Source organism: Polaromonas glacialis (genome assembly GCF_000709345.1).
Lineage (GTDB): Bacteria > Pseudomonadota > Gammaproteobacteria > Burkholderiales > Burkholderiaceae_C > Polaromonas > Polaromonas glacialis.
This window is the reverse complement of record NZ_KL448323.1, coordinates 3,657,494-3,770,986: the sequence shown is the minus strand read 5'-3', so window position 1 is coordinate 3,770,986 and position 113,493 is coordinate 3,657,494. Positions and strand designations below refer to the sequence as shown.

The window sequence follows — 113,493 nt, the reverse complement described above, 5'->3', positions numbered from 1 at the left end:
CCGGCGCTGAAATGGCAGGTGGCGCAGGCGGTCTTGTTGTCGCTGCCCACCCGGGAGTCCCAGAACAGCGCCTTGCCCAGCTCGATGGCGGCAGACTTGTCCGCGATGAATTCATCCAGGATTTCCGATGACGGGCCGGGCACGGCGACCGTCTTCAGCGCCATGGCGTTCAGGGGCGTGTCGGCATGCGGCGCCCTGATGGCGAACAAAAGCATGGCCGTTGCGCCGGTCAGTAAAAACAGTGTTTTCAGCCGTGCCCTGGCGACCCGCAGACGCGACGGCGCCAATGTTTCTGTCAAGACGCCTGCACGCCGTAACGGCTGGCCTGCATGGCCAGCAGCAGAAATTACGCCTGGACGGTCGATGGTCATGTCGTCTCCCTGATGGATGAATGAAGCGGCTGCGCTTTTTACTTAATCCGAAAGGTTGTGTTCGGGGAAACGTTGCCCAGCGCCGACTCGACCCTGATTGCCGTGCAGTTGTTGTTTCGTGGATCGAAAGGGCCGACGGCATTCAGGAAATCGAATGCATAGGCATTGCCAATCGACGTGGTCGTCCCAATCACCCGGCCACTGGCATTGCACGGCACCCCGCCCACCACCCCCGACAGCTTGAGCGTGAGATTGTGCGCAGTGGCAACGCTGGTGGTACCGTCCACTTTCCAGCGGTTCTTGCTGACCACGTAATCTGCCGCCGTGACGGCGATGGTCTCGGCTGGATTGGGGACAACCGCCACCGGCAGGGGCGCTGGCGGCGGGGGCGGCGTGACAGCGGGCGGGAGCGGCAAGTTGGACACAGGCGCCTGCGTAATCAGGGGAGTGGCGGCGTTGCCGGTCGGCACGTCACTGGATTCACCCGTCCCGCCTATGGACGAAAGGACCCGGATTTTGGCCGGCGGGGCAGTCACGCCCGAAATCGTGACACTGCCAAAATTCAGGGGAGCATTGAAACCGGCCACCGTCAGTGTTGGCGGGGCCACCTGGTCGCTGGACGTCGCCCTGACGGTCAGTGTCGAGTTCATTGGATCGAACAAGGCATCGGTGACCTTGACGGTGTCATTGAGCGGAATCGGATGGTAGGCGGGCGTGGGCTGGCCGTTGGCGTTCACCCCCGAGTTGTCCTTGAGGCACACGGAATCGGGAAGCACCACACCCGAGGCGATGCGCGACTGCCCCCAGCGGGAATTCATCTGGGCCGACATGGGCGACTCGACCGCGTTCGATGCCGGCGGGGTGTAGGCGAGCAACTTGCCCGCCGCATCCAGGGTGGTGCCGCAAGGCTCGTTGAAGAATGAGGTCACGGGGGCAAAGCCGGCAGGCCGGACACTGCCGGGCAGCCTGCTTCCCGCACTGCGGTAGGCCGTCGCAAAGACGTCCACCTTCTGATCGCCCCCGCTGCGCGCATACGTGGCACGTTCTGCGACCACCAGGCTGGGTATCTGTTCCGTATAGATGCGGCCCATCAGGCTGAAGCCGGTGGTCTCGATGAAATCCACACCGATCCCGCCCAGGTTTGACCCCGCAGGCCCCTCGATGCGAAAGGTGTTGTGGTTGTGCATCTTCCCGTCACTGCCCAGGAAGTCGGGCAACGGGCTGCCAGTGACCGGGCCGATCCGTGCAGGATCGGCGATGTAGCGCTTTCCGGGAACCGGGCCGGCGACTGGCGGAATTTCCGCAGCACCGGGGGTTTGCGATGGGAGCAGGAAAGGGCCGATGCGTCCCTTCATTACGCCCGTGAAATCGCCTGGCGCGCCGATGCCCACATCGTCGGTAAAAAAGATTCGCCCGCCTGCTGTGCCAAAAGCCGTTTCTTCGCCGTAGGGGTGAATGAAGCGGTAATTTCCCGTCACCGGAACCGGAAGCAGGCGGGCCCTGATGCGAGAAAAGGCGATCTGATTTCCTGGGGCGACATCGGCTGAAAAGGCGGCTTCGAGTCCAAGCACCAACAGCGCTTTGGCGCCACTAGCGGTCGTCATTGCGGCACCGGCATGCCAAAAGAAGTGCTCATCGAAAAACTGTCCGGGGAATACCTCGGGCGTGGCTGGGGCATCGCCAGGAAGCAGCAGGCAATTCCCGCCTGCCAGTTCGGCCTGCGTCAGCGGCAGGCACAACTCAAAAGTCAAACCCGTGGTGTCCATGTACCAGCGGGGAAAACCGTTTGCCGTGTCGATCGGCCCCGTTCTTTCAAGAACGGCATGCGAGGCCTGAGCCAACAGCGCCGCAGCAATTGAAAAAGCGATTGTTCTCAGTTTGAGGATTTTCATGATGTGTATTCCCACAGTAAAAACTTAAAAGAAACCAAAAAATACTGGTGATCGGAACGGAATTGCTCGCCAGCGCGGCCCGTTCTCGTCAGGCGGTGCGGTGACTCTGGCCCAACATCAACCGATATCGGTTGATGTTGTTTTCAAAGACGTTGCGGGACGGGGTGCCGTCTGGTCCGGCCAGTTGAGGGCGGGGGATGGCATGTTTTGTCGAGACCTCCTGACGCATTCATTTGACAAAGCGAAGTACGGGCGGGCTATGGTTTTTGGGCCAACGGCTCGCTGGTTTGGGCATGCGAATGCTGCCCATGCACAGGGGTGTCCCGTGCCGTTCCAGCAGGCTTGCCCTGCTGGTCCAGGTACCTGATGAGCGCCGCCACATCCTCATCGCCGAGCCGCAGGTTCGGCATGCGGACCTGCTGGTAGCGCTTGGACAGCCCCACGGCGCTCGGGTCACCTTCGGCAAGAACTTTTTCCGGCTCCTTCAGGTAGCGCGCCACCCAGGCCGGGCTGCGGCGCACGGTCACCTGGTTCAGGTCCGGCCCGATGCGGTCCCCCTGGCCAATGGTGTGGCACGAAGCGCAGCGGCTTTCAAATGTGAACTGCGCCCTGCCGAGGTCCAGCGGCCGCGCCTGGGCATAGCTGGCCGTGGGCACCACGTCTTTCCAGCCAAAGAAGTTCGCCATGGTTGCGGCCAGGAAACGCGGGTTGTCCACGGCCGAGTTGCGCATCCACTGGCCGCCCGGATCGTTGCCCAGCATCAGGCTGCTGGCATGTCCGTCCTTGCTGAAGGCGTCGCTGCTGCGCGACAGGCCGAGCTTGCGGGTCAACACCTTGATGTCTTGCTTCTTGCCCGTCAGGAACAGCCAGCCGGGACCCACACCGAACTTGCCCGCATAGGCCTTGAGCACCTTCGGCGTGTCTTTTTCCGGATCGATGCTGATCGACAGGAAAAAGATGTCCCTGCCCATGCGCTCGCCCAGCAGGCGCTGCAGTTCTGCCATGCGCGCTGTCTCCAGGGGGCACTCGTCCCTGCAACTGGTGTAGATCACATTGACCGCGACGTTTTTCCCCTTGACCAGGTCGTCGTAAAAACGCACCTTGTCCCCGTCCTGCGTGGTCAGTACGATGTCCGGAAAATAATCCGCGCCCCACTGGGTGCCCGCGATGGCGCCCTGCCACGGAAGGGCCATTGCCATGGCCATCAGCATCGCTTTCAGCGCGGCTTTCCAGCAGGGTAAGTGCATGTCCATGAGAGAAATTCCCTGGGTTAGGCAGGCAGCGGCTCGGCACGCGGTGCGCCTCATGCCGCTGACGCGGTGGTTGCCGGGTTAGACCAGCGGCACTTTTTTGATTTTTGACGTCAGGACGATGCCCGACTTGGCACTGAACGAGGCACTGATGACCGCCATTGCGCTGCGGGCCGCATGCACGTCGTTGCCCTGCGTGTACGGAAAAATCACCTCGACCTCATCGAAGGCCAGCAAGGGCCGGTGCACGATCACTTGGGCTTCGCTGGTGAATTTCTTGCCGCTTGCCTTGCCCTGCCCCTTGACCCGGCTGAAGTCAACAATCATTTCCAGCATCGTCGGGCCGTTGAAAACCGTGTCGTCGATGACGCGCGTGGAAATTGTCATTTCTCCGCCAAACGCGATGGTTTCGGTGTCGGAACTGACAGTCCCATCGACCAGTACCGGCACCGTGGGTCCCTGGACCACCGCAAGCACCAGGAGCGGGGCAATCACTGCGGGCAGAACTATCGCGGTGACAAGCAGGGGACGCACGACTCTTTTCCATAGCTGATCGGTACGCATGGCTGACCTCCAGGATCAAGACGGAGTAGATGGGAACGGTTTTTGGCAAAGCGGCGTATCAGCCTGCAGTGGGCAGCCTGTCGGTCGGCGGCAGGAACGTCACCCCCGTGGGCTTGGGAATGGGCGTTGGCAGCGGGTTCAGCACGGCGGCGCCATTTCGGTCAAGATCCCAGCGCAGCAGCATGGCATTGTCTTCATGCACGGTGTTGTGGCAATGCTCCATGAACATGCCGCCCCAGTCCCGGAACTGCATGGTGATCGTGATGCTGCCGCCAGGGCGCAAGCGGTACACGTCCTTGCGGCCCCGCTCCCAGGGCGGCACCTTGCTAGCGCTTCCGTCGCGGGCCAGGACCTGCCCTTCCTCGAAATGGATGTGGATCGGATGGTCCCAGCCGCCGCCGCCATTGACCAGCGTCCAGATTTCCCGGGTGCCGTTCTTGGGCGCGGCAGAGGTGCGGCCAAAGTCCGCCGCCAGCATGGCGCCGCCATCGACTTTCACGCCCCAGGGGCCGAGCGCCGATGACACCGGGTCTTTGGTGGTCTGGGAGGCGCCCCGGCCCCATTCAAAGGTGCGCTGGCGCGCGACCGGGATCTTGCTCAGGTCTGGATTGGGGATCAGGTCCATGCCCCCCGGCTTGCTGAAATCGCGGCTGTTGTCCACCGCGCGGGTCGTGCCGCGCACCCGGAATTCAAGGAATTTTCCGACGCAGGGATCATCCGATCGGCCCGACAGCGCCTCGCTGAGCGACAGGTTCTTGGCCACCCGCCGACCGTCGCTGTGCTCGGCCAGGTTCACCATGTGAATCTTGGTGCCGTCGCTGTAGTTGGAAAAATCGATGACGACGTCAAAGCGCTCGGCGATGCCCATCTCGTCGAGCTGGCTCAGCTGCACCGCACGCGGCAGGAGGTTGCCGTCGTTGCCAATCTGGATCATCGGCGCGCCATTGCTCAGGGAAAGCTTGAAAAAGCGTGCCACCGACGCATTCAGAAAGCGGAAGCGGTATTTGCGCCGCTCGACATAGAAATACGGCTTGTAGGCCAGGTTGGCCATCATGAGGTCGCCCAGGAAACCGTCAAAGTTGAAAATGTCAAACGCCAGCTGGCCGTCCTGGCCGGAAGCCTTGTCGCACAGCATGATGTTGACGTCGTACTCGAGGTTGCCCCAGTCTTTCGCCGTGCCACTGGGCAGACGCAGATTGACGCCGTCGTTGATGGCTTCGTTGCCACGGTCCAGCGAGCTGTACAGGTTAAACATCGCGGCAATGCCCTTGTAGACATTTTGCGAGGTGAAGCTGAACATGTGGTCGTGAAACCAGTGCGTGCTCATGGTCTCGCGCCAGTCCCCCGGCAGCTTGGTGATGCCGCCGTTGCCATCGGGTGCGCCGCAGCGCGGATCGGTGGCATTGGTGTTGATGGTGCGAAACCCCGCATGCACGATGGGCCAGTGGTAGTCGTAATACTGCCCCGGAAAAAAGAAGGCGCCGGTGAAGCCGTCGCTTTCGGCCCCGTGGTGGCCGTTGTGCTCATGCGTGGAAATGGTGTTGCGGCCAAATCCGGCGTTCGCGCTCACTTTGGCGGGCAGTGCGTTGTGGTGCCTGAACAAGATCGGCTCGCCATAGCGGCCCTGCAACAGCTTGGGCGGAACCGTGCCGCCAAAGGTCCACAAGGCCTGTTCGCTTTGATTGGGCATCCGGGGGTGAAAGCAGGGCTTGACCGCCACTGCCGGATCAATGTCGCAGTTGGAATAGGAATTAACGCCGGGGCGGTAGTCAAAGCAGGATTCAGCCCCTTTTTGCCATTGCTCAACCGCCACTTTGGGTGGAAAGAGGCCCCAGCCCTGGTGCGCCCAGATCGGTCCGGGGGGCCGGCCCTCCATCGGTCCGTCCACCAAGATGCCGTCCGGCCCGGCGACCTTGGTCGGGGTGGTGTTCGCCGCTTGTTGCGGCGTGGGGGTCAGGGAGCTCAGGCTCTTTCGCTCCATCAGGTCGCAGCGTGGCATGGGCATGTCAAAACTGGCCGCGCCAAACAGCGGCGAGCGGGGAACGCCCGTCGGAATTTCTCCGTAGGCATTGCCGACAAATGGGCTCAAGCCGTTCTTGAGCGCCAGGCCGCCACCCGCCGTGAACACGCCCCACCGGAGCAAATCGCGCCGCGACACTTGCCCCTGGGACAAGGCCTTGACGATGTCCTGGCGGTTGCGCCGCGCCTGCTCTGCCTGCCGCAACTGCTGCGGCGAAGCCTGGGTTGACAGATACATTTTTTACCACTCCAAAAAAAGAGGCAAACCGTTTTCAAGCCCGTCACGTCTCTTGTTCAGTCAAGCCAAGCTTCCTGAAAAAGTGTCAGACTTTTTCGCAGAACGTGTAGGACTGAAGGAAGTCTAAATTTGAAAAAATCATTAAAAACCGAATTTTTCAAATTCGTACTTTGCTTACGATTTTTCGCATTGCCAGTCCAGAGTAACCAGGCAAGCTGCGGTAGCGCTTGCCAAAAATAGCCTGGCATGAATGACCGGAACCTTTGCTGGCAGTGCTGCCAATGCGGATGAAAAGGTCAAACGGCTGATGAAAACTCCATGGCGAAACCGCTTTTTGGCAGGCGTTTGATGACCCGCCGCAGAGGGTTTCGAGCCGTAAAAAATGTTTTCTCCATCGTTTATTCGCTCGCAGTGAATTTGATGGATTGAAGTCGTCAAATTCTTTTTTTTAATCAATTTAAAATAGTAATTACTTTTAATTTCAACTCAGCAAGGCAGAGAACCGCGTCGGACATCTGCTTTTCAACTGAATTAATGCAACTAATAAAACTATTTGTTCCACCAGGCTGCCGGTCGCATGTCGCTGGCGGGCAATGGGGATTGCTGCCGCGCGCATCCGCAACGTACCAAAGAGGGTCCGGATTTCGGGCGGGCGCAGGCACGTTGCTGGCGCATGCCCGATCAGCCCATCTTCGTGATAATCCCGGCATGCTTGATCACGAACTGCCTCTTGACCCTCCGCGGGTAGCCAGCCAGCCGTCTGGCCCTGTGAGGCTTGCCCCGTTGCGGCCCACCGCCAAGTTCATGCTGGCGCATCCCGCGCATTTCATCGCGCTGGGCTTCGGCTCGGGGCTCAGCCCGGTGGCCCCCGGAACGGCCGGCACGCTGTGGGCCTGGCTGTCCTTCCTGGCGCTGCAGCGCTGGCTGTCGCCGCCACAGATCGGCTGGCTGATTGCCGTGTCGATTCCGCTGGGCTGGTGGGTTTGTCTGGTTACCGCGCGCAATATGCGGGTGCTCGACCCCGGCAGCATCGTCTGGGACGAGATTGTCGCGTTCTGGGCGGTGCTGTGGCTGATCAATCCGGCCGGTCTGCTCGGGCAGGCCATCGCCTTTGCGCTGTTTCGCTATTTCGATGCCGCCAAGCCCGGCCCGGTCGGCTGGGCCGACCGGCTGTCGCACGGCGTGGACCCGGCCACGAGCCGCAACGCCTGGACCTGGGCAGGCTTTGGCATCATGTTTGACGACTTGGTGGCGGCCGGCTGCACGCTGCTGGCGATTGCGCTGTGGAGGTTTTTCGCATGATTGAAACGCTATTAAAAAAAGAGCATCAAGCGTCCGCTCCTGTTGCGCAAACGGTCGATTTGTCTGCTATTTTGCAAAAGAAAGGATGGTTCATGGCCACCGCCGAAAGCTGCACCGGCGGCCTGATCGCGGCGGCCTGCACCGACCTGGCCGGCTCCAGCAACTGGTTTGAACGCGGTTTTGTGACTTATTCGAACGCTGCCAAGACCGAACTGCTGGATGTCGATCCTGAGCTGATCGAACGCCACGGCGCCGTCAGCGAGGAAGTCGCGCGCGCCATGGCGCAGGGCGCGGTGGCCCGTTCGCACGCGCAGGCGGCGGTGGCGGTGACCGGCGTCGCCGGCCCGGGCGGCGGCAGCGCGGACAAGCCGGTCGGAACGGTGTGGTTCGGCTGGGCCACGCCAGGCGGCACGGTCACTGAAATGAAGCGCTTTGACGGCGACCGCGCCAGCGTGCGCCAGGCCACCGTGATCCATGCGCTGGCAAGGCTGCTGGAACTGCTGGCCCTGCCCGCCTGAAGCCGCAGCCTATTCGAAGGCCGTCACGCTGACGCCGTGCTGGCCGGAAAACGCCTTCAGGATGCCGGCAAGCGGCGCATCTTCCAGGGTGGTGGTCAACTCGACCAGCTTGTTGCCGCTGCCCTTGTGGCTGTCGCTGACCAGCACTTCGGCTTCGCGGTCCTGCGCCGCGAGCAGTTGCTGCAAGGTGGCTTGCAGCGAGTCCATCAGCTGATCGCGCTGCGCTTCGCTGCGGCTGGAATCGGCCGGGTACTGAACCTCGAACGAGAAATTGGTTTTCTGCGCCATGGCGTTCAGCGCGCGTTTTCAAGCCTGGCCGACAGCGTGATCTCGGGCACGCTGGCCAGCGCCCTGGACAGCGGGCAGGCCTTCTTGGCGCCCTCGGCAATCTCCTGGAACTGGGCTTCGGTGATGCCGGGAACGACGGCGGACAGCGTCAGCGCAATGCGGTCGATCACAAAGCCGTCGCCCTCGGCCGTCAGCCGCACCTTGGCCTGCGTGTCCACGAGTTCGGTGGCAAAGCCGGCCTTGTCGCAGGCAAACGAGAACGCCATGGTGAAGCAGGCCGCATGCGCGGCGCCCAGCAGTTCCTCGGGATTCGTGCCGCGCCGGTCGTCTTCGAAGCGGCTGCCAAATCCGTAGGGGTAGGCCTTGAGCGCGCTGGTTTCGGTGCTGATCTGGCCCTGGCCCTTTTTGCCCTGGCCCTGCCAATGAACGGATGCGGTTTTTTCAGTCATGTCTATTCCTTTAGGGTTGAAAAAGCGCGCTGAAGCACGCTGATACCCCAGTGTGCGTGCCAGCCTGCGGCCAAAGCGTCGGACAAGGCCGCAAACGCCGCTTGCAGGCTTCCTACAACTGGCCTGCCCTTCCCTTCAGCGGTCGTCGCCGGTGTCGAGGTTTTTCATCTGCCAGAGCATGCGCGCCAGTTCAGGCTTTAACGTTGCCCGCGCCTGGGCATCGAGCCCCGCCAGGCTGGCGCCCAGGTTCAGCGCCTGCGGGGAAATCGGCTCGCCCTTGCGGGCAAACACGATGGAATTGCTCTTTTCCAGTGTCATGATCTCGACCGCGTTGCCACCAAAGCTGCGGCGGATGCGCTCGAACAGCAGCGGGTAGTCGGGATGGTCGTAATGCAGGTTGACGGCCAGCACGCCGCCGTCCGGCAGGGCCGCCAGGCAGTCGTCGTAAAAGCGCTGGCTGCACAGCGCGGCGGGCTGACCATTGTGGTCAAAGCCATCGACCAGCAGCACCGCATAACGTGGCGCATGGGACTGCAGATACATCGCGCCGTCGGCCGCCAGCACCTCGAAGCGCTCGCCATCAGGCGGCACCTGGAAGTCGTTGCGCAGTGCGATCACATGCGGGTTGATCTCCAGCACCGTCATGCGGCTGGCGGGCAGGAAGCGGTGGCAGAACTTGGCGATCGAGCCGCCACCCAGCCCGATCATGCCGATGTGCGCGGGGGCCGGGTTGAAAAGCAAAAAGCCCATCATGGTGCGGGTGTAGTCCACCTCCAGCGCGCAGGGGCTGTCCAGGCGCATGCGGCTTTGCAGCTCGCCCATCGTGAAATGCAGCGACCGGGACGCGCCGTCGTCGAGCACGAAAGGCCGGGCATGCTGAAGCGACAGGAAACCGCCCGGCAGCGGCGGTTCAATGGTCATGGCGCAGGGGCGGGATCTTCAAGGGCATCGTGTCTTTCTGGGCGGCGGCAGGTCGGTGCTGATTATCGACGCGCCGCCAGCGGCCACGCCCTGCAATGGCGGCTTGCGCGGGCTGCGCTTTGGTAGCAGACTGGCGGGACCGCAATCCACCCGCAGGAGGTCCGCATGGCGCCAGCCAGCCCCGAACAATTCAAGGACGCCGTCCGCCAGGCGTGGGACGAGTCGGCCAGCGGCTGGAACCACCAGACACCGGCGATCCACAACTGGCTCGCCGCCCCCACGGCGGCGCTGCTCGGCGCGGCGCGGATCGGCCTGGGCATGCGGGTGCTGGACGTTGCCGCCGGCGCGGGCGACCAGACGCTGGCCATTGCCCACCGGGTGGGCGAAGGCGGCCGGGTGCTGGCCACCGACATTTCCCCGGCCATCCTGCAGTTCGCCAGCGAGAATGCGCATGAAGCCGGGCTGGCGCAGGTGCAGACGCGAGTGTGCGACGCCGAAGACCTAGCGCTCGACGAAACCGGTTTTGACGCGGCCGTGTGCCGGCTCGGCCTGATGCTGTGCCCGAATCCCCTGGGGGCGCTGCGCCAGATGCACCGGGTATTGCGCCCGGGCGGGCATGCCGCCGTGTTGGTCTTCTCGGAGCCGCAGCGCAACCCGTGCCTCGGCATCCTGATGACCACGGCTTGCCGGCATGCGGGTTTGGGGCCACGCGATCCGTTCACGCCGGGCGGGCTGCTGAGCCTGGGCAAGCCAGGGTTGCTGGAAGACTATTTTCAACAGGCCGGATTCACCGGCGTGGCCACGGAGCGGATTTACGCGCCGTTCCAGCTGCCGTCGGCGCGCGACTACTTGCACTTTGTCCGCACGTCGGCGTCGCCCATCGTGCAGATCTTGAACCACCTGAACCCGCAAGCCCGCGAAGCCGCATGGGAAGACATGGAGGAGCAGCTGGAGGTTTTCCAGCTGCCCGACGGGGGCTGGGAAGGGCCGAACGAGTTGCTGCTGGTCCACGGCATGCAGCCGGTTGGTTGAGAGCGGGAAAGCGGTAGCTGGGACACGGCTATAGGGTCTTGTATTGGACCGCTGGCTGATCTGATGCGCCTGGCAGCACGTCGAGTCCATCATCACCTCCTTCATGTCGGGCTGCTGCACGCCCAGAAAATGACGTTCGAAGTGCGCCTTGTCGCACCAATAAACCCAGCGCTGATGCACCATATTCCACTTCCCCATCCGCTCGGCAAGGTCGCGCCAAGGCGTGCCCGTGCGGGCCATCCAAAGCAGTGCATTGAAAAAATCCCTTGGTTTCCCTCCGAGACGACCTTGGCAAGGCGGTAGCTGTGGGGCAATACGCTCCCACTGCCCATTGGTGAAGGTGTGGCGGGCATGCGTCATTCTGGTCAAACCGGGTGATTACCTCACTGAAGCGGCACCCAGACGATGCTGTGCCGCAGCGCCCCAGAAGCGCACCTCCGTGGTGAAAAAAATTTCTCCACCGGCTTGTGCAACATCAGTACCTCAAACTTTCCGAACACGGTATAGGTTTCATCAAGTTACATTTTTTGCATATTGGAATTTCCACATTCATTCCTGTCGGCAGCTCCGGTGCAAGCTCAAAGCGCTGGTGCTAATCGTTATTCAGCCTGATGCACACGATCAGTGAATGCAAAGTCACCGGGTATTTTTATTCACTGCATCCATCCTGAATCGGTAGCTGGCGTTGCTGCAAAAAATAAATCCTTTTGAATCAACAACTTAGAATTTTTAAAATGCTGATTTTTTGATGCTGGCGGCAAAAAGCAAGAGTCAGCCTCACGCAAGGTTTTGATCTCAAAGATATTTTTCACGCAGATTTAGGCAACAGCGCCGGGTAGCTCTACAGGGCATTGACCACTGTCAACGTTGGCAAGAAACTGAATTCAGCGCGGTTATTAGAAACATATTCAAGGCAATTGTTTGAATATGTTTTGCCCTCGCTGATGCTCCCGATGAGACCGGCACCTCGATGGGTGAACTCTTGTCTGGTTTTTTAAGGTTTTAAGACCGGCTGCCGTGCGCATTGGGACACGCGGGCCGGGAAATCAATTGACAAGAGAACAACCATGGCCTCATCCAGCAGCAACGATCATGACCTCATTCCCGCCGATGCGGACAACACCGGCCAGACGAAGGTCACCAATCGCCGAACATTTCTCGCCGGCGTGGTAGCCGTCGGCGCCTCAAGCCTGACCGGCCTGAAAGCCCATGCGCAGTTGGTCACTGCGACGACCGCTGGGACCGTATCCTTCAGCCCCACTGTCAGCTTGCCAACGGTGGCGCAGGGCATCGGGCCGGTCACGCTAGCCGCGCCCGGCACGGCGGTGACGCTGCTCGACGCGGCGGCCCATCCCAAATTCAGGGAGACCCTGCCCAATCCCCTGAGCGCCATCAACCGCTTCGCTCCCAGCGCAGGCCTGGCCAGCTACAGCCTGCAGATCAAGGAATTCAACTCGAATATCGGCCTCGTCGATGGCAGGAACAAGCCGCTGACCACGGTGCTGTGGGGTTACGGCACCGCCAGTCAGGCGCCGACCTCGCCGGCACGGACCTTCGCTGTGCGATCCGGCTCGAGCATTCAGGTCAGCTATGTCAATTTACTGCTCAATGGCAGCGGCGCGCCGCTTGCGCACCGGCTGCCGATTGACACCACGCTGATGTGGGCTAACCCGGGCAATCTGGGCGGCCAAGCTCCGGTGCCGCTGGTGGCGCACCGGCATGGCGGCGGCAGTGCCGATACCGCTGCCGACGGCCTGCCCGATGGCTGGTCCACGCCCGATGCCAACCGCGACGGAACGCCCGACTTCCGCGGCCGCCTGTACAGCACGCCCTACCTCTTCAACAACACGCAGGAAGCCGGGCACCTGTGGTTTCACGACCATGCGCTGGGCGTGACCCGGCTCAACGTCAGCATGGGCCTGGCCGGCAATTATTTGATCCGCGATGCCAATGAGGATTACCTGATCGAGCGCGGCATGTTGCCCTCGCAGGCTTACGAGCTGCCGCTGCTGATCCAAGACCGGATGTTCGATGCCAGCGGCAAGGTGCATTACCCGTCTTCGGACCTGGCGATGTATCCCAACGCGCCGGCCATCACCCACCTGCCCGAGTTCTTTGGCGACTTCGTCCTCGTCAATGGCGTGCCCTGGCCCAAGTGCGAGGTCGAGCCGCGCCCCTACCGGCTGCGCCTGCTCAATGGCTCGGATTCGCGTTTTTACGACCTGAAGTTTGAACGTGCCAACGGTAATGCGCTCGGCTTCCACCAGGTCGGCACCGAACTCGGCCTGATGGACGCGCCCGTTGCGCTGAACCACCTGGTGCTGGCGCCGGGCGAGCGCGCCGATCTGGTGATCGACTTCGCCGGCCTGGCCAATCAGACCCTGACGGTCGGCAATTGCGCCAACAGCCCCTTTCCCAACGGCGATCCGGTGGACCCGCTGACGGCTGGCAAGATCATGGCCTTCAAAGTCAGTTTGCCGCTTAACCGCGATGTGCGCCCGTCCGTGCTGCCGGTTTACCTGCGCCCCATCCATGGCTTGCTGCCAGCCCTGCGCACGGCGGGCGTGGCGAAGCGCAAGCTGATGCTGTTTGAAGGAACCGACCCGCTGGGCCGCCTGCAGACCATGCTGGGAACGGTCAATCCGGCAGCGGGCAATCCGGCAAACCCGGCCTTTGGCACCTTCTTCTATGCTGACCCGGTGACCGAGACCATGGCCGCTGGCAGCACCGAAATATGGGAATTGCACAACGCCACCGTGGACGCGCACCCGATTCACCTGCATCTGGTCGATTTCCGCATCCTCAGCCGCCAGCCCTTCACCGGCACCGTGGTTGACAAACCCATGGGGCCTGGCGGCAGCTACGGCGGCGGCTACCTCACCAAGATCGCCATGTCCGGCGCTGCGCGCCCTGCCGAACCCAACGAGGCGGGCCGCAAAGACACCGTGATCAGCTATCCCGGCGAAGTCACACGCATCTTGGTGAACTTCGCGCGACCGGGTGAATACGTCTGGCATTGCCACATCTTGTCGCATGAAGACCATGAAATGATGCGCCGCTTCATCGTCACCTGAACGCTGCCGAACCCATCGACCCCACGCCAAGGAACCCCTCATGCATCGCTTTTCACCGCGGGTCCGCCGCGCGCGGCGGATTTTTCTCACGGCCTTTGCGGCCGTGGCCGGATTGATCGCTGGATCGACCGCCGCCTCTGCCCACCAGGGCCCGCACACGACGCCACCCGCGAGCGGCGCAGCGACCGACGCTGGCGCGCTTTCACGCAGCATCGTTCAGGTTCGGCTGCCGTCAGTGCCGGTGCGCCTGCACAGTGGCAGGCTCAGCGCCTTCGACGCTGCGCTCGACAGCAGCCGGCCTGTGCTGCTGAACTTTGTGTTCACCACCTGCACCGGCATCTGCCTGCCGATGTCGCAGGTATTCGCCGCCACCCAGGAGCGCCTGGGCAGCGCGGCCGGCCAGGTGCAGATGGTCTCCATATCGGTCGATCCGGGCCAGGACACGCCGGCGCGCCTGGCAGAGTACGCCGGCCGCTTCGGTGCCGGGCCGCAGTGGAGCTTCCATACCGGCAGCCAGGGTGCGATCGATGCGATACAGCGCGCCTTCAACGTCTATCGCCCCGACAAGATGGGCCATACGCCGGTCACCTTTGTGCGACCGCTGGGCGCGCGCCAGTGGGTGCGGCTCGATGGCTTCGCCTCACCGGACCGGCTGATCCGCGAGGCGCAGGGCCCGCTGCTTGCAGCCGCCTCGCCATGAACCAGGCCTGGGCGCTCATGGGGCTGGCCCGGCGCAGCCTGGCAGCCACGGCGCTTGTTTTGGCGGCGCTGCCCGCGCCTGCCACAGCCGCCGCAGGCAGCGATCAGGCGCTGCTCGATGTGCAGCGCGGCGAGCGCATCTACCGCGACGGCACGCTCGCCGACGGAGCGCCGCTGCACGGCACCCGAATCGATGGCGTGCGCGTGGCCGGTGCATCGGCCGCCTGCATCAGCTGCCACCGGGCCAGCGGCGTAGGCGGCGCCGAAGGCAACCAGCTGATTCCGCCCGTGATCGGCGCAGTGCTGCGCGCGCCCGGCCAGCGCGCGGCAGAGCGCATTGGCCGCGTGGCCAGCGGCGTGACGCGCAGCGAGCACCCGGCGCACACCCGCGCCGCCTACACGGCGGAAAGTTTCGCGCAGGCGCTGCGCACTGGCGTGGGCGCGTCCGGCGCCGCCATGGGCTACCTGATGCCGCGTTACGAACTCGATGCAGCAGCGCTGGCGCAACTGCTGGCCTACCTTGACACGCTGTCGCTGGGGCAGGCTCCGGGCCTCGGCGACAAGTCGCTGCACCTGGCAACCATCGTCACCGCCGACGCCCCCGCCGATCAGCGCGAGGCCACCCTGAACATCATCTCGCGCTGCCTGGCAGAACGCAGCCCCCGCGCTACCGGCCAGCCCCATGCGCTAAGGCCCTGGCAGCACCATGTGTGGCAACTCGGGGCCGACCCGGCGCAGTGGCCGCAGGAACTGGCAAAGCTCCAGCACCAGCAACCCGTCTTCGCCGTCGTATCGGGCGTCGGCGGCGGCAGCTGGATACCAATCCACCAGTTCTGCGAGCGCGAAAAAATGCCCTGCGTCCTGCCCAACACGGCAGCCGTGGACGACACGCTCGCATCTCATTGGTCGTTTTACTTTTCGCGCGGCGTGAGTCTGGAAGCCGCCACGCTGGCCGAGCGGCTGGCCGATGAAGCACCGGCTGGCGGTTGGCGCCGCATTGTGCAGCGCAGCGATGACACCGAGGCTGCGCTGCTGGCGGTGCAGGCTCTGAACCGACGGCTGCGCGAGTTGGGTGTCACGGCCGAAATTGAGCAGCAGTTGCACGATCCGCAAGCCGACCGCGCTCTGGGTGCCGCACTGACCGGGCGGGACGCGCTGGTGCTGTGGCTCAAGCCAAGAGCGCTGCGCCATTTCACCGAGACGGCCCCCCCGCCGCGCGCTGGCCGGGTCATCGTCTCTGGCGAGCTGGCCGGTCTTGACGCAGCCCCGCTCGCCATGGCTTGGCGCAAGCGCGCCTGGATGGTTTACCCCTATGCGTCGGCAGAACGCCGAAGCGACACGGTAGTGCTCAATACCGGCCACTGGATGTCCCGCCAGGGCCTGCTGCTGCAGCCCGAACTAAGCCGCCTGCAGGGCAATACTTATTCGGCCTGCGAAGTGAGCGTGCGTGCGCTGCAGACCATGCGAGAGCGTTATTCGCGCGAGTATTTTGTCGAGTTGGTCGAAGCCGCAGACGAAGCCGCTATCGCGACAGCCTACCCGCGCTTCACACTCGGGCCCGACCAGCGCTACGGCTCGAAGGGCGCTTTCATCATGCAGTACAAGGCACCCGACTTCACCCGGCTGACGGCTACCGGCGACTGGATCGTGCCGCGTTAGCGTGACGTCGCACGCTAGGCCGTTTTCGGAAAGTTCAGTGAAGCCACTTCATGATTCCAGCGATGTGCAAAAAGCCCAGAAATCGGATATCGAGCTTGTCAAAGCGGGGTGCTACACGACGAAAGACCTTCATGCCCTGGAAAAGGTTTTTAATCAATTGCAGCACTGACCCCCATGCTGGCGCCAAAAAAGTTACCGCGCAGCCGGTTTGATGCACTGAGCGCGACTTACTCAGCCTTGCCGCGCCATTGGCTGCGCTGCCAGCCGCAGGCCCAAGGCGTGCATCACCTTCAAAATAGTGGCAAAGCTGGGGTTGCCCTGCCCTGACAGTGCCTTGTAAAGGCTCTCGCGCCCCAGGCCGGTGTCCTTGGCCAGTTGCGTCATGCCGCGTGCGCGGGCAATGGTTCCCAGCGCCTTGGCAAGAAAGGCGGCATCGTCGCCCGCCTCTTCCAGGCAGGCCGCAAAGTAGGCGGCAATGTCTTCCTCGGTCTTGAGGTACTCGGCACTGTCGTAAGGAGTGGTTTGGGTCTTGCTCACCTTGGGATCCTAAAGGTTTTGCGCCAGTTGCAGCGCTGTCTGAATGTCCTTGGCCTGGGTGCCCTTGGGACCGCCGGCCAGCAAAATCACCAAGGTGCCCCCGCGCTCGGTGTAGTACAAGCGCCAGCCGCTGCCAAAGTGCAGCCGCAACTCGCTCACCCCGGCGCCCACGGGTGCCACGTCACCGGGATTACCGTCTTGCAGGCGATCAATGCGCACCTGAATCCTTGCCTTGCCCTGACTTGACGGTCGGACAGGGATTCAAGCCACACCTCGAACTCGTCGGTTTTCTCAAGCTGCTTCATGGTCTTACTGTATCCCATTTTATACAATACAAGACAAGACAGGTATCACCCCATCAGCCTGAGCCCCGGCGGCAGCGATTCGCCAAGCATGCGTCGTTCGGTGGCTTCGTCGAGTTCGACTTTCTGCGCCACCATCGCCAGCCACGGCGCGGGCGCGTGAATCGCCCTGAGGCGCCCCAGGACCTGCTCGCGCAGCGCGGGCGACAGGTCCCGGACCCGGTCGTCAGTCACGCGCGCCAGGTTGACGGTGGCAAAGGCGGCGGCCTCCAGGCGCTTCCAGTCGAGCGCCAGCAGGGCATCAATCCAGGCCGAAGCCACATCCGCCGGCACCACGTCATGCGGACTGCCATGAAAAGGCTCGCGCGCGCCGATGCGGCCCAGCGCCCACAAATACAGGCTGTCGTCGGCGCTGTCGCCCGGGCCTGCGCGCTGGCGGGCCGGCGGCGCGGCGGCGGATTTCTGGATGCGCGCCAAGAGCCATTCGCCGACTTCAGCCTTGTAGGCCGCCGGAATCCGTTCCAGCGACGCGCCCAGGCGCAGCATGTCGCCCTGGCTGCCGCTGACCGGCCTGGCGCCTTCCAGGCCGTCCGCGCCCTCTTCGCTGATCTGCAGGTTGAAGGCAAAGTCGTCGAGCAGTCGCAACTGCCCGGCGGTGTCCAGCCCGCCGGCCACGCGCCGCCACAGCGTCCACCATTCGGCGCCGACCTGCCGGTCATTGGGATGCTGCACGCCCAGCGGCAGCAGCGTCCACAGCTGCTGCACCCGCCAGGCGTCGAGCGGGTCGCCAAAACCGGGGCGCAGGCCGTAGCCGGCCAGGTTCAGCCAGACGCGCTCATGCGCCGCGCTGCGGCGCCGGCCGCGTTCGCGCTGCCACAGCGCGTCGAACAGCTGGCGCAGCACCGGCGTGGTCCACTGCGCGCGGTCGCCAAGCAGGCGCTCCAGCTGCGCGCGCAACTGCGTGACTTCCTTCTGGCTGACCTGCTGCTTGTTGGTGCCGAAGATGCGGTCGATCTGGGCGATGGCCTGCGCCATGCGCACTGCCATCTGGCGGTCTGGCGCGTCAAGGCTGGCGGCATCGGCCAGCGGCTGGCGCAGGTCGAAGGCCAGCAGCCAGCGCTGGCGCGCATCAAGCTGGGACACGCAGTGCAGTTCCAGCGTGCCGACGTCGGTCAGCGCGACGGCCAGCTGCACGGCGATGTCCTGCCGCGCCGGCTGGCCGCTGTCGGCGGCGCCCGGGTCGGCCTGCAGCACCATGACGATGGGCGGCAGCCGCACCAGCGCGTCCTCGTCGAGCGTGACCAGTTCGCCGGCCTGCGCCAGCGCCTGGCCCGCGCCCTCGGCCACGGCGCTGAACAGCTGGAAGCGCACCGGCTGGCCGACGCGCAGGGCAAAGCTGCGGCCGGCCAGCAGCGCCTCGTGCCCCGGCTCGCTGCCGCGCGGCAGGATGCAAATGCCGCGCGCCTTGCCGGATTCCTTCGCCTCGTCGAGCCGCAAGAAGTAGCTGCGCGCCGAGCCGCCGCCGATGCGTGGCGCCAGGCCGCGCTGCGACAGTGCATGGGCGACCGCGCCGCGCGCCACCGCCACGTCGGGGTTGTCGTTGTGCAGCAGGCGCAGCGGCGCGCCGCGCCAGTCGCCCAGCGTCTGCGCCAGCCGCCGGGCCAGGGCATCGGCGCGGAACACGCCGCCGTTGAGCAGCAGCGCGTCGGGCAGGCCCGGGCCATGCTGGCGCAGGAAGGCGGCGATGTGGCGCGTGATGGCCGCGTCGCGCGCGTACGGCAGGCCAAAGGCGACGATGCCGCTGCGGGCCTGCACCGGCTGCGCGTCAAGCCCGACCTGCGGAAAGAAACCATCGACGATCAGGCGCTCGACCTCTTCGCGCTGGAGTATCACCGTGCGGCTGCCGCCAACCAGTTTGGCGCCGCCGCCGAGCAATGTGACAGGCACCTGCTCGGGCGCGTCATGGGCGAGCAGCGTTTCCTTGGCGGCGCGGCAGCGGTCCATCAACTGCGCCAGCCGGGGGGCCGACAGTGGCGCGCCCGGCGAGCCGCCCATGCGCGCCTCCACGGCGTGCGCCAGCGCCAGGTCCATGTTGTCGCCGCCCAGCATCAGGTGGTTGCCCACGCCGACGCGCGTCAACCGGGGCTGGCCACTGGAGCCATCCAGTTCCACGTCGATCAGGCTGAGGTCGGTGGTGCCGCCGCCGACATCGCAGACCAGCACGCGCCGGGTCTGCGCCAGTTCCCCGGCGAGCCGGCCCTGGTGGCGCAGCAGCCAGTCGTGGAACGCCGCTTGCGGCTCCTCCAGCAGGCGCAGCAGCGGCAGACCGGCCAGCCGGGCTGCGTCAAGGGTCAGGGCGCGGGCGCCTTCGTCGAAGGACGCCGGCACGGTCAGCCGGAGTTCCTGCCGCTGCAGCGGGCTGTCCGGAAAGCGCGCGTTCCAGGCCGCGCGCACATGGCGCAGGTAGCTGGCGCTGGCCTCGACCGGCGAGATTTTCGGCACGCCGTCGGGCGCGCCCCAAGGCAGGATGGGCGCCAGCCGGTCGACCGCCGCATGCGACAGCCAGCTCTTGGCGCTGGCCACCAGCCGGCCCGGCACCTGCGCGCCCAGCCGGCGCGCGAGTTCGCCAATGACCACCGGCGGCTGGCCGGCGTTGCCGCTTTCGGCAGGCCACGGCAGTTGCAGCGCGGTGGCGGCCAGCTCTCCTTCGGCCGCGTGGTAGCGCACCGAGGGCAGCAGCGGCAAGGCGGCGACTTCACCGGGCGCGACCAGCTGCGCAATGTCGAACACGCGGATATCGGCCGGTTCGCCCTGCCCCGCCACCAGCGGCGCATAGGCGACGACCGTGTGGGTGGTGCCCAGGTCGATGCCGACGATGTAGTGGCTCATCAGGTGGGGCGCTTCAATTCAATGCCTTGGCGTGCGAACGGTCCCCGCTGGGGGAAGGAGGCAAACGGGAATTGACTCAAGCCTCCTGCCCGCCACCGCGCACATCGAATTCCACCTTCCAGCGCTCGCCGCCCTGCGTGGCCACGGCCGTCAATTCCAGCGTGCCGGTGTCGGTGGCCACGGCGCGCAGCCGGACCTGCACGATCTCGCCGGCTTGCCGGCCTTCAGCGGGCAGGGTTGCCTGGATCTCGCCGAGTTCCTGCAATTCGTCGGGCTGCCAGAAGTCGAGCAACACGCCCAGCATGTCCTGGCGCCGCACCGACGAGCCGAAAAAACGCAGGTGCATCGGCTCGCCGACGACCAGGCCGAATTCCTGCGTCTGCAGCTCGGCCTCGATGCCTTCTTCCATGCCGAAGGGAGCAATGCACAGCGCCTGGATGGGCGGCTCGAAGCCCGGAATGGCCGGCATCGCCGACTCGACCGCGACGTAATAGGCACGCGCCGTGCCGCCGCGAATGCGCACGCCCTGGCCGCGCCGCACATAGCCGTAATACGCCGCGCCGCGCGCCACCGCCAGGTCCATGTCGGCGCCGGTGAGCGCGCGCGCCGCCGGTGCCTGTTCGGCGGCGAGCCAGCCGTTGAGCGTCGCCAGCGTGCGCTCGGTCAGGATGCTGGATTTGAAGACGCCGCCGTTGAACAGCACCGCCGTCGGATGCAAAAAGCTGGCGTCCGCATCGACCTGGCCGGCAAAGCCTTCCAGCTCGGCCGTGGCGCCGGCCTGGCGGCCCAGCAGGGCGGCCAGGTGGCGCGTCACGCCGGCGTCCTGCGCGTACGGCAGGCCGAGTTGCGTGAGGCCGCCGCGCGCGCGGTTCACCGGCCGGGCCGCCGCGTCCACCTCGGGGAAGAAGCCTTCGAGCAGGGAATTGCGCACCTCGCTTTGCGTCAGCTCGGTGCGCACCGAGCCGCCGATCAGCTTCGCGCCCCGGCTGGGAACGACGATGGGCTGCACTTCGAGCGTTGCATCGCCCAGCAGGCTTTCCTTGGCGCTGCGGCAGGCATAGGTCAGCGCGCGCATCTGCCACGGGTCAAGCTGCTTGCCCTCGGCCGCGAGCTTGCGCGCCACGACGTGCGCCAGCATCAGGTCCATGTTGTCGCCGCCGAGCAGAATGTGGTCACCCACGGCGACGCGGTGCAGTTCCAGGTTGCCTTCGCGCTCCAGCACGGCGATCAGCGAGAAGTCGCTGGTGCCGCCGCCGACGTCGATCACCAGGATGATCTCGCCGGGCTTGACGTCCTTGCGCCACTGGCCGGCGCTTCCCTGAATCCAGTGGTAGAGCGCGGCCTGCGGTTCTTCCAGCAGGCTCAGGGATTGATATCCGGCGGCGCGGGCGGCCTCGGCGGTCAGCTCGCGCGCGGCCGGGTCGAAGGACGCCGGAATCGTGATGGTCACGTCCTGCCGGTCGAACGGCGCTTCGGGGTGGGTATGGTCCCAGGCCTGACGCAAATGCGCCAGGTAGCGGGTCGAGGCTTCGAGCGGCGAGACACGGGCGACTTCGGGCGGCGCGTCGTTCGGCAGGATGGCCGCGCGCCGGTCCACGCCGGGGTGGCACAGCCAGCTCTTGGCGCTGGACACCAGGCGGATCGGCGTCTGCGCGCCGCGCGCGCGCGCCATCTCGCCCACGGCGAAGCTTTGCTCGCCGGTCCACGGCAGCGCCAGGTCGTCGGCGGCCAGTTCGCTTTCATGCGGCAGGTACAAAAAAGACGGCAGCAGCGGCAGGTTGCCGACGCTGCCAGGCGCGGTCAGCTGCGGAATGTCAAGCACGCCGTAGACCGTTTTTTCGCCATCGCTGGCGCCAATGTCCACCCAGGCCAGCGCGCAGTGCGTGGTGCCCAGGTCGATACCGATGGAAAACTGTGGCTCGTCCGCCGTGCCTGGCGCGTCGGCAGCCTTGGGGGTCTTGGCGGCGTTCACAGTTCCACCTCGGCCTGCGCCAGCACGCTGGCGTCATGGCCGGCGGCCAGACGCGGCAGCCGGGTGTCGGTGGCGCGCCAGCCCCGGTGGCTCAGGGCGCCATGGAACGGCGCCTGGCCGACCACGTTGCCGGTCAGGCGGATGGCCCGGGCGTCAAAGCCGCCCTGCAGCGTGATGCGGCTGCCCTCGGCTTCGGGCCGGACCGGCGCCAGCGTGAAATGCTCGCGCAGCACCTTGGCGCAGCCTTCATGGACCAGCCGCGCGGGGCCGCCGATCTCGGCGTCGGTGTAGCCGCTCAGGTCTTCCTGCACAAAGTCGATCAGGCGCGCCTCGCGCTGCAGCAGCGCCAGCAATTGCAGCGCCGCGTCGGGCGTGGCCTCCTTGAAGACGGCCGGCGCGACAACGGGCGCGGGCGTGGCGGCAGGCGCTGCCGGCGTTTCGCCCTGCTCGCGCAAGTCCCGCACGCGGGCGGCATAGCCGGGATTGGACAGGGTGCTGAAAAAGCTGCCGAAGGCGAGCGAAACGCGCTTGAAAAAGGAAGGGGTCGGGTCGGTCATCAAGGCTCCTGATGGCGTCGGCCGGGGGCCGAACATGAAATGAAGGGATGGGGGCTTACAGGAAAACCAGTGCCGGGCGGCACGTGCTGCCCGCAGGCGTGGACCGGGGAAAGGCTGCAGCGCCCTGGGCCTGAAGGTCTTCCCGGGCCGGGACTCCTGTTGCAAGACGCTATTGTCCATAGAAAAACAGCGCCCGCAGGCGAAGGCGGGTAGTTTTTAAGGGTAAAAAGTGCCTTTTGCGCATATCCGGCGTGCGCAAGCAGCTATTTAATTCATAGCACCCTGAAGCCGCACCACCAGCGCCGCGTGCCTGGACGCAGCCCGCTGGCCTTGCGCCCTGCCGCCAGGATTCAAGGCCGGCACGAAAAAGCCGCATGCCCTCTTGCGACGGCATGCGGCCCTGAAAGACCGGCCTTGTGGGGCCAGCCCGCCCGGCCTTTAGCCTTGCACCGCGCTCAGCGCGGCATTGAAGGTGGCGCTCGGGCGCATCACGGCCTTGACCTTTTCCGCATCCAGCAGGTAGTAGCCGCCGATGTCGGCCGGCTTGCCCTGCACTTCTTTCAGCTCGGCGACGATCTGCTCTTCATTCTCGGCCAGGGTTTTGGCCAGCGGTGCGAACTGCGCCTGCAACGCTGGGTCTTCGGTCTGCCCGGCCAGCGCCTGCGCCCAGTACATGGCGAGGTAGAAATGGCTGCCCCGGTTGTCGAGTTCACCGGTGCGGGTCGAGGGGCCTTTGCTGTTGTCCAGCAGCTTGCCGGTGGCGGCGTCCAGCGTCCTGGCCAGCAGGCTGACCTTGGCATTGCCGGTCTTGAGCCCCAGGTCTTCGAGCGACACGGCCAGCGCCAGGAACTCGCCCAGCGAGTCCCAGCGCAGGTGGTTTTCCTCGACCAGCTGCTGCACATGCTTGGGCGCCGAGCCGCCGGCGCCGGTTTCGTACATGCCGCCGCCGGCCATCAGCGGGACGATGGACAGCATCTTGGCGCTGGTGCCCAGTTCCATGATGGGGAACAGGTCGGTCAGGTAGTCGCGCAGGATGTTGCCGGTCACCGAGATCGTGTCCAGGCCGCGCGCCACGCGCTCCAGCGTGAAGCGCATGGCGCGCACCTGGCTCATGATCTGGATGTCCAGGCCGCTGGTGTCATGCTCCTGCAGGTAGAGCTTGACCTTCTTGATCAGCTCGTTTTCATGCGGGCGGTACGGGTCGAGCCAGAACACGGCCGGCATGCCCGAGTTGCGCGCGCGCGTCACGGCCAGCTTGACCCAGTCGCGCACCGGCGCGTCCTTGACCTGGCACATGCGCCAGATGTCGCCGGCTTCGACATCCTGGCTCAGCAGCACTTCGCCGGTGGCGATGTCCACGATGTTGGCCACGCCGTCTTCGGCAATTTCAAAGGTCTTGTCGTGCGAGCCGTATTCCTCGGCCTGCTGGGCCATCAGGCCGACGTTGGGCACCGTGCCCATGGTCTTGGGGTCGAAGTTGCCGTGCCACTTGCAGAAGTTGATGATCTCCTGGTAGATGCGGGCAAAGGTCGATTCGGGCATCACGGCCTTGACGTCCTTCAGGCGGCCGTCGGCGCCCCACATCTTGCCGCCGTTGCGGATCATCGCGGGCATGGATGCATCGACGATGATGTCGTTGGGCGAGTGGAAGTTGGTGATGCCCTTGGCCGAATCGACCATGGCCAGCTCGGGCCGGCCTTCGTGGCAGGCGTGCAGGTCGCGCTTGATCTCGTCCTGCTTGCTTTGCGGCAGGGTGGCGATCTTGCCGTACAGGTCAGCCATGCCGTTGTTCACGTTCACGCCGATTTCATCGAACAGCGCGCCGTGCTTGGCAAACGCATCCTTGTAGAAAATCTTCACGCAGTGGCCGAACACGATGGGGTGCGAGACCTTCATCATGGTGGCCTTGACGTGCAGCGAGAACATCACGCCGGTCCGATAAGCGTCGTCGATTTCCTTCTCGTAGAACTCGACCAGCTCTTTCTTGCTCATGAACATGGAGTCGATGATCTCGCCGGCCAGCAGCGACACCTTGGGCTTGAGCACCAGGGTCTTGCCGCTCTTGGTGCTCAGTTCCATCTTCACGTCGCGGGCCGTGCCAAGTGTCAGCGACTTTTCGCCGTGATAAAAATCGCCGTGGTGCATGTGCGAGACATGCGAGCGCGACGCCTGGCTCCACTCGGCCATCGAATGCGGGTGCTTGCGGGCGTACTCCTTGACGGCTTTGGGCGCACGGCGGTCCGAGTTGCCTTCGCGCAGAACCGGGTTGACGGCGCTGCCGATGCAGCGGGCATAACGCGCGCGAATGTCCTTTTCCGCGTCGGTCTTGGGGCTTTCGGGGTAGTCGGGAATGTTGAAGCCCTTGGACTGCAGTTCCTTGATGGCGCTGACCAGTTGCCCCTGCGAGGCGCTGATGTTGGGCAGTTTGATGATATTGGTGTCGGGGTCCTGCGTCAGGCGGCCGAGTTCGGCCAGCGTGTTGGGGACTTTCTGCGCATCGGTCAGGAACTCGGGGAATTCGGCAAGAATCCGCGCCGCGACCGAGATGTCGCTCTCGGCGACTTCAATGCCGGCCGGCGCCGTGAAGGCGCGCACGACAGGCAGAAAAGACCAGGTCGCCAGCAGCGGCGCCTCGTCGGTGAGCGTGTAGATGATTTTTGATTTACCGGCTGTCATGGTGATCCTGTGGCTGTGGAGTGGTGATGAGCTGACCTGGCAATATAGGGGATGGTCCTGTCTTGAACCTGAAAGCCGCACCAGGCGGAAGGTTGACGCCGTCGAAACGCAATCTTTGCGCGAACCTTCCGGGCGCCCCGGGACGAACGTCAAGTCATCTCAGGATGGAAGTTTACCCCCGTGCGCAGGCCCGCCGCGCGGGGTTGCCGCAGGCAGCGGCGCATGCTGCAAAGCGCAGCCAGACTGAGCGCCCGATGGCTTTGACCGCCCGGCGTCGGCCGCCCATGAAAAAACCCGGCGCATGGGCCGGGGTTTTTTATAAAGCGCCATTCAGGGGCGCTTGGCCACCTGAGAACTCTGCGGCCCCAGCCGGCTTGAAGAAGCTGCCAGGTCCGCAGTGCGCGAATACTTCCAATCAGGCGTTGCGCGCCTTCTTGACGGCAGCGGCGCCGTTCTTCATGGCTGATTCCAGCGCGTTTTCGGCGGTGGCGGCAGCGTCCTTCAGGCCTTTGGCCATGCCGGCGAAAGCTTCCGGTGCCGGATGGGCCTTTTGCAGCGCGTCGATGCTGGTCTGGAACTGCGCAAAGCCCAGTGCCGTGACATCCTTCAGGTTCTGCGATGCCATGGCGACGCTGTTTTCAGCCGATGCCTTCATGGCTTCAAAAGCGGCTTTCGGCTCCTTGATGTTTTTGAAGGACTCGACGGTTTCAGCGACGGCGGCTTGCGCAACCTGCGCCTGCTTTTGCGCCAGGTCACCCCAGGCCTTGAGTTGTTCCATCACCGGCTTGAACGCTTCCTGGGAAGCTGCGGGATTGAACTTTTCCGCATTTTCCTTCATGGTTTTGGCGATGGATTCAAAAGAAGTGTTGGTGAACATGGGGAGCCTTTATAAAAAATGTTGCAGTGCAGCAATTATTAACCACAAACGCCTGGCTGTGTTGGTTTGAATTCAAATTCAGGCGCAATTAGGGTCGAGGGACTAAAAGGGCGGCCATTGGAGGGCATCCGGACGAATGCTGTTTTTGATGCGCTGCCCAAAGCGATGGCGTACTAGCCACCGCCGCGATGCCATGGACAGCCTGATTGCCGCCCACGCCCTGAGCGTCGGCGTTGGCCTCGTCACGAAAAACGAGGCAGATTTCACGCACTACCCCAGCCGGGTGGTCGAGAACCGGGCGTGCCGCCTGAACGCAAGCGCGCAACACACCTTTCATAGCCATAGCGGGCCGGAAAACAAAAACGGCGCCCGAAGGCGCCGTTTTCCATTTTTACGAGCCAAATTGGCCGCCAGCGCATGCTGGACAAGCGCAGGCAGCTATTCAATCCATAGCAAACCGCGCCACCAGACTCAAGCCGTCCCAGCCTTGACCTTCAACCGCCACGCATGCAGCAGCGGCTCGGTGTAGCCGCTGGGCTGCGCCAAGCCCTTGAACACCAGATCGCACGCCGCCTTGTACGCCGCCGACGTGTCGAAATGCCCGGCCATGTTCTGGTACAGCGCATCGCCCGCGTTCTGGCCATCGACCACGGCGGCCATGCGTTCGAAGGTTTCGGTGACCTGCGCTTTCGTCACGACGCCGTGGTGCAGCCAGTTGGCCATGTGCTGGCTGCTGATGCGCAGCGTGGCGCGGTCTTCCATCAGCGCGATGTTGTGGATGTCGGGCACTTTCGAGCAGCCCACGCCCTGGTCGATCCAGCGCACCACGTAGCCCAGGATGCCCTGCGCGTTGTTGTCGAGTTCCTGCTGCTTTTCGGCGTCCGACCAGTTCGGCGTGGCGGTGACGGGAATGGTCAGCAGGCCGTTCAAAATCGTGTCGCGCTCGGCGTTGGCGTCGATCTTTTCCAGTTCCTTTTGCACGTCGGAGACCAGCACCTGGTGGTAATGCAGCGCGTGCAACGTGGCGGCGGTCGGGCTGGGCACCCAGGCGGTGTTGGCGCCGGCTTTCGGGTGGCCGATTTTCTGCTCCAGCATCGCGGCCATCAGGTCGGGCATGGCCCACATGCCCTTGCCGATCTGCGCCTTGCCGCGCAGGCCGCAGCTCAGGCCGGTCAGCACATTGTTCTTCTCGTAAGCGGCAATCCACGCGGTGGTCTTCATGTCGCCCTTGCGGATCATCGGGCCGGCCTGCATGGCGGTGTGCATCTCGTCGCCGGTGCGGTCGAGGAAACCGGTGTTGATGAAGGCCACGCGCGCCTCGGCTTCGGCGATGCAGGCCTTGAGGTTGACGCTGGTGCGGCGCTCCTCGTCCATGATGCCGAGTTTCACGGTGTTGGCGGGCAGGCCCAGCAGGCTTTCCACGCGGCCGAACAGTTCGCTGGCAAAGGCGACTTCGGCCGGGCCGTGCATCTTGGGCTTGACGATGTAGACGCTGCCGGTGCGCGAGTTCTTGATGCCGCTCTGGCCGCGCCGCTTGAAGTCGTGGATGGCGATGGTCGTGGTGACGACTGCGTCCAGGATGCCTTCGGGAATCTCCTTGCCACCGGCGTACAGGATGGCCGGATTCGTCATCAGGTGGCCGACGTTGCGAACGAACATCAGCGAGCGGCCGTGCAGCGTGACTTCGCCGCCGTCAGCGCCCGTGTACACGCGGTCGGGGTTCAGGCCGCGCGTGAAGGTCGTGCCGCCCTTGCTGACTTCCTCGGTCAGCGTGCCCTGCAAAATGCCCAGCCAGTTGCCATAGGCCAGCACCTTGTCCTCGGCATCGACCACGGCGACCGAGTCTTCGAGGTCAAGAATGGTCGAAAGGGCCGACTCGATCACCAGGTCGCTGACGCCGGCCGCATCCAGCTTGCCGATGGTCGTGGCGCGGTTGATGATGATGTCGATGTGCAGGCCGTTGTGGACCAGCAGCACCGACGACGGGGCCGCAGCGTCGCCCTGGTAGCCAACAAAACCGGCCGGGTTCTGCAGGCTGGTCATGCCGTTTTCCATGGCAATGACCAGCTGGCCGCCTTCGATGCTGTAGCCGGTTGCGTCCTTGTGCGAACCCGACGCCAGCGGCGCGGCCTGGTCGAGCAGGTTGCGGGCGAAGGCAATCACTTTCGCGCCGCGCACCGGGTTGTAGCCCTTGCCTTTTTCGGCGCCGTCGGTCTCGGGAATCGCGTCGGTGCCGTAGAGCGCGTCATACAGCGAACCCCAGCGCGAATTGGCGGCATTCAGGGCGTAACGCGCGTTCAGGATCGGCACGACCAGTTGCGGGCCGGCCTGCACGGCGAGTTCGGCATCGACGTTGGCGGTGGTGATGGCAACCGTTTCAGGCTGCGGCACGAGGTAGCCGATTTGTTCGAGAAAGGCGCGGTAGGCGGGCATGTCGGCGATGGGGCCGGGGTGGGCGCCGTGCCAGGCGTCCAGCTCGGTCTGCAGGCGGTCACGCTCGGCCAGCAGGGCGATGTTTTTCGGCGCCAGGTCGGACACGATGGCGTCAAAGCCGGTCCAGAATTGGCTGCTCTCGACGCCGGTGCCGGGCAGCACCTTGTCTTCGATGAAACGATACAGCCCGGTGGCGACCTGCAGGCCGTGGGCGGTGGTGCGTTCGGTGGGGTTGGTCATTTGAAAATTCCTTTGAAAAAAACAGAAAAGCGAAATGAATGCGGATGCGCCAGCGGCCCGCTCAGGCCAGCGCTTTGTAAAAATAATAAACCGTCAGCACGACGCCCACGGCAATCACCATGCGGCGCAGCCACGGGCCCTGGATTTTGCGCGCCATGCGCGCGCCCCAGTAGCCGCCCAGGCTGGCGGTCAACACCATCACCAGCGTGTGCGGCCAGCTGACCGCGCCGGCAATGATGAAGGTCATCACGGTGACGCTGTAGATCACCGCCGACAAAATGTTTTTCAGCGCATTGATGTGCTGAACGTCCTCATGCCCGCCAATCGCCAGGCTGGCCATCATCAGGATGCCCATGCCGGCGCCAAAAAACCCGCCGTAGACCGACACCAGCAGCTGCACGAACCAGCCGACGGGCGAGCCCGCGCCGTGATCGCCGCCGGCGGACCAGTCGGGCGCCGGCCGCATCCGGCGCAAGGCGCTGGAGAGCTGCGGGCTGAAGGCGAACAGCCCGGTGGCAAAGGCCAGCAGCCACGGAATCAAGGCGGCAAAGCGCGCGTCGCCGGCCACCAGCAGCAGCAGCCCGCCAGCCGCGCCGCCGATGAACGACGCAATGCCCATGGGCAGCAAGTAACGCTTGTAGCGCGCCAGTTCCTGCCGGTAGGCCCAGGCGCCGCTCAGGCTGCCGGGCCACAGCGCGACCGAGTTGCTGGCGTTGGCCACCACCGGGCTCAAGCCCACGGCCAGCAGCGCCGGAAACGAAAAGAAGGTGCCGCCGCCGGCCATGGAGTTGACCGCGCCGGCGGCGAACCCGCCCGCGCCGATGAGCAGCACGTCCCACAGCGTCATGCGGGCGCGCCGTCGCCAAAGGGCAGCGCCAGCACGTCGCGCAGGCTGCTGCCGGTGTAGAGCGGCTGGGTGCCGAGCTCCTCGAACGGCGCCTGGTTGCGGTTGATCCACAGCGTCTGGTAGCCGAACCAGGTCGCGGCCAGCGCGTCCCAGCTGTTGCAGCTGACAAAGGCGATTTGCCGCGCCGGCAGGCCGGTGGCTTGCAGGCCGAGCGTGTAGGCGTCGGGATGGGTTTTATACCGGCGAATGGCGTCCGTGCTGATGACGTGGTCAAACAGGCCGCCCAGCCCGGCCGACTTGACTGCCACGGCGAGCATGGCCGGGTCGCCGTTCGACAAGATGCCGGTGACCACGCCCCGGCTTTTCAGTGCCTGCAGCACCTCGCGGTTTTCGGGAAAGGCCGTCAGGCAGCGGTACTGGTTCATCAGCTGCTCGATTTTTGCATCAAATTGGCCGTTTGCGCAATCAGCGCGGATGTCAGGCGCTATTTTTTTAATAGCATAGACCAGCGCTGCGCGGGTCAGCTCCCAGAACGGCTGGTAATGCGCACCATGGCTGCTGGTGCTGACCAGGTGCGTGTATTCGATCTGCTTGTCGCGCCACAGCAGGCTGAGCGCCTGGCCACGGCCGGGGAACAGCTGCTCGGCCAGCAGCGCGACGCTGTACACGTCAAACAGCGTGCCATAGGCGTCGAACAGCACGGCGCGCAGGGGCAAGGAGGTGGTTTCAGGTGGTTTGGGCATGACGCTACTTTATTTGATCCTTGGCCAAAGATTAATGACCTGAAATGCGATTTATTTGTGACAAAAATTTAGGTAATGTGCGCTTCGGCTTGCGAAACATCAGGCACGCATCGGGCGCAAAATTGTTGCATGAATGCCTGCATGCCCCCTCTCCAAGTCATGATCAGCGAAGTCGGCCCGCGCGACGGCCTGCAGTCGGTCAAGGCATGCATGCCGACGGCCGACAAGCTGCGCTGGATCGACGCGCTCTATGCCGCCGGCGTGCGCGAGATCGAAGTCGCCTCTTTCGTTCCCGCCCGGCTGCTGCCGCAGATGCTTGACGCCGCCGAGGTGGTGCGCCATGCGATCACCCTGCCCGGCCTGACGGTCATGGCGCTGGTGCCCAACCGCCGGGGCGCCGAGGCGGCGCTGGCGGCCGGCGTACACAAGCTCACCGTGCCGGTGTCGGCCAGCGCCGCGCATTCGCTGGCCAATGTGCGCCGCACGCGGGAAGAAATGGTCGAGGAAGTGCGCGCCATCGCCGCCCTGCGCCAGGGCCTGGCGCCGCATGTCCAGTTGGAGGTCGGCGTTTCGACCGCCTTTGGCTGCACGCTGCAGGGCCTGGTCGCCGAGGACGACGTGATCCGGCTCGCCGCGCAATGCATTGCCGCCGGCGCTGACGAAGCCGGCCTGTCGGACACCGTGGGTTATGCCAACCCGGCGCAGGTGCGGCGCCTGTTCAGGCGTCTGCGCGCCGAGATTGGCCGGCACGCGGGCGCGGCGCACATGCACAACACGCGCGGACTGGGCCTGGCCAACTGCCTGGCGGCGTATGACGAAGGCGTCCGCACCTTCGACGCATCGCTGGGCGGGCTGGGCGGCTGCCCGCATGCGCCGGGCGCGTCGGGCAACGTCGTCACCGAAGACCTGGTGTTCATGTTCGAGGCGATGGGCCTGCGCACCGGCATCGACCTGGAAAAGCTCGTCGCCGCGCGCGCGCCCTTGATGGCCGGGCTGCCGGGCGAGCCGCTCTACGGATTGATACCCGAGGCCGGGTTGCCCAAGGGCTTTGTACAGGGCGCCCGCATGGCGGCGCCCGCCAGTCCGGCCGTTGAGGAAAACGAACCCAAGGAAACGCCGCTGCCCTACGCCGGCATCCGCGTCGTCGAGTTCACCCACATGGTGATGGGGCCGACCTGCGGCATGCTGCTGGGCGACCTGGGCGCCGAGGTCATCAAGGTCGAACCGCCCGAGGGCGACAACACGCGCCGGCTGCTGGGCTCGGGCGCGGGCTTTTTCCCGACCTTCAACCGCAACAAGAAAAGCATCGCGCTTGATCTGAAAACGCCAGAGGGCGCCCTGGCCGCGCTGCGGCTGATTGCCACGGCCGACATCGTCAGCGAGAACTTCAAGCCCGGCACCATGAAGAAGCTGGGCCTGGACTACGAAACGCTCAAAGACCGTCACCCGCGCCTGGTCTATGTCAGCCACAAGGGTTTTTTGCCCGGCCCGTATGACCACCGCACCGCGCTTGACGAGGTGGTGCAGATGATGGGCGGGCTGGCCTACATGACCGGCCGCAGCGGCGACCCGCTGCGCGCCGGCACCAGCGTGAACGACATCATGGGCGGCATGTTCGGCGCCATCGGCGCGATGGCCGCGCTGCGCCAGCGCGGGCTGACCGGGCGCGGCATGGAGGTGCAGTCGGCGCTGTTCGAGAACAATGTCTTCCTGGTGGCCCAGCACATGATGCAGTTCGCCGCCACGGGCCAGGCCGCCGCGCCCATGCCCAGCCGCATTTCGGCCTGGGGCGTGTACGACGTGTTCACGGTGAAGGACGGCGAGCAGGTCTTCCTGGCCGCCGTCAGCGACCGTCAGTGGGCGGTGTTCTGCCAGGCTTTCGGACTGGGCAATCTGCTGGCCGACCCGCGCCTGAAGACCAACAACGACCGGGTGCGCGCCCGCGAATGGATGATGCCGATGCTGCGCGCGCACCTGGCCGGGCGCAGCGCGGCCGACCTGAGCGCGGTGTTCGAGGCGAACGAGCTGCCGTTTGCGCCCATCGTGCGGCCCGAGCAGCTGTTTGACGACCCCCACCTGAACGCCACCGGCGGCCTGGCACCGGTGCGCATGAACGACGGCCACCTGTCAAAAGTGCCCTTGATGCCCTTCACGCTCGGCGGCCGGCGCCCCGGCATCCGGCTGCAGCCGCCGCTGCTGGGCGAGCACAGCCGCGAGTTGCTGCTGGAACTGGGTTATGGCGATGACGCTATCGCAGCACTCCAGCGCAGCCATCGCTCTTAAAACAATAGCTTATTGCACAAGCGCAGCCTGCGGAAAAGTCATATTTCATGCCTAAAGCATGGCGGCCGGCCGCCGCGCCGCATAATTCGCGTCCATGGCCAAACTCAAGCAGCTCGAATCCTTTGTTTCCGTCGTCGCGCGCGGCAGCCTCACGGCGGCGGCGCTGGCCGAGGGCGTGGCGCCGGCCATCATGGGCCGGCGGCTCGATGCGCTGGAAGAGCGCCTGGGCGTCAAACTGCTGGTGCGCACCACGCGGCGCATCACGCTGACGCACGAAGGCAGCGCATTTCTGGAAGACTGCCAGCGCCTGCTGGCTGACCTGGCCAATGCCGAGGCCAGCGTGTCGGCCGGCGGCGTCAAGGCCAGCGGCCACCTGCGCATCACCGCGCCGGCCGGTTTTGGCCGGCGCCATGTGGCGCCGCTGGTGGCCCGGTTCCGCGAGCAGCATGCCGACGTGACCATCACGCTGAACCTGAGCGACCGCGTGGTGGACCTGGCCGGCGAGGGCTTTGACTGCGCGGTGCGTGTCGGCGACATGCCCGACTCCATGCTGGTCAGCGTGCGCCTGGCCGACAACCGGCGGCTGTGCGTGGCCACGCCGCAGTATTTGAAGCGGCACGGCACGCCGCAGCATCCGGGCGACCTGGCGCGGTTTGACTGCCTGAGCCTGTCGAGCGACGCCTCGCAGACGCGCGGCTGGGCGTTTCGCGTTCCGCGCCATGCCCCGGGGCAAGGCGAAGGCGTGACCGGGGGCGCGCCGCTGGAGGGCGATTCCGAGATCATCCACCTCAAGCCCGGCGGCCCGCTCGACTGCTCGGACGGGCAGGTGCTGCACGACTGGTGCCTGGCGGGCTACGGCATTGCCTGGCGCAGCACCTGGGAAGTCGAGTCCGAGATTGCCGCCGGCCGGCTGGTGGCGGTGCTGGAAGAATTTGCCGCGCCAGCCAACGGCATTTATGCGGTGTTTCCGCAGCGCAAGCATTTGCCGCTGCGGGTGCGGCTGTGGATTGATTTTCTGAAGCACCACTACAGCCAGCCGGAATTCTGGCGGCAGTGAGGCAACAGGACGCGCCGGAAAGCAATTTCATGCATCAAACAAGCATTTTGCGCTTGACTGTATTGCGTAAGCAGCTATTAATAAAGTAGCGTTTTTACCTTGAAAACCTAGAACAGCCCGGCCACCAGCCACAGCGCCGTGCCCCACATCATCAGCGCCACCAGACCGTCCAGCGCGCGCCAGACCCACGGCGCCTTCAGCCGGCTGCCCAGGCTCCACATCGCCACGCCCAGCGCCACGAACCACAGCGCCGAGCCGGCAGCGGCGCCCAGGCCGAACACGGCGTTGTCGGGCCGGGCATAGGCCAGCGACGCCGTGCCCATCAGCACGGCGGTGTCCAGCCAGGCATGCGGATTGAGCCAGGACATGGCCAGCGCCAGCCCGACCGCCCGGCGGCGCGACATGCCGGTTTCAGCCGCGTCCCCGGGGCCTGGCACGGCCGGCGCGGCAGGTCGCACAAAGCGACGCATCGCCTGCGCGCCGTAGAGGAACAGCAGCACGGCGCCGGCGCCCGTCAGCGCGCCGAGCACCTTGCCCGACAGGCCGCCGAGCTGCGCCAGGCCGCCGACACCCACGGCGATCAGCACCACGTCGGTCACCACGCAAATCGCCACCGTCAGCCACAGGTGCTCGCGCCGCAGGCCCATGCGCATGACGTGTGCGTTTTGCGGGCCGATGGCCATGATGAGCGACAGGCTTAAAGCCAGGCCAGCGAAGAAAGCCGGGGCGGTCAGGATATTCATGATGCGACAAAGCCAAGAGGGGAAATTGCGGGAACGCCTGAATTTCAGACGTCCGGCCAGTGTCGCCAATCCGGCTAGCTAATTAAATGGATTTAACTAAAATTAGCTTTACTCAATAAAAACTAAAGAAATACCATGCTCGATGCCCGGCAACTTGAAGCCCTCGCCGCCGTGATTGAAGGCGGCAGTTTCGGCGCGGCCGCCAAGGCGCTGAGCCTGACGCTGGCGGCGGTGTCGCTGCGCATCAAGTCGCTAGAAGCCGCGCTCGGCCAGCGGCTGCTGGTGCGCGGCAAGCAGGTCCGGGCCACGCCAGCGGGCCAGGCGCTGGTCGGGCATGTGCGGCAGTTGCGGCTGATGGAGGCCGACCTGATCGCCGGCCTGCCGGGCGCCGATGCGGGCGCGGCGGCGGGCATGCAGAGCCTGAGCGTGGCGGTCAATGCCGACTCGCTGGCCAGCTGGTTCTTGCCGGGCGTGGCGCCGGCGCTGCAGCAGCACCGCCTGCTGCTCGACGTGGTGGTCGATGACCAGGACCACACGCACGACGCCCTGGCCAGCGGCGACGTGACCGGCTGCGTCACCACGCTGGCACGCGCCATGCGCGGCTGCGTGGCCGATCCGCTGGGCATCATGCGCTACCGCTGCGTGGCCGCGCCTTCGCTGCTGGCCGAATGGGGCAGCGCGCTGCCGCACCGCCTGCTGCGCAGCCCGGCGGTGATCTTCAACCGCAAGGACGCGCTGCAGGACGCCTGGCTGGCGCAGCATTTCAACCTGCACGGGGCGCTGTACCCGCGCCACTTCGTTCCGGCGGTCGATGCGTTTGAACTGGCGCTGGAACTCGGCCTGGGCTGGGGCATGGTGCCCGACCTGCTGCTGCAGGCACGCGCCGGGCGGGCGCCGCTGGAGGAAGTCGTGCCCGGGCGGCCGGTCGATGTGGTGCTGTACTGGCAGCACTGGGCGCGCGAGCCGCTGGCTGCGCAGCGCCTGACGCAGGCCATCAAGCGGGCCGCGCGGGAATGCCTGTTGCAAACCTGAGGCGTCGGGCTGGCGAAGGCAAAGAGGCCATATTTCACATCGAAAAACGGCTTTTGCGCTTTACCGTTATGGCTTTACAGCTATGTTTTCAATAGCTGCAAGCAGGCAAGGCCTGGTTAGCTGCTCAGGCAGGTTTTCATGAAGGCCTTGCGCTCGTCGCCCGTTTTTCCCTTGGCGTCGGCATTGCAGGTCTTCATCTTGCTCTGCTGGGGAGTGCCCTGCGCCACTGTCTTGGCGCTAAGGCATTCCTTCATGAAGGCTTTTCGCTCGTCGCCCTTCTTGCCGGTGGCGTCCTTGTTGCAGGTCGTCATCTTGCTTTGCTGGGCGGTCTTGGCCGGTGGTGCCACTGTCGCGGCGGCAGGCGACACCGCTGGCGCCGGGGCGACCTTGGCCGGCGCAGGCGCGGCCGATGCGGCTTTTGCCGGTGCGGCGGGCGCACTCTGGGCGCGGGCTCCGGCGGACAGGCCCATCGTCAGGGCAAAGGCAATGGCGATCAGGGACAGCGGTTTATTCATGGTGGCTCCAATAAAGGGATGGACGTGATTTCCGTCGGAAATCACGTCCATAACGCGGCTCGGGCCGGATTCGATGACCGGGTTTTCGCCGGGCCGCGCGCCAATTCGGGCCGGATTGGCTTGACCGTAAAATCCGGCGATGCTTTCGATTAAAAAAGACCTGCTCTCCGACCTCGCCCGCGCGCTGGAAACCCTGTCCCCCGGCGCCGGCGACAAAGCCGCCTTCGAGTCCCCCAAAGTCGCCGCGCATGGCGATTTCGCCTGCACCGCTGCCATGCAGCTGGCCAAGCCCCTGAAACAGAACCCGCGCCAGACGGCCGAAGCGCTGCGCGCCCTGCTCTTGCCGTCGCCGGCTTTCGAGCGCTGGGTTGATGCGGTTGAAATTGCCGGCCCCGGCTTCATCAACATCCGCCTCAAGCCCGCCGCCAAGCAGGAAACCGTTCGCGAGGTGCTGAACGCCGGCAGCGGCTACGGCACGCAGCCGCTGGAGCAGGGCCGCAAGATGATCGTCGAGTTCGTCTCGGCCAACCCGACCGGCCCGCTGCATGTCGGCCACGGCCGGCAGGCTGCGCTGGGCGATGCGATCTGCAACCTGTACGCCACGCAGGGCGCGCAAGTCTGGCGCGAGTTCTATTACAACGACGCCGGCGTGCAGATCCAGACGCTGGCCAACAGCACGCAACTGCGGGCCAAAGGCTTCAAGCCGGGCGACGACTGCTGGCCGACGGAGCCGAACAATCCGGCCAGCAAGGCGTTCTACAACGGCGAATACATTGCCGACATCGCCAGCGACTTCCTGGCCGGCAAGACCGTCAAGTCCGACGACCGCGAATTCACCGCCTCGGGCGACGCGGACGACCTGGACGCCATCCGCCAGTTCGCCGTGGCCTATTTGCGCCATGAACAGGACCTGGACCTGCAGGCGTTTTCGGTACGCTTCGACAACTACTACCTCGAATCGAGCCTGTACAGCGAAGGGCGGGTCGAATCGACGGTACAGCGCCTGAAGGACGCCGGCAAGACCTACGAACAGGACGGCGCGCTCTGGCTCAAATCGACCGATTACGGCGACGACAAGGACCGCGTCATGAAAAAGAGCGACGGCACCTACACCTACTTCGTTCCCGACGTGGCCTATCACCTGGCCAAATGGGAGCGCGGCTTTACCAAGGCCGTCAACATCCAGGGCATGGACCACCACGGCACCATCGCGCGGGTGCGTGCCGGGCTGCAGGCGGCCAACGCCGGCATCCCGGTCGGCTACCCCGACTATGTGCTGCACACCATGGTGCGCGTGGTCAGGAACGGCGAGGAAGTCAAGATTTCCAAGCGCGCCGGCAGCTACGTCACGCTGCGCGACTTGATCGAGTGGACCAGCGCCGACGCCGTGCGCTTTTTCCTGCTCAGCCGCAAGCCCGACACCGAATACATCTTCGACATCGACCTGGCGCTGGCCAAGAACAACGAAAACCCGGTGTACTACGTGCAGTACGCGCATGCGCGCATCTGTTCGATCCTGACGGCCTGGGGCGGCGACGAAAGCGCGCTCAAGGACGTGGACCTGTCGCCGCTGGCCAGCCCGCAGGCGCAGGCGCTGATGCTGCTGCTGAACAAGTACACCGACATGCTCAGCCATGCGGCCGCCGGTTTTGCGCCGCACGACGTGGCGTTTTACCTGCGGGAACTGGCCGCGTGCTACCACAGCTACTACGACGCAGAACGCATTCTGGTCGATGATGAAGCGCTCAAACTGGCGCGCCTGGCGCTGGTCGCGGCCACCGCGCAGGTGTTGCACAATGGCCTCGCGGTGCTGGGCGTCAGCGCCCCGCGCAAGATGTAATCGGCTTGAAAACTTCCCCCTTTAAAAAGCATCCAAGACATATGCAAGTTACGGTCGAGTCATGGGAATACGGTATGAAAAAGCAACGTGGCGGGACCCTGCTGGGTCTGGTGATTGGCGCGCTGGTCGGCCTGGGCATTGCGCTGACCGTGGCGGTGTACGTCACCAAGGTGCCGGTGCCCTTCATGAACAAGAGTCCGGCCTACAACCCTGAAAGCGATGCCGCCGAGGCCCGCAAGAACAAGGACTGGAATCCGAACGCGCCGCTGGCCGGGAAGAATCCTGCCCGCGCGGCGCCGTCGGCATCGGGCGAATTGAGCCTGCCGGCCGAGCCGCCCGCCGCCGCCAGCGTGCCGGACCCGGTGCTGGCGCCCGAAGAGCCCAAAAAACCCGAACGCGTCGTGAAACCGCCGAAAACCGCGACGGCGCCGGCCGCACCAGTCTCACCCGCCGCACCGGCGGCAGCACCAACGCCCGCCCCCACGGCCGTGGCCAAACCGGCCCGGCCCCCGTCCGCCGACCCGCTCGGCGACCTGGCCAAGGCCCGGTCAGAAAGCCCGGCCTTCAGTTCGGGGGCTTCGGACCCGTTCAACTACTTCATCCAGGCCGGCGCCTACCGCACGCCTGAAGACGCCGAACAGCAGCGCGCCCGGCTGCTGCTGCTCGGCATGCAGGCCAAGGTCACCGAACGCGAACAGGCCGGCCGCACCGTGTACCGGGTGCGCGTCGGTCCGTTCGACAAAAAAGACGATGCCGACCGCGTCAAGGACCGGCTGGACAACAGTTCGATTGAAACGGCACTGGTGCGGGTGCAGCGTTAAGTCCTAAATCCGGCCCCGGCTGAACTTTTCGGCCCTGCGGTGTCCAACAGCCGTCCATATTGACCAGGAGAAAAAATCAATGCAACGTCGCGTGTTCTCAATTTCAGCCGTCACCCTGGCTGCGGCCACCGGCATTTCCGCCCTTCCCACGCTGGCGCAAGCCCAGGCCAGGGCCTTCCAGAGCGGCTCCGACTACCTCACGCTGGAAAAACCGGCACCCACCGAGGCGCCTGCCGGCCGAGTCGAGGTGGTCGAATTCTTCTGGTACAACTGCCCGCATTGCAACGGCTTCGAGCCGATGTTCGATGCCTGGGCCAAAAAGCAGGCCAAGGACGTGTCGATACGCCGCGTGCCGATTGCCTTCCGCCCCGACTTCGAGCCGCAGCAGCGCCTGTATTACGTGCTTGAAGGCATGGGCAAGGTTGACGAACTGCACAAGAAGGTGTTCTACGCCATCCATGTCGAAAAGCAGCCGCTCAACACCGCCGACCAGATTGCCGCATGGGTGGACAAGCAGGGCATTCCCAAGGCGAAGTTCATGGAGATGTACAACTCGTTCTCGGTCAGCACCAAGGCGCGCAAGGCCACGCAGCTACAGGACGGCTATGCACTCGACGGCGTGCCCGCCCTGGGCATCAATGGCCGTTACTTCACCTCCGGCACGCAGGCCAAGACGCTCGAACGCTCGCTGCAGGTGGCCGACGCCCTGATCGCGCAGTCCCGGTCAAACGCCAAATAAGTCCCCGCCGGACAAAGGGTGCGCCGCCTTGCGCACCCTCCAAAGCCCTGATCAGCAGCAGATCGGGTTTTGCATTTTTGCTATTGATTCAATAGCTGCCTGCCCCCGTCCAGCTTGCGCAAATTGCCTAAAAGGCACGAAATTTTCTGGTTTTCGGCTGTCTTGAAGCTTCAGGGCGGCACACACTTGCCCGCCTTTCCCGATCCGCTGGCTTGCCGATGCATGCCCATCCAGACCCGACCTCCCGGCCCCGCGCTGTGTTACGTTCAGTCACGTTTTTTTCGCACTCGAACACAAGCGTTCATCCTACATATCAATGTAAAAAAATACTACTTTTAGTGTCTAATTGAACCATTCTCGAAAATTGACAAAATTATCAATAAAGCCCCACTGGGGTGTTTCTTTCTTGCCTGCCAGCCTTGCCGCGCTCCCCAGAACAACGGAGCCCGGATCAGTAACTCTTTCACCCGAAAGGCGACTTGTGTTCACAAATAAATTCTTTCCGTTTGCGCTTCTGGCCCTGAGCCAGGGCATTTTTGCCCAGCAACCCCCGAGCGCCGGCAGCCAGCTTCAGCAGATCCCGCCGGCCCCCATGCCGCAAAAAGCTGCGCCCGCGATCCGCCTCGAGCCCAGCACCGAGCCGGCGACCCCGGCGTCTGACGCGGTAAAGATCACCGTCAACAGCCTGCAAGTGACGGGCGCGCGCGTCTATCCCGCAGCAGAATTGCTGGCACTGACCGGCTTCAGGCCCGGCAGCGAACTGACGCTGGGCGACCTGCGCGCCATGGCATCAAAAATCACCGATCGCTATCGCAGCGCAGGCTACTTTGTGGCCCAGGCTTACCTGCCCGCGCAGGAGATCAAGGACGGCGCGGTCACGATTGCCGTGATCGAGGGTCAGTACGGCAAGGTGGCCGTTCGCAACCAGAGCAATCTGTCCGACGACCTCGTTTACAGCCAGCTTGACGGACTCAACAGCGGCGACACGGTGGCAATTGCGCCGCTGGAAAGCCGCTTGCTGCTGCTGTCGGACATTCCCGGCGTGAACGTCAGCTCGACCTTGGCGCCTGGCTCGTCCTTAGGCACGTCCGACCTGATCGTGGACGTCGCGCCCGGGCAGCGCGTCACGGGAAGCATCGATGCCGACAACGCCGGCAACCGCTACACCGGCGAATACCGCGTCGGCGCCACGGTGAACCTGAACAATGCGGCCGGGCGCGGCGACGTGGCCTCGCTGCGCGTGCTGACGTCGGGCTCGGGCCTGAACTACGCCCGCGCGTCCTACCAGATGCAATTCGGCAAGGCGACGGCTGGCGTGGCTTACAGCTGGCTGGGCTACGAGTTGGGCAGGGAGTTTGAAAGCCTGCACGCCAATGGAACCGCAAAAATTGCGAGCATCTACGGCAGCTATCCCTTGATCCGCTCACGCAACACCAACTTGTACGCCTTGCTCGCCTACGACCACAAAACCATGCAGGACAAGGTCGACGCCACCTCGTCGGTTGTCGACAAGAAGGCCCAGGCGCTGATGGCGACGCTGCGCGGCGACCACCGGGACAGTCTGGGCGGCGGCGGTTTGAACAGCTACTCCCTCACAGGGACTGCCGGCAAGCTCGACATCCAGACCCCCGCCATGCGGGCTTTCGATGCGGCGACGGCGCAAAGCAACGGCCATTACACCAAGCTGGGCTTCAGTGCCATGCGGCTGCAAAGCGTGACCGACAGCGTTTCGCTGTATGCCGGCATCAACGGCCAGGTGGCCTCGAAAAACCTCGATGTCTCTGAAAAGATGGAGCTCGGCGGCATGTACGGCGTGCGGGCCTATCCGGAAGGCGAAGCCTATGCGGACCAAGGCTATGTGCTGACGCTCGAAGCCCGGCTGCGGCTGCCCACTCCCGTCCAGCTTCCCGGGCAGGTGCAGCTGATCGGCTTTGTCGACACCGGCAGCGTGACCACGCACAAGAACCCCTGGGATGCGGGCGACAACCGCCGGACCCTGAGCGGCGCCGGCGTCGGCCTGAACTGGTCGGAGACCAACAATTTTCTGGTGAGGGCGTTTTACGCCCGCAAGCTGGGCAGCGAAACGGTCACCTCGGCGCCAGACAAGTCGGGCCGGTTCTGGATTCAGGCCGTCAAATATTTCTGAGCCTGTCCCGCGCAGGCTTGCCTGCCATGCCTGCGGACTGAAGCCGCAATTCAAAAAATACGCGAAAGATTCCCATGAACCTCATTCACCGCTCCATCTGGAACGACCAGACCGGCACCTTTGTGGCCGTTTCCGAAATCACCCGCGGCGCCGGCAAGAAAACCTCTTCCTGCGCGGCGGCTGCCGATGCTGGCGGTAGCTTCAGGCTGAAAATCCTGGCCGTTTCGCTGATGATGGCCTGTGGGGCCAGTGCTTATGCCCAGCCCGCGGGCGGCGTCGTGTCAGCCGGCAGCGCCAGCATCGGCGGCACGACCGGCAACATGACGATCACCCAGACCACGCCCAACGTGGCGATCAACTGGCAGAGCTTTGGCATCAAGGCTGGCGAGTCGGTGCAATTCGTGCAGCCGGGCAGCAACTCGGTGGCGCTGAACCGCGTCGTCGGCTCGGACCCTTCCAACATCCTGGGCAGCCTGTCCTCGAACGGCAAGGTGTTCCTGGTCAACCCCAACGGCATCCTGTTCGGCCAGGGCGCATCGGTCAATGTGGGCGGACTGGTGGCCTCCACGCTGGCCATCTCGGACGCCAACTTCATGGCGAACAACTTCAAATTCTCTGGCGCGGGCGCAGGCTCGGTCTTGAACCAGGGCACCATCAACGCGGCCATTGGCGGCTACGTCGCCCTGCTCGGCGCCAACGTCAGCAACCAGGGCGTGATAGCGGCCCAGCTCGGCACGGTCGCGCTCGCGGCCGGCAACGCCGTCACGCTGGACATGGCAGGCGACAAGCTGCTCAACGTCACGGTGGACCAGGGCGCGGTCGACGCGCTGGTGGACAACGGCGGCATGGTCCGCGCCGACGGCGGCCAGGTGCTCATGACCACGCAGGCGGCCGGCAGCTTGCTGTCCAATGCGGTCAACAACACCGGCGTGGTGCAGGCGCAGACGCTGGTCACGGGCGAAAACGGCACGATCAAGCTGCTGGGCGGCATGGACAGCGGCACCGTGAACGTGGCCGGCACGCTCGATGCGTCAGCGCCAATTGGCGGCAATGGCGGCTTTGTTGAAACCTCCGCAGCGAATGTGAAGGTCGCGAACGGCGCCAAGGTCACCACGCTGGCGAGCGCCGGGAAAACCGGCACCTGGTTGATCGACCCGTCTGACTATACGGTGGCAGCAAGTGGCGGAAACATCACGGGCGCCCAACTTGGCACCAACCTGGATTTGACCAACGTTACCCTTGACAGTAACTCGGGCGGAGCCGGCACGGCTGGCAATGTGAACGTTAATGACGCCGTCTCCTGGACGGCAACCACCGCGTTGACCATGAATGCCGTTAACGATGTCAACATCAATCAGGCCATTACGGGCATCAACGGCAGCGTGATTGCCAAGGCCGGACACGACGTCAACGTCGCTGCGGCTACCAAGACAACCACCGGCAATCTCACCTTCAACGCCGTGAACGATGTAAAGGTGACAGCGGCGACAACCATTACTACCGGAACCCTGACAGCGGTGGCCGGCAAGGATGTCAAGATCCAGGCCGCCTCGACGATCACCTCCGGTGACATGGTGCTGCGTGCCGACAACGACGGCACCGGCCCCGGCGCGGCTGCCGGCACGGTGTCCATTACCTGTGGCTCCAACTGCCTGACCATCACGACCGGCAACCTCAGCATTCGCTTCAATCCGGCGAGCTACGCCACCACGAACGCTGAGATCACCGCCTACCGCTCGAACCTGACTGGGGCTGGCGTGCTGGACGCCAAGGCTTGGGTCTTCGGCAAGGGCGACAACAAGATGTACGACGGCACGACGACGGCTAACGTCAGCGGGCTTAAACCAGACTTAGCAGGTGTCGCGCCTGCCGCCACACTGGGCGCTGTCAGCAATGCCAATTTCGATACCAAGCACGTCGGCACGGACAAGCTGATCACCTTCAACAGCACCTTTAGCAATGCTGTTTTCGACCTGTTTGCGCCTGCCGGAACGACGTCCGGAACCTACGTCACGCGCGCCGACATCACGGCCCGGCCGCTGACGGTCAACGCAGTCACCGATACCCGCGTCTACAACGGCACCACCAGTTCAACAGGCACGCCGACATTCCTCGGCCTGCAACCTGGAGACACCCTGAACGGCACGCTGACCCAGGTCTATGCCAGTAAGAACGTACTGGGCACGGGAAACAGCACCCTGGTTGCGAATGGCCCGTATACCGTAAGTGACGGCAACGGAGGCAACAACTACTCTGTTTCAGTGAATACGGCACCGGGCACGATCACGCCAGCGACGCTGATCGGCCGCATCACGGCGGACGACAAGATGTACGACGGAAACGACTCGGCAGTGATCGCGAGCCGTACGCTGGCCACTCCCTTTGCAGGGGACTCTGTCACCTACACAGGAGGCACGGCACAATTTAGCGACAAGAACGTGGGCAATGGCAAAACGGTGACGGGCACCGGCCTGAGCCTTGCCGGTGCAGACGCGGGCAACTACACGGTGAACACGACCGCGATCACCACGGCCAGCATCACCCCGGCGCCGCTGACGATCAAGGCAAACGACGCCACCAAGGTCTACGGCCAGACGTTCACGCCATCGGGAACGGCCTTCACGACTCCGGTAGCCCCGGTAGCCGGTGAAACCGTCACCAGCGTGGCCGAGACCAGCACGGGCACGGCTCCGACCGCCAGCGTGGTGGGCAGCACCTATCCCATCGCGATCACGCCAGGCAGCGCCACGGGCACGTTCACGCCAAGCAACTACACCATCACCTATGTCGACGGCGCACTGACCGTGACGCCCGCGCCGCTGACGATCAAGGCGAACGACGCCACCAAGGTCTACGGCCAAACCTTCACACCGTCGGGCACGGCCTTCACGACGCCGGTAGCGACGCAAAACGGCGAAACCGTGGGCAGCGTCACCGAACTCAGCCCGACGGGAACGCCGCCGACCGCCGCTGTGCCAGGGCCCTACGCCATCACGCCTAGCGCTGCCACCGGCGGCACGTTCACGCCGAGCAACTACACCATCACCTATGTCGACGGTGCATTGACCGTGACGCCGGCGCCGCTGACGATCAAGGCGAACGACGCCACCAAGGTCTACGGCGACACATTCACACCGTCGGGCACGGCCTTCACGACGCCGGTAGCACCGCAAAACGGCGAAACCGTGGGCAGCGTCACCGAACTCAGCCCGACGGGAACACCGCCGACCGCCGCTGTGCCAGGGCCCTACGCCATCACGCCTAGCGCTGCCACCGGCGGCACGTTCACGCCGAGCAACTACACCATCACCTATGTCGACGGTGCATTGACCGTGACGCCGGCGCCGCTGACGATCAAGGCGAACGACGCCACCAAGGTCTACGGCGACACATTCACACCGTCGGGCACGGCCTTCACGACCCCGGTAGCGCCGAAGAACGGCGAGACTGTGGGCAGCGTCACCGAAACCAGCCCAGGCTCGGTAGCGACTGCCACCGCACCAGGACCGTATGCGATCACGCCAACTGGCGCAACCGGAGGAACCTTCAACCCAGGCAATTACGTCATCACCTACACAGACGGCCAGCTAACAGTGACCCCTGTTACGGTGCCTCCGGTAGTGACCCCTCCGGTCGTTGTGCCACCCGTCGTGACGCCTCCGGTAGTGACCCCTCCGGTCGTTGTGCCACCCGTCGTGACGCCTCCGGTAGTGACCCCTCCGGTCGTCGTGCCACCAGCAATCACAGGTTCGTTCCCACCTCCAGTGATCCAGCCCGTGCCGCCAGCCGCCATCCCGCCAGGCCCTGTGCCAAGCATCGTGCCACCGGCCCTGCCGGTGGTTGTGGTGCCGGCCACCTTGCCGCCACCCGTATTGCGGGTTGTGATGCCACCGGCACCGATCGTTGTCACTCCTGCTGAAACGCCTGTCGTTACGCCGGTCGCAGCTCCGCCCGAGGCTTACGTGGCGCCCAAGCGTGCGCCCAAACCCTACCGCAACTAAGCGCCACGGGCCGTGCCCGACCACGTCACGCAACAGGCGGATTTGACCAGCATCATGACTTCACCCAGAAACTGGACCGGGCAGCGCTTGCGGGCAGCGCTGCCCTGCGCAAAATGCCCCGTGCGCGTGCGCCCGATCACCGCCATCCTGGCCAGAGCCGTGCTTCTTCTTGGCCTGCTGGCCGCTGGTTTTTCCGCCCAGCCAGCGCTGGCGTTTGAGGGCGCTGCGCAATCTGCCGTCTCGGGACCTGGATCGATCGCGGCGCAGGACGCCTCGGCTCCCTCCGCAACGAAGACACCGCCCATGGCCGCGCCGCAGCACGCCAGACGGGCCAGCTTCGAGCAGGAGCACGCCTCCCCGCAGGCCCGGCATGTCGCCAACTGGGTGGTTGATTCCCGCGACAACCGCAGCCTGCCGTTCCTGATCGTCGACAAAGCGGATGCCAGAGTCTTCCTGTTCGATGCGACTGGCAGGCTGCGCGGGGCCGCTCCGGCACTGCTCGGCCTGGCGCAAGGCGATGACGCCGTCCCCGGCATCGGCAACCGCAAACTGTCCACTATCCGGCCCGAGGAGCGCACCACGCCGGCGGGGCGTTTCGTGGCTTCGCTCGACAAGAATCTGCACGGAGAAGAAATTCTCTGGGTCGACTACGACACGGCCATTGCCTTGCATCGGGTGATTACCTCCAACGCCAAGGAGCGCCGCGCCCAGCGGCTGGACAGTTCGTCGCCGTCGGACCGCAGGATTTCCTATGGCTGCATCAATGTTCCCGTGAAGTTTTATGAAAACGTCGTGAGCCCGGCGTTTACCGGGACAAACGGCATCGTCTATGTGCTGCCTGAAACCCGCTCGGCCCGCCAGGTCTTCGGGTCGTACGACGTCGAGGAACCGGCACAACCGCAGGCCACAAGCCAGGCCGCGCCGGAACCGACGGAACTCCAGGCCGCCAGGTGATTTCTGCGTGAGGGTGTTACTGGTCAATGGTGCCTCACAGGCGGCTCCTGGCTGGACGGACTTCATATTGGCAAGGTTTCTGAAGTTTCCAGCGTTGCAGGCATGGCTACAATGGCAAAACCCGTAGCTGCAAGATTCGTGCCTTATGAAACGCTCCTTTTGTTCTTTCCTCCTGATGGCCTTCCTCGCCGCAGGCGTGGCGCTGCCCGCCGCAGCCGAGAAGGCCGACCGCGACAAGCCGATGAATGCCGAGGCTGATTCCCTGCGCTACGACGACCTCAAGCAGACCAGCGTCTTCACCGGCAATGTCGTCATCACCAAGGGGACGACCATCATCCGTGGCGCGCAGGTCGATGTCAGCCAGGACCCGGAAGGCTACCAGCTGGCCGTGGCCACGGCGGCCCCCGGCAAGCTGGCCTACTACCGCAAGAAGCGCGACGGCGTCGATGAATACATCGAGGGCGAAGGCGAGCGCATCGAATACGACAGCCGCGCCGACCTGGTCAAGTTCATCAAGCGCGCCGTGGTGCGCCGCTACAAAGGCGCGGTGCTGAGCGACGAAACCACCGGCGCGCTGATCGTGTACGACAACAACACCGACGTGTTCACGGTCGATGCCGGCGCGAAAAACGCCAGCGCGGCCAATCCCGGCGGACGCGTCCGGGCCATGCTGTCGCCGCGCGGCCCGGCGCCCGGCGCCCAGGCTGCCCCGCCGGCGGCCGGACCGGCACCCGTTTTACGCCCCAGCACCACGCTGGGCACCGGCACAGCCCCGAAAGCACCCTGAACCCATGAATGGAACGATTGAAACGGCAACTCCGCAGGAGGGCGCGGTCCGCCTGGACACGTCCAGCAGCCTGGTCGCGCAGGGACTGCGAAAGTCCTACGGCAGCCGGCTGGTGGTGCAGGACGTGTCGCTGTCGGTGAAAAAAGGCGAGGTCGTCGGACTGCTGGGCCCCAATGGCGCGGGCAAGACCACGTCGTTCTACATGATCGTCGGCCTGGTGCGCGCCGATGCGGGCACCATTTCCATCGACGGCCAGCCGGTCGAGCAAATGCCGATCCACAAGCGCGCGCGCCTGGGCCTGAGCTATCTGCCGCAGGAAGCGTCGATCTTTCGCAAGCTCAGCGTGCAGGAAAACGTTCGTGCCGTGCTGGAGTTGCAGCGCGATGCGGCCGGCAAGCCGCTGGGCCGGGCCGAGCTGGAGTCGCGGCTCGATGCGCTGCTCAAGGACCTGCGCGTGGACCATCTGCGCGACTCGCCGGCCTTGTCGCTGTCGGGCGGCGAGCGCCGCCGCGTCGAGATTGCCAGAGCCCTGGCCACCCAGCCGCGCTTCATCCTGCTCGACGAACCGTTTGCCGGCATCGACCCGATTGCCGTGATCGAGATCCAGCGCATCATCGGCTTCCTGAAATCGCGCGGCATCGGCGTCCTGATCACCGACCACAACGTTCGCGAGACGCTGGGCATCTGTGACCACGCCTATATCATCAGCGACGGCCATGTGCTGGCCAACGGCACGCCGGCCGAGATCGTGGACAACACCGAGGTGCGCCGCGTGTATTTGGGCGAACACTTCAAGATGTAGCCATGCGTGCCCCCCCGTTGTCGCTCACTTCGTGCAGCTCCCTCCCCCCTCAGGGGGCCGTCACCTGCGGCCCGGCAAAGCCGGTTCCGCGGCGCGTGCTTGCCAGACGCACTGACACCCTTCCCCGCCCGTGCCAATACCGGCCGCAGGACCGGCTTTGCCGGACTGCAGGCGGGGCGGCCCCCTCGGGGGGTAGCGAACCACGCGAAGCGGGGAGCGTGGGGGTTAGTCCTTGCAAGTACCGGCCGCGGAACTGGCTTTGCCAGGCCGCAGGCGGGGCGGCCCCCTCGGGGGGCAGCGAACCACGCGAAGCGGGGAGCGTGGGGGCTATATCTTTATGAAACAAGGACTTTCACTGCGCGTCTCGCAGCACCTGGCGCTCACGCCGCAGCTGCAGCAGTCGATCCGGCTGCTGCAGCTCTCGACGCTGGAGCTGAGCCAGGAAGTCGAGCAGATGCTGGACGAGAATCCGTTCCTCGAACTGGCCGACGACAGCGCGCCGCGCGAGGAATTTGGCCTGGACCAGACCGACACCCCGGTCAGTCAGGACAGCCGCGAGTTCGAGTCTGCTACGGATTCAATAGCTGGAAACTCAGACACAGCAAGCGCAAGCACGTCAAAAGAGTCTGAAACCACGGCGGAGGCCGGCACCGAGGCCGCGCTCGAAGAAAGCTGGGAAGGCGACGGCTCGGTCGAGTCCTCGCCCGACGACAGCGAATGGGGCGGCGACGCGCCGGCGCGCAAGAACAACCTGGACGACAGTAACGCCGAAGCCTCCGACCTGACTGGCGCGCACGAGTCGCTGCAGGACCACCTGCACCGGCAGGCGCTCGGCCTGCGCCTGTCCGAACTCGACCGCGCCGCGCTGCACTTCCTGATCGAGTCGCTCAATGACGACGGCTACCTCGAAGACAGCCTGGCGTCGCTCGCCGCCGGCCTGGCGGGCGACAACCTGGAGCAGGCCGAAGAGCTGGCGCAGCAGTTCGCCATCGCCCTGCAACTGCTCCAGCACATGGAGCCTGCCGGCGTCGGCGCGCGCACCCTGGCCGAATGCCTGCGGCTGCAGTTGCTTGACTGCAAGAACAGCCTGGAGTCGCGCGCCGCCATGGCGATCTGCCAGCAGCCGATGGAGTTGCTGGCCAAGCGCGATGTCAAGCGCCTGTCGCACCTGTGCAAATTCCCCGAAGACGCCATCAAGGGCGCGATTGGCCTGATCGCCCGGCTCGACCCCAAGCCCGGCCGGCGCTTTGCCAATGTCGAGCGCAACCTGATCGTTCCCGACGTGATCGTCGTCAAGGCCGGCCGGGGCTTCAAGGTCACGCTCAACAGCGACGTCATGCCCCGGCTGCGGGTCCACGACATTTACGCCAGCGCCCTGCGCCAGCACGGCGGCCGGGGCGGCGGCCAGGCGCTGCAGCAGCGGCTGCAGGAAGCGCGCTGGTTCATCAAGAACATCCAGCAGCGTTTCGACACCATCCTGCGCGTCAGCAACGCCATCGTCGAGCGGCAGAAAAACTTCTTCACCCACGGCGAACTCGCCATGCGCCCGCTGGTGCTGCGCGAGATCGCCGACGAGCTGGGCCTGCACGAATCGACCATTTCGCGGGTGACCACCGCCAAGTACATGGGCACGCCCTTCGGCACCTTCGAGTTGAAGTATTTCTTTGGCTCCGGCCTGGGCACCGAAAGCGGCGGCAATGCGTCGAGCACCGCCGTGCGCGCGCTGATCAAGCAGTTCGTCGCCTCCGAAAGCACGAAAAAGCCGCTCAGCGACAACCAGATTTCCGAAATGCTCAAGGAGCAGGGCATCGAATGCGCCCGCCGCACGGTGGCCAAATACCGCGAAGCGCTGCGCATCGCGCCAACCAACCTGCGCAAAGCGCTGTGACCAACGCCCGGCGCGAACGGCCGGGCATCACGCAACATTAAAGCCTGTCATGAACCAACTCCAACTCTTCCTCCCCTGCGCCGCCGGCGTCGAGAACCTGCTGGCCGCCGAAGTCCGGCGCATCACCGGCATTGAAGGCAAGGCCTGGCGCGCCGGCGTGCAGCTGCAGGGCTCGTGGCGCGAGGCGCTGCAGCTCAACCTGCACAGCCGCCTGGCCCAGCGCGTGCTGATCGAGTTGCAGCACGGCACCTACCGCAGCGAGCAGGACCTGTACAACGCGGCGGCCAGCGTCGCCTGGGAAATCTGGTTCACGCCCGCGCAGACCTTCAAGGTCGAGATCACCGCCCAGCACAGCCCGCTGCAAAGCCTGAACTTTGCCGCGCTGAAGATCAAGGATGCGATTGCCGACCGCTTCCGCCACAAGTTCAACGACGTGCGCCCCAGCGTCGATACCCGCTGGCCCGACGTGCGCGTGTATGTCCACCTGACCACCGACACGGTGACGGTGTACATCGACACCTCGGGCGAGCCGCTGTTCAAGCGCGGCTGGCGCGAGGACAAGGGCGACGCGCCGCTGAAGGAAACGCTGGCCGCCGCGATGATCGCCGCCAGCGGCTGGGACCAGCTGTGCAAGGACGGCGTGCCGCTGTACGACCCGTGCTGCGGCTCGGGCACCATCGTCATCGAGGCCGCACAGATCGCCTGCAACATCGCGCCGGGCATCAACCGCCGCTTTGCCTTCCAGAAGTATTTGCCCTTCCAGGGCCACGTGTGGGAAGGCCTGCTCGACCAGGCCGAAGCGGCGATTACCGAACCCACGGCGCCGGTGTTCGGCAGCGATGTGTCCTTCCGCATGGTGGACTTTGCCGAGCGCAATGCCGAACGCGCCGGCGTCGCGCATGCGGTGCAGGTGCGCGGCGGCGACGCGCTGCAGCGCATGCCGCCCGCGCCAAGCGGCGTGATGCTGGTGAACCCGCCGTACGGCGAGCGCATCGACGTGGCGGGCGTGGCCGGCACCAGCGGCGTGCAGCAGCGCGAGCAGCGGCGTTCGCAATTCCAGGGTCAGAGCGTCGATGAATTCGGCCAGCCGGTGGTGCGCCAGGAACGCGACATGCGCTCGGGCCGCCATGAACGCAACGAGCACGACAGCCGCGATGAAACAGGCTTCGAGCCGCCGCGCGACCGCTCGGCCAACCCCGGCCGCGAGCAGGCGCAAAACGCCTGGGGCGAGGAAGCGTCGGACTTCTTTCCGCAGCTGGCCGCGCACTGGAAGAAAAACTACGCCGGCTGGACCGCCCACGTCCTCACGCCCGACCTGAAATTGCCGGGCAAGATGCGCCTGAAGGAATCGCGCCGCGTGCCGATGTGGAACGGCCCGATTGAATGCCGGCTGTTCCGCTTCGACATGGTTGCCGGCTCGGCGCGCGGCAAGCCGGCTGATGCGTCCAAAGCGTGATGCTGAAGGCGGATGCAGCGCAGGATGATGCCGGGGCCGCGCCATTGCCGGCCGATGCGCCCAGGCAGCCGGTCGTCATCGACACCAACATCATTCTGGACATCTTCGTTTTCGCCGATGCAGCCGCGAAACCGATCAAGAAAGCGCTGGAAACCGGCGAACTCGACTGGATTGCCACCCAGCCGATGCGCGACGAACTCGCCCGCGTGCTGGACTACCCGCAGATCGTGCCGCGCCTGGCGTTCTACCGGCTCAGCGCCGGCGACGTGCTGGCCGCGTTCGACCGCCACGCCCGCCTGCTCGACGTTGCCGTCAAGGCGCGCCTGAACTGCAGCGACCCCGACGACCAGAAGTTCATCGACCTGGCGGTGGCCGGCCAGACCCTGCTGCTGAGCAAGGACCGGCACGTGCTTTCGATGTCAAAAAGGCTGCTGGCGCATGGTGTTCGGGCGCAGATAGCTATTTAATTCATAGCAAACTGGAAAACTGCCGTGATCTGATTCAAGGCCTTGTTTCGTGCCTCCAAGGGCAGGAGAAACCAGACCTGCAACGCAGGATTCTCGTGGATAGCCGGCTTTACAATGTGATTTATCGTATGATTTAAAGTACGCTAAATACATTTTCAGGAGTTCCGGCATGTCCCACATCAGCGCCAACGATTTAAAAACCAAAGGCATTTCCGCCATTGAGCTGGCCCTCAGTTCAGCGCCCGAGGCCATGGTGTCGGTACGCGGCAAGGACCGGTTTGTAGTGATGGATATCGCGCACTACCATTACCTGCGCGAATGCGAACTGGATGCGGCGCTGGCCCAGACCCGCGCCGACCTGGCCGCCGGGCGGGTGGTCCAGGAGTCGCCGGCCGCGCACCTGGCTCGCCTGGATTCACTGTGAATTTGCCAAGACAGCCCTTTTCCCTGGTTTTCACCGAGCACTACAACCGCCGCGCCGCTCGGTTTCTGAAGCAGCATCCCGATTTACGCCAGCATTACCTGAAGACCTTGCAGTTGCTGGAGGCCAATCCGTTTCACCCTTCGCTGCGCCTGCATGCCTTGCGCGGCAAGTTTGAAGGGCTGCATTCGGTGTCCATCAACCTGTCCTACCGCATCACGCTGGAATTGCTGATCCAGGACGGGCAAATCATTCCAGTGAACGTGGGTGACCATGACGCGTTTTACTGAGTCCGTCATGCGCCAGCCCTTGGATGCCAAGCAAGGAAAAGCCTCAATTACTTATAAAAAATGCCGTTTGCGCATATCCAGTGGGCGCATAAAGCTATTTAATTCATAGCAAAAAATTTCGGCCAACAGTCTTCAGGCGCGGGTCGCGGGCGCCGCCTCAAGCGCACCGTCCGCATGCACCGGCGGCCCGCTGGCGCTGACCGCCGGGCGGCTGGCCTGGAAACTGTGCGCGCTGGCCATCGGCCAGTACAGGCGAAAGACATTGTGCTGGTCCTGCATCGGCCCGAGCAGCGCGCCGGGCACGACCTGCAAAATCAGGTTGCTCAGCAGCCGCACCTCGGTGTCGGTCAGGCGGCGAACGATGTGGTGGGCATTGACCTCGCTCGGGTGGCACAGCCCGGCGGCCTGCACCAGTTCCTGCAGCGCATGCAGCGTGCTGCGGTGAAAGTTGCGCACCCGGGCGGCCTTGTCGGGCACCACCAGCGCCTGCTGGCGCAGCGGGTCCTGCGTGGTCACGCCGGTCGGGCAGCGGCCGGTGTGGCAGGTCTGCGCCTGGATGCAGCCCAGCGCCATCATGAAGCCGCGCCCGGCGTTGCACCAGTCGGCGCCCAGTGCCATTAGGCGCACGATGTCGAAGGCGCTGGTGACCTTGCCGGCCGCACCGATCGACACGCGGCTGCGCAAATTGACGCCGACCAGCGTGTTGTGGACCAGCAGCAGGCCTTCCTGCAGCGGCGCGCCCACATGGTCACTGAATTCGAGCGGCGCCGCACCAGTGCCGCCCTCGGCGCCATCGACCACGATGAAGTCGGGCGTGATGCCGGTCTCCAGCATCGCCTTGACGAGGGCGAACCATTCCCACGGATGGCCGATGCACAGCTTGAAGCCGGTCGGCTTGCCGCCCGACAAGGTGCGCAGCCGGGCGATGAACTGCATCATCTCGACCGGCGTCGAGAACGCGCCGTGGCTGGCGGGCGAGATGCAGTCCTGGCCGGCCGGCACGCCACGCGCGGCCGCGATCTCAACCGTCACCTTCGGGCCGGGCAAAATGCCGCCGTGGCCGGGCTTGGCGCCCTGGCTCATCTTGAGTTCGATCAGCTTGACCTGCGGATCGGCGGCATTCGCCACGAAGCGTTCCTCGCTGAAACTGCCGTCGTCGTGGCGGCAGCCAAAATAGCCCGAGCCGATTTCCCAGATCAGGTCGCCACCGTGGACCCGGTGGTGCGCCGAGATCGAGCCTTCGCCGGTGTCGTGCGCAAAGCCGCCCATCTTCGCGCCCTGGTTGAGCGCCAGAATCGCATTGGCCGACAGCGCGCCAAAGCTCATCGCCGAGATGTTGAACACGCTGGCATGGTAGGGCTGGGTGCAGGGCTGGGCCGATACGCTGGGCTGGCCGGGCGCGCCGCCAATCCAGACGCGAAAGTCGTGCGTCGGCAGCCTGGTGGGCGCCATCGAATGGTTGACCCATTCGTAGCCCTGCCGGCCCACGTCAAGCTGCGTGCCGAACGGCCGGTTGTCGGGCTCGCCCTTGGCGCGCTGGTAGACCAGCGAGCGCTGGGCGCGGGAAAACGGCGTGGCTTCGCGGTCGCTCTCGATGAAATACTGGCGGATTTCGGGCCGGATGTATTCCAGCAAAAAGCGCAGGTGGCCAATCACCGGGTAATTGCGCAAAATGGCGTGCTGGGGTTGGCGCAGGTCATGCAGGCCCAGCGCGACGATGCAAGCGCAGGCGAGCAGCGCCAGCGCAGCCGGCCAGCCGCCGCCCCACAACGCCAGGCGGGCCAGCGCCAGCAGCAGGCCGCAAAGGCCGAGCCCCAGGGCGGCGTAACGGACGGGAACCAGGGTCTTGAGTCGCTGGAGCATGGAATGGATTTCTGGGAACGGCGGCCCTGGCGGGCGTGAAGACGGCAAGCGCAAAGGCGCGGAAGCTACACTTTAATCATAAGAGCCTTGCCCAAGGCTCAGGACCGAACACCATGACACACCCTGACCTTGACCCTGTGAAGCCGCTAGACACCCCGTGGATGGAAACCGAGGCCTTCGACGAACTCGACGCCATCCTCGACGATATGCGCAGCCGCTACGACGAAACGCCGCAGTGGGAATTTTGCGAAGGCTTCATGGCCGCCGTGATCTGCTCGCGCCGCCCGATCCCCGCCTACGAATACCTGGGCGTGCTGCTCGGCCTGCCGGTCGAGGGCGAGGAGCCCGACGAGGACAGCGGCTCGTTCGCCAGCGACGAACAACGCGAGCGCTTTCTCGCGCTCTGGAACCAGCGCTGGACCGAAGTCGGAACCGCGCTCGACGCCGAAGTCGATTCGCTGGAGGACGACGCCTGCTACCACCCCGAGGTCATGGACATTCGCGGCGTGGTGGCCGACATGCCGCCCGAGGAACAGGCGGCGTTCGCCAGGGAAGACCTGCCGGCGTTCGCGCAGGTGTGGGCGCTGGGCTTCATGTTCGCGGTCGAAAGCTGGTCCGACGAATGGGCCGCGCCGCGCGACAAGGATGCTGCCAAGTGGCTCGACGGCGCGCTGCAGGCCATCGTCGCCATGACCGAGGACGATGCCGCCGCGCCGGAAGTGTCGCCGCTGAGCGAGGAAGGCACGCCGAGCACCAGCATCGCCCGGCTCAATGCCTTCGGCGAGGCCATCTGGGCGGTCTACGACCTGCGCGAGCTGTGGAAAACCATGGGGCCGAAGGTCGAAACCATCCGCAAGGAAGCCACGCCGGGGCGCAACGACCCGTGCTCCTGCGGCAGCGGGAAGAAATACAAGAAGTGCTGCGGGGCTTGAAGCTAGCCTGAGTCGCGCAGCCAGCGAACCAGCGCGAAGGCCGCGCCGGCAACGTAGAGCGCGCCAAAAATCGACTTGTTGTGCCGGGCCAGCCACAGCGGCAGGTAGATGTCGAAATTATCCCGCCGGTCATTGGTGTAGCGCCCTGCCCAGCCGGTGAGCGGGCAGCGCATCCGGTTCAGCGCCAGAACCGCCACTTCAACGAAAACGATGGCAATCAGCCAGGCGGCGGCGCGGTGCTCGCCGCGCCACGACGCGAAGGGAATCGCGACGATGCAGCCGGCAAAAAGCGCCCAGACGAGGGTGTGCGCCGCCTTGATGGCGATCAGCGGGCCGGAGCGGACGTGGGCTTGTTGTGCTTGCATGACGGTAGGCGAGGCCTCCTGGTTCCGTTTCCAGATCAATCCGGGATTAGACATGAAGCTGCGGACCGTGCTGTAACGGCCACGGTGAAGCAACGCAGTGATCGTTTTGATCCAGATGGCAATTTAAAGGTGAAGGCGCTGGCGCAAGGCCACTCGCGCCATTCCTGGGCGGGGCTTCGGGGTGCCTGGGCGTCCTGGTTAACCATGGTTAGGTCATTTGGCCCATTGCCCTTGGGCGATAGGGATTGCAAGCTCATGGGGAAGTCTCTGACATGACGTTAAAAATAATTGTCAGAAGATTGGGCGCCTCCTTCTTCAACCGGCCAGGAAAAAAACCATGCAACCCAACTCGTCAAGCCTTGCCCCGGACGTTCATGCGCTGTCCAACGAGCCGATCAACATCAATGAACCGGCCTCGGTGAATTACTGGCTGGCTGCCTTGCGATGCAGCGAACTGGAGCTGCGCATGGCCGTGGCGGAGGTCGGGACAGGCGCCCATGATGTCGGGACCGAACTGGGCCGGGCGCTATGACGGCGCGTTCGCAGATTTCTTCCGGCGCGCTCAATTTGCGCGTGGAAGAGTCGTCGCCGGGGCTTTTTTGCTGGATCGTCACGCAGCTGTCGGCGCAGGAGCAGGCTGGCGAGGTCTGCATCGACGCTTCGGACCACCCCTATCCTTCACGCGAAGCGGCCATGAGCGTGGGAACCGCCTGCCTGAAAGCCTACAAGGCGGCGGCCGAAGGCCTGATGTCCATGCTGCCGTCCCGGCCCACGGCGCCGTTCTGAGCATTCACCGGGTTGCCGGGGAACGTGGCCTCCCGAGGGCGCGCGGGCGTTTGCGAGGGGCAGCGCCGCTGCAAGGCGCTGCGCAAACACACCGGCCCCGGAGGGAGCGCGATTCACGCATTTTTCAATGCGTTTCAGGGCTCTTGCGCAACAGGCACGGGTACAGTCAGCTATTTATTTGATAGCATCGCCCGACAGGCGCAGCGCCCTGAGCTGCCGGTCGTGCCAGCGCAGCAGCAGCGTGACCGCCACCGTTGCACCGATCAGCGCCCAGAACATGTCCGACTGCGTGTCCCACGGGTCGCCCTGCGTGCCCAGGAATTCATCGGCGCCCTGCCCGAGCGCCAGCGCGGCGGCCCATTCGACGAGTTCGTACACCGCGCTGATCGCCATGGCGACGCACACCGACAGGAACGCCGCCATGCGCCGGCTGGTCAGGTAGCCGCGCTGCAGCAGCACCTCGCGCGCGACCATCGCCGGCACCAGCCCCTGCATGAAGTGGCCGATCTTGTCGTAGGGGTTGCGGCCCAGCTGCAGCGCGTCCTGCAGCCAGAAACCCAGTGGCACGCGCGCATAGGTGTAGGCGCCGCCCAGGATCAGCACCAGCGCGTGCAGCGTGATCAGCCCATAGAGCAGCGTGGTCAGCGGGTAGCGGCGCCAGGTGGCCAGCAGCACCGGCGCGGCGAGCAGCACCGGCGCCACTTCGAGCAGCCAGGTGCTACGGTCATAGGGCGCCACGCCCGACAAGAGCAAAGCGGCCAGGACCAGCAAGGCCCAGCCGGCCAGCAGGCGGCCACGCGGCCGCAGGCCGGGCGCGTCAGTCCGGGCCATGGACCGCTTCTCCCAGGAAGTCGCCGGCCTTGCGCAGCCATGACACGTCTGCGTTGCAGGTGAACATCGCTCAGCGCCTGCGCGCTTGCAGGTATTTTTCCAGGTTGACCTCGGCCTGGCGCTTGACCATGGTGCGGAACGACGGGTTCCAGCCGAGCAAAATGCCGGGCAGGCCCAGCGCCTGGCGCGACCAGGTCCAGAAGTTGAAGCGGTCGCGCTGGCGCTGGATCAGCCCGGCCTCGTTGAATTCGAACACGCTGTCGATGACGTTGTGTACCTTGCGCTTTGCGGCGCTGAACTGGTAGTCGGCCTCCCAGTGCGCCTTGCCCCGGCGGTCGTCGGCTTCCAGGCCGCTGTAGCTCAGTTTCCAGGCTTCGCGATTCCTGGCCTGCGTGGCTTCGCACAGCATGCGCCACATGCCGCTGACCTGCTCGTGGCCGCTGAGCGTAAACACCTCGTCCTCGAACTGCACATCAGGCGCATAGCAGGCGGCCATGGCGTCGGCGTCAAGGCGCGCGAAGGCGGCGTAAAAATGGTCGAGCCGGGTCTGGTTGGGATGCATGGTTTTCCTTGGGGCGGGCTGCGGCGGGCGCGTGAAGAGTGTTTTTTTTTGACCGCCGTGGCGAACTCTAACCCAGTGGCCGGGCGCTGCTGCTGGAGGATTTGCAGTCGCCCTGCACCGAGGAAGTCGCCGTGTTCCATGCCTTCAGCCGCGTGGTGAACGAGGCGCGCTACGCCTTCGTGGTGCTCGACACCGCGCCCACCGGCCACAGCCTGCTGCTGATGGACGCCACCGGCGCCTACCACCGGCAGATGCTGCAGCAGTACGAAGGCACGTCCAACGCGGTCCACCTCATCACGCCGCTGATGCGTCTGCAGGACGCGTCGATGACGCACGTCATCCTGGTCACGCTGCCCGAAGCCACGCCCGTGAGCCAGGCCGCCGCCCTGCAGGAGGACTTGCGCCGCGCGAAGATCGAGCCGTGGGCCTGGGTCATCAACAAGAGCATCGCCGCCACCGGCACGACCGATCCGCAGCTGTTGGCCCGGCTGGCCGGCGAACACCGCCAGACCGCGCGCATCGCCAGCGGCCTGGCACGCCGCACCTTCGTGCTGCCGTGGCTGCCCGAGCCGCCGGTGGGCGTGGCGGCGCTGGGGGCGCTGGCGGCTTCCGGTCAAGCCTGAAGCGCTACCAATAAAATAGCTGCCTGCGCCCGCGCAGCATGCGAACAAGCCGTATTTAGTCATAAATTCCCTGATTCAGGCGCTGGACGCCGCCTAAAATCCAGCCCAACAGGGAACCCCATGAGCCAGCTACTGATCAACGACTACCTCAAGCAACTCGACATCATCAAAAGAGCCAGTGGCAGCCAGCGCGAAACCATTGTGCGAGTGGCCTTCAAGGACTTGCTCAAGGCCTGGGGCAAGCAGCAGGGCCTGATCTTTCTGGCCGAATACCCGCTCAAGACCGCCACCAAAACCAACATTGCCGTCGATGGCGCGCTGCTGCACGAGCTGCGCATGCCGCCCGCCGCCTGGCGCCACAAGCTGGGCAACCGCTGCGCGCTCGACTGGGTGCTGGACCAGTACAAGGAAAAAAAGCCCAAGGACCCGACGATTCGCGCGCAATTCGACAGCTACCGCTTTGCCGACTACAAGGACAAGGTGATCGACCTGCTGGCGCGCGTGACCACCGTCAGCGTGGAAACCATGAAGGTCGTGGACGCCATGAAGGCGCTGAGCCGCAAACGCGAAGCGGCTGGCGCGGGCTGGAATCACCACCCATTCGTCATTCGCCATTCGCGAATGACGAACAATTAATATGCAAATTGCATATTGCATATTGCATAATCCAGGACATGAGTTCTTCAGGAATCAAATCCCGCCTTGGCCATGCCCAGTGGTCGCTCAAGCCGCAAGACCTGGCCATGGCGTTCAAGCTGGTCTGTCTGGCGGGTCAAAAAATGCCTTACGTCCAGCTGGCCCAGGCGATGCAGATGTCCCAGTTCGAGGCGCATGCCTGCATCACGCGCCTGACCAGCGCCCGATTGCTGACAGAAATCAATGGCGCGCCCGCGCTGGTCATGCCGGCCTTTCGACCGCTGGTGCTGCAGGGCGCGCCGTATTTCTTTCCCGCTGTGCGGGGTGAAATGACCGTGGGTTTCCCCACGGCGCATGCGGTGGAGCCGCTCAAGTCCAGGCTGCTGTTTGCCGATGAGCTGCCGCCCGTGTGGCCGCACCCCGACGGCCCGGTACGCGGCAGCACCCTGCTGCCGCTCTATCCCAAACTACCGATTGCCGCGCAGGCCGACCCGGCCCTGTACGAACTGCTGGCCTTGTTTGATGCACTGCGCATGGGGCAGGCGCGCGAACGTGTGCTGGCCCGTGCCTTGCTGGAAGAGCGGCTTGCTTGAGGCATCACATTGACCAACCCCAACCTTGCCATTTTGGAACTGGTGGCCCACGTGCTGGGGCCGGTGTGCGATGACGTGGTGTTCGTCGGCGGCTGCGCCACGGGTCTGCTGCTCACGCAACCCAGGCCCGACCGGATCCGGATTACAGAAGACGTGGCCATCGTGGCCCAGGCGCTGACCGTGCATGACTACCACGCTATCGAACATCGCATACGCGCGCAGGGTTTCAGCAAAGACATGCGGCCAGGCGCTCCCATCTGCCGCTGGGTTTACAAAAACGTGACGCTCGACGTCATGCCCACTGTCAAGGACATTCTGGGCTTTGCAAACCGCTGGTATCCGCTGGCTGTTGCCACGGCGCAGCCGGTAGCGCTTGGATCAGGCTTGAAAATCCGGCTGATTGCAGCGCCCGTTTTTATTGCCACCAAGCTGGAGGCTTTCAAGGACCGGGGAAAAGACGCCAGCGGCCAACCCGACTTTCTGGGCAGCCATGACATGGAAGACATCATCACCGTCGCTGACCGCCGCCCTGAATTGCTGGACGAATGCCGCGCCATGCCCGCCGTCTTGCGCAGGTATCTGGCGCAGGAGTTTGCGGCATTGTTTGCCAGCGCGGACTTTGAATCCACCCTGTCCGGACACCTGCCAGGCGATTCGGCGAGCCAGAACCGACTGAATAAACTCAAGGCGGCTTTGCGCGGATTCACGCTGCTTTAACGGTCCAAGCTCTGCCCCTTTCCACCACCCTCGTGCAAAATCCGCCGCAACCAGCGGCGGCCCACATGGCTAAAAAACGAAACCATGGCTAGAACACAGCGCAAAAAGACAAAAGACAAAAGAGAAGTGAGTCATGGAGTTACGTGAAAAGCAGGGCTGGCCCAAGGCCTTGATCGGGCTGGCCGCGCGCCTGCCCTGGTGGCTGGGGCTGGCGCTGGCGGTGATCAGTTATGCGGGTTTGCACAGCGTGGCGCAAAAGCCGCTGCCGGGCACCGCGCAGCCGGGGCAGATGGGAGGCTTCGTGCTGTCAGCGGTGGCGCACGGGCTGGCGCTGGCCGGGCAATACCTGCTGCCGCTGTGGTTCGGCATCGGCGCGCTGCTGTCGGCCTTGCGGCGGGGCAAGGCCGCGCGGCTGCATGCGGCTGCTGCCAGCCGCCCTGACGCCCTTGACGCCATGAGCTGGCAGGAGTTCGAAATCCTGGTCGGCGAATACTTCCGGCGCCAGGGTTACGGCGTGACCGACAACGGCGGCGGCGGCGCCGATGGCGGCGTGGACGTAGTGCTGCACGGCGACGACGGCAGCCACCTGGTGCAATGCAAGCACTGGCGCGCGCTGCGCGTCGGCGTGCAGCCGGTGCGCGAGCTGTATGGCGTCATGGCGGCGCACGGCGCGGCTGGCGGCTTTGTCGTCACCTCGGGCGAGTTCACCGAAGACGCCGTGCGCTTTGCCGACGGCCTTGCGCTGAACCTGATCAACGGAAGCAGCCTGCTGCGCGGCATCCGCGCGCAGGCCGGCAGCGGCCCGGCGGCAACACGACCGGCCGACCTGCCCACGCCGGACTGCCCGGTCTGCGGCGCGGCCATGGTGCTGCGCCAGGCGCGCAGCGGCGCCAATGCGGGCAGGCAGTTCTGGGGCTGCAGCCGCTATGCGCAGGACCGCTGCCGGGGCACGCGCGAGGTGGAGCGATGCGGGTGACCAAAAGTCAACGCTATTAAAACAATAGCTACCAGCGCAGACGGAATATGCGCAAAAGGCCTTTTTCGTTAAAAAATACCTGCCCCGCAGCGGCGCACGGCCAGACACGGAATAATGCACAGCTTGCGCACGTCGGCGCCGCCGGCCAAACCAGCCTCATCCATCAGAAGGAAAACCATGCCCACTTACCACGTCGAAATGCTCGAAGGCCGCACGCCGGAGCAGAAGAAAAAGCTGGTCGAGGCGATCACCCGCGTCAGCGTCGAAATCCTGGGCGGGCAGCCGGACTCGGTCGATGTCCTGATCACCGACATTCAGCCCGGCAACTGGGCCACCGGCGGCAAGCTCTGGTCGGAACCGAGAAACTGACGCCCGGCCTGGACCGCGCTTGAACGCCCAGCACCCGCCATCGTCCATCGCCGCCCTGCAGGCGCGCTTCGGTGCGCGCTACCGCTGGCTGCTGCTGATCGCCGTGATGGTCGGCACGATGGCGTCGATCATGTCGTCGACCATCGTCAACGTGGCGATTCCCGACATGAGCCGGCACTTTGCGCTCGGCCAGGGCCGGGCGCAGTGGGTCACGTCGGGCTTCATGGTCGCCATGACGGTGGCCATGCTGACCACGCCGTGGCTGCTGGCGCGCTACGGCTACCGGCGCACCTATGCCGGCAGCATGCTGCTGCTGATGGCCGGCGGCATCGGCGGCGGCCTGGCCGGCGACTTTGGCCTGGTGCTGGCCGCGCGCGTGGCCGAGGGGGTGGCGGCCGGCGTGGTGCAGCCGATCGCGGCGATCATCATCATGCGCGCCTTCGGCACGCACGAGCAGGGCCGGGCCAGCGGGCTGTTCGGCATGGGCGTGGTGCTGGCGCCGGCGCTCGGCCCGAGCGTGGGCGGGGTGCTGGTGGACGCGCTCGGCTGGCGCTCGATTTTTTTCATGGTCGTGCCGCTGTGCCTGCTGTCGCTGTGGATGGCCTACCGCTATGTGCCCGACAGCGCGCCCGGCGGCGTGGCGGCCGACCGCACGGGCCAGATGATCGACTGGCGCGGCATGCTGCTGGCGGGCGCCGGCACGCTGTGCCTGCTCAATGGCATGGTCGCGTTGCAGGGCCAGGGCAGCCACCCGCTGCAGGCTGCCCTGCTGCTGGGCGCCGCGCTGGCGTTGCTGGCCGGCTTCATCGGCTGGCAGCGGCGCATGCTGGCGACCGGCCGGGAGCCGCTGATGAACCTGGCGCTGTTCGGCAACCGGCCTTTCGCCATGGGCAGCGTGGTGGCCTTCATCTACGGCACGGCGCTGTTCGGCTCGACCTACCTGCTGCCGGTGTACATGCAGCTGGGCCTGAACCTGTCGGCCTCGCATGCCGGAACGGTGCTGCTGCCCGCCGGCATCGTGCTGGCCGCGACGATTGCCATCGTCGGCCGCCTGGCCGACCGGCAGCCGACCTGGCTGCTGGTCACCGTCGGCCTGGGGCTGCTGGCCGTGTCGTTCGCGCTGATGATGACGCTGACGCTGAGTTCGGCGCTGTGGCTGCTGGCGCTGTGGGCGACGCTGGGGCGCATCGGGCTGGGCTTCATCCTGCCGTCGCTCAACCTGGGCTCGCTGCGGCCGCTGCCCCGGGAACTGGTGTCGCAGGGCGCCAGCGCGATCAGCTTCGTGCGCATGCTGGGCGGCGCGATTGGCGTGAGCCTGTGCGGCATCGTGCTCGAATGGCGGCTGGCCGCGCATGGCGATTCGCTGGCGGTGGCCGCCAGCAGCCCGGCGCGGCTGGCCGCTTTCAATGAATCCTTTCTGATGCTGGCCGCGCTGTGCGTGGTCGCCATGGCGGCAGCAATGCAGCTTCGCATACCGCCCGCCCCTTCTTCCACCGGAGACTAGACCATGTGCCAGCTGTTAGGCATGAACTGCAACGCGCCCACCGACGTGACCTTCAGCTTTCGCGGCTTCGCGCAGCGCGGCGGCCGCACCGACGACCATGCCGATGGCTGGGGCATCGCTTTCTTCGAGGGCGACAGCGCCGTGGACGGGGCCGGCGATGGCAAGGGGCTGCGCCATTTCGTCGACCATCTGCCGGCCTGCGAGTCGCCGGTGGCCGAGCTGATCCGCCGCTACCCGATCAAGAGCCGCAACGTGATTGCGCACATCCGCAAGGCCACGCAGGGCCGGGTGGCGCTGGAAAACTGCCACCCCTTCGTGCGCGAACTGTGGGGCCGCTACTGGGTGTTTGCGCACAACGGCAACCTGGTCGATTTTGCGCCGCGCCTGCACGGCAGCTTCCGGCCGGTCGGCACCACCGACAGCGAACGCGCGTTTTGCTGGATCATGCAGGAGCTGGCCAAGTCGCATGCCGACGTGCCCAGCGTGCGCGAACTGACGCTGACGCTGCGCGAACTGGCGGCGCAGGCGGCAAAACACGGCACCTTCAATTTCCTGCTGAGCAACGGCCAGGCGCTGTGGGCGCACGCCTCGACCAAGCTGGTGTATGTGGAGCGGCGCCACCCGTTCGCCAACGCCACGCTGAGCGACGAGGACGTGAGCGTGAACTTTGAAGAGCACACCCAGCCGACCGACCGCGTCGCCGTGGTGGTCACTGCGCCGCTGACGACCAACGAGAGCTGGACGGCCTTTGCGCCGGGCGAACTGAAGGTGTTCGAGGGCGGCGTGCTGCTCGACGCCTGAACGCCGCGATGGCCTGGTTCAGGCCGCCAGCGCGGCCTCCAGCGCGTCGATGAACATCGCCGCCACGTCAAAGCCCATCTGGTCGTGGATTTCCTGGAAGCAGGTCGGGCTGGTGACGTTGATCTCGGTCACGTAGTCGCCAATCACATCGACGCCAGCCAGCAGCAGGCCGCGCGAAGCCAGGATCGGCCCCAGCGCTTCGGCGATTTCATAATCCCGCGCGGACAGCGGCTGCGCCACGCCCACGCCGCCGGCGGCCAGGTTGCCGCGCACCTCGCTGCCCTGCGGAATGCGCGCCAGGCTGAAGGGCACCGGCTTGCCGCCGATCACCAGCACGCGCTTGTCGCCCTTGACGATTTCGGGCAGGAACTTTTGCACCATCAGGCTTTGCGCGCCATGGCGGTTCAGCGTCTCGGTGATCGAGCCGAGGTTCAGGCCGTCCGGCCCGACCCGGAAAATGCCCATGCCGCCCATGCCGTCGAGCGGCTTGAGGATGATGTCCTGGTGCTCGGCATGAAAGCGCTTGATGTCCTCGGCGTCGCGCGTCACCAGCGTCGGGCCGATGAACTGCGGAAACTCCATGATGGCGAGTTTTTCGGGGTGGTCGCGCAGCGCGCGTGGCTTGTTAAAGACCCGGGCGCCCTCGCGCTCGCCTTGCTCCAGCAGGTGCGTGGCGTAGAAATACTCGCTGTCGAACGGCGGGTCTTTTCGCATCAGCACGGCGCCGACGTCCTTCAGCGCCACCGCGCGCGTGCCGGTTTCGGCGAACCAGTTGTCTGCATCGCCGGTGAGCGTGATGTCGCGCACATGCGCCATCACCGGCGAGCCGCGCTGCCACATCAGGTCCTGCTGCTCGCAGGCGCTGATGCGGTGGCCGCGCCGCTGCGCCTCGCGCATCATGGCAAAAGTGGTGTCCTTGTAGATCTTGAAGGACTCCAGCGGATCGGCGATAAATAGGATGTTCATGGGTTTTTAAGTGACGCAAAGGTGGTGAGGGTGGGCACCGGCCCGGAGGCGGGCGCCTGGTGCGGCTGCCCGTATTGTTGTCCAAACAGCGCGACCCTGCCCCCAAAGGCCAAGCCGGACCGCAGCAGGGCAAGGCCCGCCGTGAAGGCAGACCGCCGGAACGCTTTGAAAAACCGCATCGAAAAATGCGGACAAGGCTGCTTTGCGCTTAGCCTCTGCAGGCAAATGGTGGCGCCAGAACCTGATATTCCATCAGTGCGGCGTACTATAAAAAGCATAGCTGCTTCCCCTTATCTATAGAGCGCCAAAGGCATTTTTAACGCCTGGATTTGATTCATAATCAAAATGAATCCCCTTCTGTCTCACCGGCAGCGCGAACTGGAACATCACATGAAGAATCAATCATTCAGTCGCCGGCTCGGTTTTGCCAGCCAGGGCGTGCGCATCGCATGGCGGGGTGAATCGAGCTTTCGTCAACAGGTCCTTGTTTCCCTCGGGGTGCTGGTCATTCTTTTATGGCGTCGCCCCGCCATGGTCTGGTGGGCGCTGTTGCTGATGAACTGCGGGCTCGTATTGGCCGCGGAGTTGTTCAATACCGCCCTGGAGCACGCACTGGACCGCCTCCATCCGGAGCGGCATCCGGCCATTGAAGTGGCCAAGGACTGCAGTGCCGGCGCGGTGCTGCTGCTCAGCCTGACGGGCGTTTGCGTATTTGTCGCCTTCCTGGTGGCAACCTGGCCGTCCTAGCCAGGGAGCATCGGCCCGCATTTCCTGCTGCCTGCATGACAAAGATGCCTGGTTGCTGCTTTAATTAATCCGCATTAAGAATGACAAGGCGGGATGCTTGATGGAGTCGCATTTACACGCGCTGATCGCTTACTTTTCAGCCCACCCGCAACTGGCGCTGGGCGCGGTCTTTGCGGCGTCGCTGCTGGAGTCTGTGGCCGTGATTGGCACGGTTGTTCCCGGCAGCGCCATCGTCTTCGCGGGAGGGATGCTGATCGGGCTCGGCGAACTCAATCCCTGGTGGGCCGCAGCGATGGCCGTGTCCGGCGCCGTCATGGGCGACGGCATCAGTTATTGGCTGGGACATCATTTCCAGGACAGCATTCGCACCGTTTGGCCGCTGAAGCAATTCCCTGCATTGCTTGAACGGGGACAGCTGTATTTCGAGAAGAACGGTGGCAAGAGCGTGTTTTTCGGCCGCTTCCTTGGACCGGTGCGGGCCATCGTTCCGGTGGTGGCCGGCATGACAGGGATGCCGGCCAGACGGTTTTATGCCATGAACCTGTTGTCGGCGCTGGCCTGGGCGGCCGCCCACCTGCTGCCAGGACTGCTTTTTGGCGCCTCGCTTCAACTGGCCGGCGCCGTGAGCTCCAGGCTGGTCGCCGTGCTGCTCATCATCGCGGCATTTTCTTGGGCCCTCAGCAAGCTGGTCCGGCTCGCCTATCACCAGGTCTGGCCGCGCGTGAAGCGGCTTCGGGATCGCGCTGTCGCGCAGGCGCACCGGAAACCCGGTCCGTTCGCCACGGTCGTGCTGTCACTGCTCGATCCGGCCCGGGCAGAGTCTCCCGCCTTGCTGACGGCCGCGCTGCTCCTGACGGGCGGCGTCTGGCTGTTTTTGGGCATCGTGGAAGACGTGACTTCGAACGACCCGCTGATCCAGATCGATCAACTGATTTACGCAGCATTGCAGGGTGTGCGCACGGCCTGGGGCGACCGCCTCATGGTGGCCGTCACCGAGGCCGGGGGCGCGGTGGGCACGGGCTTTCTCATTGCAGGCGTGTCCTTGTTGTTGGCCATCAGACGGCGCTGGCGAACGCTCGGCTACTGGCTCGCGGCCATCGGCATGGCCGAGATTTTTGTGGTGCTGCTGAAATACACGCTGGGACGCGCGCGGCCCCACAACATTTACACGGGCCTTGCACAGTTTTCATTTCCAAGCGGGCACGCCACGTCAAGCATCGTGGCCTACGGTTTTTTGGCATTCTTGCTCGCGCGCGGGAAATCCGACCGGGGCAAGATCGCCATCACGCTGCTGGCCGCTGCCGTCATCAGCTTGATCGCGTTTTCCCGCCTTTACCTGGGCGTGCACTGGTTTTCAGACGTGCTGGCAGGCATGAGCCTGGGTCTGGCCTGGGTGGCGTTGCTCAGCATTGCCTATATTCATCATGCGGCCCGCGAGCGGGTCAGACCATGGCCGCTGTTGCTGGTGGTCGTGGCAGCACTGGGGCTGACGGCCGGCTTTTATGCCGGCGACCGCTACCGCGCCGAGATTGGCCGCTATGCGGTGCGTCCGGTATCGGAAACCGCGCCGCTTGACGACTGGGCGGGCGCGGGCTGGCGCCGGTTGCCCGCTTGGCGCTCAGAGCTTGACGGGGAAACCGAGGAGCCGTTGGCGCTTCAGTGGGCCGGGACCTCCAGCCAGATCGCCGGAACGCTGCGGGCATCCGGATGGCAAACGCCCGAAACATGGACCCTGAAGTCCTCGTTGCCCTGGCTGCTGCCCACGCTGCAGATCCAGCAGCTCCCGGTGTTGCCGAAGTTCCATCACGGTGAAGTACCACAAATCACCTTCGTCAAGGTCCTCGATACCAATGAACGCCTGGTGCTTCGACTCTGGCCGTTGGACCGGCAGGTCAGGCCGGACCCGGCACTGCCAGCGCGCCCGCTATGGATCGGCATGGTGGCAACGGAGCGGCTGCTTCACCCCGGCGGCATGATCACGCTGGCCAGTACCGGCAAGGATTTCGATACCCCCTTGCGCATCCTGGTCCGGGACCTGCAAGACCAGCACTGGTCGGTGCAGAGCCGGGGAAAACCGGACCGGCGGGTCTGGCTGGCTTGGTGACGGCGCCGCGAGGGTATTCGTTGTGGCTGCGCGCTGACTTTTAGGGCGCCGTGCCCGCCAGCCCCGACGCAAACGCCACTCAGATCTCGATCTTGCTGCCGAGTTCCACCACCGAGTTGTTCGGCAGGTTCAGGAAGTCGGCGGCGCCGCTGGCGTTGTGGTGCATCTGCGCAAACAGCTTTTCACGCCACTGCGACATGCCGGTGCCAATGGTTGGGATCACCGTGTCGCGCGACAGGAAGTAACTGGTCGTCATGGGTTCGAGCTGGCAGCCCCGGTTCTTGATTTGCTGCAGCGCCCTGGGCAGGTCCAGGTCGTTCTTGAAGCCGTAATGCACGTTGACCTGCCAGCAGTCGTGGCCCAGCGACTCGACCTGCAGCCGCTTGTCCATGCCGATCCACGGCACTTCATGGTTGACCACGGTGACGAACAGGTTCTGCTCGTGCAGCACCTTGTTGTGCTTGAGGTTGTGCAGCATGGCGTTGGGCACGATGCCCGGCTCGGCGGTCATGAAGACGGCCGTGCCCTCGACGCGCTGCGGCGGGCTGACGAATACCGCATCGAGGAAGCTCGGCAGGTCGATGGCATCGACACGCAGCTTTTCATTGAGCAGGCGCCGGCCTTCCTTCCAGGTGATCATCAAGGTGAACACCGCCCCGCCAATGACCAGCGGAAACCAGCCGCCGGCGAACAGCTTCATCAGGTTCGAGGCAAAAAACGCGAAATCGACGGCGAAAAACACGCTGGTCGCGGCAATGCACAGCCACAGCGGGTATTTCCAGCCGTAGCGAATCACGTAGAAGGTTAGCACCGTGGTGATCAGCATGTCGGTGCAGACCGCGATGCCGTAGGCCGCCGCCAGGTTGCTCGACGAGCGGAACATCACCACCGCCAGCACGATGGTGACAAACAGGCCCCAGTTGACGAAGGGCATGTAGATCTGGCCGGTGTCGCGCACGCTGGTGTGCTCGATGCGCAGCCGGGGCAGGTAGCCCATCTGGATGGCCTGCTTGGTGACGCTGAAGGCGCCGGTGATCAGCGCCTGCGAGGCAATCACCGTGGCCAGCGTGGCCAGCCCGACCAGCGGGATCAGGGCCCAGTCGGGCGCCATCAGGTAAAACGGATTCTTGACCGCTTCCGGATTGCTCAGCAACAGCGCGCCCTGGCCGAAATAGTTCAGCACCAAGGAAGGCATGACGACCGAGAACCAGGCCAGCCGGATCGGTTTCTTGCCGAAGTGGCCCAGGTCGGCATACAGCGCCTCGGCGCCGGTCACGCACAGCACCACCGCGCCCAGGATGATGAAGGTGGTGCCCGGGTTGTTCCACATGAACGTCAAGGCGTAATACGGATTAATCGCCAGCAGGATCTCGGGGTGGGTCACGATCTGGGACACGCCCAGGATGGCCAGCACCGCGAACCAGACGATGGTGATCGGGCCGAAGAACTTGCCGATGCCCGCCGTTCCATGCTTTTGCACGGCAAACAAGATGAACAGGATCACCAGCGTGACAGGAATCACCGCCCGGGTGAAGGTGGGCGAAATCACCTCCAGGCCCTCGACCGCCGACAGCACCGAGATGGCCGGCGTGATGACGCCGTCGCCATAAAACAGCGAAGTGCCGAAGATGCCGACCAGCAGCAAGACCCTGCGCAACTGCGGCCGGTCCTGCACGGCGGTGGAGGCCAGCGCCAGCATGGCGATCAGCCCGCCTTCGCCGTGGTTGTCGGCGCGCAGCACCAGCGTGACATATTTCAGCGAAACAATGACGGTCAGCGTCCAGAAGAAGATCGACAGGATGCCGTACACGTTGTCGGGGGTGAACGGAACATGCCCGGAGCCGAAAACCTCCTTCATGGCATACAGGACGCTGGTGCCGATGTCGCCGTAGACAACGCCGATGGCGCCCACGGTGAGCACGGCAAGAGATGATTTTTGACTTGTCACAAAAGCTGCCCGTCTTGGAAAAAGGAACGGATTCGAATGCTGCCCAAAGCGGCCATGGCCGATGAAAAGCTTGTCGAAAGGTTCGCCATTTTGCCCCAGCCTGCGGGTTTGCCGCCAGCAAGGGCCTGCCATCTGGACAAACAGGAATTGTGTTGCACGGCAACAACCTTCCGGTCCACACCCTGCCCGACCGCACGCTTAGTCGTAAACCTCGGCATCCGGATCGGTCGCTTCGAGTTCGTAGCTGGCCGCCAGCATGGCCAGCCGGGCCACCACGCCGTACATGTAGAAGCGGTTCGGGCCGCTGGAGCCGGGCTTTTCACCGTTTTGCGGCAGCCGGCCGCTGTCTGAAAACGACAGCGACTCGTAACGCGCACCGGGCGCGTTGAGGTTCTCGTCCACGCCGCGCTCGGCATGCACCCGGTAAAAGCCGCCGACCACATAGCGGTCCATCAGGTAGACCACCGGCTCGGCCACGGCACCCTCGATGCGCTCGTTGGTCAGCACGCCTTCCTGGATGATGATTTCGGACGGCGGCATGCCGTCGCGCACCGCGCCGGGCCGGACTTTGGACTTGCGGCCGAGCGTTTCGAGTTCCTTGGCGTCATGCACGGTGATGACGCCCAGGCCCGAGGTGCCGTTGTCGGGCTTGACCATGACGAAGGGCTTTTCGTTGATGCCGTATTCCTTGTACTTGCGCTTGATGCGCGACAGCAGCGCATCGACATGCGTCGTCAAGCAATCCATGCCCCGCCCCTGGGCCAAGTCCACGTCATCGCACTGGGCAAACAGCGGGTTGATCAGCCACGGGTCAATGCCCAGCAGCTTGCCAAAACGCTTGGAAATCTCTTCATACGCCTTGAAATGGTTGGACTTGCGGCGCACCGTCCAGCCGGCGTGCAGCGGCGGCAGCAGGTACTGCTCGTGCAGGTCTTCCAGCATGCCGGGAATGCCGGCCGACAGGTCGTTGTTGAGCAAGATGGTGCAGGGATCGAAATCCTTCAGCCCGAGCCGCCGGTCGGTGCGGATCAGCGGCTCCAGCACCAGGCTTTCGCCGTCGGGCAGCTGCACCGTGGTCGGCTCCTTGATGTCCGGGCTCAGCGAGCCGAAACGCACATTCAGGCCGGCCTGGTGAAAAATGCGCTTGAGCTGCAGGACGTTGGCCAGGTAAGCAGGGTTGCGCGGCTGGTGTTCGGGCACGACCAGCAAGTTGCGTGCTTCGGGGCAGATTTTTTCAATCGCGGCCATGGCGGCCTGCACCGCCAGCGGCATCATCTGCGGCGTGAGATGGTCCCAGCCGCCCGGAAACAGGTTGGTGTCAACGGGCGCGAGCTTGAAGCCGGCGTTGCGGATATCGACCGAGCTGTAGAACGGCGGCGTGTGCTCCATCCATTCGAGCCGGAACCAGCGCTCGATGGCCGGCGTGGTGTCCAGGATGCGCTGCTCAAGCTCGTTGATGGGGCCGGTCAGGGCAGTAATGAGGTGCGGAACCATGCGGCCACTTTCGATGGGAATATCGTTATCTTGTTCGGTTATGCCGAATTCTAGGGCCTGTGAATCGCCAGCCCTCCGACTGGCGCTGCAGATGGGGAAATGGCCTACAAGGCGAAAGACGCCAGCCGATCAGCTGCGCACTTCGCCCTGGCCCAGCACCACGTACTTGAGCGAGGTCAGGCCTTCGATGCCGACCGGCCCGCGCGCATGGAACTTGTCGGTGCTGATGCCGATTTCCGCGCCCAGGCCGAACTCGAAACCATCGGCAAAGCGCGTGCTGGCGTTGACCATCACGCTGGCCGAATCGACTTCGCGGAGAAAACGCTGGGCATGCATGTGGTCGCGCGTCACGATGGCGTCGGTGTGGTGGCTGGAATAGTGGTTGATGTGCGCAATCGCCTCGTCCACGCCAGCCACGACCTTGATGCTGATGACCGGCGCCAGGTATTCCTCGGACCAGTCCTGCTCGCTGGCCGGGACAATCGTTGCTATGGATTCAATAGCTGATTGTGCCCGCAGGATATCGCTAGAGGCCTCATCGCAGCGCATTTCCACGCCCTTGGCGGCGTAGATGGCGCCGATCAGCGGCAGGAACTCGGCGGCCACGCCGCGCGCGACCAATAAACCCTCGGTGGCGTTGCACGGGCTGTATTTCTGCGTCTTGGCGTTGTCGGCGATTTTCACGGCCATGGCGATGTCGCACGGGTCATCGACATAGACGTGGCAGTTGCCGTCCAGGTGCTTGATGACCGGCACTTTCGCATCGCGGCTGATGCGCTCGATCAGCCCCTTGCCGCCACGCGGAATGATCACGTCCACATACTGCGGCATGGCGATGAGAATGCCGACGGCTTCGCGGTCGGTGGTGCCGACCAATTGCACGGCCTCGGGCGGTAATCCGGACTCCTGCAGCGCTTGCTGCACCAAGGCAGCCAGCGCCTTGTTCGACTCGATGGCCTCTGAGCCGCCGCGCAGGATGCAGGCGTTGCCGCTCTTGATGGCCAGGCTGGCCGCCTCGATGGTGACGTTCGGGCGGCTCTCGTAGATCATGCCGAAGACGCCGATGGGCACGCGCATCTGGCCGACGCGGATGCCGCTGGGCTGTTCCTTCATGCCGATGATCTCGCCGATCACGTCGGGCATCGCGGCCAGCTGCTCGCAGCCGAGCGCGACGGTTTCCAGGTCTTTGGCGCCGAGCTTGAGGCGGTCCAGCAGCGGCCCGGCCAGTCCGCCGGCGGCGGCCCGGTCCAGGTCGCGCTGGTTGGCGGCCTGCAGTTCGGCCAAGCTTTGCCGCAGCAGTTTCGCCAATCCGAGGAGTGCTCTGTTTTTAATAGCTGCAGGCGCCCGTGCGATATGCGCGGAAGCCGTTTTTGCCTGTAAACCCATGGCTTGCATGAGTTTTTCCAGCTCGCTGCCGGCTGCGCTGGCGGGGGTCATGTCGTTTGGAAAAGTGGACGCGTTCATGCCCCGTATTTTGCCTGCGTCACCAAGCCGGCGAGCGGCGCTACGTTTTGGGGCTGACACCCCGGCGCTGCATCATGTCTTCGCTCATCGCCTCCAGCCCGGCGGGCGACAGGCTTGCCTCGGCTGCAGGATAGGCGATGCCGTTTTCGTCGTCCAGGTGCTGGCGGTACAAGGCGGCGAACTGCTTCAGGGTGGCCGTCTGGTCCGGCGTGAACGTCAGGCAAGCGGAGTCAAGGCTGTCGGCGACGGCTTGCAGCGTGCATCTGGCGTCAACCCAGGCCGTTTCCATCCGCCGGTGGTCCTGTGTCAAGCGCTGCGCCAGTTCGCGCCGCGTCCGGTCCGGCGAGCAGCGGCGGGAACACATGCAGTTCCTCGTCCTGGTGGCGCAGCGGCGCGGCCAGGTCGAAATAGCGCATCACGTCGCGCGCCGCCTGGCGGGCCGGCGCGTCGCAGCCTTTGTCGAGCAGGTGCTGCTGGAGCTTTTTCTGCAGCGCCAGCATGCGCTCGACCCGGTCGTGGCAGGTGGCCAGCATCTCGAAGGGCGCCTCGAATCCGGCGGCCGGCGCGCGGTGGCCGGGCATCAGCACCGGGTGCGTCGTGGGTCGGGCGGCGCTTGCCATGTCAGCCGATCTGGACGGTGTGACCCTGGGTGTCGAAGGGAATGTAGCCGCCATGCTCGCCGCGCTTGATGGCCTCGACCATGCGCTGCAGCGGCTCCTCGGCCTCTTCGCTGGTGGGTGCCCGCTTGCCCTTTCCCGACAGGGCGGCGGCAAACACGATGCCCCAAGGCTGTGGGCCAAACTGGCTGGCCTCATCGGCCAGCGTGGCAAACGACGCCAGCTCGTCGGGGCGCTTGTCCACGCACATCAACGGATGCAGCGCGCCGCCCTGCCCGGCCTCGAAACGCTCGCGCTGCGCGGGCGTCGCGTCGTCCGGCAGCTCGACGCCGGCAAAGACAAACAGCAGGCGCTGCGGCTCGGGCTGGCCGCGGGCGGCTTGCAGCAGGTCGTCAAAAGTCGAAATGTCCATGGGATATCCATTCAAAGAAAAAAAGTGGCAAAGGCGGATTAAAAACCCGCCACCGTGCCGCCGTCTGGCGAAAGGGTGCTGGCGAAGTCGCCAGGGGCGGGCCGCAGGCGGGCGAGCTTACGCGACTGCACCGTGCCAATGCTGACGAAGCACAGCGCGTGTTCGCCGGGCGCCAGGCCGAACAGCGTGCGCAGGCCGGCGGACTTGAGCGCCTTGCCGCTGGTCAGCGCCGAACCGTAGCCCAGCGCGGTGGCCATGAGCAGCATGTTCTGCACCGCACAGCCGGCCGAAACGATGCGTTCAAACAAATCGATGTCCGGGTCGCCGCGTTGCCCGTCCACGATGGCCAGCAGCAGCAAGGGCGAGCGGTGCGCTTTTTCACGCGCTTGCGCCACCTGCTCAAGCGTGGCGGCGGCGTCGCGCTCGACCAGCGCCGCGCCAAACACCTCGGCCAGCCGGGCGCGCGCCGCCTGCGGCACCCGCACGAAGCGCCAGGGCAGGATCTGGCCGTGGTCGGGCGCGGTGGCGGCGGCGTCCAGGATCAGGCCGAGTTGCTTGCGGTCGGGACCGGGCTCGGCCAGGCGCTTGGGCAGGATGGTCTGGCGCGACTGCATGAGCGCCGCGGCCAGCGCCGCCATGTCTTTGTCGGCCAGCGCTTGGGCCGGTTCAGCCAGGATGTTCATCGGTTTTTTACCCTTGGGCCAAGTCAGCCGTCAAAGCGCAGGCGACGGGCGTTCATCCGCAAGTGCCCAGATGGCCGCACTGGGTGCAGTAGTCGCAGCCGTCCTTGCGGATCACCGCATGGGCGCCGCATTCGCTGCATTTCTTGCCGGCCATGACCGGTGGCGCCAGGCTGGACGACACCTGCGCGGGTTCTGCCGGCGGCAGGCTGGCCGGCGCCTGGGCGGCGCGCCGGGCGATGATGTTCTGCACCGCATAGGCAATCGCCGCCACTTCGGAGTCGTGCCACAGCGGCACGCGGGTGCCGTCGGCTTTCTCGTAGGTGCCCAGCCGCACCGGGCCGCGGTCCCAGGCGACCTTGCGCATGTCGCTGAGCGCGCGCTCCAGGAAGCCGCCGCGCGCGGCCAGCGACAGCATGCGCATGCTCGACGTGATCCATTGCTGCGATTCGCCGCTTTGGCCCACCGGCATGAAGAATTCGATGGCGCGGTCGACCATGCCCGCGCCGCTGGCGGCGGGCACCGGCAGGAAGGACACGACGATGTACAGCGTCTTGTGGCCTTCCTGCGTCCAGTACTCGACTTTTTCGGCCACCGCCGACAGCGCACCCTTGGGCCGGCTTTCGATCACCGTGCGCATCGGGTCCACCGGCGCGGCGACGGCTGCTGCGGCGGGCGTGGCTTCGGGGCTGGCATGGACTTCCAGCACCGAGCCCAGGATGGCATTGGGCCGGTAGGTGGCCAGGCCCTTGAGGCCGGCGCGCCAGGCCTGGTGGTACAGGCTCTTGAAGTCGTTGTAGGCGTAGTCGGCCGGCACGTTGACAGTCTTGGAAATGGCCGTGTCGATGAAGGGCTGCACCGCCTGCATCATCGCGATGTGGCTGGTGGCCGACATGCTCAGCGCCGAGACGAAATAGTCCGGCAGCTGGTTCACGTCGCCGCCGAGTTCGCGGTACAGCCGCCAGGCATGGTCCTCGACCGCATATTCGCTGGTGCTGCCGTCGGACTCGCGCTTCTTGCGCTTGTACATCCACGAAAACGCCGGCTCGATGCCGTTGGAGGCATTGTCGGCAAAGGCCAGGCTGACCGTGCCGGTGGGCGCAATCGACAGCAGATGGCTGTTGCGGATTCCCTGGGTGCGGATGGCCTGCTGCAGTTCGGCCGGCAGGCGGCTGGCAAAGGTGCCGGGGGCCAGGTAGCCGTCGGCATCGAACTTGGGGAAAGCGCCCTTTTCCTCCGCCAGCGCGACGGAGGCGGCATAGGCAGCATCGCGCATCCGCACGGCAATCCGGGCGGCCATGTCACGCCCCTCGGGCGCGTCGTAGCGCAGGCGCAGCATGGTCAGCGCATTGCCCAGGCCGGTGAAGCCCACGCCGATGCGGCGCTTGGCGGACGATTCGGCCTGCTGCTGCGGCAAGGGCCAGAAGGTCACTTCCAGCACGTTGTCGAGCGCGCGCACCTGGGTCGCGACCGACGCCTCGAACGCCTCGAAGTCGAATTCGGGCTCGCCGCCAAAGCCAAACGGATGGCGCACGAAGCGCGTCAGAATGATCGGTCCGAGGTCGCAACAACCATAAGGCGGAAGTGGTTGTTCGCCGCAATTGTGTACATACAGACCATTGGCGTCGAACGCATGGACATCGGCCACGGTGACATCGAACACTTCTTCCAAACCGTCTTCGCTCAGCGACTCGACGGTGGCGGTGAAGCGCTCGCGGTTCAGGCTGCGGCTGTAAGCGCCCAAGGCCTGTTCCAGCCGCTCGGCCTTGGCGGTGTCGGCAAAGCCGATGCGCTCAGCATAGATGCGCAGGTTGTCGCCGCTGATGATCAGTTCGTGCTGTGCCTGCGTCGCGTAGAGCTTGCGCCCGCCCCGCCCGTCGGGCAGAAGGCGCTCTTGCGCCAGCCGGCGGTTTTGGTGGATCGCCGAGGCAATGCCCAGGCGCAGCAGCATGCGCTGCGCCGTTTGCAACAAAGGCAAATCACTTTGGGACAGACGCACGGTGACGCCGTTTTCCTGAGTGCCCTGCACTGAGCCATCTGCGTCAAACAGGCCGCGCAACAACCCTGCAGCAAAAGCAGAAGAGGCTTTTTCCATCGCAGGCGTGAGCGTTTTGTGTCCCGGTCTCATCCCCATTTCATGCGCCAGACGCCGCACCGCACCCGACGCCATGCGCGCCTCGCCTCGCCCGGCAATCGGGCGCTGGAAACCGCAAAAATCGGCCCGGTGCGACAGCGTGGCCGCCGCCGCTTGCGCCGCCTGCACGATGCCGGCAGCCCCGGTTGATGCATAGGCAATGGCGCCGTTGCCGACGGCTTTGAGTTCGGGCGCCCAGAGGGAAATCACTGCCTTGTCGCTTTTCAGCGTCCCGTCGCCCACCAATAGACCAAGCAGATAGCCTTCGGCCCCGGTGCCCACGCCATCCCAGCCGCCTAGAGCTCGATGGTCGTGCAGCAAAATTTCATCACCGGGCTGCAACTGCCCGGCGGCGATCCATTCCGCTTGTAGCAGGTAGCGAGTCTTGCGCGCAACGCGCCGCACCCGGTGGTCGGCCGTGAGACGCAAAGTCTGGCCTTCGCGCGTTTTGAGCACCAGCACGGGCTTGCAGCCGGTGCTGAAAAAGCCTTCGCTCTCCACCGCATAAGCCCGGCTATCCACCACGGCCGTGAAACGCTGGCCAATCAGGTCAGCCACCTGCGCCGGGCCGTTGGCCGTCATGACCCAAGTGTCAGCCGTGACGCAAGGATTGGTCGCGGCAATCGACTCGCAGTAGCGCAGGTTGTTGTCCGTGTTGATGTTGTCGAGGAACAAAATGCCCGGCTCGGCAAAGTCGTAGGTCGACTTCATCACGGTGTCCCACAGCTCGCGCGCGGCCACGGTCTGGTAGACCCACAGGCCGTCGGCGCGCTGGAAGCCGCCTTTGGCGATCAGGGCGGCGCCGGGCTTGGCCTTGTGGACCAGTTCCCAGGGCTGGTCGTCGTTCAGCGCCTGCATGAACGCGTCCGACATGCCGACCGACACGTTGAAGTTGTTCCAGCGGCCGGGCGTGCGCTTGGCGGTGATGAATTCCATTACGTCCGGATGGTCGATGCGCAGCACGCCCATCTGCGCGCCGCGCCGTGCGCCGGCGCTTTCCACCGTGGAACACGACTGGTCGAACACGTTGATGTAGCTGCACGGGCCAGATGCCATCGACGACGTGCCCTTGACCTCGGCATTGCGCGGGCGGATGCGGGAAAAGTCGTAGCCGACGCCGCCGCCGCGCCGCATGGTTTCGGCGGCCTCGCGCAGTGCTTCGTAAATGCCGGGGTAGCCGCCGTCGTCAAAGCCCTGGATGCAGTCGCCCACCGGCTGCACGAAGCAGTTGATGAGCGTGGCCTGGATGGCCGTGCCTGCCGCACTCATGATGCGGCCCGCGCCAATCGCGCCGGCATGCAGGTTTTCGAGGAACAGCGCCTCGTGCTTCTCGCGCTCGGCGGGCAGCTCGACCGACGCCAGCGCCCGCGCCACGCGCCGGTACACGTCTTCGAGGCCACTTTCGCCGGGCTTGAGGTATTTTTCCTTCAGCACGTCGTGGCTGATGGGCTGGGTGGCGGTCAGGTCTTGCGGCCGGCCGAAATGTTCGCGCTTCATGGGTGTTTTTCCTCGGGAAAGGCTGCGGGGCGAACACCGCCGGGCAGCCGTTGAATGGGTTGATGCAGCCGCCGCGCCCTGGATGGGAAGGCCGCCGCCCGCTGTCTGGCAAGAATAGCCTTTTTGCGGCGGCGGTTTCCGGCGGGCAGGCCTTGCATACTCACAGGATTCAAGCATTTCAAAGCTTCTTCGCACGTCCCTGTTGAATAGTTTGCTATTAAAAATATAGTAAATTCGTTGCCAGGGATTTTGAAAAACCCCTGCTGGCATTTCCCGGCTGGTCTGGCAAGGCCTCCGCTCAATCCGAAATCACCTGCCCGTCGTGCTCCACATACGGCTGGTAAGGCCCGGTGCCGCAGTTCGAGGCCAGCGACGCGGGCACGAAGTCGCCCTGCTGGGCATCAAAAATGTGGATTTCGCCCTCCTCGATGACGTAGTGCCAGCCGTGCAGGGTCAGCGCTCCGGCTTCCACCGCGCGCCGGACCATCGGGTAGTCGAGCAGGCGTTCGAGCTGCAGCACGACCGAGCGCTGCTCGGTGCGGCGCAGCGCCTCGGGGCTGGGCTGCACCGGCAGCAGCGCTTCCTGCACCAGCCGGAGCCAGGCCCTCAAGGCCACGGCTTCGTCCGGCACGCCTTCATAAGCCGCCCGGATGCCGCCGCACTGGCTGTGGCCGCAGACGACGATGCGCTCGACCTTCAGGGTCAGGACCGCGTATTCAATCGCTGCGGTGGTGCCGTGCAGGCCGTGCGAACCGCCGTAGGGCGGAATGAAGGCGCCCACGTTGCGCACGATGAACAGCTCGCCGGGACCGGTGCCGGTCAGCAGATAAGGCACCAGCCGCGAATCCGAGCAGCCGATGAACAGCGTCTTGGGATGCTGGCCCTCGGACACCAGGTCCTGGAAGCGTTGCTGGTGCAGGGGAAAATAATCCGACTTGAAACGCCGCAAGCGCAGCAGCAGCTCGTCCGTGGCTGCGGCGTTGCCGGTCATTGCACCAGCGGCGAATCCGCCCCTTCAAGGTCAATGCCTTCAACCAGCGCCTCGCCCACCAGCAGGCTCATGTACTGGTGCAGCGCCCGGGCGCGCGACTGCATGGCCAGCAGGGCGGCAATGCGCTCGCGCACTTCGGCGTAAGCGGGCTGCTTGCCGGCGCGGCGCTCCAGCACCTCGATGATGTGAAAGCCGAAGCGCGTGTGGATCAGGCGCGGATGCACGCCCATGCCCCACTGCGAATGCTTCTGGTGAAACAGCTCGTTGGCCAGCTCGGGCGCGCAGTCGTCCGGGCCGATCCAGCCCAGGTCGCCGCCCTGCGCGCTGCTCGGGCAGTTCGAGAGTTCGGCGGCCAGCTGGGCAAAGCGCCCGGGCGAGGCGTCCTTGCGCGTCAGTTCCAGCAGGGCCTTTTCGGCATGGATCGTCAGCGCATGCACGTTGACGCCGGGCGTGACGGCGAACAGGATGTGCCGCACATGCAGCGCCTGGCCGACCATGAACTGCGACGGATTGGCCTCGTAGTAGCGCTGGCATTCGTCTTCGTTCGGCTGCGGGCTTTGCACTTCGGCATCGACCATGGCCTCGATCACCTTGCGCTCGGCTTCGCCCAGTTCGGGCGCGGTGAGTTCCTTGTGGCGCGGCAGCAGGCCCTTCATCACGGCTTGCTGGCGCAGCAGTTCGGTGTAGGCCAGTTCGCGCAGCAGGCTGATGTCCGGGCGCTGGCCGGGCGGGTGCAGTTCAATGCCGTTGACGGCGGCCGTCGGCAGGGCAGCCTGGCTGGTAATGTCAGGGGCGGCGCACTGGCAGCTGCTGCTGCCGCAGCCGGTCACGGTGGAAGTAGGCGTGCTCATGAGAATTTGCTTTCTGGCTTCACCGGGGTAGCGGAAGTCTGGCCGGCAGCCTTGGTGGCTTGCACAGGCTGCTGTGGACGCGATGCCGTCCGGGTGGTGGCGCCGACATCCAGGCGGCGGCTGCGCACCACCTGGTAGGGCCGGAAGATGTAGCCGACCGAGGCAAAGCCGCTCCACACATGGACCAGGCGGCTGAACGGGAACAGCAAAAAGATCGTCATGCCGAACACGATGTGGAACAGGTAGGGCCAGGGCAGGACGACAAGCGCCGCGGAATTCACCTCACGCAGGGTCAGGATGCGCTGCGCCCAATCGGCCAGGATCAGCATCACGCTGCCGTCGACATGGCCATACGAAAGCGGCAGGGTGATCAGGCCGACCGACAGCTGCACCCACAGGATCAGCAGGATCGCCAGGTCGGTCTTGTGGCTGGTGTAGCGGATGCGTTCGTCGAACATGCGGCGGTAGATCAGCATCGACAGGCCGATGAAGCAGATGACGCCGGCAACGCCGCCAGCGTAGATCGCCATGCGTTGCTTGGTCGCGGCGTCCATGAAGACGCCGTACACCGCATGCGGTGTCAGCAGGCCGACCAGGTGGCCGAAGAACAGGAACAGGATGCCGACGTGGAACAGGTTGCTGCCCCAGCGCAGCAGGCCGGTGCGCAGCAGCTGCGACGAATCGCTTTTCCAGGTGTACTGGTCGCGGTCGAAGCGGATCAGGCTGCCGAGCAGGAACACCGCCAGGCAGATGTAGGGATAGACCCCGAAGAGAAAACCGTGCAGTGAGGAGGTCATGCTTGTGCTCCTTGGGAGGGACGTGGCTTGCGGACGATGTGGATGGGTTGCGGCTGGTCGGGCCTGGACTGGCCTTTGGACGAGCAGCCGTCGAACACGACCGGCTCCTGCCAGACGGCGTCGATCGGCTCCTCGGCGGCGATTTCCACCGGCGAGGCTTTCTCGCCGGCCAGTTCCAGCAGGGCGCCCAGCACCGAGGCGTAAGGGCTGGCGCGCTGCTGCAGCGCGGCAAAGATGGCGTTGAAGATGTGCGCCATCTCGGCCAGGAACTCGCGCGCCTCGCGCGGCGGCTGGGTGGAGGTGAATTCCAGCACCACCGGCAGGAAGTCGGGCATTTCGCCCTCGCCCAGGTACATTCCGGCCTTTTCGTAGGTCTGCGCCAGGTCGATCATGGCCGGGCCCCGGTCGCGCGAGTCGCCATGCACATGCTCGAACAGGTGCAGCGAGGTGGCGCGGCCCCGGTCGAACAGCGCGACGTAGTCGGCCTCGGCTTCCAGCGCTGGCTTGCGCGCCAGCGTGTCGATCAGCGCATCGAGCTCGGCCAGGCGCTGCGGCGCCAGGGCTTTTTCGTCATGCAGCGCAACGCGCATATCGGCCAGGTGGCCGCGCAGTTCGGCGTCCGGGTAGCCCAGCAGGCGGGCCAGCACGCGCAGGCTTTTGGTCGCCTTGGGAAGGGTGTTGAACAGTGCCATGGTTTTCAGACCTCTACCTTGATGGGAATCGTGCGTTTCTTGGTGCCGCCGAACAGGCTGACATCGCTGGCGCCGTCGGAGCAGCCATTGCCGAAGGTGAAACCGCAGCCGCCGCGCATGTCGAAGGCGTTTTCGGCGTATTCGCGGTGGCTGGTCGGAATCACAAAGCGGTCTTCGTAGTTGGCAATCGCCATGATGTGGTACATCTCCTCGACCTCGGCCACCGTCAGGCCGGCCTGGGCCAGCACGGCCAGGTTCTGCTCGTTGTCCACATGCTTGCTGCGCTGGTAGGAGCGCATCGCCATCATGCGCTGCAGCGAACGGATCACCGGCGCGGTGTCGCCGGCGGTCAGCAGGTTGGCGAGGTACTGCACCGGAATGCGCATCTGCGCGATGTCAGGCAGCTCGCCATTGATGCCGATCTGGCCGGCGTTGGCGGCCGAGGTGATGGGCGACAGCGGCGGCACATACCAGACCATCGGCAGCGTGCGGTACTCGGGGTGCAGCGGCAAGGCGACCTTCCATTCGACGGCCATCTTGTACACCGGGCTGCGGCGCGCGCCTTCGAGCCAGGTTTCGGGAATGCCGTCCAGGCGCGCCTGCGCAATCACCGCCGGATCGTTCGGGTCGAGGAAGATGTCGAGCTGGGCCTGGTACAGGTCCTTGTCGTTTTCGACGCTGGCGGCTTCCTGGATGCGGTCGGCGTCATACAAGATGACGCCGAGGTAGCGGATGCGGCCGACGCAGGTTTCGCTGCACACGGTCGGCTGGCCGGCCTCGATGCGCGGATAGCAGAAGGTGCATTTTTCGGCCTTGCCGCTTTTCCAGTTGTAGTAGATCTTCTTGTACGGGCAGCCCGAGACGCACATGCGCCAGCCGCGGCACTTGTCCTGGTCGATCAGCACGATGCCGTCTTCCTCGCGCTTGTAGATCGAGCCCGACGGGCACGACGCCACGCAGGCCGGGTTCAGGCAGTGCTCGCACAGGCGCGGCAGATACATCATGAAGGTGTTCTCGAACTGGCCGACCATGTCCTTCTGGACCTGGTCGAAGCTGTCCAGGTTCGCATCCTTGCTGCGCTTGGAAAACTCGCCGCCCAGGATTTCCTCCCAGTTCGGGCCCCATTCGATCTTTTCCATGCGCTTGCCGGTGATCAGGCTGCGCGGGCGGGCCGTGGGCGTGGCCTTCATCTCGGGCGCCGACTGCAAATGGTCGTAGTCGAAGGTGAACGGCTCGTAATAGTCGTCAATCTGCGGCATGTTAGGGTTGGCGAACAGGCGCATCAGCATTTTCCACTTGCCGCCCTGGCGCGGCTCGATGGAGCCGTCGGGCTTGCGGATCCAGCCGCCGTTCCACTTGTCCTGGTTTTCCCATTCCTTGGGGTAGCCGATGCCGGGCTTGGTCTCGACGTTGTTGAACCAGGCGTATTCCATGCCCGGACGGCTGGTCCAGACATTCTTGCAGGTCACCGAGCAAGTGTGGCAACCGATGCACTTGTCCAGGTTCAGCACCATGCCGATTTGAGCGCGTACCTTCATGCTGCTTCTCCCAGTTGTTGCACCGCGAAGGCGCGTTCATCATCCCGTGGCGTGTCCAGCCAGTCGACCTTGTCCATCTTGCGTACCACGACAAATTCGTCGCGATTCGTGCCGATGGTTCCGTAGTAGTTGAAGCCGTAGCTCAGCTGCGCATAGCCGCCGATCATGTGCGTCGGCTTGAGCACGATGCGCGTCACCGAGTTGTGGATGCCGCCGCGCTGGCCGGTGATTTCCGAACCCGGCGTGTTGACGATCTTTTCCTGCGCGTGGTACATCATCACCATGCCGGGCTTGACGCGCTGGCTGACCACCGCCCGCGCCGAAATCGCGCCATTGACGTTGTAGGCCTCGATCCAGTCGTTGTCCTCCACGCCGATCAGCTTGGCGTCGTCCTCGCTCAGCCAGATGATCGGGCCGCCCCGGCTCAGGGTCAGCATCAAGAGGTTGTCGGTATAGGTCGAGTGAATGCCCCATTTCTGGTGCGGCGTGATGAAGTTCAGCAGGATTTCGGCGTTGCCGTTGGAACGGATGCCGTGCACGCCCGCCGTCGCCTTCAGGTTCACCGGCGGCCGGTAGCTGGCCAGGCCTTCGCCGAAGGCCAGCATCCACGGATGGTCCTGGTAGAACTGCTGGCGGCCCGTCAGGGTGCGCCACGGGATGTATTCATGCACGTTGGTGTAGCCGGCGTTGTAGGAGACGGTTTCGGACTCGATGCCGCTCCAGGTCGGCGAGCTGATGATCTTGCGCGGCTGCGCCTGGATGTCGCGGAAACGGATTTTTTCGTCTTCGCGGTGCAGCGCCAGGTGGGTGTGGTCGCGGCCGGTCTGCTTGCCCAGCGCTTCCCAGGCCTTCACGGCGACGTGGCCGTTGGTTTCAGGGGCGAGCTGCAGCACCATTTCGCAGGCGTCGATGTCACTGTTGATGCGCGGCATGCCCTGCGTCACGCCGGGTTCAAGCACCAGGCCGTTCAGCTGGCCGAGCTGCGTGACCTCTATGTCGGTGTTCCACGAAATGCCCTTGCCGCCGTTGCCGATCTTTTTCAGCAGCGGGCCGACGGCGGTAAAGCGCTTGTACACGTTCGGGTAGTCGCGCTCGACCACCTGCATCTGCGGCGCCGTCTTGCCTGGGATCAGCTCGCACTCGCCGCGCTTCCAGTCCTTGACTTCGAAGGGCTGGGCCAGTTCGCCCGGCGTGTCGTGCATTACCGGGGTCAGGACCATTTCTTTCTCGACCCCCAGGTGGCCGACGCACAGTTCGCTGAATTTTTTGGCAAAGCCCTTGTAGATTTCCCAATCGCTTTTCGACTGCCACACCGGGTCCACGGCGGTGGACAGCGGGTGGATGAAGGGGTGCATGTCGCTGGTGTTCAGGTCGTTCTTCTCGTACCAGGTGGCGGTTGGCAGCACGATGTCCGAATACAGGCAGGTCGTGCTCATGCGGAAGTCGAGCGTGACCAGCAGGTCGAGCTTGCCTTCGGGCGCTTTGCTATGCCAGACGACTTCCTCGGGCTTGCCGTCTTCGGCGCCCAGGTCCTTGCCCTGCACGCCGTTGTCGGTGCCCAGCAGGTGCTTGAGAAAATACTCGTGGCCCTTGCCCGACGAGCCGATGATGTTGGAGCGCCAGACGAACATGTTGCGCGGCCAGTTGGCCGGATGGTCCGGGTCTTCGCAGCTCATCTTGAGCGAGCCGTCCTTCAGCGACTGGACCACATAGTCTTTCGCGTCCAGCCCGGCGGCTTGCGCGTCCTTCACGACCTGCATCGGGTTCGTCTGCAGCTGCGGTGCCGAAGGCAGCCAGCCCATGCGCTCGGCGCGCACGTTGTAGTCGATCATGCTTCCGCCGTACTGCTTCTTGTCGGCCAGCGGCGAGAGCACCTCATCGACGCCGAGCTTTTCATAGCGCCACTGGTTGGTGTGGGCGTAGAAAAAGCTGGTCGAATTCATCTGCCGGGGCGGGCGAATCCAGTCCAGCGCAAAGGCCAGCGGCGTCCAGCCGGTCTGCGGGCGCAGCTTTTCCTGGCCGACGTAATGCGCCCAGCCGCCGCCGCTCTTGCCGATGCAGCCGCACATCATCAGCATGTTGATGACGGCGCGGTAGTTCATGTCGCTGTGGTACCAGTGGTTCATGCCGGCACCGATGATGACCATCGAGCGGCCTTCGGTCTTCTCTGCGTTTTCGGCGAACTGGCGGGCCACGGTGATGATCTGGGCACGCGGCACGCCGGTGATCTGCTCCTGCCAGGCCGGTGTGTAGGGCGTGTTGTCGTCAAAGTCAGCGGCGGCCAGTTCGCCTGGCAACCCCCGCGGAATGCCGTACTGCGCGGCCTGCAGGTCAAACACGGTGGCGACCAGCACCTCCCTGGCTTCCCCCTCCTTGCCAACCGAAATACGGGAAACCGGCACGCTGCGCACCAGCACGTCGCCCTGCTCGTTGTTCGGGAAATGCTCGTGGTGGATGCCGCCGAAATACGGAAAGCCGACGCGGGCGCTGTCGTGGCCCGCTTCGTCGCCTTCCAGCGCCGACAGCCGGAGGCTCACGTCGTTGCCTTCGCGGGCTTCCTTGGCTTCCAGGTTCCACTGGCCCATGTCGGCGCGGCCGTCAGGGCCCCAGCGGAAACCGATGGCGCCCTGCGGCGTGACCACTTCACCGTTCGCATCGAAAGCAACGGTTTTCCAGTCGGGGTTGTTGTCCTGACCGAGCTGGTCGGCGAAGTCCGAAGCGCGCACATAGCGGTCGGGAACCAGGCAGGTGTCGCCGTTTTCCAGCGTGTGGGACTTGAGCATCACCAGCATCGGCAGGTCGGTATAGCGGCGTGCGTAGTCGTCGAAATACGCCGAACGCGGCCGGCCGTTGCCGCCGAAGTAAAAGTCCTTCAGGATCACATGGCCCATCGCCATGGCAACGGCAGCATCGGTGCCCTGCTTGGGGTGCAGCCACAGGTCCGACAGCTTGGCGACTTCGGAGTAATCGGGCGTGATGGCGACCGTCTTGCAGCCCTTGTAGCGCACTTCGGTGAAGAAGTGGGCGTCGGGCGTGCGCGTCTGCGGCACGTTCGAGCCCCAGGCGATGATGAAGCTGGAGTTGTACCAGTCGGCCGACTCGGGCACGTCGGTCTGCTCGCCCCAGACCTGCGGGCTGGACGGAGGCAGGTCGCAATACCAGTCGTAAAAGCTCATGCACACGCCGCCAATCAAGGAAAGGTAGCGCGAACCCGAGGCATAGCTGACCATCGACATCGCCGGAATCGGCGAAAAGCCGATGATGCGGTCGGCGCCGTGCTGCTTGATGGTGTAGATGTTGGACGCGGCGATCAGCTCGTTGACCTCGTCCCAGGTCGAGCGCACCATGCCGCCCAGGCCGCGCACGCTCTGGTAGTCGCGCCGCTTGGCGTCGTTTTGCACCACGGCGGCCCAGGCCTCGACCGGCGGCAGCGTCAGGCGCGCTTCGCGCCAGTGCTTGAGCAACCGGGCGCGGATCATCGGGTACTTGACGCGGTTCGCGCTGTACAAATACCAGCTGTAGCTGGCGCCGCGCGAGCAGCCACGCGGCTCGTGGTTGGGCATGTCCCAGCGGGTGCGCGGGTAGTCGGTCTGCTGGGTTTCCCAGGTGACGATGCCACCCTTGACGTAAATCTTCCACGAGCACGAACCGGTGCAGTTCACGCCGTGGGTGCTGCGCACCACCTTGTCATGCGCCCAGCGGTTGCGGTAGGCGTCTTCCCAGGTGCGGTCTTCGGCCGTGGTGACGCCGTGGTCGCCCGAAAATGATTCCCGGGGGTTGGAAAAGTGGCTGAGGCGGTCTAGAAAATGACTCATTGATCTCTCCGGTAAGTCGGTAATTTTTTAAAATCAGGGGCGTGTCAAGGGTTCTTGATCTCGGCGCCAGCGCGCAGGTAGAACCACCAGTTCAGCACCAGGCACAGGGCATAGAAAATCGCAAAGCCGTACATGGCGTTCTGCGGTGTGCCGGCCTTGATCTGCGCGCCAATCACCACCGGGGCGATGAAGGCGCCGTAGGCGGCAATCGCCGACGTCCAGCCCAGCACCGGGCCGGCCTGCTGGCGGTCGAAAATCACGCCGATGGTGCGAAAGGTCGAGCCGTTGCCAATGCCGCTGGCGGTGAACAGCACCACGAACAGCACCATGAACATCAGGAAGTACTCTTCCGGCGCCGGCGACTTGTAGGCCAGCAGCATGACGTAGCCGACCGCCGCCGAGGCGGCGACCATGACGGCCGAGATGATCTGGGTGACGATGGAGCCGCCCACCTTGTCGGAAATCCAGCCGCCGATGGGCCGCACTGCCGCGCCGACGAAGGGGCCGATCCAGGCATAGGTCAGCGCCGAGGGCGCGTTCGGATTCTTCAGGGTGTGCTGCATGATGCCGGCCGCGTCAGGCACATGGCTGATGCCGAAAATGATGGTGATGGCCAGCGGCAACGCCATTGAAAAGCCGATGAAGGAGCCGAAGGTGACGATGTACAGCACCGTCAGCGACCAGGTGTGCTTGTTGCTGAAGATGGCAAACTGCTTGGCGATGCTTTCCTTCATCGGGCCAAAGGCGGTGAGCTTGAGCACCATCAGGGTGCTGACGATGATCAGCGGCATCGCCAGCCACATGTTCAGCAGGCCCAGGCCCGAAGGCTTGGGCAGGTAGAGGTAAAGGCCGACGCCGGCCGGAATGAACGACAGGGTGTAGAGCCAGATGATCTTCAGAAAAGCCGGAATCGTTCCACCAATCGCGGGCGACACCGTTTTCAGGTTGTTCATGCCGAAAAAGCACAAAATCGACAGCGGCACCAGCGACAGCAGCCAGGTGAAGCCCGCGTTCTGGATCCAGGTCGGCGTGCCGGCGGCGATCTTGCCGAAAATCCAGCCGCTGTCTTTTACCAGCACCGTCGGCTCGCCGCCGAAGCTGCCAAAGACGCTCATCGTCATCACCAGCGGAATGACGATCTGCATCGTCGTCACGCCGAAGTTGCCCAGGCCGGCATTCAGGCCCAGCGCCGTGCCCTGCAGCCTCTTGGGGAAAAAGCCGCTGATATTGGACATGGAGCTGGCGAAATTGCCGCCGCCGACGCCCGACCACAAAGCCATCAACTGGAAGGTCCACAGCGGCCACTCGGGATGCTGCAGCACGATGCCGGTGCCGATGGCCGGGGCCAGCAGCATCGAGGTTGTCAAAAAGATCGTGTTGCGCCCGCCGGCCAGGCGGATCAGGAAAGACGCCGGAATCCGCATGGTCGCGCCGGCCAGGCCGGAAATGGCGGTCAGCGTGAACAGCTCGGCCTGGGTGAACGGAAAGCCCAGATTCAGCATCTGCACCGTGATGATGCCCCACATGCCCCAGATGGCGAAGCCGCACAGCAGGCTGGGCACCGAAATCCACAGGTTTCGGTAGGCAATGCGCTTGCCGGTGTTTTCCCAGAAGTTTTCATCCTCTGGACGCCAGTCGGTGATGTCGGCGCCCGAATCTTTTCCAGGCGGCAGGACGGCAGCGCCTGCGGGAGAAGCAGCTTTAAGGTTCATGATTTTCTCGGTGGTGAGTTCGGGTTCAGGCGTTGGCGCCGGCCGCGTTGCGGCCCATGACTTCGGTGCGGCGCACTTCGGTCCAGTACATCCAGATCAGCGAGACCCAGACCACGCCATACATCAGCATGAAGGCGCTGGAGCGAACGCCGGTGAGGTCCATCAGCGCGCCGAACAGGATGGGCAGCACGAAGCCGCCCAGGCCACCGGCCAGGCCGACGATGCCGCTGATGGCGCCGATGTTGTGCGAATAGTCGTCGCTGATGTACTTGAAGACGCTGGCCTTGCCAAAGGCAAAGGCAATGCCCAGCACGGCCATCAGGCCGGTAAAGGCGTAGACGTTCAGGCCCAGGTGGAAGGTCGAGGGGCCGTTGACCGTCAGCAGCGTGAAATCCATCTGCGGATACGACAGCAGGAACAGGCAGACCCAGCTCACCCACATCACCCACCAGGTCACGCTGTGCGCGCCGTACTTGTCGGATAGCACGCCGCCGACCGCGCGCAGCACGCCGCCGGGCAGTGAAAAGCAGGCCGCCAGCAGCGCCGCCGTGCGAATGTCCAGGCCGTATTCGCCGATGTAGTACTGCACCATCCACAGCGACAGCGCCACATAGCCGCCGAACACGATGCTGTAGTACTGGCAGTATTTCAGGACCTTGGGGTCTTTGAGCGCCTTGAGCTGGTCCCTGAAGCTGACATTGCTCGGCACCAGGTGCTTCGGGTCGCTGTGGCTGAACAGCCAGAACAGCACCAGCGTGGCCAGCATGATGACCGCATAGGCCTGCGGCACCATGGTCCAGCCAAAGGCCACCAGGATCACCGGCGCGACGAACTTGTTGACGGCGGCACCCGAATTGCCCGCGCCGTACACGCCCATCGCCATGCCCTGCCGGCTCTTGGGAAACCAGCGCGCCACGTAAGGCGTGCCGACCGAAAACGAGCCGCCGGCCAGGCCGACGAACAGGCCGATGGTGAGGAAATGCCAGTACTGCGTGGCGTAGCTCATCATCCAGATCGCCGGCACGGTGATCGCCATCAGCACGGCCATGACGATGCGGCCGCCGTATTTGTCGGTCCAGATGCCCAGCGGCACACGGATCAGCGACCCCGTCAGCACCGGGGTGGCCATCAAGAGGCCGAACTCGGTGGCGTTCAGGCCCAGCATCTTCTTGATCGGAATGCCGATGACGCCGAACATCATCCACACCATGAAGCAGACGGTGAACGCCAGCGTGCTGACGATCAGCACCGACCACGCTTTTCTTGAATTGTTCAGCTCAGAGGCCATGTTTTTCTCTCCAGGGGACATGGCATGACTGTCGCGTTTTTCGCACTTCATCACCATCCGACTGAAGGACGTGACGGCGACGCCAAACGAACGATGGCGGCCCTGGCCGCCATCGTTCTGAAGGACTACTCCCCTTTCAATCGAAGGGAAGATTGATCCAGGTCAACCCTGTTCGCGGCTGGTGGCGTACACGGCCGCCTGCACGCGCGACGTCAGCTGGAGTTTGCGGAAGATGTGCTGGACGTGAATCTTCACCGTGGTTTCCGCAATGTCGAGCTTGCGGGCAATCAGCTTGTTGCTGTCGCCCAGCGCAATCAGCGCCAGCACCTCGCGCTCGCGTGCCGACAGCGAATCGCCGTTCTCGCGCGCTGGAGCCAATTCCGGCGAGGCCCCGGCCAGCAGCTCGGGCAACAGCGCGGCCTCGGCAGGCGCGACCAGCGGCGCGGGCGGCCCCGATGGCCGGCCGCGAAATGCCGTCACCAGCTTGGTCATCATCTCCGGGCTGACGACCGACTCGCCGGCCAGCACCTTGAAGATATAGCCCGACAAATGGTCGAGTTCGACGGTCTTGAGCAGGTAGCCATCGGCGCCCGCCTGCAGCGCAGCGGCCAGGTCGTTCTGGTTTTCGCTGACCGTCAGCATCAGGATGCGGGTTCCCGGCGCAGCCTGCTTGAGCGACGTGATGCCGTCGATTCCCAGAACGCCCGGCAGGTGGTTGTCCAGCAGGATCAGGTCCGGCCGGTCGCGCTCGGCGCAGCGCAGCGCCTCGCCCATGTCGCCCGCCTGGCCGGTCACCTCGAAACGCGTATCCTGCGACAGCAGCGCCACCAGACCCCGGCGAAACAGGTTGTGGTCATCGACCACCAGTAGCCGGACCGTCTTCATGCGCCGGCTCTCAAGCAGGTTTCCTGCGTTTCCGACCGGCTTGCAAGGGCACATGAACAGCTACTTTTTTTATAGCTGCTCATGCCCGTGGATATTGCGCAAAAGGCATTATTCATTGTTTTTTACCTTTGAATCGATGCTTGGTGGGCCTGAAGCGCCGGCAAGCGCCCGGCAGCAGGCTCCAGCGTCATGTCCGGCGTTGTCCGTTTGCCGTTTGCCACCGGATGCGCCGGCAGCGTCAGGGTGGTCAGGGTTCCCTTGCCCGGCCCTGACTCAAACGCCACCTCGGCGCCAATGCCGCTGGCGCGCTCGCGCATGATCTTCAGGCCCACATGCGAAGGGCCGTTGCGGTGACCCGTATCAAAACCGATGCCATCGTCGCGCACCATGAAGCGCCACTGTGCGCCCTTGACCACCTCCATCTCGACGCTGGTGGCGCGGGCATGCTTGCGCACGTTGGACAGCGCCTCCTGCATCACATGCAGCACCTGCACCTGCACATCGGGCGGCAGCGGCAGGCCGTCGCCCTGAACGCTCAGGTGGGCGGGCAGGCCGGTCTGGTGCTGGAACTTGTGCAGCGTTTCCTGCAGCGCCTGCACGATGTCGTCGGTGTTGGTGCGGGTGCGGAAATGCACCAGCAGTTCGCGCACGTCGCCGATGCTCTCGCGCAGTCCGGTGTCGAGTTCATCGAGCGCCTGGTTCATCTGCACGGCCTGCCCTTTTTGCACCGCGCCGCGCAGCAGCTGCACCTGGATCTTCAGGAACACCAGCGACTGGGCAATCGAGTCATGCAATTCACGCGCCAGCATCGCGCGCTCCTCGGCCACGGCGGCCTCCCGGGCCAGCGCGGCGGCGCGCAGGCTTTCCAGCGCGCTGGCCAGGTGGCTGGCCAGCGCGTCGAGCAGCTCGGTTTCTTCCGCGCTCAGCGTGACGGCGCTGCGAAAGAACAAATTGAATTCGCCCAGCAGGCGCTGCTGCAGCCGGATCGGCACGCTGACCACACTTTCATAGCCCACCCTGGCGCAGCGCCGCACCGGGATTTCGTCGTGGCTCAGGATCGGGATCACGCGCGTCCGGGATTCGGTTTTCAGGCTGCCGCAGGCGCAGGCGCCAGCCAGCAGCGTGCGCTCTTCTTCGAGCATGTCCTGCGGAAAGCAGTCGGAGGCCAGCATCAGGTAGCGCTGGCTGGCGTCATCCGACCAGCGAACCGCCCCGGCGTCGGCCTTCATGAGGGTGCGCACACGCTGGGCAAAGCCGCGCGCCAGTTCCTCGATGCTGCTGGCCTGGGCCAGGAAGGCGCTGACTTCATAAAGCGCCTCCAGCCGCAGCCGCTGCGCCTCGATGTGCCGGGTCTTGGCCTCGACCTGGGATTCGAGCCCGTGGTACATCGACTCCAGGGTGCCGGCCATGCGGTTGAAGCCGGCAGCCACCTGGCCGAACTCGTCCTCAGTGTCAACGTCGATGCGGGTCGCGAACTCCCCGGACTCGACCTTGCCCAGCCCTTGGCGCAGCCGGCTCAGGGGACTGATCACATACAGGTAGCCGGTGTAGAGCATGATCACCGCCCCGCCGATGGCCAGCGCCATCATGGCGAACTGGAACAGGTTCAGGATCGCGGTCAGCCGCGACAGGTGCCGCTCGATCGCCAGCACGAAGCGGTCGATGGCCTCGACAAAATCACCGGCCGTCTGCAGCGAAGCATCCACCGGAAGGGCTGGCTCGGCCAGCCAGTGCTGGCGCTGCACCTGCCAAAGCGACTCGACCACGGAAAACTGCTGGCGGACCTGGTCGTCCCAGGGCACGAACAGCGGCCGGGATGCATCGCCGCTGCGCAATACCGACAGGCTGTCTTCAAAGTTGCCGATCAGGCGCTGCAGGTCGGCGGGGGGCGTGCCGGCATGCACTGCGCTGGTCAGGCGCCAGGTCTGCATGCGCATGCGCCCGGCTTCATTGACTGCCGCAGCGCCGCCTTCCAGCTGCCAGGTGACCCACAGGGTCAGCCCGATCGACGCCAGTGCCAGGATCAGCAGGCTGGCGCCGATTCGCAGCAGCTTTTTCGAAAGGGAGGCGGTGTGCAGCATGGGCTTAATTCGAATGGCACTTACTTTGGCTGTTTGGCATTGAGCGACGAGCGTAAGTGCTTGAATGCAAAGGGAGGGGGCTGACCAAGGACCGATAGGATGGTTGTTTACGAAGCACCCAAACCATCTTTGCTAAGGCCTGACACCATGGATCGTAATGCCCGAAGCGTTTTGCATCAACGTCAAAGAGGCATTGGACGGCGCGCGCGATCGACCGAAGCGGTGGAGTTCTTCAACGTGCTGACGAGTCCGGAGTTGCTGCACACGAGCGAAGCGCTGCTGCCCGAGCACCGCGAGCGGCTGTATCCGCCAACGGTGACGCTGTCGATGTTCATGCGCCAGGCGCTGGAGGCCGATGGCTCATGCCAGAAGGCGGTCAACGGCTGGGCGGCGCAGCGCGCAGCCGATGGTTTGAGCGCGTGCAGCGTTCGCACTGGCGGGTACTGCAGGGCTCGTCAGCGGCTGCCACTGGAGATGGTCAGCACGCTCGCGCGCAAAACAGGGCGGCTGCTCGGCGAAAAAGCGCTGGCGCAATGGCTCTGGCGCGGTCGCGCGGTCAAGCTGGTGGACGGCACCTGCCTGTCGATGCCCGATACCGCGCAGAACCAAGCCTTGTATCCCCAGCCCAGCACGCAGGCGCCCGGGGTCGGCTTTCCCCTGGCGCGGCTGGTCATGGTGATTTGCCTGGCCACCGGCGCGGCGCTGGACGCGGCGATAGGGCCACAGCGCGGCAAAGGCAGTGGCGAGCTTGGGCTGGTACGCCGTCTGCTCGCAGGCTTTTGCCCCGGCGATGTAATGCTTGCCGATGCCTTGTACTGCAACTATTTTCTGATCGCCACGCTGATGGCCGCCGGTGTGGATGCGCTGTTCGAGCAAAACGGAGCACGAATCACCGACTTTCGACGCGGCCAGTCGCTGGGCACACGCGATCACATCGTGCGCTGGCCCAAGCCCGCAGCCCGTCCAGAGTGGATGACGCCCGAGCAGTACGCGCGCTTTCCCGATGAGATCACGCTGCGTGAAGTCAAGGTCGATCATCAGGTGCTGGTCACCACGCTGCTCAACCATCGCCAGGTCACCAAGCGCGACCTCTCGGCGCTGTACGCGCGTCGCTGGAACGTTGAGCTGGACCTGCGCAACCTCAAGACCACCACGGGCATGGATGTACTGAGCTGTCAGACGCCGCAGATGAACGAAAAGCAACTGTGGGTCCATCTGCTCGCTTACAACGTGATCCGACTGCTCATGGCGCAGGCTGCCTGCAATGCCGGGATAGACCCGCGCGGCCTGAGCTTTAAGCACACGGTGCAACTGTGGTTAGAGTGGGTCTCGCGAGGCCTCTCAGCCACCAAGGATTGCGGGCAGTTGTTCGCGTTGATCGCTCAATGCCGGGTCGGCCATCGACCCGGACGCATCGAGCCGCGAATGCGAAAACGAAGGCCCAAACCCTACCCCTGGTTGAAGGTGCCGCGCGCCCAAGCCCGCCAACATGTCGAGAAGCATGGTCATGCTTACGAGCCAAAGTAAGTGCCATTCGGCTTAATTCCTCATGCCTCCGGGCGTTGCGCGGCCAGCAGAAGAAGGCCCGCGCGATGGCGCCGCGCAGTGCTCGCAGACCATGCCGGCCAGCCGGTGCAGCGCCTGCCAGCCGCTCAGCGGCCAGTCGGGCTGCTTCAGGCCCTTGACGATGCCATCGACCTTTTGCGCGGCATCGAGCAGTTTTGCCAAGGCGGCGTCGCTGATGCCGGGCAGCACGCGTTCATAGAGTTTTTCCTTGGCGCCCCAGACGCGGTTTTCGCGCAGCGCCATCGGCATGGGGCGGCCAGCGTGAATGGCGTCTTTAACCCGTTTCATGCCGCGGATGTCCTCGCTAAGCGCCCAGTGCACCAGCACTTCGGACTCGCCTTCGGATTGCAGGCCGTCGATCATTCGGGCAGCGCGAATCGCCTGGCCGCCGAGCACCGCCTCGGACAGCTTGAACACGTCATAGCGCGCCACGTTGAGCACGGCGTTTTCCACCTGCTCAAAGCTCAGGACGCCTTCGCCCGTGACCGGATGGAGCAGCGCCAGCTTCTGGATTTCCTGGTGCGCCGCCAGCAGGTTGCCTTCGACCCGGTCGGCAAAGAACTGCAAGGTGCGCTGTCCTTCCTCGCCGCTGGCCACGCGCTGGCCCTGCTGCTGCAGGCGCTGCGCAATCCACTGCGGCAGCATGCGGCGGTCGATCGGGTCGAACTTGACGGTCACGCCGAAGCTCTCCAACGCGCCGAACCATGCGCCCTTGGCGGTCGCACTGTCGAGGCGGGGCAGCATCACCAGCGTCAGCGTGGAGTCATCGCCCTGGGCACGCTCGGCCAGCTGCTGCAGCGCCACCGAGCCGTCCTTGCCCGGCTTGCCGCCGGGAATGCGGACTTCCACGATCTGCTTGTCGGCAAACAGGCTGAGCGAGCCGCCACTGGCCAGCACCTCGCTCCAGTCGAAATGCGCGCCGGCCACGGTATGCACGGTGCGCTCGGTGTAGCCTTGCTGCCGGGCTGCCGAGCGCAGGGCATCGGCAAATTCCTGCACCAGCAGGGGTTCGTCGCCATGCAGGGTGTAGAGGCTTTTCAGGCCCCGCTTGAGATGTTCGGTCAGTTGGGCAGGAGCCAGTTGCATAGGGAGTGATTCTAGGAGAGTCGGTAGGTTTCCAGATGAATGCTGGTTTCGGTATTGCTGATGCCCTTGAGCAGGCGGATGCGCTCCAGCACCTTGGCCAGGTCCTGCAGGTTCTCGGCGCGCAGTTCGGCCAGCAGGTCCCAGCGGCCGTTGGTGTCGTGCAGCGTGGCCACGCCAGGCTCGCCGAGCAGGCTGGCGATCACGGCCCGCGTCTGGTTGCCCTCGACCGCAATGCTCATCCAGGCCTTGATTTCATTGCGCTGCACATCGGGCCGCAGGCGCGCGGTGTAGCCGACGATGACGCTGTCATCCTCCAGCTTGCGCAGCCGGTTGGTGACGGTGCCGCGCGAAACCCCCAGCCGGCTGGCCAGCGTCGCCACGGAAAGGCGCGCATCCTGGCGCAGAAGGGAGATCAACTGGTGGTCGGTTTCATCCATTATGATATTTTAGGCTGCCAGAACGGCAACAATGTAGCAATTTGAAAGCACTTCTGGCACTTGTGATTGCCTTGACTCGGAAAGACACTGGGTGCATCTTTTCCAAACCCGCGCGAGGCCCGCATGAAACATCTCACCCAAACCTGCCAGGAAACGCTTTTCCTGAGCCCCTCCGATGTGGCCGCCATGGTCCGCAGGCAAGGCATGGTCCCTATGCTGCAGGGCATGACGGCGTGCATCGAGCAGGATTTTTTACGCTGGAGCCGATTTGACAAGTCGGCCCGCCTGGCCAGCCATTCGCCGGATGGCGTGATCGAACTCATGCCGATTGCCGATGCCAGCCATTACAGCTTCAAATACGTCAACGGCCATCCAAAAAACACGTCGCACGGCCTGCCCACCGTCATGGCGTTTGGGGTGCTGGCCGACGTGGCCACGGGCATGCCGATGCTGCTCAGTGAACTGACACTGGCCACCGCCCTTCGCACCGCCGCCACATCGGCCCTGGCGGCGCGCGCGCTGGCCCGGCCCGAGAGCCGCGTGATGGCGCTGATCGGCAACGGCGCGCAAAGCGAGTTCCAGGCGCTGGCTTTTCACCATTTGCTCGGTATCGAGGAAATCCGCCTCTACGACGTGGATGCCGCCGCCACCGCCAAGCTGATGCGCAACCTGCAGGCGAATCCGGACAGCGCCGGCCTGCGCCTGCGGGCCTGCGCCAGCAGCCTGGAGGCGGTGCGTGACGCAGACATCGTGACCACCGTCACCGCCGACAAGACCCGCGCGGACATCATCACCGCCGGCATGCTCAGGCCGGGCACCCACCTGAACGCGGTCGGCGGCGACTGCCCCGGCAAGACCGAAATCCATCCCGAGGTGCTGGCCGCCGCCAAGGTCTTCGTCGAATACGAGCCGCAAACCCGCGTGGAAGGCGATTTGCAGCAGATGCCGTCCGGCTTTGCCGTCACCGAACTGTGGCAGGTGCTGGCAGGCCATGCGGCGGGCAGGGGCAGCGCCGAGCAGGTCACGGTGTTCGACTCGGTCGGTTTTGCGCTTGAGGATTTCTCGGCGCTGCGCTATCTTTACGCCCAGGCCCGGTTGCTCGGACTGGGCCAGCGCCTACCCCTGATTCCCCGGCTTGACGATCCCAAGGACCTGTACCAGCTTCTCAAGCCGGCCTTTCTGAACAGCAAGGCGCCCATGAAACAAATTGCCCCTAACCGCGAATCGATGACCACATGACCCAGCACATCCGACTGATAGGCGCACCCACCGACGTTGGCGCGGGCACGCGCGGCGCCTCGATGGGTCCGGAAGCGTTCCGCGTGGCCGGCCTGCAGCCGACGCTGGAAAGCCACGGCCTGCGCGTCACCGACCAGGGCAACCTGAGCGGACCGGCCAACCCCTGGCAATCGCCCGTCAGCGGCTACCGTCACCTGGTCGAGGTCGCAGCCTGGAACCATGCGGTTCACGAAGCGGTGCATGCGGCGCTGATCGACGGCGACATGCCGCTGCTGCTGGGCGGCGACCATTGCCTGGCGATTGGCTCGATCAGCGCGGTGGCCCGCTACTGCCGCCAGCGCGGCAGGAAGCTGCGCGTGCTGTGGCTCGATGCGCATACCGACTTCAACACCGACGCGCTGACGCCCACCGGCAACACGCACGGCATGCCGGTGGCGGTGCTGTGCGGCCACGGGCCGGCCGAACTGACCGGCATTGGCGGGCTGTCGCCGGCGATCGAGCCTTCGGCCATTCGCCAGATCGGCATCCGCAGCGTCGATGCCGGCGAAAAACGCTTTGTCAGGGAGTCGGGGCTGGAAGTGTTCGACATGCGCTACATCGACGAAATGGGCATGAAGCGGACCATGGAGGCGGCGCTGGCCGGCATGGACGACGACACGCACCTGCATGTGAGCTTTGACGTGGACTTTCTGGACGCCAGCTTCGCGCCCGGCGTCGGAACGGCGGTCAAGGGCGGACCCACCTACCGCGAAGCCCAGTTGTGCATGGAAATGATTGCCGACACCGGCCGCATGGCATCGCTTGACGTGATGGAACTCAACCCTGCGCTCGACGTGCGCAATGCCACGGCCGAAGTGGCGCTGGACCTGATCGAAAGCCTGTTCGGAAAAAGCACGCTGATGCGCCGAGGCTAAAACGAGATCACCAAGCACATCCGTCGCGGCACTCAAAGCTCAACAGATTGCCATTTGCTACTGTTTTTATAGCTGCTTACGCATATCCAGCATGCGCAAGAGGCCTATTCGACACTGAAATTTGTTTTCTGATCAGAACGTGCACCTCCCAAAGGCCGAAAACCAGCCGGCACCAGCAGGGAAGGCAGAACCCGCTTCGTCGTGCCGTTTGCGTAGCCGCTATCGGGGGCAGGCAGCAAACCCCGCAAAGAGGGACGCGCGGGGCGCCCATCCCCACCAGCAGGGGCCACGGAACCGGCTTTGCCGGGCCGCAGGCGCAGCGCCCCCTCGGGGGGCAGCGACCCGCGCAGCGGCAGAGCGTGGGGGCCTAACTCACGCACCAGGGCGCGGTGTCATGCGCCAGCCCCATCCACAAGGCCCAGCCCGAAGTGGCCGCCAGCGCCAGACCGGCCAGGCGAATTCCCCATTCACCGCTGCCGCCGCCCCGCAGGCGCATCAGCAGCCAGGGACCGGTCAGCAGGGACACGCTGCTGCCCAGCGCAAACAGCGCCATGGTCAGCGCGCCATCCAGGGGACCGCCGCTCAGGGCCGCCACCAGCACCGCCGAATACAGCAGCCCGCAAGGCATGAAGGCCCACAGCGCGCCAATGGCCAGCGGCGCGCCCCGACCCCAGGACGCATTGAAAGCCCGGACCCGGCTCCACACGCTGCGCGCCGTGCTATCGAGCCAGACCGGCTGGCGGGCCAGCACGACCAGCATCAGCCCCATCATCATCACGGCGACATGGAACAGTGTCCAGACCGGGCGCATGACCGCCGTCTGGGTGGTCAGCCATCCCAGGCCCTGCATCGACGCGGCCGCGACCGCGCCGAGCGCCGAATAGCTGGCCAGCCGGCCAGCCTGGAAGCTCCAGAGGGCAGACGTCTTGCGCGCGCCGGCCGCGTTGCCGATGCCCGCGCAGGCTGCGCCGCACATGGCGATGCAGTGCGGCCCGCCGGCCAGTCCCATCAGTAAGGCCGTCATGGCCAGCGAAGTTTGCATCAGAGCGTTCTAGATGATCCGGGAAAACCTTGCACGCGTACGGTCAGCCTGAAGGTAACGGTCAAAAACCATGGCCACACTGCGCACCACATACCAGCCCTTCGTCGTCACCTGAAGGCCGGTGTCACTCACCTCCACCACGCCCTGCGCCTGCATGGCGCAAAGCCGCTCCAGTTCGGCGGCAAAATAACTTTTGAAATCAAGCAAAAACCCCAGTTCAATCGACTCGAACTCCAACTGGCCCTGGCACAGCAGCGCCATGATGACACCTCGCCGCACCAGGTCGTCGCGTGACAGCGCCAACCCCCGTACCACTGGAAATCGCCCCTGGTCCAGGCAGTCGTAATACTCTTCCAGGGTCTTGGCATTCTGGCTGTAGGCTGCGCCCACCTTGCCAATGGCCGAGACGCCCAGGCCGATCAGATCGCAGTCGGGCTGGATGCTGTAGCCCTGGAAATTGCGGTGCAGGCGGCCCTGGCGCTTGGCAACCGCCAGCGCATCGTCAGGCAAGGCAAAGTGATCCATGCCGATATGGACATAACCGGCATACTGAAAGGCCGAAAGAGCGTGCAACAGCATGGAAAGCCTGGCGCTGGCGTCAGGCAATTGGGTCGCATCAATCCGGCGTTGCGGCTTGAAACGCTGGGGCAGATGGGCGTAGGCATACAGGGCAATGCGGTCCGGCCGCAGTTGCAGGACCTGCGCCAGCGTGCGGTCAAACGACTCTGTCGTTTGTTGCGGCAGCCCGTGGATCAGGTCAATACTGACCGACTCGAAACCCCTCAGACGCGCAGCTTCGACCAATGAAAACACCTGCCGGGCAGGCTGGATGCGATGAACCGCCTTTTGCACCGCCGGATCGAAATCCTGAACCCCAAAGCTCAGCCGGTTGAATCCCAGTTCTGCCAGCGTGGCAAGTCGCGCGGAGTCAACGGTTCGTGGGTCAACTTCAATGGAATATTCCCCGCCCGGTGCAAACCGGAAACTACGCCGCAGCATGGCCATCAACTTGCGCAGTTCACCATCATTCAGAAAGGTAGGGCTTCCGCCGCCCAGATCCAGCAGGCTGACTGCTTGGCCCGTGCCCAGATGGGCGGTGTACAAATCAAGCTCGCGGCCAAGGTAGCGCAGGTAGGTTTCACCGCGCGCATGGTCTTTGGTGATGATCTTGTGGCAGGTACAGTAGTAGCAAAGCGATTCGCAAAAGGGGATATGCACATAGAGTGACAGCGGCAGCCGCATGGCGGCCGCACCGTTTCGGCGCTGCGCGAGTGCCTGCGCAAGCTGCTCGGCCGTGAAGGCTTCAACGAAGCGGTCGGCCGTCGGGTATGAGGTGTAGCGGGGCCCCGAAGCATCGAAACGGCCTGTCAGTTCATGAGTGGGGATGGGCATACAATCAACCGCAGGTGCGTTCGTGACGGTTCCTTGAAATGCGCACCCGCGATTTCGGGGCAGGCACTGCCAATGTATCGTGAAGTCCGCCTTGTTTGTTTGACATATGTCAGCGGTTAGCGTGTCTAAAACCAAGCAACGAACCCCGTGAGGAGAATGTCATGTTTGAGGTCACACCAGAGTCCATGGGGACCGGCAAGCGCGGAGAAGCCCCAGGCGAAGCCAGACTCCAGCCCATCAATCCTGTCACCATAAAAGTTGCCTGCTCCAATTGCAATCTTCGTGAACTTTGCATGCCCATGGGCCTGAAAGCCGATGAGATGGACAGGATCGAAGAAGTGGTTGCCGTGCGGCGCAAGGTCAAACGCGGAGGTCGCCTGTACAGCAACGGTGAAAAATTCACGTCTCTGTTTGCCATCCGCACCGGCTTTTTCAAAACATGCATCACCACCGAAGACGGTCGTAATCAGGTCACCGGATTTCAGATGGCTGGCGAGATCATCGGCCTGGACGGCATTGTCAGGGAACACCACACCTGCGACGCTGTAGCGCTGGAAGATGCCGAAGTGTGCGTGATGCCATTTGACCGCATTGAAGAGTTGTCCCGGGAAGTTGTATCGCTTCAACGCCACGTCCACAAGATCATGAGCCGCGAGATCGTTCGTGAGCACGGCGTGATGCTGCTGCTGGGCAGCATGCGCGCAGAAGAACGCCTGGCCGCCTTTTTACTGAATCTGGTCCAGCGACTCCATGCCCGTGGCTTCTCGCAATCCGAACTTCTGCTGCGCATGACGCGGGAAGAAATCGGAAGCTACCTGGGCCTGAAGCTCGAAACGGTCAGCCGAACTTTTTCAAAATTCGTTGAAGACAAGATTGTGGAAGTCAAGCAACGCCACGTGCGTATCCTTGATACCGAAGCGCTCAAACTGATCGTGAACAACAACCAGAAAACCTGCTGACACTGAATATTTTCTGTGTCGGCTGACTGGCGGACGTTTTAATTGGCCTTGACTTCTTTGGCACCGCTTCCGGGCCGCCCATTAGCGACCAGTTCGCGACGATTTACTTCGAATGGCGACATGGCAAGCAGGGTTGTCAAGGCGCTCGACGTCATGGTCAGCAGCCAAAATACAAAAAAAGCCAGTGTGTAAACAGCTTCGCGAGACAACGCCAGAGGCTGGCCGAACCAATGCAGGCTTTGCGGATCAACCAGGGCAAACACCAGCATCTCTATCACGCCCGCCGTCAGGAAGGCAGGCCATGCAATCCACATCATTCGTTGAGCCAGCATAAAGTTCAAATCTTTCCTGTAATTTGAGGACTGGATTGGCCAGTCATTTGACGAGTCCTTCCTGAATTCCCTTCACATTTCAAGGCTCGGCAGGCGCCGGGATACCGGTGGCGGCATGATTTCGGGCCTGCATCGCAGGCGCCATATTGGTGGAAGAAGCCTCGCGTCTCGCTGCACTCGACAGTGTTTCCTGGCCGTAGCTGGTCACGACAGGATCGGGAACCTTGATGGCCAGATACAAGGTAATGAACGAGGCAACGATGACCAATGCTGGCCCTGCAAAAACCATCCACACATGCCCAAATTTCCACCAGGGTTGTCCGTCTTCTTGGTTCATGACATTTCCATTGTTAAGTTAGCGGGGCACCAGGAATACCGACTTCTCGACCACACGTCCCGGCGAGTTGACAGCCTCGATTTCAAAGTGGATTTCATGCGAGCCTGGGCTTGCAGCCTCATACGGCAATTGCAGGGTAACGGGAACCCCGCGCGCCTGGGTCGCCTCGACAGTGAAAGTGCCTTCGGAGGCCAGCATCAGGCCCGTCAAGCCGGTGGCGGTAATGCGGTAATGCTGGGTGGTTTCGGTCGCATTCATCACCTGCAGGCGATATACATTTTCGATCTTTCCACCACTGACAATACGTGCCAGCGAAGCACGGTCACGAATCACGTCGACCTTGAATGGGGAACGCAGCGCCAGGCTGATGAACAGGGCGGCGGTCACAGCCAGCAAGATGGCCGTGTAGACCAGCACCCTGGGGCGAAATATGCGACGCAAAAGCTGCGATTTCCCCCAACCCTGGACCACCGCATTCTGGGTCGAATAGCGAATCAGGCCGCGTGGGTAATTCATTTTGTCCATCACGGTATCGCATACATCGATACACGCCGCGCAACTGATACATTCGTATTGCAGCCCTTTGCGGATATCGATCCCCGTCGGGCAGACCTGGACACACAGCGTGCAGTCAATGCAGGAACCCAGGTTCAGGGCAACCGGATCAGCCTTCTTGGAACGGGATCCGCGGGGTTCACCGCGCGCCTCGTCATAGGTGACGATCAATGTGTCCTTGTCGAACATCGCGCTTTGAAACCGGGCATAAGGACACATGTACTTGCAGACCTGTTCACGCATGTAGCCTGCGTTGCCATAAGTGGCAAAGCCGTAAAAGAAAACCCAGAAGGTTTCCCATGGGCCCATGCCTGCATTGATGAAACTGACGCCCAGCTCCTTGATGGGCGTGAAATAGCCGACAAAGGTAAACCCCGTCCACAGGGCCAAGGCAATCCACAGAAACTGCTTGCTGGCCTTGCGTGCCAGCTTGTTGGCGGACATGGGACTTGCATCAAGTCGCAGACGTGCCGAGCGATCGCCTTCGGTGATCTTTTCAAGCCAGAGAAATATCTCGGTATAGACCGTCTGCGGACAGGCATAGCCGCACCACTGGCGACCAGCCACCGCCGTGAACAAGAACAGCGCCAGTGCCGAAATAACCAAAATACCCGAGAGGTAAATGAAATCCTGCGGGTAAAGAACCAGGCCCAGAATATAGAAACGCCGCGCTTCCAGGTCAAACAAGACGGCCTGGCGCTGGCCCCACTCCAGCCATGGAAGGCCATAAAAGACCAGCTGAGTGATAAAAACCATGGCCCAGCGCCACTTCGAAAAAAACCCCGTGACGCTGCGAGGGTAAATTTTCTTCTGAGCTTGATAAATGCTGCCTGATTCGCCATCGCCAGTTGCTGACGCGACCTGCAACTGCTCTCCAGCCATTACCGTGATGGGAATAACTTTTCGAGGAGTTGGCTTTAAATTATCCACAGGTACTGCTCCATGCAAGACTCCAGTAGGAGTCTTGCCGGGTAAAGAATCACTTCAGCGCTACTGCGCCTGGCTTGTTGGACAAGCTCCAAACATAGGATGCCAAAACATGAATCTGGGATTCAGTCAGTTTACCCTCTTGCGCAGGCATCTGGTTTACCTTGCCATTATTGATCATGGCCACGATTGCGTTTTCACCCCAACCGTGCAACCAGATATCGTCGGTCAGGTTGGGAGCACCGATGGCTTGGTTGCCTTTTCCATCCACACCATGGCAAGCCGCGCAGGCGCCAAACTTGCTTTTTCCGAGGGAAGCCTTGATCGAGTCGTGTGGGCTGCCTGACAGACTCAAGACATACTGCGCCACATTGCGGACATCATCCGAAGACCCCACTGCAGCGGCCATGGGGGGCATGTTGCCAATGCGGCCTTTGACCAGGGTTTCGACAATCTTGTCAGGGGTGCCGCCATGCAGCCAGTCCTTGTCCGAAAGATTTGGAAATCCTTTGCTGCCACGGGCATCTGATCCGTGGCATTGTGAACAGTTGTTCATGAACAAACGCTCGCCAATGGCCATGGCCTGGGGGTCGCCCGCCACGTCTTCAGGCTTCATGCTGTTGAACCTAGCGTACAAGGGTTCAACTTCCTTATTGCCTTTGGCTACTTCGGCTTCGTACTGACCAACCTGGCTCCAGCCAAACTTGCCTGCATAGCTGCCGAGACCTGGGTACATCGCCAAGTAAGCCAGGGAAAACACCACGGTGATGACGAACAGCCAGACCCACCAGCGCGGCAGGGGATTGTTCATCTCGCGCAGGTCGCCGTCCCAGACGTGGCCGGTGGTGTTGTCGTTGGCTGTCATGGCTTTGGCCTTGCCGCTGAACCACAAGAGCAGCAGGCAGGCAAAGATGCCGACCAGCGAGATGCCAGCCACAAAGACCGACCAGAAATTACTGGTGAAATCGCTCATTTTTTTCTTCCTTGTCCAGTTCTTGGCGCGGTCTACTCGTCTTGCTTGAAAGGAAGCTGAGCCGCCTCATCAAAGCCTTTGGCATTGCGACTGGACCAAGCCCACGCCACAATTCCTATGAAGACTAAAAAAGTGGCCACCGTCACGATGGACCTGAGTGTGTTGATATCCATTGCCGTAAGCCCTATTCGGTTATTTACGATGAATCCCGAGTACCTGCAGGTACGCAATCACAGCTTCCATCTCGGTTTTTCCCTTGACATCGGAAGGTGCTGCAACAATCTGCTCATCGGTGTAAGGCGCGCCTACCGTACGCAATCCCTGCATGTGGGTCTTGATGGACGAAGCATCCACCGGCGTTTTTTCAAGCCACGAATAAGCCGGCATGTTTGACTCAGGAACCAGGTCGCGCGGATTGTTCAGGTGAATACGATGCCATTCATCGCTGTACTTGCCGCCTACCCGCGCCAGATCGGGCCCGGTGCGCTTGCTGCCCCACTGGAACGGATGGTCATAGACAGACTCGCCAGCCACCGAATAGGGACCATAACGCAGCGTTTCTGCCCGGAACGGGCGAATCATTTGCGAATGGCAGTTGTAGCAGCCTTCCCGCACATAAATGTCCCGCCCAATCACCTGCAGCGCGGTATAGGGCTGAAGTCCCTTGATCGGCTCGGTGGTGGACTTCTGAAAAAAGAGGGGCACGATTTCCACCAAGCCGCCAATGGCAAGCACGATGAGAATCAGCACGATCATCAGGAAGTTGCTGGTTTCGACCTTCTCGTGGGAGAGGCCGCCGCTTGATTTTTGGTTAGCCATATTGTTTTTTTCCTCAAGCGTGGGCTACGGCCGCCGGGATGGTGACGGTGACTGAACGACCGGCCGTAGCGGTCTTGTAGGTGTTCCAGAGCATGATCACCATGCCGCTGAGGTACAGCAAGCCGCCGAGCAGACGCAGTACGTAGAAGGGGAAAGTGGCCTTGACCGACTCGACGAAGGTATAGGTCAGCGTGCCGTCAGTATTAACCGCGCGCCACATCAGGCCCTGCATCACGCCGGCAATCCACATGGCCGCGATATAGATCACGATGCCGATGGTGGCCGTCCAGAAATGGACCTCGACTGCCTTCATGCTGTACATCTGCTTCTGGCCGAAGAGACGCGGGATCAGGTAGTACATGCTGCCGATGGTGATCAAGCCAACCCAGCCCAGGGCGCCCGAATGCACATGCCCAATGGTCCAGTCGGTGTAGTGCGAGAGTGCGTTGACGGTCTTGATGGCCATCATCGGGCCTTCGAACGTGCTCATGCCGTAGAAGGAAAGCGACACGATCAGGAAGCGAAGGATCGGATCATCGCGAAGCTTGTGCCATGCACCCGACAGGGTCATGATGCCGTTGATCATGCCGCCCCAGCTTGGCGCCAGCAATATCAGGGAGAACACCATGCCGACCGACTGCGTCCAGTCTGGCAATGCGGTGTAGTGCAGGTGGTGCGGACCGGCCCACATGTAGGTGAAGATCAGCGCCCAGAAGTGGACGATGGACAGGCGGTACGAGTACACGGGACGCTCGGCCTGCTTGGGAATGAAGTAATACATCATGCCCAGGAAACCTGCCGTCAGCAGGAAGCCCACGGCGTTGTGGCCGTACCACCACTGCACCATGGCATCCTGCACGCCGGCATAGGCGGAATAGGACTTCATGAAACCGACCGGAATGGCAGCGTTGTTCACCAGGTGCAGCATGGCAATTGCGATGATGAACGCACCATAGAACCAGTTGGCGACGTAGATGTGCCGGACCTTGCGGGTGCCGACCGTGCCGAAAAACACGAAGGCGTAGGCCACCCAGACCAGCGTGATCAGGATGTCGATGGGCCACTCAAGTTCAGCGTATTCCTTGCCTTGGGTGTAGCCCAGCGGAAGCGAGATGGCAGCTGCCACGATGACCACCTGCCAGCCCCAGAAGACGAACGCAGCCAGCTTGTCGGAAAACAGGCGCACCTGGCAGGTACGCTGAACCACATAAAGGGACGTGCCCATCAACCCGCAGCAGCCAAACGCAAAAATCACCGCATTGGTGTGCAGCGGCCGCAATCGCCCATAGCTGAGCCAGGGAATGCCGAGATTCAGGTCCGGCCAGGCCAGCTGGGCCGCGATGATCACCCCGACCAGCATGCCGACCACTCCCCAGACCACTGTCATGATGGCAAACTGCCGTACAACGGTGTCGTTGTAGGTCGTGGCCCGTGTATTGGCAAATGTCATTTTTACCTCTTCTTTACTTAGTAACTTCTTAAGAGTATCGCGATGTAACGAATTTGAGCTTGACCTACGTCAATCATCACGAAGAATGCGCTCGCCTTCGGCATCGATGTCTTCAAACTGGCCTCTATAAATAGCCCAGCCCAAGCCGCCCAGAATAAAAAAAACCAGAATGACCGACAACGGGATAAGTAAAAAAAGGATGTCCATCAAAGGCCTTCCAGAGGTGTGGCGGCCGAGGACAGCCGCAATGCGTTCAGCACGACCAGCAGTGAACTGAGCGCCATGCCTATTCCCGCCAGCCATGCGGGCAGCCAGCCGGCCACGGCCAGTGGCACGCAGACGGCATTGTAGACAGCCGCCCACCACAGATTCTGGCGAACTATGCGCAAGGTGCGCCGCGCCTGCACCAGGGTCTGGGCCACCGTGCCCAGGCGGTCCCCCATCACCACCAGATCGGATTGGGCCTGCGCCAGAGGCACCGCCTGGCCAAAAGCAAAAGACACATGGGCGCCCGCCAGAACCGGACCGTCATTCAGTCCGTCGCCCACCATGGCCACATGGTGTCCCTGAGACTGCAGGCCGCGCAGAAAGGCAAGCTTGTCCTGAGGGGTACAGCCCCCCTGGCTGTTGTCGATGCCGGCTTGCCAGGCAACGCGGGCTGCCGATTCCGGCAAGTCGCCCGACAACAGGTAAACCTTGACGCCTTGGGCCGTCAGCGCCGCCACCGTGGCATGGGCGTCAGGACGCAGGTCTTCCTGCAGCTCAAAGGTGGCAATCCATCCCTTGTCGTCACTCAGGCAGGCGTGCAGGGCTGACGTGGCAGGCGGGTCTACATCGCAAAACCGGGCCGAACCCAGGCGTGCCAGGACAGAAGATGCCGCATTGCCGGCCCTGCAAAGACGCCCTGACACGCCCTGCCCGGCGGTTTCCCGTGCGTCCCGCACCGTCCAGGCGCCCTGCTCCGCACCACCGTGCCCTGCCGCTGCCAGCGCACGCGATACCGGGTGCAGGGAATCCTTCGCCAGCGCGGCCGCCATCGCCAAGGCTTCTTCGCTGGAAATGCCCTTGCGGGTATGCACCTCGCCAAGCGCAAACGCGTCGCGTGTCAGGGTGCCGGTTTTGTCGAATACCACCGTGTCCACCGTTGCCAGTGCTTCCAGCGCCTGCAAACGCCGGACCAGCACGCCACTGCGCGCCAGCGAACCGGCGCTGGCGAGCATGGCGGCCGGCGTGGCCAGCGACAGCGCGCAGGGACAGGTGACGATCAGGACCGCCACCGCCACCATCAGCGCATGGCCCGGGTCATGCGACCACCAATAAGCGCCGGCCCCGCCAGCGGCCACCAGCACCAACAAAAGGAAGGGCTTGGCGATACGGTCGGCCAACTGGGCCAGTTGCGGCTTGGAGGTCGAAGCGCTTTCCATCAGCGCGACGATCTGCGCAAACCGCGTCTGGCCGCCGGTAAGCTCCACCCTCACCACCACCGGGGCCGCAAGGTTGTGGCTGCCGGCAATCACGAGCCCGCCCTTGTCGCGCGGCAAGGGACGCGATTCACCGGTCAGCAGCGATTCGTCGGCCAGCGTGCGGCCTTCCAGAATGATTCCATCGGCCGGAAAAGCTTCGCCCGGCAACACCCGGATCACGTCGCCCGCGCTGAGCCGCCGAACGGCCACGCGCTCGAAAGCGCCGTCGGCGCCGCGGCGCTCGACACTGTCGGGCAGGCGGTTCATGAGCGCTTCAAGCGCGCCTGCGGTTCGGTCGCGCAGCCGCAGTTCAAGCCAGCGCCCGGTCAGCAGGAAGAAGACAAACATGGTGAACGAGTCGAAATACACCTCGGCACCGAAAATACCGGTGGGCTCGAACGTGCCCATGGAACTGACGGCAAAGGTGATGCCCATGCCCAGCGCCACCGGCAGGTCCATGCTGACGCGGCGGTGTCGCAGGTCGCGTAGCGCATTGCGGAAAAAAGGCGCGCAGGAAAATAGCAGCACCGGCAATGAAAGCACCCAGGAAGCCCATCGCAGCAGCTGCGCCATGTCGGGCGCCAGGTCGCCCGGCTCGGCCACGTAGGCCGGCCATGCGTACATCATCACCTGCATCATGCACAGGCCGGCCACGCCCAGGCGCCACAGCGCCTGGCGGGTTTCGACTCGCCGGCGGTCATTGGCAAAGGCATCGTTGGCAGGCACGGCCGGGTAGCCGGCCCGCGCGGCGGCCTGCATCCAGCCCGATGGCTTGACCCGGGTTTCCGACCAGACAATCCGTCCCCGATGGCTGGCGGCGCTGATGTCGGCCGACAGCACGCCCGGCACCTTGCGCAGGGCATCTTCAATCGTGAGGGCGCAGGCGGCGCAGTGCATGCCTTCAAACACCACACTGGATTCCCAGCAAGAAGGCTGCCCGGCCAGCGACCGGCTGAAGGCCGACCATTCGTCGGGGTCGTCCAGCATGGCCAGCGGCGTGGCACCTGCAGGAGTCAGCTCATCCGTCAGGCTGGACGGCGACAGGGATAAAGGTGACAGGCTGGCCGTTTGCATGATCCGCCAGCTTAGCGGCTTTATGGGCCACTGTCTTGATCTGGATCGAATTCAGGGAAATCCGTATCAAAACAGGCCTTCGGACCGCTTTATTCAGCCATGCGCGCCCGGACTGCCTCAGCGCCCGCCATGGCATGACCAGCAATTTCTGGCTGGGCTTACTCCAGGCTGGTCACCGCCGCCAGACGGCGCATGACCTGCTGGACGACATCGCTCTGCATGTCGCGGTACAGCAGCGCTTCCTCGGCCTCCTTCGCCAGCACCGCCGATTCGTTGAAGCTGATGTCGCGCTGCAGGGCGATTTCGCTTGCCGGAATCAGTTCGCGGCCTGCCAGGGTGCGCAGGCGGAAAGAAAACAGCAGCCGCAACTGAAACTCGCGCACCTGGCCAGACGAGTTCAAGCTGAGCACCACCTTTTCACGCCGGTCCTGGAGAACCTCAAGCACGACCTGCGCCTCGCTGATACGGCGCGCATCGGTGATCACCCTGACCTTGCCGGTGGCCTCCAGCGAACGCCTGAGTTCCACACCCAGCGGGGACGACTCGGCCAGGCCGCTGTACAGCGTGGAGAACGCAAAGTTCGGCGCCTTGCGCAACGCAAAACCGCAGCCGTTCAGGTTGAGCAACGCCAGCGAGGCGGCGGAAGCCGAAAAAACCAGAAAAGCGCGACGCTGCATGGGTTGGCCTTGTTGAATGTTGACGAAAGCGCCGTGTCTCACACGACGATGTTGACCAGGCGGCCCGGAACGACGATGACTTTCCTGGCGGGCGCGCCTGCCGCCTGACGGACAAACGCCTCCGAAGCCAGCGCCGCCGCCTCGATCTCGGCCTTGCTGGCGCCAGCTGGCACCGTGACCGAACCGCGCAGCTTGCCGTTGATCTGCAGCACCAGTTCAATCTCGTCCTGCTGCAAGGCGCTGGCGTCCACTTCAGGCCACGGCGCATCCAGCAGGTCGACGCCCTTTTCGGCGTAGCCCAGTTCGGCCCACAGCGTGTGCGCCAGGTGCGGCGTTGCCGGATACAGGCAGCGCAGCAGGATGCCGAAGCCTTCGCGCAAGGCGCCCACGGAGGCCGCCGAGACTTCGCCCTTGAAATCTTCCAGCGCGTTGAGCAGTTTCATGCCGCCCGAGACCACGGTGTTGTACTGCATGCGTTGGTAGTCGTAGTCCACCTGCTTGAGCAGGGTATGCACTTCCAGCCTCAGCGCCTTGGATTCTTTATCAAATAGGCCTTTTCCGCATGCTGCATCTGCATCAATAGCTCCTGAATTCATAGCATCGAGCTTGACGCCAAAATTCCAGACCCGGCGCAGGAAGCGATAGGAGCCTTCCACCCCGGCATCGTTCCACTCCAGCGTGGCCTCGGGCGGCGCGGTGAACATGGTGTACAGGCGCGCGGTGTCGGCGCCGTACTTTTCAATGATGTCCTGCGGATCGACACCATTGTTTTTCGACTTGGACATGGTGCCCACGCCTTCGTAGTCGATGGGCGTTGCGACCGGCAGGTCGCCCACGGCATTCTTGAGCCGGGCGCCGGTAATCTTGCCAGCGTCGTCCAGCACATGCTCGACATCGTGCGGCCAGAAGTATTCCTTGCCGCCCCTGTCGGTGCGGCGCGAATAGATGTGGTTGAGCACCATGCCCTGCGTGAGCAGCTTGGTGAAGGGCTCGTCAATCTTGACCAGCCCGAGGTCGCGCATCACCTTGGTCCAGAAGCGGGCGTACAGCAGGTGAAGGATCGCATGCTCGATGCCGCCGATGTACTGGTCCATCGGCATCCAGTAGTCGGCACCGCCTGCCACCATCGCTTCGCTGTTCTTCGGGTCGCAATAGCGCATGAAATACCACGAGCTGTCCACGAAGGTGTCCATGGTGTCGGTTTCTCGCCGCGCGGGTTTGCCGCAGACCGGGCAGGTCACGCCGGCATGAAAGCCTTCGTGCTTGTGCAGCGGGTTGCCCGAGCCGTCGGGAATGCAATCCATCGGCAGCACCACCGGCAGGTCTTGTTCCGGTACCGGCACCGCGCCGTGCTCGTCGCAATGGATGATGGGAATCGGCGTGCCCCAGTAGCGCTGGCGGCTCACGCCCCAGTCGCGCAGGCGCCAGGTGGTTTTCTTTTCGCCCAGGCCCAGGGCGGCCAGGGCGGCGGCGACGGCATCGACTGCTGCCTTGAAACCCAGGCCATCGTATTTGCCCGAGTTGATCGCAACGCCTTGCTGCTTGTCGCCGTACCAGTCGGCCCAGGCCTCAAGGCTGTAGGCCTTGCCTTGAACATCGGTCACCTGCTTGATCGGCAAGTCATACTTTTTGGCAAACTCAAAGTCCCGCTCGTCATGTGCCGGAACGCCCATGACCGCACCGTCGCCATAGCTCATCAGCACGTAATTGCCGACCCACACTTCGACCTTGTCGCCGGTCAGCGGATGCGTGACGAACAGGCCGGTGCGCTGGCCTTTCTTCTCCTGCGTCGCCATTTCGGCTTCAGTGGTGCCGCCGGACTTGCATTCATCAATGAACGCCGCCAGCGAAGGGTTTGCCGAAGCGGCATGCACCGCCAGCGGATGCTCGGGCGCCACGGCGCAGAAGGTCACGCCCATGATGGTGTCGGCGCGCGTGGTGAAGACGTACATTTTTCCGTCGCCGATCAGGCAGCCGGAGGCATCCTGGATGTCGTGCGGGAACGCAAAGCGCACGCCTTCGCTCTTGCCGATCCAGTTTTCCTGCATCAGCTTGACGCGCTCGGGCCAGCCCGGCAGCTTGTGCTGCACGCTGTCGAGCAGTTCTTCGGCATAGTCGGTGATCTTGAGGTAATAGCCCGGAATCTCGCGCTTCTCGACGGTCGCGCCGGTGCGCCAGCCCTTGCCGTCAATTACCTGCTCATTGGCCAGCACGGTCTGGTCCACGGGGTCCCAGTTCACCAGCTGGGTCTTGCGGTAGGCAATGCCTTTTTCCAGCATCTTCAGGAACAGCCACTGGTTCCACTTGTAGTAGCTAGGGTCGCAGGTGGCGATTTCGCGGCTCCAGTCGATGGCCAGACCCATCGCCTGCATCTGCTTTTTCATGTAGGCGATGTTGTCGTAGGTCCACTGGGCGGGCGGCACGCCGTTTTTCAGCGCCGCATTTTCAGCCGGCAGGCCAAACGCGTCCCAGCCCATGGGCATGAGGACGTTGTAGCCCTTCATGCGCAGGTAGCGGCTCAGCATGTCGTTGATGGTGTAGTTGCGCACATGGCCCATGTGCAGCTTGCCGCTGGGATACGGCAGCATGGAGCAGGCGTAGTATTTTTGGCGGCTCGCATCCTCGGTCACGCGGTAGGCGTCGGCGGCATTCCAGTGGGTTTGCGCGCTGCGCTCGACGTCGATATGGTTGTATTTGTCTTGCATGGAAAAATCTGGCTACCGAAAAAAGGAAACCCCGGGCCCGGGGCGGGCAGCCTTGGCTGCGAACACGTGATTTTAGGGGCTGGACGCCACCGGCTAGCCGCCCGAAGGCGCACTCAAGCCGGCAGGCGGCGACGGCTCGGCGACAAAGCCGATGCGGCTGAGCCCGGCTTTCTGCGCCACGCCCATGACTTCTACGACCTTGCCGTAGGGCACGGCTTCGTCGGCGCGCAACTGCACCTCGGTGTCGGGATGCTGGCGGGCGGTTTGCGCCAGCAGGCGTGCCAGTTCGTCGAGCGGCTGCGGCTTGTCGTCCAGGAAAGCCTGACCTGTTTTATCGACGACCAGCGTGACAAACCGGGGCGCATCAACCGCCTTGGCCGCGTCGGTCCTGGGCAGGTCAAGCCGGATGGCGCTGGCCAGCAAGGGGGCGGTAATGATGAAGATGACCACCAGCACCAGCATCACGTCCACCAGCGGCGTGACGTTGATGTCGCTCATCGGCGGCGGAGCATTCGTTCGTTCAAGCCGGCCAAAGCTCACGGCGCCACCAGCGGGTTGTTGCGCACCGCCAGCAGTTCGCGCAGGTCAAAAGCGAATCCTTCCAGGTCGGCCTCGATGCGGCCGATACTGCGGCCGAACACGTTGTAGCCCAGCACGGCCGGAATAGCGACCGCCAGGCCGGCA

Annotated in this window: 101 protein-coding genes and 3 pseudogenes (2 of these 104 only partly in view); 41 read left to right on the top strand and 63 right to left on the bottom strand. The window is 64.2% G+C overall.

Features of this window, described 5'->3' with window-relative positions:
• From EC86_RS0118470 to EC86_RS0118450, 5 genes are all read right to left on the bottom strand, one after another.
• A protein-coding gene (locus EC86_RS0118470; protein ID WP_084181438.1) for a cytochrome-c peroxidase crosses the window boundary here: on the bottom strand, positions 1 to 371 show its 5' end (the start). 1,765 nt of this gene lie to the left of the window's left edge; only the first 371 of its 2,136 coding nucleotides appear in the window; its start codon is at positions 369 to 371; its stop codon lies off the left edge, out of view.
• Positions 372 to 409: 38 nt separating this feature from the next.
• Complete coding sequence (locus tag EC86_RS0118465; RefSeq protein ID WP_029527336.1) at positions 410 to 2,263, bottom strand: hypothetical protein; 1,854 nt, start codon at positions 2,261 to 2,263, stop codon at positions 410 to 412.
• 257 nt (positions 2,264 to 2,520) lie between these two features.
• Positions 2,521 to 3,516, bottom strand: a complete 996-nt coding sequence (locus EC86_RS0118460) for an SCO family protein (protein ID WP_051676058.1) — start codon at positions 3,514 to 3,516, stop codon at positions 2,521 to 2,523.
• 78 nt (positions 3,517 to 3,594) lie between these two features.
• Positions 3,595 to 4,077 (bottom strand): hypothetical protein, encoded by a 483-nt coding sequence (locus EC86_RS0118455; protein WP_156955358.1) that lies wholly within the window; start codon positions 4,075 to 4,077, stop codon positions 3,595 to 3,597.
• Positions 4,078 to 4,135: 58 nt separating this feature from the next.
• Positions 4,136 to 6,334, bottom strand: a complete 2,199-nt coding sequence (locus EC86_RS0118450; RefSeq protein WP_051676057.1) for a multicopper oxidase family protein — start codon at positions 6,332 to 6,334, stop codon at positions 4,136 to 4,138.
• An 804-nt stretch (positions 6,335 to 7,138) separates the two neighbouring features.
• Between EC86_RS0118450 and EC86_RS0118440 the strand changes: the two genes are divergently transcribed.
• On the top strand, positions 7,139 to 7,636 hold the full coding sequence (locus tag EC86_RS0118440; RefSeq protein ID WP_036773518.1) for a phosphatidylglycerophosphatase A family protein: 498 nt from the start codon (positions 7,139 to 7,141) through the stop codon (positions 7,634 to 7,636).
• Positions 7,633 to 8,154 carry a CinA family protein gene (locus EC86_RS0118435; protein ID WP_029527329.1) on the top strand — a complete coding sequence of 174 codons (522 nt, stop codon included), beginning with the start codon at positions 7,633 to 7,635 and terminating at the stop codon, positions 8,152 to 8,154. The genes EC86_RS0118440 and EC86_RS0118435 overlap by 4 nt, the downstream gene beginning before the upstream one ends.
• Positions 8,155 to 8,163: 9 nt before the next feature.
• On the opposite strand, the gene EC86_RS0118430 is transcribed toward EC86_RS0118435, so the two are convergent.
• The 3 genes from EC86_RS0118430 to EC86_RS0118420 all read right to left on the bottom strand — a co-directional run bounded on the left by EC86_RS0118430 (position 8,164) and on the right by EC86_RS0118420 (position 9,812).
• Positions 8,164 to 8,442, bottom strand: a complete 279-nt coding sequence (locus tag EC86_RS0118430; protein ID WP_029527328.1) for a hypothetical protein — start codon at positions 8,440 to 8,442, stop codon at positions 8,164 to 8,166.
• A 5-nt stretch (positions 8,443 to 8,447) separates the two neighbouring features.
• The gene (locus tag EC86_RS0118425) at positions 8,448 to 8,891 is read right to left on the bottom strand and encodes an OsmC family peroxiredoxin (RefSeq protein WP_029527327.1); all 444 of its coding nucleotides are present in this window, start codon (positions 8,889 to 8,891) and stop codon (positions 8,448 to 8,450) included.
• A 135-nt stretch (positions 8,892 to 9,026) separates the two neighbouring features.
• The gene (locus EC86_RS0118420; protein WP_051676056.1) at positions 9,027 to 9,812 is read right to left on the bottom strand and encodes a spermine/spermidine synthase domain-containing protein; all 786 of its coding nucleotides are present in this window, start codon (positions 9,810 to 9,812) and stop codon (positions 9,027 to 9,029) included.
• Between the two features lie 165 nt (positions 9,813 to 9,977).
• Between EC86_RS0118420 and EC86_RS0118415 the strand changes: the two genes are divergently transcribed.
• Complete coding sequence (locus EC86_RS0118415) at positions 9,978 to 10,844, top strand: class I SAM-dependent methyltransferase (protein ID WP_029527325.1); 867 nt, start codon at positions 9,978 to 9,980, stop codon at positions 10,842 to 10,844.
• 144 nt (positions 10,845 to 10,988) lie between these two features.
• Here the strand turns inward: EC86_RS0118415 and EC86_RS30580 are convergent.
• Positions 10,989 to 11,204 (bottom strand): annotated as a pseudogene (locus tag EC86_RS30580) (transposase); the annotation flags it as partial.
• A gap of 293 nt (positions 11,205 to 11,497) precedes the next feature.
• A complete protein-coding gene (locus tag EC86_RS28970; RefSeq protein ID WP_156955357.1) occupies positions 11,498 to 11,656 on the bottom strand; it encodes a hypothetical protein in 159 nt (52 codons plus the stop codon).
• Positions 11,657 to 11,911: 255 nt separating this feature from the next.
• Between EC86_RS28970 and EC86_RS0118410 the strand changes: the two genes are divergently transcribed.
• The 3 genes from EC86_RS0118410 to EC86_RS0118400 are packed head-to-tail and all read left to right on the top strand — an operon-like array spanning position 11,912 to position 16,276.
• Positions 11,912 to 13,918, top strand: a complete 2,007-nt coding sequence (locus tag EC86_RS0118410; protein WP_051676055.1) for a multicopper oxidase family protein — start codon at positions 11,912 to 11,914, stop codon at positions 13,916 to 13,918.
• 40 nt (positions 13,919 to 13,958) lie between these two features.
• A complete protein-coding gene (locus tag EC86_RS27160) occupies positions 13,959 to 14,618 on the top strand; it encodes an SCO family protein (protein ID WP_051676054.1) in 660 nt (219 codons plus the stop codon).
• Entirely contained in the window at positions 14,615 to 16,276 is a 1,662-nt protein-coding gene (locus tag EC86_RS0118400; protein ID WP_029527322.1) for a c-type cytochrome, read from the top strand. Before EC86_RS27160 ends, EC86_RS0118400 begins: the two co-directional genes overlap by 4 nt.
• Positions 16,277 to 16,507: 231 nt before the next feature.
• Here the strand turns inward: EC86_RS0118400 and EC86_RS0118390 are convergent, their stop codons facing one another.
• The 10 genes from EC86_RS0118390 to EC86_RS0118345 all read right to left on the bottom strand — a co-directional run bounded on the left by EC86_RS0118390 (position 16,508) and on the right by EC86_RS0118345 (position 30,349).
• The gene (locus EC86_RS0118390; protein WP_029527321.1) at positions 16,508 to 16,813 is read right to left on the bottom strand and encodes an addiction module antidote protein; all 306 of its coding nucleotides are present in this window, start codon (positions 16,811 to 16,813) and stop codon (positions 16,508 to 16,510) included.
• Positions 16,814 to 16,822: 9 nt separating this feature from the next.
• Positions 16,823 to 17,032, bottom strand: coding sequence for a type II toxin-antitoxin system RelE/ParE family toxin (locus EC86_RS26305; protein WP_232229935.1), 210 nt, complete (start codon positions 17,030 to 17,032; stop codon positions 16,823 to 16,825).
• Positions 17,033 to 17,163: 131 nt separating this feature from the next.
• A complete protein-coding gene (locus EC86_RS0118380) occupies positions 17,164 to 20,004 on the bottom strand; it encodes an Hsp70 family protein (RefSeq protein WP_029527320.1) in 2,841 nt (946 codons plus the stop codon).
• A 76-nt stretch (positions 20,005 to 20,080) separates the two neighbouring features.
• Positions 20,081 to 21,976, bottom strand: a complete 1,896-nt coding sequence (locus EC86_RS0118375; protein ID WP_051676053.1) for an Hsp70 family protein — start codon at positions 21,974 to 21,976, stop codon at positions 20,081 to 20,083.
• Positions 21,973 to 22,533 (bottom strand): DUF2760 domain-containing protein, encoded by a 561-nt coding sequence (locus EC86_RS0118370; RefSeq protein WP_029527318.1) that lies wholly within the window; start codon positions 22,531 to 22,533, stop codon positions 21,973 to 21,975. The genes EC86_RS0118375 and EC86_RS0118370 overlap by 4 nt, the downstream gene beginning before the upstream one ends.
• Before the next feature lie 438 nt (positions 22,534 to 22,971).
• A complete protein-coding gene (locus tag EC86_RS0118365; protein ID WP_029527317.1) occupies positions 22,972 to 25,209 on the bottom strand; it encodes an NADP-dependent isocitrate dehydrogenase in 2,238 nt (745 codons plus the stop codon).
• A gap of 415 nt (positions 25,210 to 25,624) precedes the next feature.
• Complete coding sequence (locus tag EC86_RS0118360; protein ID WP_029527316.1) at positions 25,625 to 26,086, bottom strand: hypothetical protein; 462 nt, start codon at positions 26,084 to 26,086, stop codon at positions 25,625 to 25,627.
• A 471-nt stretch (positions 26,087 to 26,557) separates the two neighbouring features.
• Positions 26,558 to 28,759, bottom strand: coding sequence for a malate synthase G (locus tag EC86_RS0118355; RefSeq protein WP_029527315.1), 2,202 nt, complete (start codon positions 28,757 to 28,759; stop codon positions 26,558 to 26,560).
• Between the two features lie 61 nt (positions 28,760 to 28,820).
• Positions 28,821 to 29,606: a sulfite exporter TauE/SafE family protein gene (locus EC86_RS0118350; protein WP_029527313.1), complete on the bottom strand. Its 786-nt coding sequence runs from the start codon at positions 29,604 to 29,606 to the stop codon at positions 28,821 to 28,823.
• On the bottom strand, positions 29,603 to 30,349 hold the full coding sequence (locus EC86_RS0118345; RefSeq protein ID WP_029527312.1) for a haloacid dehalogenase type II: 747 nt from the start codon (positions 30,347 to 30,349) through the stop codon (positions 29,603 to 29,605). The genes EC86_RS0118350 and EC86_RS0118345 overlap by 4 nt, the downstream gene beginning before the upstream one ends.
• A gap of 75 nt (positions 30,350 to 30,424) precedes the next feature.
• Between EC86_RS0118345 and EC86_RS30010 the strand changes: the two are divergent.
• The 3 genes and pseudogenes from EC86_RS30010 to EC86_RS0118335 all read left to right on the top strand — a co-directional run.
• A pseudogene (locus EC86_RS30010) lies at positions 30,425 to 31,312 on the top strand (hydroxymethylglutaryl-CoA lyase); the annotation flags it as partial.
• A 102-nt stretch (positions 31,313 to 31,414) separates the two neighbouring features.
• Complete coding sequence (locus tag EC86_RS30005; RefSeq protein WP_051676195.1) at positions 31,415 to 32,632, top strand: CaiB/BaiF CoA transferase family protein; 1,218 nt, start codon at positions 31,415 to 31,417, stop codon at positions 32,630 to 32,632.
• Positions 32,633 to 32,726: 94 nt separating this feature from the next.
• Complete coding sequence (locus EC86_RS0118335) at positions 32,727 to 33,689, top strand: LysR family transcriptional regulator (protein ID WP_029527310.1); 963 nt, start codon at positions 32,727 to 32,729, stop codon at positions 33,687 to 33,689.
• A 107-nt stretch (positions 33,690 to 33,796) separates the two neighbouring features.
• Here EC86_RS0118335 and EC86_RS0118330 read toward each other — a convergent pair whose 3' ends face one another.
• On the bottom strand, positions 33,797 to 34,432 hold the full coding sequence (locus EC86_RS0118330; protein WP_029527309.1) for a LysE/ArgO family amino acid transporter: 636 nt from the start codon (positions 34,430 to 34,432) through the stop codon (positions 33,797 to 33,799).
• Positions 34,433 to 34,567: 135 nt separating this feature from the next.
• Between EC86_RS0118330 and EC86_RS0118325 the strand changes: the two genes are divergently transcribed.
• On the top strand, positions 34,568 to 35,464 hold the full coding sequence (locus tag EC86_RS0118325) for an HTH-type transcriptional regulator ArgP (RefSeq protein ID WP_029527308.1): 897 nt from the start codon (positions 34,568 to 34,570) through the stop codon (positions 35,462 to 35,464).
• A 116-nt stretch (positions 35,465 to 35,580) separates the two neighbouring features.
• Here EC86_RS0118325 and EC86_RS0118320 read toward each other — a convergent pair whose 3' ends face one another.
• Positions 35,581 to 35,979, bottom strand: a complete 399-nt coding sequence (locus EC86_RS0118320) for a PsiF family protein (RefSeq protein WP_029527307.1) — start codon at positions 35,977 to 35,979, stop codon at positions 35,581 to 35,583.
• A 139-nt stretch (positions 35,980 to 36,118) separates the two neighbouring features.
• Between EC86_RS0118320 and argS the strand changes: the two genes are divergently transcribed.
• The 13 genes from argS (at position 36,119) to EC86_RS0118255 (ending at position 52,591) form a co-directional block, all read left to right on the top strand.
• Positions 36,119 to 37,819 carry an arginine--tRNA ligase gene (gene argS / locus EC86_RS0118315; RefSeq protein ID WP_029527306.1) on the top strand — a complete coding sequence of 567 codons (1,701 nt, stop codon included), beginning with the start codon at positions 36,119 to 36,121 and terminating at the stop codon, positions 37,817 to 37,819.
• Between the two features lie 74 nt (positions 37,820 to 37,893).
• Positions 37,894 to 38,640 (top strand): SPOR domain-containing protein, encoded by a 747-nt coding sequence (locus EC86_RS0118310; protein WP_029527305.1) that lies wholly within the window; start codon positions 37,894 to 37,896, stop codon positions 38,638 to 38,640.
• 79 nt (positions 38,641 to 38,719) lie between these two features.
• Positions 38,720 to 39,379: a thiol:disulfide interchange protein DsbA/DsbL gene (locus EC86_RS0118305; protein WP_029527304.1), complete on the top strand. Its 660-nt coding sequence runs from the start codon at positions 38,720 to 38,722 to the stop codon at positions 39,377 to 39,379.
• 481 nt (positions 39,380 to 39,860) lie between these two features.
• Positions 39,861 to 41,525 (top strand): ShlB/FhaC/HecB family hemolysin secretion/activation protein, encoded by a 1,665-nt coding sequence (locus tag EC86_RS0118300; RefSeq protein WP_029527303.1) that lies wholly within the window; start codon positions 39,861 to 39,863, stop codon positions 41,523 to 41,525.
• Between the two features lie 74 nt (positions 41,526 to 41,599).
• Entirely contained in the window at positions 41,600 to 45,526 is a 3,927-nt protein-coding gene (locus tag EC86_RS26300; protein WP_051676052.1) for a two-partner secretion domain-containing protein, read from the top strand.
• Between the two features lie 54 nt (positions 45,527 to 45,580).
• Positions 45,581 to 46,480, top strand: coding sequence for a hypothetical protein (locus EC86_RS27155; RefSeq protein ID WP_051676051.1), 900 nt, complete (start codon positions 45,581 to 45,583; stop codon positions 46,478 to 46,480).
• Between the two features lie 145 nt (positions 46,481 to 46,625).
• Complete coding sequence (gene lptA, locus EC86_RS0118285) at positions 46,626 to 47,267, top strand: lipopolysaccharide transport periplasmic protein LptA (RefSeq protein WP_029527300.1); 642 nt, start codon at positions 46,626 to 46,628, stop codon at positions 47,265 to 47,267.
• Positions 47,268 to 47,271: 4 nt separating this feature from the next.
• Entirely contained in the window at positions 47,272 to 48,069 is a 798-nt protein-coding gene (lptB, locus tag EC86_RS0118280; RefSeq protein ID WP_051676050.1) for an LPS export ABC transporter ATP-binding protein, read from the top strand.
• A 337-nt stretch (positions 48,070 to 48,406) separates the two neighbouring features.
• Positions 48,407 to 49,957 carry an RNA polymerase factor sigma-54 gene (locus EC86_RS0118275; RefSeq protein ID WP_029527298.1) on the top strand — a complete coding sequence of 517 codons (1,551 nt, stop codon included), beginning with the start codon at positions 48,407 to 48,409 and terminating at the stop codon, positions 49,955 to 49,957.
• 49 nt (positions 49,958 to 50,006) lie between these two features.
• A complete protein-coding gene (locus tag EC86_RS0118270) occupies positions 50,007 to 51,413 on the top strand; it encodes a THUMP domain-containing class I SAM-dependent RNA methyltransferase (protein WP_029527297.1) in 1,407 nt (468 codons plus the stop codon).
• The gene (locus EC86_RS0118265; RefSeq protein ID WP_156955410.1) at positions 51,413 to 51,880 is read left to right on the top strand and encodes a putative toxin-antitoxin system toxin component, PIN family; all 468 of its coding nucleotides are present in this window, start codon (positions 51,413 to 51,415) and stop codon (positions 51,878 to 51,880) included. Before EC86_RS0118270 ends, EC86_RS0118265 begins: the two co-directional genes overlap by 1 nt.
• Positions 51,881 to 52,049: 169 nt before the next feature.
• Positions 52,050 to 52,304: a prevent-host-death protein gene (locus EC86_RS0118260; RefSeq protein ID WP_029527295.1), complete on the top strand. Its 255-nt coding sequence runs from the start codon at positions 52,050 to 52,052 to the stop codon at positions 52,302 to 52,304.
• Complete coding sequence (locus tag EC86_RS0118255; RefSeq protein WP_198026818.1) at positions 52,301 to 52,591, top strand: type II toxin-antitoxin system RelE/ParE family toxin; 291 nt, start codon at positions 52,301 to 52,303, stop codon at positions 52,589 to 52,591. The genes EC86_RS0118260 and EC86_RS0118255 overlap by 4 nt, the downstream gene beginning before the upstream one ends.
• A gap of 132 nt (positions 52,592 to 52,723) precedes the next feature.
• Here EC86_RS0118255 and EC86_RS0118250 read toward each other — a convergent pair whose 3' ends face one another.
• Positions 52,724 to 54,454 (bottom strand): FMN-binding glutamate synthase family protein, encoded by a 1,731-nt coding sequence (locus tag EC86_RS0118250; protein WP_029527291.1) that lies wholly within the window; start codon positions 54,452 to 54,454, stop codon positions 52,724 to 52,726.
• A gap of 113 nt (positions 54,455 to 54,567) precedes the next feature.
• Here EC86_RS0118250 and EC86_RS0118245 point away from each other — a divergent pair, with 113 nt between their 5' ends.
• Positions 54,568 to 55,386: a UPF0149 family protein gene (locus EC86_RS0118245; protein WP_029527288.1), complete on the top strand. Its 819-nt coding sequence runs from the start codon at positions 54,568 to 54,570 to the stop codon at positions 55,384 to 55,386.
• 2 nt (positions 55,387 to 55,388) lie between these two features.
• Here EC86_RS0118245 and EC86_RS0118240 read toward each other — a convergent pair whose 3' ends face one another.
• On the bottom strand, positions 55,389 to 55,751 hold the full coding sequence (locus tag EC86_RS0118240; protein WP_029527286.1) for a hypothetical protein: 363 nt from the start codon (positions 55,749 to 55,751) through the stop codon (positions 55,389 to 55,391).
• Positions 55,752 to 56,088: 337 nt separating this feature from the next.
• Here EC86_RS0118240 and EC86_RS0118235 point away from each other — a divergent pair, with 337 nt between their 5' ends.
• Both EC86_RS0118235 and EC86_RS0118230 read left to right on the top strand, forming a co-directional pair.
• Positions 56,089 to 56,283, top strand: a complete 195-nt coding sequence (locus tag EC86_RS0118235) for a DUF3606 domain-containing protein (RefSeq protein ID WP_029527284.1) — start codon at positions 56,089 to 56,091, stop codon at positions 56,281 to 56,283.
• On the top strand, positions 56,280 to 56,537 hold the full coding sequence (locus tag EC86_RS0118230; protein WP_029527282.1) for a hypothetical protein: 258 nt from the start codon (positions 56,280 to 56,282) through the stop codon (positions 56,535 to 56,537). Before EC86_RS0118235 ends, EC86_RS0118230 begins: the two co-directional genes overlap by 4 nt.
• Before the next feature lie 174 nt (positions 56,538 to 56,711).
• Here the strand turns inward: EC86_RS0118230 and EC86_RS0118225 are convergent, their stop codons facing one another.
• Positions 56,712 to 57,368, bottom strand: coding sequence for a DUF2238 domain-containing protein (locus EC86_RS0118225; RefSeq protein WP_029527281.1), 657 nt, complete (start codon positions 57,366 to 57,368; stop codon positions 56,712 to 56,714).
• Positions 57,369 to 57,438: 70 nt separating this feature from the next.
• Positions 57,439 to 57,930, bottom strand: coding sequence for a nuclear transport factor 2 family protein (locus EC86_RS0118215; RefSeq protein WP_029527280.1), 492 nt, complete (start codon positions 57,928 to 57,930; stop codon positions 57,439 to 57,441).
• A 77-nt stretch (positions 57,931 to 58,007) separates the two neighbouring features.
• Here EC86_RS0118215 and EC86_RS0118210 point away from each other — a divergent pair.
• The 8 genes and pseudogenes from EC86_RS0118210 to EC86_RS0118170 all read left to right on the top strand — a co-directional run.
• Positions 58,008 to 58,553: pseudogene (locus EC86_RS0118210) on the top strand (ArsA-related P-loop ATPase); the annotation flags it as partial.
• A 120-nt stretch (positions 58,554 to 58,673) separates the two neighbouring features.
• Positions 58,674 to 59,189 carry a type ISP restriction/modification enzyme gene (locus EC86_RS29545; protein WP_029527278.1) on the top strand — a complete coding sequence of 172 codons (516 nt, stop codon included), beginning with the start codon at positions 58,674 to 58,676 and terminating at the stop codon, positions 59,187 to 59,189.
• Positions 59,190 to 59,227: 38 nt separating this feature from the next.
• Positions 59,228 to 59,782, top strand: coding sequence for a hypothetical protein (locus tag EC86_RS0118200; protein WP_051676049.1), 555 nt, complete (start codon positions 59,228 to 59,230; stop codon positions 59,780 to 59,782).
• A gap of 9 nt (positions 59,783 to 59,791) precedes the next feature.
• On the top strand, positions 59,792 to 60,499 hold the full coding sequence (locus EC86_RS0118195) for a hypothetical protein (RefSeq protein ID WP_232229933.1): 708 nt from the start codon (positions 59,792 to 59,794) through the stop codon (positions 60,497 to 60,499).
• Positions 60,500 to 60,632: 133 nt separating this feature from the next.
• Complete coding sequence (locus EC86_RS0118190) at positions 60,633 to 61,475, top strand: restriction endonuclease (protein WP_029527274.1); 843 nt, start codon at positions 60,633 to 60,635, stop codon at positions 61,473 to 61,475.
• 177 nt (positions 61,476 to 61,652) lie between these two features.
• Positions 61,653 to 61,844 carry a 4-oxalocrotonate tautomerase gene (locus EC86_RS0118180; protein WP_029527273.1) on the top strand — a complete coding sequence of 64 codons (192 nt, stop codon included), beginning with the start codon at positions 61,653 to 61,655 and terminating at the stop codon, positions 61,842 to 61,844.
• A gap of 19 nt (positions 61,845 to 61,863) precedes the next feature.
• Positions 61,864 to 63,348, top strand: a complete 1,485-nt coding sequence (locus EC86_RS0118175; protein ID WP_029527272.1) for an MFS transporter — start codon at positions 61,864 to 61,866, stop codon at positions 63,346 to 63,348.
• 3 nt (positions 63,349 to 63,351) lie between these two features.
• Positions 63,352 to 64,149: a class II glutamine amidotransferase gene (locus EC86_RS0118170; protein WP_029527271.1), complete on the top strand. Its 798-nt coding sequence runs from the start codon at positions 63,352 to 63,354 to the stop codon at positions 64,147 to 64,149.
• An 18-nt stretch (positions 64,150 to 64,167) separates the two neighbouring features.
• Here EC86_RS0118170 and gshB read toward each other — a convergent pair whose 3' ends face one another.
• The gene (gshB, locus tag EC86_RS0118165) at positions 64,168 to 65,115 is read right to left on the bottom strand and encodes a glutathione synthase (RefSeq protein ID WP_029527270.1); all 948 of its coding nucleotides are present in this window, start codon (positions 65,113 to 65,115) and stop codon (positions 64,168 to 64,170) included.
• Between the two features lie 345 nt (positions 65,116 to 65,460).
• On the opposite strand from gshB, the gene EC86_RS0118155 reads away from it, so the two are divergent.
• Together EC86_RS0118155 and EC86_RS0118150 are read left to right on the top strand one after the other, a co-directional pair.
• Positions 65,461 to 65,862, top strand: coding sequence for a diacylglycerol kinase (locus EC86_RS0118155; protein WP_232229932.1), 402 nt, complete (start codon positions 65,461 to 65,463; stop codon positions 65,860 to 65,862).
• Positions 65,863 to 65,962: 100 nt separating this feature from the next.
• On the top strand, positions 65,963 to 67,966 hold the full coding sequence (locus tag EC86_RS0118150) for a bifunctional DedA family/phosphatase PAP2 family protein (protein ID WP_156955355.1): 2,004 nt from the start codon (positions 65,963 to 65,965) through the stop codon (positions 67,964 to 67,966).
• Positions 67,967 to 68,045: 79 nt separating this feature from the next.
• Here the strand turns inward: EC86_RS0118150 and EC86_RS0118145 are convergent, their stop codons facing one another.
• The 17 genes from EC86_RS0118145 to EC86_RS0118075 all read right to left on the bottom strand — a co-directional run bounded on the left by EC86_RS0118145 (position 68,046) and on the right by EC86_RS0118075 (position 89,896).
• Positions 68,046 to 69,914 carry a potassium transporter Kup gene (locus EC86_RS0118145; RefSeq protein WP_029527264.1) on the bottom strand — a complete coding sequence of 623 codons (1,869 nt, stop codon included), beginning with the start codon at positions 69,912 to 69,914 and terminating at the stop codon, positions 68,046 to 68,048.
• Positions 69,911 to 70,072: a hypothetical protein gene (locus tag EC86_RS30000; RefSeq protein ID WP_232229931.1), complete on the bottom strand. Its 162-nt coding sequence runs from the start codon at positions 70,070 to 70,072 to the stop codon at positions 69,911 to 69,913. The genes EC86_RS0118145 and EC86_RS30000 overlap by 4 nt, the downstream gene beginning before the upstream one ends.
• A 40-nt stretch (positions 70,073 to 70,112) precedes the next feature.
• Positions 70,113 to 71,408 (bottom strand): glutamate--cysteine ligase, encoded by a 1,296-nt coding sequence (gene gshA, locus EC86_RS0118140; protein WP_029527263.1) that lies wholly within the window; start codon positions 71,406 to 71,408, stop codon positions 70,113 to 70,115.
• Positions 71,409 to 71,537: 129 nt separating this feature from the next.
• Positions 71,538 to 72,845, bottom strand: coding sequence for a glutamate-5-semialdehyde dehydrogenase (locus tag EC86_RS0118135; RefSeq protein WP_051676047.1), 1,308 nt, complete (start codon positions 72,843 to 72,845; stop codon positions 71,538 to 71,540).
• Between the two features lie 67 nt (positions 72,846 to 72,912).
• On the bottom strand, positions 72,913 to 73,161 hold the full coding sequence (locus EC86_RS30490) for a hypothetical protein (protein ID WP_332258694.1): 249 nt from the start codon (positions 73,159 to 73,161) through the stop codon (positions 72,913 to 72,915).
• A complete protein-coding gene (locus EC86_RS30485; RefSeq protein WP_332258693.1) occupies positions 73,142 to 73,492 on the bottom strand; it encodes a hemerythrin domain-containing protein in 351 nt (116 codons plus the stop codon). Before EC86_RS30485 ends, EC86_RS30490 begins: the two co-directional genes overlap by 20 nt.
• A gap of 1 nt (position 73,493) precedes the next feature.
• Complete coding sequence (locus EC86_RS0118125; protein WP_029527261.1) at positions 73,494 to 73,901, bottom strand: ribonucleotide reductase subunit alpha; 408 nt, start codon at positions 73,899 to 73,901, stop codon at positions 73,494 to 73,496.
• 38 nt (positions 73,902 to 73,939) lie between these two features.
• Positions 73,940 to 74,584, bottom strand: a complete 645-nt coding sequence (locus EC86_RS0118120) for a nitroreductase family protein (RefSeq protein WP_051676046.1) — start codon at positions 74,582 to 74,584, stop codon at positions 73,940 to 73,942.
• Positions 74,585 to 74,636: 52 nt separating this feature from the next.
• A complete protein-coding gene (locus EC86_RS0118115) occupies positions 74,637 to 78,212 on the bottom strand; it encodes an LAGLIDADG family homing endonuclease (protein WP_029527258.1) in 3,576 nt (1,191 codons plus the stop codon).
• A gap of 298 nt (positions 78,213 to 78,510) precedes the next feature.
• On the bottom strand, positions 78,511 to 79,203 hold the full coding sequence (locus EC86_RS0118110) for a carbonic anhydrase (RefSeq protein ID WP_029527257.1): 693 nt from the start codon (positions 79,201 to 79,203) through the stop codon (positions 78,511 to 78,513).
• Complete coding sequence (locus tag EC86_RS0118105; RefSeq protein ID WP_029527256.1) at positions 79,200 to 80,054, bottom strand: peptidylprolyl isomerase; 855 nt, start codon at positions 80,052 to 80,054, stop codon at positions 79,200 to 79,202. Before EC86_RS0118105 ends, EC86_RS0118110 begins: the two co-directional genes overlap by 4 nt.
• A complete protein-coding gene (narI, locus tag EC86_RS0118100; protein WP_036772372.1) occupies positions 80,051 to 80,851 on the bottom strand; it encodes a respiratory nitrate reductase subunit gamma in 801 nt (266 codons plus the stop codon). The genes EC86_RS0118105 and narI overlap by 4 nt, the downstream gene beginning before the upstream one ends.
• On the bottom strand, positions 80,848 to 81,543 hold the full coding sequence (narJ, locus tag EC86_RS0118095) for a nitrate reductase molybdenum cofactor assembly chaperone (protein ID WP_029527254.1): 696 nt from the start codon (positions 81,541 to 81,543) through the stop codon (positions 80,848 to 80,850). The genes narI and narJ overlap by 4 nt, the downstream gene beginning before the upstream one ends.
• A gap of 5 nt (positions 81,544 to 81,548) precedes the next feature.
• Positions 81,549 to 83,081 (bottom strand): nitrate reductase subunit beta, encoded by a 1,533-nt coding sequence (gene narH / locus EC86_RS0118090; RefSeq protein ID WP_029527253.1) that lies wholly within the window; start codon positions 83,079 to 83,081, stop codon positions 81,549 to 81,551.
• On the bottom strand, positions 83,078 to 86,896 hold the full coding sequence (locus EC86_RS0118085) for a nitrate reductase subunit alpha (RefSeq protein WP_029527251.1): 3,819 nt from the start codon (positions 86,894 to 86,896) through the stop codon (positions 83,078 to 83,080). Before EC86_RS0118085 ends, narH begins: the two co-directional genes overlap by 4 nt.
• 44 nt (positions 86,897 to 86,940) lie before the next feature.
• Positions 86,941 to 88,608, bottom strand: coding sequence for an MFS transporter (locus tag EC86_RS0118080; RefSeq protein ID WP_029527249.1), 1,668 nt, complete (start codon positions 88,606 to 88,608; stop codon positions 86,941 to 86,943).
• Between the two features lie 25 nt (positions 88,609 to 88,633).
• On the bottom strand, positions 88,634 to 89,896 hold the full coding sequence (locus tag EC86_RS0118075; RefSeq protein WP_036773487.1) for an MFS transporter: 1,263 nt from the start codon (positions 89,894 to 89,896) through the stop codon (positions 88,634 to 88,636).
• Between the two features lie 24 nt (positions 89,897 to 89,920).
• On the opposite strand from EC86_RS0118075, the gene EC86_RS30410 reads away from it, so the two are divergent.
• Positions 89,921 to 90,052, top strand: coding sequence for a hypothetical protein (locus tag EC86_RS30410; RefSeq protein WP_269635730.1), 132 nt, complete (start codon positions 89,921 to 89,923; stop codon positions 90,050 to 90,052).
• Between the two features lie 6 nt (positions 90,053 to 90,058).
• On the opposite strand, the gene EC86_RS0118070 is transcribed toward EC86_RS30410, so the two are convergent.
• Entirely contained in the window at positions 90,059 to 90,781 is a 723-nt protein-coding gene (locus EC86_RS0118070) for a response regulator (protein ID WP_029527247.1), read from the bottom strand.
• Between the two features lie 122 nt (positions 90,782 to 90,903).
• The gene (locus tag EC86_RS0118065) at positions 90,904 to 92,862 is read right to left on the bottom strand and encodes a type IV pili methyl-accepting chemotaxis transducer N-terminal domain-containing protein (RefSeq protein WP_084181432.1); all 1,959 of its coding nucleotides are present in this window, start codon (positions 92,860 to 92,862) and stop codon (positions 90,904 to 90,906) included.
• A 147-nt stretch (positions 92,863 to 93,009) separates the two neighbouring features.
• Between EC86_RS0118065 and EC86_RS0118060 the strand changes: the two genes are divergently transcribed.
• Positions 93,010 to 94,389: an IS4 family transposase gene (locus tag EC86_RS0118060; RefSeq protein ID WP_029527245.1), complete on the top strand. Its 1,380-nt coding sequence runs from the start codon at positions 93,010 to 93,012 to the stop codon at positions 94,387 to 94,389.
• Positions 94,390 to 94,401: 12 nt separating this feature from the next.
• On the opposite strand, the gene holA is transcribed toward EC86_RS0118060, so the two are convergent.
• Both holA and EC86_RS0118050 read right to left on the bottom strand, forming a co-directional pair.
• On the bottom strand, positions 94,402 to 95,514 hold the full coding sequence (holA, locus tag EC86_RS0118055; protein WP_036772369.1) for a DNA polymerase III subunit delta: 1,113 nt from the start codon (positions 95,512 to 95,514) through the stop codon (positions 94,402 to 94,404).
• Positions 95,515 to 95,525: 11 nt separating this feature from the next.
• A complete protein-coding gene (locus tag EC86_RS0118050; RefSeq protein ID WP_029527243.1) occupies positions 95,526 to 95,951 on the bottom strand; it encodes an Lrp/AsnC family transcriptional regulator in 426 nt (141 codons plus the stop codon).
• 123 nt (positions 95,952 to 96,074) lie between these two features.
• Here EC86_RS0118050 and EC86_RS0118045 point away from each other — a divergent pair, with 123 nt between their 5' ends.
• The gene (locus EC86_RS0118045) at positions 96,075 to 97,190 is read left to right on the top strand and encodes an ornithine cyclodeaminase (protein ID WP_029527242.1); all 1,116 of its coding nucleotides are present in this window, start codon (positions 96,075 to 96,077) and stop codon (positions 97,188 to 97,190) included.
• Positions 97,187 to 98,104 carry an arginase gene (gene rocF, locus EC86_RS0118040; RefSeq protein WP_029527241.1) on the top strand — a complete coding sequence of 306 codons (918 nt, stop codon included), beginning with the start codon at positions 97,187 to 97,189 and terminating at the stop codon, positions 98,102 to 98,104. Before EC86_RS0118045 ends, rocF begins: the two co-directional genes overlap by 4 nt.
• Before the next feature lie 367 nt (positions 98,105 to 98,471).
• Here the strand turns inward: rocF and EC86_RS0118035 are convergent, their stop codons facing one another.
• Positions 98,472 to 99,146 (bottom strand): sulfite exporter TauE/SafE family protein, encoded by a 675-nt coding sequence (locus EC86_RS0118035; RefSeq protein WP_029527240.1) that lies wholly within the window; start codon positions 99,144 to 99,146, stop codon positions 98,472 to 98,474.
• Between the two features lie 9 nt (positions 99,147 to 99,155).
• Positions 99,156 to 100,538 (bottom strand): oxygen-independent coproporphyrinogen III oxidase, encoded by a 1,383-nt coding sequence (hemN, locus tag EC86_RS0118030; RefSeq protein WP_029527239.1) that lies wholly within the window; start codon positions 100,536 to 100,538, stop codon positions 99,156 to 99,158.
• A 236-nt stretch (positions 100,539 to 100,774) separates the two neighbouring features.
• Between hemN and fnr the strand changes: the two genes are divergently transcribed.
• Entirely contained in the window at positions 100,775 to 101,497 is a 723-nt protein-coding gene (gene fnr, locus EC86_RS0118025) for a fumarate/nitrate reduction transcriptional regulator Fnr (protein ID WP_029527238.1), read from the top strand.
• Positions 101,498 to 101,535: 38 nt separating this feature from the next.
• Here fnr and EC86_RS0118020 read toward each other — a convergent pair whose 3' ends face one another.
• The 13 genes from EC86_RS0118020 to EC86_RS0117960 form a co-directional block, all read right to left on the bottom strand.
• On the bottom strand, positions 101,536 to 101,829 hold the full coding sequence (locus EC86_RS0118020) for a hypothetical protein (RefSeq protein WP_029527237.1): 294 nt from the start codon (positions 101,827 to 101,829) through the stop codon (positions 101,536 to 101,538).
• 79 nt (positions 101,830 to 101,908) lie between these two features.
• Positions 101,909 to 102,166: a hypothetical protein gene (locus tag EC86_RS0118015; protein ID WP_029527236.1), complete on the bottom strand. Its 258-nt coding sequence runs from the start codon at positions 102,164 to 102,166 to the stop codon at positions 101,909 to 101,911.
• A gap of 18 nt (positions 102,167 to 102,184) precedes the next feature.
• Positions 102,185 to 103,603, bottom strand: coding sequence for a cytochrome c oxidase accessory protein CcoG (ccoG, locus tag EC86_RS0118010; protein ID WP_051676045.1), 1,419 nt, complete (start codon positions 103,601 to 103,603; stop codon positions 102,185 to 102,187).
• Positions 103,604 to 103,700: 97 nt separating this feature from the next.
• Entirely contained in the window at positions 103,701 to 104,621 is a 921-nt protein-coding gene (gene ccoP / locus EC86_RS0118005) for a cytochrome-c oxidase, cbb3-type subunit III (protein ID WP_029527234.1), read from the bottom strand.
• Between the two features lie 32 nt (positions 104,622 to 104,653).
• Positions 104,654 to 104,794: a CcoQ/FixQ family Cbb3-type cytochrome c oxidase assembly chaperone gene (locus EC86_RS0118000; protein WP_029527233.1), complete on the bottom strand. Its 141-nt coding sequence runs from the start codon at positions 104,792 to 104,794 to the stop codon at positions 104,654 to 104,656.
• Between the two features lie 19 nt (positions 104,795 to 104,813).
• The gene (ccoO, locus tag EC86_RS0117995) at positions 104,814 to 105,440 is read right to left on the bottom strand and encodes a cytochrome-c oxidase, cbb3-type subunit II (RefSeq protein WP_029527232.1); all 627 of its coding nucleotides are present in this window, start codon (positions 105,438 to 105,440) and stop codon (positions 104,814 to 104,816) included.
• 13 nt (positions 105,441 to 105,453) lie between these two features.
• Positions 105,454 to 106,890, bottom strand: coding sequence for a cytochrome-c oxidase, cbb3-type subunit I (ccoN, locus tag EC86_RS0117990; RefSeq protein ID WP_029527231.1), 1,437 nt, complete (start codon positions 106,888 to 106,890; stop codon positions 105,454 to 105,456).
• Between the two features lie 69 nt (positions 106,891 to 106,959).
• Positions 106,960 to 107,097: a cbb3-type cytochrome oxidase assembly protein CcoS gene (gene ccoS, locus EC86_RS0117985; protein ID WP_029527230.1), complete on the bottom strand. Its 138-nt coding sequence runs from the start codon at positions 107,095 to 107,097 to the stop codon at positions 106,960 to 106,962.
• The gene (locus tag EC86_RS0117980) at positions 107,097 to 109,427 is read right to left on the bottom strand and encodes a heavy metal translocating P-type ATPase (protein ID WP_051676044.1); all 2,331 of its coding nucleotides are present in this window, start codon (positions 109,425 to 109,427) and stop codon (positions 107,097 to 107,099) included. Before EC86_RS0117980 ends, ccoS begins: the two co-directional genes overlap by 1 nt.
• Positions 109,428 to 109,585: 158 nt before the next feature.
• Positions 109,586 to 110,104: an LPS-assembly lipoprotein LptE gene (locus EC86_RS0117975; protein ID WP_029527226.1), complete on the bottom strand. Its 519-nt coding sequence runs from the start codon at positions 110,102 to 110,104 to the stop codon at positions 109,586 to 109,588.
• Positions 110,105 to 110,142: 38 nt separating this feature from the next.
• Entirely contained in the window at positions 110,143 to 112,809 is a 2,667-nt protein-coding gene (leuS, locus tag EC86_RS0117970) for a leucine--tRNA ligase (protein ID WP_029527225.1), read from the bottom strand.
• A gap of 93 nt (positions 112,810 to 112,902) precedes the next feature.
• Positions 112,903 to 113,349, bottom strand: a complete 447-nt coding sequence (locus EC86_RS0117965) for an ExbD/TolR family protein (protein ID WP_029527224.1) — start codon at positions 113,347 to 113,349, stop codon at positions 112,903 to 112,905.
• Positions 113,346 to 113,493: the 3' end of a MotA/TolQ/ExbB proton channel family protein gene (locus EC86_RS0117960; protein ID WP_029527222.1), read on the bottom strand. It continues 512 nt past the right edge of the window; the window shows 148 of its 660 coding nt (coding positions 513-660); its start codon lies beyond the right edge, outside the window; it ends in the stop codon at positions 113,346 to 113,348. The genes EC86_RS0117965 and EC86_RS0117960 overlap by 4 nt, the downstream gene beginning before the upstream one ends.

What these genes read in the sequence shown, in the direction of transcription:
- EC86_RS0118465 (WP_029527336.1), bottom strand. Translation starts at nt 2,263, where the DNA reads ATGAAAATCCTCAAACTGAGAACAATCGCTTTTTCAATTGCTGCGGCG.
- EC86_RS0118460 (WP_051676058.1), bottom strand. Translation starts at nt 3,516, where the DNA reads ATGGACATGCACTTACCCTGCTGGAAAGCCGCGCTGAAAGCGATGCTG.
- EC86_RS0118455 (WP_156955358.1), bottom strand. Translation starts at nt 4,077, where the DNA reads ATGCGTACCGATCAGCTATGGAAAAGAGTCGTGCGTCCCCTGCTTGTC.
- EC86_RS0118450 (WP_051676057.1), bottom strand. Translation starts at nt 6,334, where the DNA reads ATGTATCTGTCAACCCAGGCTTCGCCGCAGCAGTTGCGGCAGGCAGAG.
- EC86_RS0118440 (WP_036773518.1), top strand. Translation starts at nt 7,139, where the DNA reads ATGCTGGCGCATCCCGCGCATTTCATCGCGCTGGGCTTCGGCTCGGGG.
- EC86_RS0118435 (WP_029527329.1), top strand. Translation starts at nt 7,633, where the DNA reads ATGATTGAAACGCTATTAAAAAAAGAGCATCAAGCGTCCGCTCCTGTT.
- EC86_RS0118430 (WP_029527328.1), bottom strand. Translation starts at nt 8,442, where the DNA reads ATGGCGCAGAAAACCAATTTCTCGTTCGAGGTTCAGTACCCGGCCGAT.
- EC86_RS0118425 (WP_029527327.1), bottom strand. Translation starts at nt 8,891, where the DNA reads ATGACTGAAAAAACCGCATCCGTTCATTGGCAGGGCCAGGGCAAAAAG.
- EC86_RS0118420 (WP_051676056.1), bottom strand. Translation starts at nt 9,812, where the DNA reads ATGACCATTGAACCGCCGCTGCCGGGCGGTTTCCTGTCGCTTCAGCAT.
- EC86_RS0118415 (WP_029527325.1), top strand. Translation starts at nt 9,978, where the DNA reads ATGGCGCCAGCCAGCCCCGAACAATTCAAGGACGCCGTCCGCCAGGCG.
- EC86_RS0118410 (WP_051676055.1), top strand. Translation starts at nt 11,912, where the DNA reads ATGGCCTCATCCAGCAGCAACGATCATGACCTCATTCCCGCCGATGCG.
- EC86_RS27160 (WP_051676054.1), top strand. Translation starts at nt 13,959, where the DNA reads ATGCATCGCTTTTCACCGCGGGTCCGCCGCGCGCGGCGGATTTTTCTC.
- EC86_RS0118400 (WP_029527322.1), top strand. Translation starts at nt 14,615, where the DNA reads ATGAACCAGGCCTGGGCGCTCATGGGGCTGGCCCGGCGCAGCCTGGCA.
- EC86_RS0118380 (WP_029527320.1), bottom strand. Translation starts at nt 20,004, where the DNA reads ATGAGCCACTACATCGTCGGCATCGACCTGGGCACCACCCACACGGTC.
- EC86_RS0118370 (WP_029527318.1), bottom strand. Translation starts at nt 22,533, where the DNA reads ATGACCGACCCGACCCCTTCCTTTTTCAAGCGCGTTTCGCTCGCCTTC.
- EC86_RS0118365 (WP_029527317.1), bottom strand. Translation starts at nt 25,209, where the DNA reads ATGACAGCCGGTAAATCAAAAATCATCTACACGCTCACCGACGAGGCG.
- EC86_RS0118360 (WP_029527316.1), bottom strand. Translation starts at nt 26,086, where the DNA reads ATGTTCACCAACACTTCTTTTGAATCCATCGCCAAAACCATGAAGGAA.
- EC86_RS0118355 (WP_029527315.1), bottom strand. Translation starts at nt 28,759, where the DNA reads ATGACCAACCCCACCGAACGCACCACCGCCCACGGCCTGCAGGTCGCC.
- EC86_RS0118350 (WP_029527313.1), bottom strand. Translation starts at nt 29,606, where the DNA reads ATGACGCTGTGGGACGTGCTGCTCATCGGCGCGGGCGGGTTCGCCGCC.
- EC86_RS0118345 (WP_029527312.1), bottom strand. Translation starts at nt 30,349, where the DNA reads ATGCCCAAACCACCTGAAACCACCTCCTTGCCCCTGCGCGCCGTGCTG.
- EC86_RS30005 (WP_051676195.1), top strand. Translation starts at nt 31,415, where the DNA reads ATGGCGGCGCCCGCCAGTCCGGCCGTTGAGGAAAACGAACCCAAGGAA.
- EC86_RS0118335 (WP_029527310.1), top strand. Translation starts at nt 32,727, where the DNA reads ATGGCCAAACTCAAGCAGCTCGAATCCTTTGTTTCCGTCGTCGCGCGC.
- EC86_RS0118330 (WP_029527309.1), bottom strand. Translation starts at nt 34,432, where the DNA reads ATGAATATCCTGACCGCCCCGGCTTTCTTCGCTGGCCTGGCTTTAAGC.
- EC86_RS0118325 (WP_029527308.1), top strand. Translation starts at nt 34,568, where the DNA reads ATGCTCGATGCCCGGCAACTTGAAGCCCTCGCCGCCGTGATTGAAGGC.
- EC86_RS0118320 (WP_029527307.1), bottom strand. Translation starts at nt 35,979, where the DNA reads ATGAATAAACCGCTGTCCCTGATCGCCATTGCCTTTGCCCTGACGATG.
- argS (WP_029527306.1), top strand. Translation starts at nt 36,119, where the DNA reads ATGCTTTCGATTAAAAAAGACCTGCTCTCCGACCTCGCCCGCGCGCTG.
- EC86_RS0118310 (WP_029527305.1), top strand. Translation starts at nt 37,894, where the DNA reads ATGAAAAAGCAACGTGGCGGGACCCTGCTGGGTCTGGTGATTGGCGCG.
- EC86_RS0118305 (WP_029527304.1), top strand. Translation starts at nt 38,720, where the DNA reads ATGCAACGTCGCGTGTTCTCAATTTCAGCCGTCACCCTGGCTGCGGCC.
- EC86_RS26300 (WP_051676052.1), top strand. Translation starts at nt 41,600, where the DNA reads ATGAACCTCATTCACCGCTCCATCTGGAACGACCAGACCGGCACCTTT.
- EC86_RS27155 (WP_051676051.1), top strand. Translation starts at nt 45,581, where the DNA reads ATGACTTCACCCAGAAACTGGACCGGGCAGCGCTTGCGGGCAGCGCTG.
- lptA (WP_029527300.1), top strand. Translation starts at nt 46,626, where the DNA reads ATGAAACGCTCCTTTTGTTCTTTCCTCCTGATGGCCTTCCTCGCCGCA.
- lptB (WP_051676050.1), top strand. Translation starts at nt 47,272, where the DNA reads ATGAATGGAACGATTGAAACGGCAACTCCGCAGGAGGGCGCGGTCCGC.
- EC86_RS0118275 (WP_029527298.1), top strand. Translation starts at nt 48,407, where the DNA reads ATGAAACAAGGACTTTCACTGCGCGTCTCGCAGCACCTGGCGCTCACG.
- EC86_RS0118270 (WP_029527297.1), top strand. Translation starts at nt 50,007, where the DNA reads ATGAACCAACTCCAACTCTTCCTCCCCTGCGCCGCCGGCGTCGAGAAC.
- EC86_RS0118265 (WP_156955410.1), top strand. Translation starts at nt 51,413, where the DNA reads ATGCTGAAGGCGGATGCAGCGCAGGATGATGCCGGGGCCGCGCCATTG.
- EC86_RS0118260 (WP_029527295.1), top strand. Translation starts at nt 52,050, where the DNA reads ATGTCCCACATCAGCGCCAACGATTTAAAAACCAAAGGCATTTCCGCC.
- EC86_RS0118250 (WP_029527291.1), bottom strand. Translation starts at nt 54,454, where the DNA reads ATGCTCCAGCGACTCAAGACCCTGGTTCCCGTCCGTTACGCCGCCCTG.
- EC86_RS0118245 (WP_029527288.1), top strand. Translation starts at nt 54,568, where the DNA reads ATGACACACCCTGACCTTGACCCTGTGAAGCCGCTAGACACCCCGTGG.
- EC86_RS0118240 (WP_029527286.1), bottom strand. Translation starts at nt 55,751, where the DNA reads ATGCAAGCACAACAAGCCCACGTCCGCTCCGGCCCGCTGATCGCCATC.
- EC86_RS0118235 (WP_029527284.1), top strand. Translation starts at nt 56,089, where the DNA reads ATGCAACCCAACTCGTCAAGCCTTGCCCCGGACGTTCATGCGCTGTCC.
- EC86_RS0118230 (WP_029527282.1), top strand. Translation starts at nt 56,280, where the DNA reads ATGACGGCGCGTTCGCAGATTTCTTCCGGCGCGCTCAATTTGCGCGTG.
- EC86_RS0118225 (WP_029527281.1), bottom strand. Translation starts at nt 57,368, where the DNA reads ATGGCCCGGACTGACGCGCCCGGCCTGCGGCCGCGTGGCCGCCTGCTG.
- EC86_RS0118215 (WP_029527280.1), bottom strand. Translation starts at nt 57,930, where the DNA reads ATGCATCCCAACCAGACCCGGCTCGACCATTTTTACGCCGCCTTCGCG.
- EC86_RS29545 (WP_029527278.1), top strand. Translation starts at nt 58,674, where the DNA reads ATGAGCCAGCTACTGATCAACGACTACCTCAAGCAACTCGACATCATC.
- EC86_RS0118200 (WP_051676049.1), top strand. Translation starts at nt 59,228, where the DNA reads ATGAGTTCTTCAGGAATCAAATCCCGCCTTGGCCATGCCCAGTGGTCG.
- EC86_RS0118190 (WP_029527274.1), top strand. Translation starts at nt 60,633, where the DNA reads ATGGAGTTACGTGAAAAGCAGGGCTGGCCCAAGGCCTTGATCGGGCTG.
- EC86_RS0118180 (WP_029527273.1), top strand. Translation starts at nt 61,653, where the DNA reads ATGCCCACTTACCACGTCGAAATGCTCGAAGGCCGCACGCCGGAGCAG.
- EC86_RS0118170 (WP_029527271.1), top strand. Translation starts at nt 63,352, where the DNA reads ATGTGCCAGCTGTTAGGCATGAACTGCAACGCGCCCACCGACGTGACC.
- gshB (WP_029527270.1), bottom strand. Translation starts at nt 65,115, where the DNA reads ATGAACATCCTATTTATCGCCGATCCGCTGGAGTCCTTCAAGATCTAC.
- EC86_RS0118155 (WP_232229932.1), top strand. Translation starts at nt 65,461, where the DNA reads ATGAATCCCCTTCTGTCTCACCGGCAGCGCGAACTGGAACATCACATG.
- EC86_RS0118150 (WP_156955355.1), top strand. Translation starts at nt 65,963, where the DNA reads ATGGAGTCGCATTTACACGCGCTGATCGCTTACTTTTCAGCCCACCCG.
- gshA (WP_029527263.1), bottom strand. Translation starts at nt 71,408, where the DNA reads ATGGTTCCGCACCTCATTACTGCCCTGACCGGCCCCATCAACGAGCTT.
- EC86_RS0118135 (WP_051676047.1), bottom strand. Translation starts at nt 72,845, where the DNA reads ATGACCCCCGCCAGCGCAGCCGGCAGCGAGCTGGAAAAACTCATGCAA.
- EC86_RS30490 (WP_332258694.1), bottom strand. Translation starts at nt 73,161, where the DNA reads ATGGAAACGGCCTGGGTTGACGCCAGATGCACGCTGCAAGCCGTCGCC.
- EC86_RS30485 (WP_332258693.1), bottom strand. Translation starts at nt 73,492, where the DNA reads ATGGCAAGCGCCGCCCGACCCACGACGCACCCGGTGCTGATGCCCGGC.
- EC86_RS0118125 (WP_029527261.1), bottom strand. Translation starts at nt 73,901, where the DNA reads ATGGACATTTCGACTTTTGACGACCTGCTGCAAGCCGCCCGCGGCCAG.
- EC86_RS0118120 (WP_051676046.1), bottom strand. Translation starts at nt 74,584, where the DNA reads ATGAACATCCTGGCTGAACCGGCCCAAGCGCTGGCCGACAAAGACATG.
- EC86_RS0118115 (WP_029527258.1), bottom strand. Translation starts at nt 78,212, where the DNA reads ATGAAGCGCGAACATTTCGGCCGGCCGCAAGACCTGACCGCCACCCAG.
- EC86_RS0118110 (WP_029527257.1), bottom strand. Translation starts at nt 79,203, where the DNA reads ATGACCGGCAACGCCGCAGCCACGGACGAGCTGCTGCTGCGCTTGCGG.
- EC86_RS0118105 (WP_029527256.1), bottom strand. Translation starts at nt 80,054, where the DNA reads ATGAGCACGCCTACTTCCACCGTGACCGGCTGCGGCAGCAGCAGCTGC.
- narI (WP_036772372.1), bottom strand. Translation starts at nt 80,851, where the DNA reads ATGACCTCCTCACTGCACGGTTTTCTCTTCGGGGTCTATCCCTACATC.
- narJ (WP_029527254.1), bottom strand. Translation starts at nt 81,543, where the DNA reads ATGGCACTGTTCAACACCCTTCCCAAGGCGACCAAAAGCCTGCGCGTG.
- narH (WP_029527253.1), bottom strand. Translation starts at nt 83,081, where the DNA reads ATGAAGGTACGCGCTCAAATCGGCATGGTGCTGAACCTGGACAAGTGC.
- EC86_RS0118085 (WP_029527251.1), bottom strand. Translation starts at nt 86,896, where the DNA reads ATGAGTCATTTTCTAGACCGCCTCAGCCACTTTTCCAACCCCCGGGAA.
- EC86_RS0118080 (WP_029527249.1), bottom strand. Translation starts at nt 88,608, where the DNA reads ATGAACCTTAAAGCTGCTTCTCCCGCAGGCGCTGCCGTCCTGCCGCCT.
- EC86_RS0118075 (WP_036773487.1), bottom strand. Translation starts at nt 89,896, where the DNA reads ATGGCCTCTGAGCTGAACAATTCAAGAAAAGCGTGGTCGGTGCTGATC.
- EC86_RS30410 (WP_269635730.1), top strand. Translation starts at nt 89,921, where the DNA reads ATGACTGTCGCGTTTTTCGCACTTCATCACCATCCGACTGAAGGACGT.
- EC86_RS0118070 (WP_029527247.1), bottom strand. Translation starts at nt 90,781, where the DNA reads ATGAAGACGGTCCGGCTACTGGTGGTCGATGACCACAACCTGTTTCGC.
- EC86_RS0118065 (WP_084181432.1), bottom strand. Translation starts at nt 92,862, where the DNA reads ATGCTGCACACCGCCTCCCTTTCGAAAAAGCTGCTGCGAATCGGCGCC.
- EC86_RS0118060 (WP_029527245.1), top strand. Translation starts at nt 93,010, where the DNA reads ATGGATCGTAATGCCCGAAGCGTTTTGCATCAACGTCAAAGAGGCATT.
- holA (WP_036772369.1), bottom strand. Translation starts at nt 95,514, where the DNA reads ATGCAACTGGCTCCTGCCCAACTGACCGAACATCTCAAGCGGGGCCTG.
- EC86_RS0118050 (WP_029527243.1), bottom strand. Translation starts at nt 95,951, where the DNA reads ATGGATGAAACCGACCACCAGTTGATCTCCCTTCTGCGCCAGGATGCG.
- EC86_RS0118045 (WP_029527242.1), top strand. Translation starts at nt 96,075, where the DNA reads ATGAAACATCTCACCCAAACCTGCCAGGAAACGCTTTTCCTGAGCCCC.
- rocF (WP_029527241.1), top strand. Translation starts at nt 97,187, where the DNA reads ATGACCCAGCACATCCGACTGATAGGCGCACCCACCGACGTTGGCGCG.
- EC86_RS0118035 (WP_029527240.1), bottom strand. Translation starts at nt 99,146, where the DNA reads ATGCAAACTTCGCTGGCCATGACGGCCTTACTGATGGGACTGGCCGGC.
- hemN (WP_029527239.1), bottom strand. Translation starts at nt 100,538, where the DNA reads ATGCCCATCCCCACTCATGAACTGACAGGCCGTTTCGATGCTTCGGGG.
- EC86_RS0118020 (WP_029527237.1), bottom strand. Translation starts at nt 101,829, where the DNA reads ATGCTGGCTCAACGAATGATGTGGATTGCATGGCCTGCCTTCCTGACG.
- EC86_RS0118015 (WP_029527236.1), bottom strand. Translation starts at nt 102,166, where the DNA reads ATGAACCAAGAAGACGGACAACCCTGGTGGAAATTTGGGCATGTGTGG.
- ccoG (WP_051676045.1), bottom strand. Translation starts at nt 103,603, where the DNA reads ATGGCTGGAGAGCAGTTGCAGGTCGCGTCAGCAACTGGCGATGGCGAA.
- ccoP (WP_029527234.1), bottom strand. Translation starts at nt 104,621, where the DNA reads ATGAGCGATTTCACCAGTAATTTCTGGTCGGTCTTTGTGGCTGGCATC.
- EC86_RS0118000 (WP_029527233.1), bottom strand. Translation starts at nt 104,794, where the DNA reads ATGGATATCAACACACTCAGGTCCATCGTGACGGTGGCCACTTTTTTA.
- ccoO (WP_029527232.1), bottom strand. Translation starts at nt 105,440, where the DNA reads ATGGCTAACCAAAAATCAAGCGGCGGCCTCTCCCACGAGAAGGTCGAA.
- ccoN (WP_029527231.1), bottom strand. Translation starts at nt 106,890, where the DNA reads ATGACATTTGCCAATACACGGGCCACGACCTACAACGACACCGTTGTA.
- ccoS (WP_029527230.1), bottom strand. Translation starts at nt 107,097, where the DNA reads ATGGACATCCTTTTTTTACTTATCCCGTTGTCGGTCATTCTGGTTTTT.
- EC86_RS0117980 (WP_051676044.1), bottom strand. Translation starts at nt 109,427, where the DNA reads ATGCAAACGGCCAGCCTGTCACCTTTATCCCTGTCGCCGTCCAGCCTG.
- EC86_RS0117975 (WP_029527226.1), bottom strand. Translation starts at nt 110,104, where the DNA reads ATGCAGCGTCGCGCTTTTCTGGTTTTTTCGGCTTCCGCCGCCTCGCTG.
- leuS (WP_029527225.1), bottom strand. Translation starts at nt 112,809, where the DNA reads ATGCAAGACAAATACAACCATATCGACGTCGAGCGCAGCGCGCAAACC.